At 44.0% G+C, this 115,343-nt stretch carries 87 protein-coding genes (2 of these 87 cut by a window edge); 41 read left to right on the top strand and 46 right to left on the bottom strand.

The features are described from left to right. Positions 1-128 carry the 3' end of a hypothetical protein gene (locus tag AAFN85_RS22535; protein ID WP_347529929.1) on the top strand. 166 nt of this gene lie to the left of the window's left edge, so only the last 128 of its 294 coding nucleotides appear in the window; its start codon lies beyond the left edge, outside the window; it ends in the stop codon at positions 126-128. A 16-nt stretch (positions 129-144) separates the two neighbouring features. Here AAFN85_RS22535 and AAFN85_RS22530 read toward each other — a convergent pair whose 3' ends face one another. The 4 genes from AAFN85_RS22530 to proS form a co-directional block, all read right to left on the bottom strand. Then, on the bottom strand, positions 145-939 hold the full coding sequence (locus tag AAFN85_RS22530; RefSeq protein ID WP_347529928.1) for a TIGR02757 family protein: 795 nt from the start codon (positions 937-939) through the stop codon (positions 145-147). A gap of 115 nt (positions 940-1,054) precedes the next feature. Continuing rightward, positions 1,055-2,194 (bottom strand): cystathionine gamma-synthase, encoded by a 1,140-nt coding sequence (locus AAFN85_RS22525; protein WP_347529927.1) that lies wholly within the window; start codon positions 2,192-2,194, stop codon positions 1,055-1,057. 74 nt (positions 2,195-2,268) lie between these two features. After that, a complete protein-coding gene (locus AAFN85_RS22520) occupies positions 2,269-2,784 on the bottom strand; it encodes a hypothetical protein (RefSeq protein WP_347529926.1) in 516 nt (171 codons plus the stop codon). A gap of 12 nt (positions 2,785-2,796) precedes the next feature. Continuing rightward, positions 2,797-4,269 (bottom strand): proline--tRNA ligase, encoded by a 1,473-nt coding sequence (gene proS, locus AAFN85_RS22515; protein WP_347529925.1) that lies wholly within the window; start codon positions 4,267-4,269, stop codon positions 2,797-2,799. A 104-nt stretch (positions 4,270-4,373) separates the two neighbouring features. Between proS and AAFN85_RS22510 the strand changes: the two genes are divergently transcribed. Both AAFN85_RS22510 and AAFN85_RS22505 read left to right on the top strand, forming a co-directional pair. After that, positions 4,374-5,273, top strand: coding sequence for a hypothetical protein (locus AAFN85_RS22510; RefSeq protein ID WP_347529924.1), 900 nt, complete (start codon positions 4,374-4,376; stop codon positions 5,271-5,273). Between the two features lie 27 nt (positions 5,274-5,300). Further along, positions 5,301-6,794 (top strand): hypothetical protein, encoded by a 1,494-nt coding sequence (locus AAFN85_RS22505; protein WP_347529923.1) that lies wholly within the window; start codon positions 5,301-5,303, stop codon positions 6,792-6,794. 90 nt (positions 6,795-6,884) lie between these two features. Here the strand turns inward: AAFN85_RS22505 and AAFN85_RS22500 are convergent, their stop codons facing one another. Beyond that, on the bottom strand, positions 6,885-8,294 hold the full coding sequence (locus AAFN85_RS22500) for a TlpA disulfide reductase family protein (RefSeq protein WP_347529922.1): 1,410 nt from the start codon (positions 8,292-8,294) through the stop codon (positions 6,885-6,887). 134 nt (positions 8,295-8,428) lie between these two features. On the opposite strand from AAFN85_RS22500, the gene AAFN85_RS22495 reads away from it, so the two are divergent. Further along, positions 8,429-10,213, top strand: a complete 1,785-nt coding sequence (locus AAFN85_RS22495) for a DUF885 domain-containing protein (RefSeq protein WP_347529921.1) — start codon at positions 8,429-8,431, stop codon at positions 10,211-10,213. Between the two features lie 241 nt (positions 10,214-10,454). Here AAFN85_RS22495 and AAFN85_RS22490 read toward each other — a convergent pair whose 3' ends face one another. The 3 genes from AAFN85_RS22490 to kduI form a co-directional block, all read right to left on the bottom strand. Then, positions 10,455-11,234: a DUF4350 domain-containing protein gene (locus AAFN85_RS22490; protein ID WP_347529920.1), complete on the bottom strand. Its 780-nt coding sequence runs from the start codon at positions 11,232-11,234 to the stop codon at positions 10,455-10,457. 168 nt (positions 11,235-11,402) lie between these two features. Further along, on the bottom strand, positions 11,403-12,218 hold the full coding sequence (locus AAFN85_RS22485; protein ID WP_347529919.1) for an SDR family oxidoreductase: 816 nt from the start codon (positions 12,216-12,218) through the stop codon (positions 11,403-11,405). A 30-nt stretch (positions 12,219-12,248) separates the two neighbouring features. After that, complete coding sequence (gene kduI / locus AAFN85_RS22480; RefSeq protein ID WP_347529918.1) at positions 12,249-13,079, bottom strand: 5-dehydro-4-deoxy-D-glucuronate isomerase; 831 nt, start codon at positions 13,077-13,079, stop codon at positions 12,249-12,251. A 245-nt stretch (positions 13,080-13,324) separates the two neighbouring features. Between kduI and AAFN85_RS22475 the strand changes: the two genes are divergently transcribed. After that, positions 13,325-13,939 (top strand): YhcH/YjgK/YiaL family protein, encoded by a 615-nt coding sequence (locus AAFN85_RS22475; RefSeq protein WP_347529916.1) that lies wholly within the window; start codon positions 13,325-13,327, stop codon positions 13,937-13,939. 102 nt (positions 13,940-14,041) lie between these two features. Here the strand turns inward: AAFN85_RS22475 and AAFN85_RS22470 are convergent, their stop codons facing one another. Beyond that, on the bottom strand, positions 14,042-14,560 hold the full coding sequence (locus tag AAFN85_RS22470) for a lipocalin family protein (protein WP_347529915.1): 519 nt from the start codon (positions 14,558-14,560) through the stop codon (positions 14,042-14,044). Positions 14,561-14,671: 111 nt separating this feature from the next. On the opposite strand from AAFN85_RS22470, the gene AAFN85_RS22465 reads away from it, so the two are divergent. Continuing rightward, positions 14,672-15,472, top strand: coding sequence for an NAD(P)H-binding protein (locus AAFN85_RS22465; RefSeq protein WP_347529914.1), 801 nt, complete (start codon positions 14,672-14,674; stop codon positions 15,470-15,472). 72 nt (positions 15,473-15,544) lie between these two features. On the opposite strand, the gene AAFN85_RS22460 is transcribed toward AAFN85_RS22465, so the two are convergent. From AAFN85_RS22460 to AAFN85_RS22365, 20 genes are all read right to left on the bottom strand, one after another. After that, positions 15,545-17,719, bottom strand: coding sequence for a GH92 family glycosyl hydrolase (locus AAFN85_RS22460; protein ID WP_347529913.1), 2,175 nt, complete (start codon positions 17,717-17,719; stop codon positions 15,545-15,547). A gap of 4 nt (positions 17,720-17,723) precedes the next feature. After that, the gene (locus tag AAFN85_RS22455) at positions 17,724-20,030 is read right to left on the bottom strand and encodes a glycoside hydrolase family 3 N-terminal domain-containing protein (RefSeq protein ID WP_347529912.1); all 2,307 of its coding nucleotides are present in this window, start codon (positions 20,028-20,030) and stop codon (positions 17,724-17,726) included. A 189-nt stretch (positions 20,031-20,219) separates the two neighbouring features. Next, positions 20,220-22,487: a beta-N-acetylhexosaminidase gene (locus tag AAFN85_RS22450; RefSeq protein WP_347529911.1), complete on the bottom strand. Its 2,268-nt coding sequence runs from the start codon at positions 22,485-22,487 to the stop codon at positions 20,220-20,222. Between the two features lie 19 nt (positions 22,488-22,506). Continuing rightward, positions 22,507-23,667, bottom strand: coding sequence for a DUF5009 domain-containing protein (locus tag AAFN85_RS22445; RefSeq protein WP_347529910.1), 1,161 nt, complete (start codon positions 23,665-23,667; stop codon positions 22,507-22,509). 15 nt (positions 23,668-23,682) lie between these two features. Further along, a complete protein-coding gene (locus AAFN85_RS22440; protein ID WP_347529909.1) occupies positions 23,683-26,460 on the bottom strand; it encodes a family 78 glycoside hydrolase catalytic domain in 2,778 nt (925 codons plus the stop codon). A 173-nt stretch (positions 26,461-26,633) separates the two neighbouring features. Further along, complete coding sequence (locus tag AAFN85_RS22435; RefSeq protein WP_347529908.1) at positions 26,634-28,124, bottom strand: RagB/SusD family nutrient uptake outer membrane protein; 1,491 nt, start codon at positions 28,122-28,124, stop codon at positions 26,634-26,636. Between the two features lie 54 nt (positions 28,125-28,178). Continuing rightward, the gene (locus AAFN85_RS22430; RefSeq protein WP_347529907.1) at positions 28,179-31,526 is read right to left on the bottom strand and encodes a TonB-dependent receptor; all 3,348 of its coding nucleotides are present in this window, start codon (positions 31,524-31,526) and stop codon (positions 28,179-28,181) included. Between the two features lie 261 nt (positions 31,527-31,787). Further along, positions 31,788-32,948: a FecR domain-containing protein gene (locus AAFN85_RS22425; protein ID WP_347529905.1), complete on the bottom strand. Its 1,161-nt coding sequence runs from the start codon at positions 32,946-32,948 to the stop codon at positions 31,788-31,790. A 487-nt stretch (positions 32,949-33,435) separates the two neighbouring features. Further along, positions 33,436-34,017, bottom strand: coding sequence for an RNA polymerase sigma-70 factor (locus AAFN85_RS22420; RefSeq protein WP_347529903.1), 582 nt, complete (start codon positions 34,015-34,017; stop codon positions 33,436-33,438). Between the two features lie 263 nt (positions 34,018-34,280). Then, positions 34,281-34,904, bottom strand: a complete 624-nt coding sequence (locus tag AAFN85_RS22415) for a dienelactone hydrolase family protein (RefSeq protein WP_347529902.1) — start codon at positions 34,902-34,904, stop codon at positions 34,281-34,283. A gap of 12 nt (positions 34,905-34,916) precedes the next feature. Continuing rightward, positions 34,917-35,852: a ring-cleaving dioxygenase gene (locus AAFN85_RS22410; protein WP_347529901.1), complete on the bottom strand. Its 936-nt coding sequence runs from the start codon at positions 35,850-35,852 to the stop codon at positions 34,917-34,919. A gap of 349 nt (positions 35,853-36,201) precedes the next feature. Continuing rightward, a complete protein-coding gene (locus AAFN85_RS22405) occupies positions 36,202-36,990 on the bottom strand; it encodes an FHA domain-containing protein (RefSeq protein WP_347529900.1) in 789 nt (262 codons plus the stop codon). A gap of 24 nt (positions 36,991-37,014) precedes the next feature. Next, entirely contained in the window at positions 37,015-41,106 is a 4,092-nt protein-coding gene (locus tag AAFN85_RS22400) for an FtsW/RodA/SpoVE family cell cycle protein (protein WP_347529899.1), read from the bottom strand. A gap of 3 nt (positions 41,107-41,109) precedes the next feature. After that, positions 41,110-42,543, bottom strand: a complete 1,434-nt coding sequence (locus AAFN85_RS22395; protein ID WP_347529898.1) for a protein phosphatase 2C domain-containing protein — start codon at positions 42,541-42,543, stop codon at positions 41,110-41,112. A gap of 90 nt (positions 42,544-42,633) precedes the next feature. Continuing rightward, positions 42,634-43,599, bottom strand: a complete 966-nt coding sequence (locus tag AAFN85_RS22390) for a hypothetical protein (RefSeq protein WP_347529896.1) — start codon at positions 43,597-43,599, stop codon at positions 42,634-42,636. 18 nt (positions 43,600-43,617) lie between these two features. Further along, positions 43,618-45,045, bottom strand: a complete 1,428-nt coding sequence (locus tag AAFN85_RS22385) for a serine/threonine-protein kinase (RefSeq protein WP_347529895.1) — start codon at positions 45,043-45,045, stop codon at positions 43,618-43,620. A 214-nt stretch (positions 45,046-45,259) separates the two neighbouring features. After that, entirely contained in the window at positions 45,260-47,563 is a 2,304-nt protein-coding gene (locus AAFN85_RS22380) for a family 20 glycosylhydrolase (RefSeq protein WP_347529894.1), read from the bottom strand. A 109-nt stretch (positions 47,564-47,672) separates the two neighbouring features. Continuing rightward, positions 47,673-48,488, bottom strand: coding sequence for an N-acetylmuramoyl-L-alanine amidase (locus AAFN85_RS22375; RefSeq protein ID WP_347529893.1), 816 nt, complete (start codon positions 48,486-48,488; stop codon positions 47,673-47,675). Beyond that, positions 48,485-48,931: a transcriptional repressor gene (locus AAFN85_RS22370; RefSeq protein ID WP_347529892.1), complete on the bottom strand. Its 447-nt coding sequence runs from the start codon at positions 48,929-48,931 to the stop codon at positions 48,485-48,487. The genes AAFN85_RS22375 and AAFN85_RS22370 overlap by 4 nt, the downstream gene beginning before the upstream one ends. Positions 48,932-49,142: 211 nt before the next feature. Beyond that, positions 49,143-49,559, bottom strand: coding sequence for a MerC domain-containing protein (locus tag AAFN85_RS22365; protein ID WP_347529891.1), 417 nt, complete (start codon positions 49,557-49,559; stop codon positions 49,143-49,145). Positions 49,560-49,701: 142 nt separating this feature from the next. Between AAFN85_RS22365 and AAFN85_RS22360 the strand changes: the two genes are divergently transcribed. Then, positions 49,702-50,340, top strand: coding sequence for a phosphatase PAP2-related protein (locus AAFN85_RS22360; RefSeq protein WP_347529890.1), 639 nt, complete (start codon positions 49,702-49,704; stop codon positions 50,338-50,340). A gap of 4 nt (positions 50,341-50,344) precedes the next feature. On the opposite strand, the gene AAFN85_RS22355 is transcribed toward AAFN85_RS22360, so the two are convergent. Next, complete coding sequence (locus tag AAFN85_RS22355) at positions 50,345-51,835, bottom strand: gluconokinase (RefSeq protein WP_347529889.1); 1,491 nt, start codon at positions 51,833-51,835, stop codon at positions 50,345-50,347. A gap of 307 nt (positions 51,836-52,142) precedes the next feature. On the opposite strand from AAFN85_RS22355, the gene rhaT reads away from it, so the two are divergent. The 5 genes from rhaT to AAFN85_RS22330 all read left to right on the top strand — a co-directional run bounded on the left by rhaT (position 52,143) and on the right by AAFN85_RS22330 (position 59,325). Continuing rightward, the gene (gene rhaT, locus AAFN85_RS22350; protein ID WP_347529887.1) at positions 52,143-53,282 is read left to right on the top strand and encodes an L-rhamnose/proton symporter RhaT; all 1,140 of its coding nucleotides are present in this window, start codon (positions 52,143-52,145) and stop codon (positions 53,280-53,282) included. Positions 53,283-53,314: 32 nt separating this feature from the next. Continuing rightward, positions 53,315-55,435: a bifunctional aldolase/short-chain dehydrogenase gene (locus tag AAFN85_RS22345; RefSeq protein WP_347529886.1), complete on the top strand. Its 2,121-nt coding sequence runs from the start codon at positions 53,315-53,317 to the stop codon at positions 55,433-55,435. Positions 55,436-55,672: 237 nt separating this feature from the next. Then, positions 55,673-56,947, top strand: a complete 1,275-nt coding sequence (locus tag AAFN85_RS22340; protein ID WP_347529885.1) for a sugar isomerase — start codon at positions 55,673-55,675, stop codon at positions 56,945-56,947. 4 nt (positions 56,948-56,951) lie between these two features. After that, positions 56,952-58,340: an FGGY family carbohydrate kinase gene (locus AAFN85_RS22335; protein WP_347529884.1), complete on the top strand. Its 1,389-nt coding sequence runs from the start codon at positions 56,952-56,954 to the stop codon at positions 58,338-58,340. Positions 58,341-58,545: 205 nt separating this feature from the next. After that, on the top strand, positions 58,546-59,325 hold the full coding sequence (locus AAFN85_RS22330) for a polysaccharide deacetylase family protein (RefSeq protein ID WP_347529882.1): 780 nt from the start codon (positions 58,546-58,548) through the stop codon (positions 59,323-59,325). On the opposite strand, the gene AAFN85_RS22325 is transcribed toward AAFN85_RS22330, so the two are convergent. Further along, entirely contained in the window at positions 59,326-60,177 is an 852-nt protein-coding gene (locus AAFN85_RS22325; RefSeq protein ID WP_347529881.1) for an alpha/beta hydrolase, read from the bottom strand. Between the two features lie 262 nt (positions 60,178-60,439). Here AAFN85_RS22325 and AAFN85_RS22320 point away from each other — a divergent pair, with 262 nt between their 5' ends. Continuing rightward, complete coding sequence (locus AAFN85_RS22320) at positions 60,440-60,877, top strand: DoxX family protein (protein ID WP_347529880.1); 438 nt, start codon at positions 60,440-60,442, stop codon at positions 60,875-60,877. A gap of 169 nt (positions 60,878-61,046) precedes the next feature. Here AAFN85_RS22320 and AAFN85_RS22315 read toward each other — a convergent pair whose 3' ends face one another. Genes AAFN85_RS22315 through AAFN85_RS22305 form a run of 3 tightly spaced genes read right to left on the bottom strand, consistent with a single transcriptional unit; the run spans position 61,047 to position 64,453 of the window. Continuing rightward, a complete protein-coding gene (locus AAFN85_RS22315) occupies positions 61,047-61,313 on the bottom strand; it encodes a UBP-type zinc finger domain-containing protein (RefSeq protein ID WP_347529879.1) in 267 nt (88 codons plus the stop codon). Positions 61,314-61,319: 6 nt separating this feature from the next. Next, the gene (locus AAFN85_RS22310) at positions 61,320-62,981 is read right to left on the bottom strand and encodes an FAD-dependent oxidoreductase (RefSeq protein ID WP_347529878.1); all 1,662 of its coding nucleotides are present in this window, start codon (positions 62,979-62,981) and stop codon (positions 61,320-61,322) included. Positions 62,982-63,034: 53 nt separating this feature from the next. After that, positions 63,035-64,453: an ATP-binding protein gene (locus AAFN85_RS22305; RefSeq protein ID WP_347529877.1), complete on the bottom strand. Its 1,419-nt coding sequence runs from the start codon at positions 64,451-64,453 to the stop codon at positions 63,035-63,037. A gap of 199 nt (positions 64,454-64,652) precedes the next feature. Between AAFN85_RS22305 and AAFN85_RS22300 the strand changes: the two genes are divergently transcribed. Beyond that, positions 64,653-65,471, top strand: coding sequence for a hypothetical protein (locus tag AAFN85_RS22300; RefSeq protein WP_347529876.1), 819 nt, complete (start codon positions 64,653-64,655; stop codon positions 65,469-65,471). A 129-nt stretch (positions 65,472-65,600) separates the two neighbouring features. On the opposite strand, the gene AAFN85_RS22295 is transcribed toward AAFN85_RS22300, so the two are convergent. The 3 genes from AAFN85_RS22295 to AAFN85_RS22285 form a co-directional block, all read right to left on the bottom strand. Beyond that, positions 65,601-66,425 (bottom strand): tetratricopeptide repeat protein, encoded by an 825-nt coding sequence (locus AAFN85_RS22295; protein ID WP_347529875.1) that lies wholly within the window; start codon positions 66,423-66,425, stop codon positions 65,601-65,603. 166 nt (positions 66,426-66,591) lie between these two features. Beyond that, the gene (locus tag AAFN85_RS22290; protein ID WP_347529873.1) at positions 66,592-67,344 is read right to left on the bottom strand and encodes a LytTR family DNA-binding domain-containing protein; all 753 of its coding nucleotides are present in this window, start codon (positions 67,342-67,344) and stop codon (positions 66,592-66,594) included. Next, a complete protein-coding gene (locus AAFN85_RS22285; RefSeq protein WP_347529872.1) occupies positions 67,341-68,411 on the bottom strand; it encodes a histidine kinase in 1,071 nt (356 codons plus the stop codon). Before AAFN85_RS22285 ends, AAFN85_RS22290 begins: the two co-directional genes overlap by 4 nt. A 285-nt stretch (positions 68,412-68,696) precedes the next feature. On the opposite strand from AAFN85_RS22285, the gene AAFN85_RS22280 reads away from it, so the two are divergent. From AAFN85_RS22280 to AAFN85_RS22230, 11 genes are all read left to right on the top strand, one after another. Then, a complete protein-coding gene (locus AAFN85_RS22280; protein WP_347529871.1) occupies positions 68,697-71,549 on the top strand; it encodes an outer membrane beta-barrel protein in 2,853 nt (950 codons plus the stop codon). Between the two features lie 252 nt (positions 71,550-71,801). Further along, positions 71,802-72,674 (top strand): AraC family transcriptional regulator, encoded by an 873-nt coding sequence (locus tag AAFN85_RS22275; RefSeq protein WP_347529869.1) that lies wholly within the window; start codon positions 71,802-71,804, stop codon positions 72,672-72,674. 230 nt (positions 72,675-72,904) lie between these two features. Further along, a complete protein-coding gene (locus AAFN85_RS22270) occupies positions 72,905-75,325 on the top strand; it encodes an ABC transporter permease (protein ID WP_347529868.1) in 2,421 nt (806 codons plus the stop codon). A gap of 320 nt (positions 75,326-75,645) precedes the next feature. Continuing rightward, positions 75,646-75,978, top strand: a complete 333-nt coding sequence (locus tag AAFN85_RS22265) for an L-rhamnose mutarotase (protein WP_347529867.1) — start codon at positions 75,646-75,648, stop codon at positions 75,976-75,978. A gap of 12 nt (positions 75,979-75,990) precedes the next feature. After that, positions 75,991-77,343: an alpha-L-fucosidase gene (locus AAFN85_RS22260; RefSeq protein WP_347529866.1), complete on the top strand. Its 1,353-nt coding sequence runs from the start codon at positions 75,991-75,993 to the stop codon at positions 77,341-77,343. 47 nt (positions 77,344-77,390) lie between these two features. Beyond that, a complete protein-coding gene (locus AAFN85_RS22255) occupies positions 77,391-79,052 on the top strand; it encodes an altronate dehydratase family protein (RefSeq protein ID WP_347529865.1) in 1,662 nt (553 codons plus the stop codon). A 215-nt stretch (positions 79,053-79,267) separates the two neighbouring features. Continuing rightward, positions 79,268-80,032, top strand: coding sequence for an SDR family oxidoreductase (locus tag AAFN85_RS22250; RefSeq protein WP_347529864.1), 765 nt, complete (start codon positions 79,268-79,270; stop codon positions 80,030-80,032). Between the two features lie 13 nt (positions 80,033-80,045). Beyond that, entirely contained in the window at positions 80,046-81,335 is a 1,290-nt protein-coding gene (locus AAFN85_RS22245) for an alpha-L-fucosidase (RefSeq protein WP_347529863.1), read from the top strand. Between the two features lie 10 nt (positions 81,336-81,345). Then, positions 81,346-82,197 (top strand): fumarylacetoacetate hydrolase family protein, encoded by an 852-nt coding sequence (locus tag AAFN85_RS22240; protein ID WP_347529862.1) that lies wholly within the window; start codon positions 81,346-81,348, stop codon positions 82,195-82,197. Beyond that, the gene (locus AAFN85_RS22235) at positions 82,184-83,014 is read left to right on the top strand and encodes an amidohydrolase family protein (protein ID WP_347529860.1); all 831 of its coding nucleotides are present in this window, start codon (positions 82,184-82,186) and stop codon (positions 83,012-83,014) included. The genes AAFN85_RS22240 and AAFN85_RS22235 overlap by 14 nt, the downstream gene beginning before the upstream one ends. A 557-nt stretch (positions 83,015-83,571) precedes the next feature. Then, positions 83,572-83,778: a hypothetical protein gene (locus tag AAFN85_RS22230; RefSeq protein WP_347529859.1), complete on the top strand. Its 207-nt coding sequence runs from the start codon at positions 83,572-83,574 to the stop codon at positions 83,776-83,778. Between the two features lie 96 nt (positions 83,779-83,874). Here AAFN85_RS22230 and AAFN85_RS22225 read toward each other — a convergent pair whose 3' ends face one another. Further along, on the bottom strand, positions 83,875-84,372 hold the full coding sequence (locus AAFN85_RS22225; protein ID WP_347529858.1) for a DinB family protein: 498 nt from the start codon (positions 84,370-84,372) through the stop codon (positions 83,875-83,877). 607 nt (positions 84,373-84,979) lie between these two features. Between AAFN85_RS22225 and AAFN85_RS22220 the strand changes: the two genes are divergently transcribed. From AAFN85_RS22220 to AAFN85_RS22205, 4 genes are all read left to right on the top strand, one after another. Next, a complete protein-coding gene (locus AAFN85_RS22220; RefSeq protein WP_347529857.1) occupies positions 84,980-85,777 on the top strand; it encodes a HipA family kinase in 798 nt (265 codons plus the stop codon). Further along, positions 85,764-86,138 (top strand): DUF3037 domain-containing protein, encoded by a 375-nt coding sequence (locus AAFN85_RS22215; protein WP_347529856.1) that lies wholly within the window; start codon positions 85,764-85,766, stop codon positions 86,136-86,138. Before AAFN85_RS22220 ends, AAFN85_RS22215 begins: the two co-directional genes overlap by 14 nt. Positions 86,139-86,244: 106 nt before the next feature. Continuing rightward, complete coding sequence (locus tag AAFN85_RS22210) at positions 86,245-86,997, top strand: hypothetical protein (protein WP_347529854.1); 753 nt, start codon at positions 86,245-86,247, stop codon at positions 86,995-86,997. Between the two features lie 128 nt (positions 86,998-87,125). Further along, the gene (locus tag AAFN85_RS22205; RefSeq protein ID WP_347529852.1) at positions 87,126-87,962 is read left to right on the top strand and encodes a ThuA domain-containing protein; all 837 of its coding nucleotides are present in this window, start codon (positions 87,126-87,128) and stop codon (positions 87,960-87,962) included. Between the two features lie 358 nt (positions 87,963-88,320). Here the strand turns inward: AAFN85_RS22205 and AAFN85_RS22200 are convergent, their stop codons facing one another. Further along, positions 88,321-89,250, bottom strand: a complete 930-nt coding sequence (locus AAFN85_RS22200; protein ID WP_347529851.1) for a sugar phosphate isomerase/epimerase family protein — start codon at positions 89,248-89,250, stop codon at positions 88,321-88,323. Positions 89,251-89,336: 86 nt separating this feature from the next. On the opposite strand from AAFN85_RS22200, the gene AAFN85_RS22195 reads away from it, so the two are divergent. Further along, positions 89,337-90,470 (top strand): glycosyltransferase family 2 protein, encoded by a 1,134-nt coding sequence (locus AAFN85_RS22195; RefSeq protein ID WP_347529850.1) that lies wholly within the window; start codon positions 89,337-89,339, stop codon positions 90,468-90,470. Positions 90,471-90,814: 344 nt separating this feature from the next. Here the strand turns inward: AAFN85_RS22195 and AAFN85_RS22190 are convergent, their stop codons facing one another. Together AAFN85_RS22190 and AAFN85_RS22185 are read right to left on the bottom strand one after the other, a co-directional pair. Beyond that, complete coding sequence (locus AAFN85_RS22190; RefSeq protein WP_347529849.1) at positions 90,815-91,303, bottom strand: hypothetical protein; 489 nt, start codon at positions 91,301-91,303, stop codon at positions 90,815-90,817. A gap of 32 nt (positions 91,304-91,335) precedes the next feature. Continuing rightward, positions 91,336-93,537 (bottom strand): penicillin acylase family protein, encoded by a 2,202-nt coding sequence (locus tag AAFN85_RS22185; protein WP_347529847.1) that lies wholly within the window; start codon positions 93,535-93,537, stop codon positions 91,336-91,338. A 540-nt stretch (positions 93,538-94,077) separates the two neighbouring features. Here AAFN85_RS22185 and AAFN85_RS22180 point away from each other — a divergent pair. The 4 genes from AAFN85_RS22180 to AAFN85_RS22165 are packed head-to-tail and all read left to right on the top strand — an operon-like array spanning position 94,078 to position 99,955. Beyond that, complete coding sequence (locus AAFN85_RS22180; RefSeq protein ID WP_347529846.1) at positions 94,078-94,437, top strand: BlaI/MecI/CopY family transcriptional regulator; 360 nt, start codon at positions 94,078-94,080, stop codon at positions 94,435-94,437. Between the two features lie 3 nt (positions 94,438-94,440). Next, the gene (locus tag AAFN85_RS22175; RefSeq protein ID WP_347529845.1) at positions 94,441-95,895 is read left to right on the top strand and encodes a M56/M15 family metallopeptidase; all 1,455 of its coding nucleotides are present in this window, start codon (positions 94,441-94,443) and stop codon (positions 95,893-95,895) included. Positions 95,896-95,944: 49 nt separating this feature from the next. Beyond that, positions 95,945-98,395, top strand: a complete 2,451-nt coding sequence (locus AAFN85_RS22170) for an outer membrane beta-barrel protein (RefSeq protein WP_347529844.1) — start codon at positions 95,945-95,947, stop codon at positions 98,393-98,395. Positions 98,396-98,404: 9 nt separating this feature from the next. Further along, complete coding sequence (locus AAFN85_RS22165; protein ID WP_347529843.1) at positions 98,405-99,955, top strand: family 10 glycosylhydrolase; 1,551 nt, start codon at positions 98,405-98,407, stop codon at positions 99,953-99,955. 193 nt (positions 99,956-100,148) lie between these two features. Here AAFN85_RS22165 and AAFN85_RS22160 read toward each other — a convergent pair whose 3' ends face one another. From AAFN85_RS22160 to AAFN85_RS22150, 3 genes are all read right to left on the bottom strand, one after another. Further along, a complete protein-coding gene (locus AAFN85_RS22160) occupies positions 100,149-101,249 on the bottom strand; it encodes a DUF3810 domain-containing protein (RefSeq protein ID WP_347529842.1) in 1,101 nt (366 codons plus the stop codon). Positions 101,250-101,481: 232 nt separating this feature from the next. Continuing rightward, positions 101,482-102,003, bottom strand: a complete 522-nt coding sequence (locus AAFN85_RS22155) for a DUF2911 domain-containing protein (protein ID WP_347529841.1) — start codon at positions 102,001-102,003, stop codon at positions 101,482-101,484. Positions 102,004-102,370: 367 nt separating this feature from the next. Beyond that, complete coding sequence (locus tag AAFN85_RS22150) at positions 102,371-102,577, bottom strand: hypothetical protein (protein WP_347529840.1); 207 nt, start codon at positions 102,575-102,577, stop codon at positions 102,371-102,373. A 298-nt stretch (positions 102,578-102,875) separates the two neighbouring features. Between AAFN85_RS22150 and AAFN85_RS22145 the strand changes: the two genes are divergently transcribed. Next, entirely contained in the window at positions 102,876-103,523 is a 648-nt protein-coding gene (locus AAFN85_RS22145; RefSeq protein WP_347529839.1) for a DUF47 family protein, read from the top strand. Positions 103,524-103,755: 232 nt separating this feature from the next. Here the strand turns inward: AAFN85_RS22145 and AAFN85_RS22140 are convergent, their stop codons facing one another. Both AAFN85_RS22140 and AAFN85_RS22135 read right to left on the bottom strand, forming a co-directional pair. Further along, positions 103,756-106,248 carry an outer membrane beta-barrel family protein gene (locus tag AAFN85_RS22140; protein WP_347529838.1) on the bottom strand — a complete coding sequence of 831 codons (2,493 nt, stop codon included), beginning with the start codon at positions 106,246-106,248 and terminating at the stop codon, positions 103,756-103,758. 147 nt (positions 106,249-106,395) lie between these two features. Then, the gene (locus AAFN85_RS22135) at positions 106,396-106,809 is read right to left on the bottom strand and encodes an EamA family transporter (RefSeq protein WP_347529837.1); all 414 of its coding nucleotides are present in this window, start codon (positions 106,807-106,809) and stop codon (positions 106,396-106,398) included. Positions 106,810-106,933: 124 nt separating this feature from the next. On the opposite strand from AAFN85_RS22135, the gene AAFN85_RS22130 reads away from it, so the two are divergent. The 6 genes from AAFN85_RS22130 to AAFN85_RS22105 all read left to right on the top strand — a co-directional run. Continuing rightward, positions 106,934-107,611, top strand: a complete 678-nt coding sequence (locus AAFN85_RS22130) for a response regulator transcription factor (protein WP_347529836.1) — start codon at positions 106,934-106,936, stop codon at positions 107,609-107,611. Beyond that, a complete protein-coding gene (locus AAFN85_RS22125; protein ID WP_347529835.1) occupies positions 107,612-108,859 on the top strand; it encodes a HAMP domain-containing sensor histidine kinase in 1,248 nt (415 codons plus the stop codon). A 322-nt stretch (positions 108,860-109,181) separates the two neighbouring features. Beyond that, positions 109,182-110,429, top strand: a complete 1,248-nt coding sequence (locus AAFN85_RS22120) for a TolC family protein (protein WP_347529834.1) — start codon at positions 109,182-109,184, stop codon at positions 110,427-110,429. A 2-nt stretch (positions 110,430-110,431) separates the two neighbouring features. Next, positions 110,432-111,361, top strand: a complete 930-nt coding sequence (locus AAFN85_RS22115; RefSeq protein ID WP_347529833.1) for an efflux RND transporter periplasmic adaptor subunit — start codon at positions 110,432-110,434, stop codon at positions 111,359-111,361. 190 nt (positions 111,362-111,551) lie between these two features. Then, on the top strand, positions 111,552-114,644 hold the full coding sequence (locus AAFN85_RS22110) for an efflux RND transporter permease subunit (protein ID WP_347529832.1): 3,093 nt from the start codon (positions 111,552-111,554) through the stop codon (positions 114,642-114,644). A gap of 54 nt (positions 114,645-114,698) precedes the next feature. After that, on the top strand, positions 114,699-115,343 hold the 5' portion of the coding sequence (locus AAFN85_RS22105; protein WP_347529831.1) for a YncE family protein. The gene runs 357 nt beyond the window's last position; the window shows 645 of its 1,002 coding nt (coding positions 1-645); the start codon lies at positions 114,699-114,701; the stop codon falls past the right edge of the window.

The raw sequence follows: 115,343 nt of genomic DNA, 5'->3' as shown, positions 1-115,343 counted from the left end.
GAATAGCAGCCCAGGATGCGCAAATGAAACCATTGTCGTACTATTACTATTACTTCAACAACGGAGTATTGACGCGTACACAACTTATCGAAGCTCCCAAACCAGATGTTGTACTATTAAGCAAGTAATTTCAGGTGCGTTTCATTAAAACTGCACACCCCAACGCTCTTCAATCCCCAAACCAAACAAAGCAAAATCATATTTTACCGGATCGGTCGGGTCAAACTCCCGCAGCCTTTCGGTTAGCTCAACTGCGGTTTGCCAGTCGGTTTGTTTTCGGTTAATGAGGTTTAGCTTGCGCGATACCCTATCCACATGTAAATCAAGCGGACAGATCAAGTCAGCAGGTTTAATGCGGTTCCAGATGCCAAAATCAACGCCGTTATCGTCAATGCGCACCATCCAGCGTAAAAACATATTTAAGCGTTTACAGGTAGATTTTTGTGAAGGAGATGATACATGCTTTTTTGTACGATGAGGAAAATCGGGCAACGAAAAAAAGTATGAGCGGAAATAGTTAAGCGCATTTTCGGCCAATATCCTTTTTTGTTCCCCTTTCAGGGAGTTGGAGGGCATAAACGCATCCTCCAGCGACTCAAACCGTTCATAATGCTGCCTGAAAAACGCGATAAAATACAAGGTATCTACATCATTAAAGGTGCGGTGCTTAAAATGCAGCAGCTTTTTCAGATCAGGTTCTTCGTGATTGATAATAAAATCATAAGGTGCACCATCCATCAGGGCAATCAGTTCCTTACATTTTTTGATGATGGTAACCCGCTGCCCCCAAGCCAGGGTAGCCGCCCAAAAGCCCATGATCTCGACATCCTGCTTTTGGCTAAACATATGCGGGATAGTCACCGGGTCGTTCTCAATAAATTCGGGGCGATTGTATTGTGCAACTTTAGCGTCGAGGAAGGCTTTGAGGTTTTCGGTCATTAGGTATTTACCAAAACGTCATTGCGAGGTACGAAGCAATCCCAAACGATACAGGGCGAACCTGCAAATCGGGGATTGCTTCGTACCTCGCAATGACGATAGTTTTTAATTTATATTAGCTCAGTGCCTGTTTAATATCCTCCAACAAATCCTCTATATCCTCCACCCCTACACTTAAACGCAGCAAGTTATCAACCACTCCAGCCTTTTCACGTTCAGCCTTAGGGATCGAGCCGTGGGTCATACTCACCGGGTGGTTGATCAATGATTCAACGCCACCTAACGATTCAGCCAGCGAGAATACTTTAAATGACGAGGCTATGCGGAAAGTTTCCTGCAAGTCTGCACCTTTTAATACGATAGAGATCATGCCGCCAAAATCGCGCATTTGTTTTTTGGCGATATCATGGTTAGGATGGTCAGTAAAACCAGGCCAGTAGATCTTTTCAACTTTAGGATGATCCTTTAAAAACTCGGCTATCAACCTGCCATTTTCGCAATGGGCTTTCATGCGCAGGTGGAGGGTTTTGATACCACGTAGCACCAAGAAGCTATCCATAGGCCCCGGAGTGGCACCGCAGGCATTATAAATAAACCAAAGCCTTTTATAAAGTTCTTCGTCGTTCAGCATCAGTGCGCCCATAACAACATCGCTATGGCCGCCTATGTATTTAGTTACCGAATGCATTACAATATCGGCACCCAGATCGATCGGGTTTTGCAGGTATGGCGAGGCGAATGTATTATCTACCACAAAAAGTAAATTCTTCTCTTTAGTGATCTTACCTATCGCTTCCACATCAACAATGCGCATAGTTGGGTTGGTAGGCGTTTCTATCCAAACCAGTTTGGTTTTATCGTTAACATGGGCACGAACAATTTCCGGATTTGACAGATCCAAAAAATGAAATTTAACGCCATAGTTCGCAAATACCTTGGTAAATATCCTGTACGAACCACCGTACAGATCATTGCCGGTTATCACCTCATCGCCCGGCAAAAGTAGTTTCATCACCGCATCCGTAGCGCCCATACCGCTCGAAAAAGCCAAACCGAATTTGGCATTCTCCAAAGCGGCCAAACAATCTTCCAAAGCCTTACGGGTTGGGTTGGTGCCGCGCGAATACTCATAGCCTTTATTATCCCCCGGCGATTTTTGCCAATAGGTTGATGTTTGATATATCGGCGTCATGATAGCGCCAGTTGTTGGATCGGGCTCCTGCCCTGCGTGTATTGCTTTAGTTGCGAATTTCATACCCCCTTACCCCCTAAAGGGGGAATTTGGAATGCGTTTCATCCCCTGCAATGAAACCGGTTTATATTTAATCCTTAGGGAAGGATTTTTTCATTTTCGATAACAGAAGCGTTATTTAACAAAAGATCAATGCCGTTTTGCATTACATCTGCTAATGCATTGATCTCTTCGTCATTAAAAACAGGGGCAGGATCTTCCGCCCAGTAACCATCACTTCCGTTAAACAATTTCTCGTAAACAGAATCTCTGTTTTCATTCTTTACATCTCCTATAAACTGAAGTTTTATTGACTCTGAAATATCTGTAAACAGATTCCACAAATTCAAAAATTCGTTACAGTCAAATTCAGAATAAGGATCGATCAGCCATTGCTGTAATTGATATACGTTGTAATTGGTTATCTCAGTATCAGCATAACTTATGTTTTTCTGCCAAAACTGTTTTAACCCCACCTCCGTTTTAAATGCAATTATTTTATGATCATCATTAACCAAAACCCCATCAATCTCATCACTGATCCATATGATGTACCATTGATAAAATTTAAAGTCGAGGCGAATGGCATAATAATTATCTCCTGCTAAATGCATTCTGCCTGAAGCCTAATATGCACGCGCAAACAACACCCGCTGCGTCGATGGCTTACCGGTTAAAATACACTTCCCTTCCTCCTGCTTATTATCCAAAGGTATGCAACGGATTGTCGCCTTAGTTTCCTCTTTTATTTTTTGTTCTGTTTCGGATGTGCCGTCCCAGTGCGCGCTCAGGAACCCTGGTTGCTCATCAAGCATGCGTTTAAATTCGTCCCAGGTATCAACCTCGGTAGTGTTTTCAGCACGGAAATCGAACGCTTTTTTGTAGATATTATTCTGGATCTCTTCGAGCAGGCTTTCAATTTTGCCGGCAAGCCCTTCCTGTGTAGTGGTCTCCTTAGTTTTGGTATCCCTGCGGGCCAGCTCAACGGTACCGTTCTGCATATCGCGGCTGCCTATAGCTACACGCAACGGCACGCCTTTCAGTTCGTACTCGGCAAATTTAGCGCCCGGGCGGTGCGTATCGCGGTTATCAAACTTAACCGAAATGCCTTTGGCCTTAAGCTCTTTTTTTAACCCATCAACATAAGCGCTGATATTGTCAAGCTCTTCCTGGTGCTTATAAATCGGCACAACAACTACCTGTATAGGTGCCAGTTTTGGAGGCAATACCAAACCTGCATCGTCACTATGCGCCATGATCAACGCGCCTATTAAACGGGTTGATACACCCCATGAGGTAGCCCAAACGTGCTCTATTTTATTTTCTTTATTGGTGAACTTTACATCAAAAGCTTTGGCAAAATTCTGCCCTAAAAAGTGCGACGTACCTGCTTGCAAGGCTTTACCATCCTGCATCAAAGCCTCAATGCAATACGTATCCAAAGCACCGGCAAAACGCTCGTTAGCAGTTTTACGGCCTTTTACAACCGGTAACCCCATCCAATTTTCGGCAAAATCGGCATATACATTCAGCATCTGCTCGGTTTCGGCTATCGCTTCTTCGGCAGTAGCATGGGCTGTGTGGCCCTCCTGCCATAAAAATTCGCTGGTACGCAAAAACAAACGGGTACGCATTTCCCAGCGCATTACGTTGGCCCATTGGTTAACCAGGATAGGTAAATCTCGGTATGACTGGATCCAGCCTTTGTAGGTGTTCCAGATAATGGTTTCGGATGTTGGACGGATGATCAGCTCTTCTTCCAGCTTGGCCTCTTCATCAACAATAATATTGCCTTCGCCATCATTTTTTAGGCGGTAGTGCGTAACAACGGCACATTCTTTAGCGAAACCATCAACGTGGCTGGCCTCTTTACTGAAAAATGATTTGGGTATTAAAAGCGGGAAATAAGCATTGCTATGCCCTGTATCTTTAAACATCCCGTCAAGCACTGCCTGGATCTTTTCCCATATCGAATATCCGTAGGGTTTAATGATCATGCAACCTCTAACCGGCGAATACTCGGCCATGTCAGATTTAATTACTAAGTCATTAAACCATTGCGAATAATCTTCGTCTTTACTTATAACACCTTTGCTCATATTGTTTGGATAGAATTAACACCTATATAATTAGTTGTATATTGCTGCCAAATTTATAAATTTAAAACTTATTTGAACTTGAACTTTTTACTTACCTGCTTATTATGAAACGGTATATCGCAATTGGAATAATCACTATCGGTGCCATGGCGCTGAGTTCCTGCTCAACCAGCAAGCTTGCATCAAACCAAAGTAATGACAATGTCTATTTTTCTGACGCGAAGGCGGGCGATGAACCTGTTTACGCTCAGCAACCAGCATACAACCAAACTCCTGTTGCCGATGATGGTTACAGCGATGACGACGACGATTATTTTTATTACGATGATTACTCATCGCGCATAAACCGTTTCAGCTATTACTCGCCTTTTAGCTACTATGATGATCTTTATTACGGTTACAATACCTACCCTTACTACGGCGGCGGTTATGGCTACGGCCCTTACGGCTACGGAGGCACCGGCTATGGCTACTACGGCGGAAGCTGGGGACTTGGCGGCTGGGGCTATGGTCTTGGTTATGGTTTAGGCTGGGGTGGCTATTACAATGGCTGGGGATACGGCGGCTATGGCGGTTACTATGGCGGCGGATACGGATATGGTGGCGGCGGCTATTATGCAGGCGGTTATTCTTCATCAGGTACAGCACGCCCTAACCGCGGTACCGGCAACCCATTTGCAAATCGTTTAGTACCACGCGTTGCCACTAACACCATTTCGTCGGGCATAGGTTATATACCAGGTGGCCGTAACGGCAACAGAGGTAACAATAACGCTTACAACAATGGCGGCAATAACAACAACAACGGTACCCGCTACGCTCGCCCGGCCCGTACCGATGCAGCGCCAAGCCGTGATAACCAACCTGTTTACAGGCAACCACAGGTTGATCGTGCACCGCAACCATCTTATACTCCATCATCTTCGTCATCAAGCTCGGGCGGTGGCTCACGCAGTACCGGCAGCAGCAGTGGCGGCGGTGGCGGACGCCCTTCAAGACCTTAAACCTAAATTTGTATTTACCTGAATTTTATGAAAATAAAATATTTACTAAGCGTAATTGCTATAGTAGCAATTACTAAAGATAGCTTTGCGCAATATTCGCAGGATGCCATCCGGTTTTCTACGTTTCAAACCGGGTCTACAGCACGCATAAAAGCCGTTGGTAACGCAGGTACGGCTATTGGTGGCGACCTCAGTTCGGTAAGTGGTAACCCGGCAGGTCTGGGCTTCTTCACCCACTCGGAAGTGAGCATAACCCCCGAATATGATAACTCGAAAATAAGCTCAAGCTTTTTTGGCCAGGCCGGTAAAGCCAATCGCGGCGACGTGAATATGAGTAATGCAGCCATAGTATTTTATCAGCAATTAAATACCGCCCGCGGGCGCGATAAAGGTAAAGGATGGCTTAGTATCAACTACGGTGCAGGTTATAGCCGCACCAACAATTATTACGAAAACATTAGCTACGGCGGCCAAAACGCTACCAGTTCAATATCTGATTATTACGCGGGCATTGCCAAACGCGAAGTTGCACAATACGGCAGTGTTAACCCTGATGGGCTTGATGGCTGGGCTTATGACCATGTATTGATAGATAACTTTGGTCCGGCTAATAATCCGGACTCCTACCAGAGTACTGTAAATGTACCTGTAAGGCAATTAGCAGGCATTAGCCGTACAGGCGGACAATCAGAATTTAACCTTTCGATGGGAGCCAACTACAGCAATAAATTGTACATCGGTTTAGGCCTGGCAATCACCGATCTTAGATATAATTCGGACGCGGCTTTTACTGAAAGCGGCAATGCTAACGTTATCGAGAACGGCCCATCATCGCCATTCACTTCAACCTTTGTGCAGTCACAAACCACCCGCGGTTCCGGCTTCAATGCTAAACTGGGCTTGATTTACAAACCGGTACAGGCACTGCGCTTAGGTTTTGTGTTCACCACTCCTACTTTTTATAGCATCGACGACTCGTACTCAGAAGGACTTGCTACAAGGTACACCGGCGCGGCCAGCTATGAAAACCATGTGGCCCAACCTTACCAGTTAACCTACACCCTACGCACACCATTAAAAGTGGCAGGCGGTGCTTCGGTATTTATTGGCAAATACGGTTTTATAACAGGCGATGTTGAATATATAGATTATACAACAACCCACCTGAGCAGTAATGATAGCTATACCGCAGATGGGGATAACGCTGATATCAAATCACTTTACCGCTCAACTGTAAACCTGCACGTAGGTGCCGAGATCAACGTAAACAGCCTGGTTTACCTGCGCGGTGGTTATAGCCAACAGGGCAATCCGTTTAAAGATCGCAGCATTGGTCAGGATACCAAAACAGTGACCGGCGGTATTGGCCTTCGTTTCGGCAACTATTTTGTTGATGCCACTTACGCCCATATAAACGGCAAGCAAACTATTTTCCCTTACGAGGTTGGTGATAACAGTCCAGCTGCTCATCTCAATAAAAATAACAATAACGGCTTCCTTACTTTAGGATACCGCTTTTGACCGTTGATTGGAATGATTACGCTGATTGCGTTGATTTTTTTTAACAGCCTTTTTGCTTTGCAAAAAGGCTGTTTTGTTTTATTCCTTTACTTAGATTTTATCTAATTCCTCTTTGCGCAGCATACTTGCTCGCGGAAGATAATTATTAACTACGATACCATTTTTATCGATCAGGACGCTTCGCGGAGGGGCCGAGAGATTATATCGTCTGAGTAATTCGTTATAATCAGACTTTTGGCTATACAGGTTGATCATCTGTAAATTATACTTTTTCGAATCGCGCAGCCAGGCTTCCTTGTCCGAATCGAAACAAACATTAATAACTACAAGCTTTTTGTTTTTATACTCGTTGTATAATTTGTTCTCGTCAGGAAACTCAGCTTTGCAAGGGCCGCACCAAACTGCCCAAAAGTTAACGATAATGGTATTGCCCAAATAATCATTTAATGAAACAACCTTTCCATTAATATCAGTAAGCTTCATTGCCGGGGCACGTTTACCGATGCGTGGCGCGCCCAGTTTTATCTGCACCAACGAATCAAACGCAAGCTTTCGCTCCGGTTGTTTAAATTGCAAAGTTGTTATTAAGCTGTCGTAACTTAATTTATTTGCCCGGTATAGTTTCCCTAAGTCGAGCATCAAACTAACATCGCCAATATCGGTTCGGTGATATAACTTATCAATGGCATAAATTGGGCCCGACATGCCTTCTAATTTGAGCAAACGTGCCTTGTGCCCGAAATAATCGTTAATGCAATACAAATAGGTACTGTTTAAAACCATATCCGTATCTCGATTAACCTGTTTCTCAAAATCATAATAAGATTTATCTACGCTGATGGGCTTGCCGCCATAAAACTCCTTTGACACCAGGGCATTCGACAAAAGGAAATATTGGTTATATAGCAAACGCCTACGCTCATGAGGTTTAAACCAATCGGGCAAATCGTCCTTGTAATCATCAAGAAATTTCAAACGGGTTTTCGTGATCGAATCTGCCTTAGCCGGGAATAAATTCCAATCGGTAAGCCTATCGCTTGCAGCGTAATAAGCCCGTGTTTCTTGACTGTAGTGGCCTAAAAACTTGTGATATGCCTGGTAGTAATTGTTTTCGTTTGCAAACGAACCGCTGAACACAAGATTTTGCTTTTGCTTATCCAGTCCCTTTATTTCGCAGGTTACCCTACCACCCGGCGCATTATAAACTTCAAAGCTGTTATTTACATCAACAAAATCAGGAAAATTATAGGTTAGCGAAATACTATCTGTTTTACCGGGAGCAATTGTAATCGTATCTCTAAACTCCTGGTATGGAAACCAGTTAAAGAATAAATAGCCCAGTTTAATTTGATCTGGAGTTGAATTGATAAATATTACATTCCCCGCCCTACCCTTTAAATCAACATATTGTTTATTCAGCAGCATACCTGGGCTGGTTTGCGCTTCAACATATTTATAGGTTGATAAGCATATTAAAACAAATAGGATTAGTTTCTTCATAGCTATCAACTAAATTATTAGTTATATATCAATAATACAACTCTTTCCTGTTTTAAATTTATTAGGATATACCTGTCGACCTTATTTACTTGTTATAAAAACTTACCTTGCATCTGGTAAATAAAATACACATCATGAACACACATTTACTTAAAATAAGCGGCACCATGCTTTTACTGGCCGCTGTATGTTTCAATTCCCAGGCCCAGCAATCGGCCGAAACAAAGGCCTGGGTAGCCAAATCGAACGAATACACCAAGATCATTATCGAGCTTGATAAAAAATACTCGCCCGAGTATGGTTCATCGCAAGGTTTGGCCGAGTATGATAAAGACATCGCTATACCAACCCTCCAAAACATCAAAGCCGAACGCCGCGATGAAGAGGCCGTTGTAGCCAAGCTTACCGAAGCGCTTAAAACCGAGCAAAACAATTTTATAAAGCAGGATATCAATATCATCATTACGCATTTGAAATTGGGTTTCCGCCAGCAGGATTTTGAACTGGGCAGACAGGTACCCTTTTTAAACGCGGCATCAACCGTTTACAGCGGATTAGAAACTTTACTTGATGACCAAACACCCGAGGCACGCCGTCAATCAGCCTTAATGCGCATCCGTAAATATGCAGGATTGGAAAAAGGGTATAAACCTCTGGCCGACATTTACAAAGAGCGTGTACAGCAGCAAATGGCCGGTAAAAACATGATCTATCCATCCAAACAACGCATGGAAACGGATCTATCCCGCAATGCCAGCATCATAAGCGGTATTGCCGAGCTTTGTACCAAATACAAGGTAACCGGTTGGGAGCAACCTTACGCTGCGCTCAAAAAGCAATTGGAGGCTTATGATGTATGGACCAAAGCCAATGTTTTACCTAAGGCCCGTACCGATTTCCGTTTGCAGCCAGAAGAGTACGCCATGAACCTCGAGTCGTACGGCATCGATATCCCTCCGGCTAAAGTTGCAGAAATGGCACACGCCCTGTTCAAAGAACTTCAGGACGAGATGAAACCAATTGCAGAGCAGATAGCTAAAAAGCGTAACCTGAAATCGAGCGATTACCGCGATGTGATCCGCGAATTAAAGAAAGAGCAGATCCATGGCGATTCGATCATTCCGCTTTACGAACAGCATTTAAAAGATATTGAGGGCATCATCCGTGAGCATCAATTGGTTACCTTGCCAACCCGTCCGGCCATTATCCGCTTAGCCTCGGCTGCCGAGACTGCGCAAGGCCCCGCCCCGCACATGGTGCCGCCACCGTTTTTAAATAATACCGGTCAGCGTGGTGTATTTGTGTTACCGTTAAATATGCCAGCATCACCCGGTGAAAAAGCTACCGATAAATACGATGATTTTACCTTCGATGCCGCCTCGTGGACCATCATAGCACATGAAGCAAGGCCAGGCCACGAATTACAATTTGATAAAATGGTTGAAGAAGGCGTATCACAAGCCCGCGCCTTATATGCTTTCAACTCCACCAACGTAGAAGGCTGGGGATTGTATTCTGAATATATTACCCGTCCGTATATGCCGTTAGAAGGTCAGTTAGTATCGTTAGATTATCGTTTATTAAGAGCAGCCCGAGCCTTCCTCGATCCGGAGTTGCAGGCAGGTAAGGTTACCCAACAGCAGGCATTAGATGTACTGATGAATGATGTGGTACAATCCCGTGCCTTTGCCCGCCAGGAAGTTGAGCGCTATACCATTAACGCTCCCGGCCAGGCCAACAGCTATTTTTATGGCTTTACTAAGATGATAGCATTGCGCAAGGATACCGAAGCAGCTTTAGGCAGTAAATTTAACGCGCTGCATTTTCATGATTTTATCCTATCGCAAGGGATTTTGCCGCCGGCGTTGATTCGCGAGGCGGTGATGAATGAGTTTGTACCGAAGGAGAAAGAGTTGTAAATAAACCTTTAAACAAAAAAGCCGGATGTCGAAAGCATCCGGCTTTTTTGTTTGTTACCCTTTTTTGTCATTTCGACGAAACGTGTGCGGGGAAAGCGGGCCTGGGTGAGGAGAAATCTTCTAGGCCCTGCCTGCAAACTAAACATAGCGGCTATGCATGGCGTATAAGATTTCTCTTTCGCCCCCCACGCTCACTCCCACCGCTGCTCTATCGAAATGACATTTTTATTTTTTTCTCAACTCACTTCTTCGCCTGCTTTAGCAACCACCCAGCAATATCATTTGCCGCCTTATCATTCTCATACCCCGCAGGCAAACGACCATTTACATATTCATTATACAACCAGGGGTCGCCCACTGCAACTACAGTACCTTTTCCGTATTTAGTTGAAGCAATAATTACTGCCCCATCTTTGTTTTTAAGCACAGGGACAGCGGTATTACTTAAACTAATTGAACAAGCATCTTTCATAAAAACCTTAGTCGCGGTTTTTAATACAGGATTGTTTTTTATATAGATAGCCCCATCCTCAAAATGGGCATCATCAATCACATGGTTTTGCAGATCATTATTAAAATGCATCCCGAATTTGGCCGCAAGGTTATTAAAATGCGGCAACTCTACATTCGCGCTATCGTTAGCCATCAACAGTAGCACCCCTCCTTTTTTAACCCAGGCTGATATATTTTCAATATCATCTTCGATGATATAATTAGGTTTCGGGCTTTCTTTTTTGGTGTCCGGATCAACAATAATATAAACAGACGAACTTTTCAGGTTATCTAAAGTAGGCATCGCGTCGAGGGTATCCAGTTTGGCACCATGGCTTTTAAACGCATCACCGAAGATCTTGAAACCATTGTTATCCGTTTCATCCCACAGGTAATGAAAACGCTCGGGTTGCCCGTTTTTGCCCTTATGTACTTCGTGGTTGAAGTAGTAATCGAGCGTAACGGTTTGGGCGCTTGCTGCGAAACCTGCGAGGATGAATAGGGCTGTTAATGGTGATTTGAGTTTCATGATGATAACTTTTCTTTATTCCCTCCCTCGGGAGGGGTGCGGTTGGTAAGCGCGGTAGCAGGGAGGGGTTTGTGCGCCTTGTTAATTCAATATGCATAGCGATGAAACCCCTCCCTACACCCTCCCAAGGGAGGGAATCGCGCAAGCCCACGCTTTTTTATTCAGTATTTATACTCCTCCAAAAATCGAAAACCCGCCATCCACGCAGATCATGGATCCGGTTACAAATGCCGAAGCATCGCTAAGCAACCATACCAGCGCACCTTTTAGTTCATCAGCCTGGCCGAAGCGTTTAAAGGGTGTCTGTTTGATCACCAGTTCGCCGCGTTGGGTGTAGCCGCCTTCGGGTTTGGTGAGCAGGTTACGGTTTTGTTCGGTGAGGAAAAAACCGGGGGCAAGCGCGTTCATGCGGATGCTATCGCCATAGCGGTTGGCCAGTTCAACTGCAAACCATTGGTTATAGCAATCAACTGCGGCTTTGCCCATGTTGTAGCCCAATACCTTGGTAATGGCACGTTTGGAGTTCATGGAAGAGATGTTAACGATGCTCCCTTTGCCCGTTTTGGCAATAGCCTCGCCAAACACCTGCGTAGGGATCAGCGTGCCCCAGGTGTTAAGGTCCATCACTTTTTTCATGCCGTCGATGTTCATTTTGAAAATGTCATCGTCGGGTTGTAAAACACCTTCGGGCATGTTGCCACCGGCGCCATTCACCAGGCCGTCTATCCTGCCGAATGCAGCCAGCAATTTATCTTTGGCGGATACCAGTTCGGCTTCGCTCATTACATCGGCAACCAAAGCTATGGCTTTACCGCCTGCCTCGTTTATCGCGTTAGCACGTTCTTCGGCTACCTGTGCGTTTCGGCCTAAAATGCCAACCGCGCCGCCAGCTTCAACTATGCCATCAATAAACGCTTTACCTAATATGCCTGTTCCGCCGGTTACTACTATTACTTTACCGGCTAATGAAAATTGATTATCCACTTAAATTATATTTTTCGGGTTGATGTATTGTTATTTCAGATCAGCTATCGCGATGGCATCCATATCGGTATAATCAAGGTTCTCGCCAGCCATACCCCATATAAAGCTGTAACTGGCCGTACCACTACCCGAATGGATGCTCCATGGCGGTGATACTATGGCATCGTAATTATCCATGGTTACGTGACGGGTTTCATTCCCTTCGCCCATATAATGGAAAATCTTTTGCCCGGCAGGTACGTCGAAATAAAAATAAGCTTCCATGCGCCTGTCGTGCACGTGAGCCGGCATGGTGTTCCAAACGCTGCCTTCGTGCAGTATGGTTAAACCCATCACTAGTTGACAGCTTCGTACGCCTTCCAGGTGGATATATTTATTGATGGTACGTTTATTGGCAGTTGCCGATGAACCTAACTCAACTTTTACAGCATCGGCATGAGTAAGCAATGTGGTTGGGTAAACCGCATGAGCAGGTGACGATAAAAAGTAAAACACAGCAGGGTTAGCCTGATCAACGCTTTCAAAAGTTACACTTTTAGTGCCTTTACCAATATAAACACAATCCAGTTTATTTGCTTCAAAAACTTGTCCGTCAGCTTTGATCACGCCCGGACCAGCCACGCTGATAATACCGATCTCGCGGCGCTCCAGGAAATACTTTGCACGCAGGTTTGGATAATTTGGTAACTCCAGTACTTTGCTCACAGGATTAGCCATGCCTACTATCATCCTGTCGTAATGAGTGTAGGTGCAGTTAAGTTCATCAGGCTGTACCTGTTTATCTATCAAAAAACGTTCACGTATGGTAGTGGTATCGTAGCTCTTAAAGTCCGACGGGTGGACAGCGTGTAATGTTTTCAAAGCGAAATATTGTTAGCAATAATTGATTAAATAAGTACAAGTCTACAATCTAAAAAAGGATTAAAAAAGGGCTTTTATTGTTATTTTCACTCTAACGTTATAGTAATTAGCCTTTCAAAGCTCCCGTAAATCTGTTAACTCTAACGTTTTAGTAAATATTTAAGGTGATAGACGAAGTTTTGAAGGTTTAAGCTTGTATAATTGACATTGAAACGGCCCTACATCAACCAAAACTACCTTTTATTATGAAACAATTATCAGCTTACAAATACGCAGCGGTACTTGCTGTATTTCTATTTTCGGCAAGCTTAGCTTCCGCGCAACAAACGGATTGGACGGCCAAAAGCGCCAAAACCTGGGTTAAGGGCCGGGCATGGGCAAACGGCCTAAAACTCAAACTCAATTCATCAACCAACAACATCGAATTTGCTAAACGATACGCAGCTAATAAAGCCGCATGGGATAAAGCATTCGATTTTTTGCGTGAACGCGACCTTAACCAATTAGCCCCGGGCAAATACCCCATCGATGGCGACAACGCGTATGCATCGGTTACCGAAGGCCCGTCAAAAGAGTTTGACCAATCGGCCTGGGAATCGCACCAAAACTATATCGATCTACAATACGTGATCAATGGCAAAGAAAAGATCGGTGTTGCCCCTATAGAAAGTTTAACAGTTACCAAACCCTATGATGCTGCTAAGGATGGCGCTAATTACAGCGGCGAAGGCAAGTATTATGTAGCTACTCCTGATGAGTTTTTCCTGTTTTTCCCGGCAGATGGGCACCGGCCTAATATTAAGGTTGATGGGTATGATAAGGTTAAGAAATTGGTTATTAAGATAAGGGTGGCGAAATAACCACTAAATGTCATTGCGAGGGACGAAGCAATCGCACGGAAGCAAATCCGCCCTGTATAGCATGCGATTGCCACGCTATCGCTCGCAATGACATATTTTAAATCACCCCTGCACCGTCCTCTTCAACTTCCTAACATCAAAGCCTTGACTGGCAGCCTGCGCCACCAATTTATTATAGATCTGCTCATCCAGTGTTGATCTCCGGCTCAAGATCCAAAGATATTTACGATTTGGATGGCCAACCATGGCATAACTGTAATCATCGCCCAAAGCTATGATCCAGTATTTGCCTTTAAAAGGCCATTGAAACTGCACATCCAATTTGGCGTTGCTGGTTTTATCGGCCACGTATGCCCGGCCTTCGGCAATTTTTATTTTGTTATCCTTAATGCACCTGTTTTTAACGATGACGCCACCGTCAGCGGCCAATCCATATGCAGCCGAAGTAAAAGTACAACCCGACTCGAACCAGGCCGGCAAAGCGGCAATCTCGAACCAGGCACCAACATACTTCTTCAAATCTACATAAGGCACAGTTGCAAGCGGTTCGCACCGCAACGACTGAACCGTTAGGGCAGCTAAGCCCAATGCTACAGAACCTGCAATGATCTCTTTCTTCATAAATCAATAACGCCCGGTACACCTAAAAAGTTTAAGCGAAGGGCTTATAAATGGCAACCAAACAGCATATCAATATTTAATTACCTTTGCGCCAAAGCATTATTTTACAATATGCCCAATAAAACAAACATCAGTATTTTAGGCTGTGGCTGGTACGGCAGCGCATTGGCAAAGGCATTTATTGCCGATGGCTTACAGGTAAAAGGATCAACCACTTCGTCCGCCAAACTGGATGAACTGGCCGCTATCGGTATTAAACCATACCTTGTTAATTTTTTGCCCGGCGAGGAAACTTACGATACTGATTTTTTTGATTGTGATGTGTTGTGGATAGCTATTCCACCCAAAAGTCGCGGCGGGGAGGGTGCTGTTTTCATTGATAAGATAAGAGGAATCATCAATGCTATAAAACGGCATGCTGTGCAAAAAGCAGTATTTATTAGTTCGACAGGTGTTTATGCTGATAGCAACCAGCATGTAAATGAAACCACCGATCCGCAACCGAATACAGAGGCAGGCAGGATCCTTTTTGAGGCCGAAAACCTTTTCCGTGAGGAGGCGGGTTTTAAAACTACCATCATCCGCTTTGCGGGGCTAATAGGCCCTGCACGTGATCCGGGTAGATTTTTTGCCGGTAAAAAGGATATTCCGAATGGGGATGCGCCTGTAAACTTGATCCATTTGGATGACTGCATCGGCTTAAGTAAAGCGATATTAGCGGGAGATGCGTTTGGTTACTTATTTAACGGATGCGCGCCCGATCATCCAACGAGGGCTGATTTTTATACTAAAGCGGCCATTCAATCCTCGTTTGAAAAGCCGGAATTTATCAGGGAGTTAAAGGAGTGGAAAATTGTAGAGAGCGTGAATGTTGGGCAGGTTCTTGACTACGAGTATAAGGTTTCATTGTAAGAATTAATAACGATTGTCATTTCTCACTACCGCGGGTTTAGCGATAGCGTAACCCGCGGCAGATTATTTTTTTTAATTAAACACCGGCTTCTTCGCCTTATCTCCCATCACAAACACCAATTTACCCCCACCCATAATATCCTTATGAGTGATGTAGGGCTTAGTATAAATCTTCCCGTTTAAACTAATACTCTGCACATATTTATTAGCTGCCGATAAATTCCGGGCTTCAATTACAAAACGCTTACCTTCGGGCAAAGCGATGCTTACCTTATCCAATAACGGCGCGCCAAAAACGTAATGTCCATCCGCAGGGTTAACTGGATAAAAACCCATCGCCGTAAAAATATACCAGGCCGACATTTGTCCGCAATCATCATTTCCGGAAAGACCATCGGGTTTATCGATATAAAATTCATCAGCAATCCGCCTTACTAACTCCTGTATTTTAGCGGGGTTCCCGGCAAGCGTGTATAAATAAGCCACATGATGATTAGGCTCATTGCCATGAGCGTATTGACCTATCAAGCCTGTAACATCCAATGTCGATCCTTTTCCAAACACTTTCGAATCCATAGTAAACAGCGAATCCAGCTTTCCCGAAAAAGCTTTTTTACCGCCCATCAATTTAATCAAACCGGGGATGTTATGCTGTACCTGCCAGGTATATTGCCAGGCATTACCTTCGGTATAATCACCACCGATGGCCAGCTGTCCGCTATCAAGCTTAGCAAAAGGTTGTACCCAATCGCCGTTTGATTTACGGCCACGCATCAGGCGGGTACTTTTATTAAACAGGTTATTATAAAATTGGGAGCGTTTAGTGAAATATTGGTAATCGGCTGTTTTATTTAAAGATTTGGCTAATTGAGCAGCGCACCAGTCATCATAAGCAGCCTCTAAAGTTCGGGAAACGGCTTCGCGGGGAACGGTGTCTGATGGCAGGTAGCCGTAACGTGTGTACAGGCTCCAATCGTATTTTGGGTTTTTATTTTGGGTGAGGGTGGTTTTTATCGCCGCGAAAGCCTTTTGTTCATCAAAGCCTTTAATGCCTTTTAAAGCGGCATCAACAATTACCGGTACGGCATGATTACCGATCATGGCATAGCTTTCTTTGCCCCAAAGTGTCCAAACGGGCAGCATACCGGCAACATCAAAGTGCTGGAGCATGGTATTTACCATCTGTCCGGCTTTATCAGGGCAGATGATGGTGTATAGCGGATGCGCCGCCCGGTAAGTATCCCAAAGCGACAATGTTGAATAAAACACCTTATCATTTGAACGGTGCACCAAGCCATCAGCACCGCGGTATTGCCCATCAACATCCGCAATATTATTAGGTTGAATAAGGGCATGATAGAGGCTGGTATAAAAAGCGGTCTTCGCGCTTGCAGAACCTTCGGCTTTTAACTTGCTGAGGTTGGTTTCCCAAATCTTCGCAGCCTCTGTTTTTATCTGATCGAAGGTCTTGTTTTGCGTTTCGGCGAGTAGGTTTTTACGGGCACCGGCTATGCTTACTCCCGAAATCCCGACTTTAGCATCCAGCGTTTCTCCGGGTTTAACGTCAAAATCCAATATCAAACGGCGTTTGTTCTCTCCGTCAATAAAATGATATCCGCTGATGGTGTGATTGAAAGTAGCGGTAAAGTAAACTTGTTTATCCACCCATTGGCTTGAAAAAGCATAACCACTGATGGTGGTTTTGCTATCTATTTTAATCTTTCCTTCAGATACATGTTCAATGAGTTGCTCTGCACTTTCAACCAGGCCGCTTTGCATATCAACCAGCAAATGTGCTTTACCGGGCTTAGTAAATGTGTATTTATGCACCCCCGTATGGGCGGAAGCCGTAAGTTGTGCTTTGATATGATTATCGCTTAAAAGTACTTCATAATAACCGGGTGATGCTTTTTCATTTTTGTGCGAGAAGCTGCTTTGAAACTTTTGAGGATCGTTACCCTGAAACGGGAAGAATAACACATCCCCAAGGTCGACGCCACCGGTACCGCTTAAATGTGTATGCGCAAAACCTGTGATCACCGTGTCTTCATAACGATATCCCGAACTGTAGTGCCATCCGAAATTACCTGTTTCGGGACTTAGCTGCACCATTCCAAACGGAACTGTTGCCCCCGGAAAAGTATGGCCGGTTGCCGAGGTACCGATAAATGGGTTTACGTATTTACCATACTGAGCATTGGCAAATTCGGCAGATAAAAGCAGAATAATAGTTATCAATTTCTTCATACCTCTACTCCTTATATTCCAAAGTTTTCTTTAACACCACATCCTCGGCCGAGCGAGCTATCATTACATCAAATGCGCCGGGTTCGGTTACCAGTTTCATATCGTTATTCCATATGGCAATATCATCAGGCTTTACTGTAAATTTTGCTGTTTTGGTTTCGCCCGGTTTCAGGCCAATCTTGTCAAAACCTTTTAATGCCATTACCGGGGTGGTTACCGAATTAACTTTATTACCAAGGTACATTTGCACAATTTCTTTACCTTCCATGCTTCCGCTGTTGGTCACATCTACCGAAACCGTAACCTCCTGCCCTTTGCCGAAAGACGTTGCAGATAACTGCATATTACTGTACTTAAAAGCGGTATAACTCAAACCATAACCAAACGGAAACAGCACATCAGGCGACGAAAAAACATAATCCTGCCCCGGCTTTTCGGGAGATCCGGAATTATGATAAAAACCTTTGTTGGATGCCACGTGGTTATAAAACACAGGGATATGCCCGGTTGATTGTGGGATGGATACCGTAAGCCTGCCGGATGGATTTACTTTACCAAAGAGGATATTGGCAATGGCATTTCCGCCCCGTTCGCCGGGATACCAGGCTTCAACAATGGCCGGGATGTTTTCTTTTTCCCAACTGATACTTTGCGGGCGGCCATGTACCAACACCAAAATTACCGGCTTTCCGGTTTTATAAACTTCCTGCAGCAGTTCGCGCTGCACGCCATCGGGGTTGATATCGGTAACATCGTAGCCCTCGCCGCAGGTAAAAGGATCTTTAGGTTCACTTTCGGGTGCGTGGCCATTCCAGCCTACTCCCGAGAATACTACACTGGTTGTGCCCAAAACCACTACAACGGCATCACTATTTTTAGCTGTTGCAACAGCGTCATCAAAACCACTTTTATCTGAGCCGGAAAGGGCGCAGCCTTTAGCATAATTAACCTTCACCTTATTGCCAACAAGTTGCTTAATACCATCAAGCACCGTGGTGCCCGAGCGGCTATCGCGCGTTGAACTGTAATCGCCATACTGAACCTGGTTGGCATTAGGCCCAATCACCGCCAGCGATTTTAGATTGTTGATATTAAGCGGCAATAGCTGTTTTTCATTTTTCAGGAGGATGATCGACTCCTCGGCAATTTGCTGCGATAGGGCGATATGATCGGGCGTGTGCACCCGTTTTTTTAACGCCGAGGTATCGGGTAGGGCCTTTTCAAACAAACCTGCTTTAAATTTTATGGTGAGGATGCGGGCGACGGCGCTATCAATTTGAGCCTCCTGTACTTTCCCTGCTTTTACCAGTTCAATTATTTTACCGTACACGTCCGAGCTTGGCGCTTCCAGATCAACGCCGGCATTCAAGCCTATCGGCGCTGCCCCCTCGGCATCTTTGGCGATATGATGGAAAGTATATAAATGCTTTAGGCCTTCATAATCAGAAAACACGTAGCCTTTAAATCCCCATTCCTGCCTTAATATGGTTTGCAGCAACCATTTATTGGCATGGGCCGGTACGCCGTCAATTTCATTATAGGCAGGCATCAGTGCATAGATATTAGCCTTCTGCACGGCATCTTTAAACGGAGGTAAAAACATCGATCGCAATTCGCGTTCCCCTACTGAGGCAGGTGCCAGATTAATCCCCGCTACCGGGATACTATAAGCGGCGAAATGTTTGGCGGTACACATTACTTTATCCTTGCCGATACCGTTTATTGTTTGTGCGGGATCACCCTGCATGCCAATAACAAACGAGGTAACCATACGACTTACGAGATATGGATCTTCAGCATAACATTCCTCATTGCGGCCGTAACGTGGATCACGGATCAAATCGAACAGGGGCGATAAGGCCTGATCAACTCCCGATGAACTGGCTTCATAGGCGATTACCGAACCCATTTTTTCGATGAGCGCCGGGTTCCAAGTACTTCCCTGGGCTATGGCCTGAGGAAAAATAGTTGCACCGGCTGCAAGTTGTCCGTGCAAGCATTCGCCTATTTGTATGGGTGGGATGCCTAAACGTGTTTTTTCTTTAGCATATTTTTTTGCGGAGATGGATAGCGCGGCAATATCATGGATGTTGGTAAAAGGGCTTTCGCAAACGCCGTATGCTATTGTATTTTGCATCGAGCTTTTTAGGGAGTTCATGCTCATCTGGCCTACTTTTTCTTCCAGCGTCATGCGGGCCAGCAGGTCTTTTACCCGCTCGGCTACCGGGGCTTTCGGGTTTTTATAAACCTGCGCAGCGGTGATTTTTATTACAAAAGCAAAGGCGATGAATAGGGCTGTTTTCTTTTGCATAGGTATGATATTACAACACTTAAATCATAAATAGCGAGGGGGCGGTGCGATTCCCCTCTTGAGAGGGGCGGAGGGGTGTGTTATCTGCGTGCGGCTGATCATTCGTATAACACACCCCTGCTCCCGCTCTTTTCCTGCGCGCCCCCTTCTCAAGAGGGGAGCCTATAAGCGTATTTCAAAAAGCATAGTTTAATGCACCAAATAAAACTTCGGATAAAGCTTCTCCCCTCCTGCCACTTTCAACTCAATCAAACTTTGATTTTCATTTGCTTTACCCGCCACATAATGCCCGCTTAAAGCGTATACACCTTTTTTAAGATGCAGCAATGCCTTTTGAGGTTCCACATAAGTATTAAAACCAGGTTTGATCACTTCCACATCATCCACAAACAAAGCAGGCGTTTCTTCAAAACCCGTTGTCAGTTCATAGTCGGCTTCTTTATCTATCTTAATAAAACCTTTAATTTTCACCCAGTTAATGTATTCTTCAGTAACCGGTTTTACAGCGACTATCAAATTGGTTATCCCTGTTTCAAAAGGCTTTTCGTTTTCCAGTTTGGTAAAATCGCGTTCGCGCGTTTTAAATATCTCGTAGGCCATTCCGGGTTTAAGGTTGGCGGCTTTTTCATGGGCAGATTTGATAACCACCCTTTTAATATTTGCCGTTTGGCGGATGTGCTGATCATTCAATGTCCAGGTGGTAAAGGTGCGCAAGCCAATGCTATCCTTTAAAGGCACATTTATTTTTACCGGGAAAGCCACCGAAGCGCTGTTAGCATCAGGCATTTTACCATTCAGGTTATAACGCACTTTAGCGCCTTTTAAAGGATAATTCAGCGTTAAAGCAAAACGGCTTTTATTGGTTACCACATCATCAATGCCATCAATATCGGGCAAACGGGCGTTAAAATTCCAGAGTTTGAACAGACCGTATTGGTTTTTCATTTTCCAGCCGAAACGATCGAGGTTCTTTTCGTTTTTCGGACTCCAGGTTAATTCGGCTACGGCAAGCGCACGTGGGTAAACCATGTATTGCAGATGCTCGGCATTGGGTACTTTCTCGTTCCAGATATTACCTTGCGCGCCTAAAATATATTCAGCTTCGGCATTGGTTAATTCTTTAGATTGAGGTTCGTAGTTATACACCATTTGCCAGGTTACTGGCGGGTTCCAGCCTATCGGTTCCAGATCTTCATTGGCCTGTGGGGCATCAAAGTACATGTATGGCAGGGGTGTCATCACCACATGATGACGCATTTTGGCGGCGGCTATGCCTCCGGCTTCGCCTTGCCAGCTCATTACCGTGGCCGATTCGGCGAGGCCTCCTTGTAGTATCTCATCCCATCCCACCAGGCGTTTATTTTTGGAGAGCAGAAATTTCTCGATCCTTTTGATGAAATAGCTTTGTACTTCTTTTTCGCTTTTCAGGTGTTCGCGTTTCATTAAGGCTACGGCGGTAGGGCTTTTGAGCCAGTCGACCATTTCGGCTTCGTCGCCACCTATGTGTACGTATTGATTTGGGAATAGCTCGATCACTTCGGTCAGCACATCCTCCATAAATTTAAAAGTGTACTCGCTTGGGTCGAGCATACGCACACGGTGTTTAGCTCCTGTCGAATCCTGGCAGCCGAGTTGCGGGTAAGCGAAAATAGCGGCTTCGCTGTGGCCGGGCATTTCAATTTCGGGCAGGATGGTTACAAACCTGTCTTGCGCGTATTTGATCACATCGCGGATCTCATCTTTGGTATAAAAACCGTCCCTGCCTTCATCAACCAGGTTGTCCAGTTTGCGGAACTCGCCGCGTTTAGCATAGTAGCTGATCTTTGAGCCAACTTCGGTAAGCTTAGGGTATTTATCAATCTGGATGCGCCAGCCCTCATCATCAGTTAAATGCCAGTGAAAAGTGTTGAGCTTATAATGCGCCATTACATCGATGTATTTTTTCACTTCATCAACCGTAAAAAAATGACGGCTCACATCCAGGCTCAACCCTCGCCAACCAAAACGGGGCTGATCTGCAATGGTACAGGCCGCAACTTTTAAAGGCACACCTTTATCCGTAGGTAACAACTGGATAAGCGATTGCACCCCATAAAATACACCTGCACCATTACCGCTAATACTTACAGAAGCAGTTGAAACATGCATGGTATAAGCCCCTTCCTGGTTTGACCATACATTGTTTAAGCTGATGGGTGTTTTAGCCGGGATCTGCTCATATACCTTCACCGTAGTTTGGAAACCATAATTTTGGTTGAGGTAATCCTGCAGATATCGGCCTACCGGTTCGGTTTCCTTATTTACGCCGATAATGGCATTTTTCCCTAAAACAATACTCCCCGCGCCAGCCTTCAGGCTCACAGGTTGCGGTATAATATGGAACTGCGCGTTTGCCGTTGCCGATAAAAACAAGGCTGTAAATAGCAGGATATATTTAATTGATGGAATTTTGTACATATCTAAAAGGCAGGCAGGATTATATTTTAACAGTGATATTCTTTTTATAAAGCACCCAAACCGGAATAAAAATGATCAACACGGTAAGGATAGCCCCCGCCAATGAAGCATTCTCCGGCGACAGATACGGCACAAACGCGTTGTTGTAAACAAACGACCATAAATTGGTTTTCCCTACCGGGATAGCCGCTATTACCGCAGGTATAACATCGGCCAATACATAGGCAGCTATAGCATTTCGCCCGAAAGCCAAAAATGATGGCAATAAGGCTTTATTTCCTTTTATGTCGATAAACCAATAAGATAATGCGAGGATGATAATGGCTAACCCAGCGGTCAATAACACAAAGGAGCTTGTCCAGAGCTGTTTGTTGATAGGGAAAAATGTATTCCAAATGAGGGCTAATACGATGAGGACTATCCCCGCTCCCATCATTTTAAACAGATCGGTACTGGTTTTGAATTTACCGGTTTTAAGCCAGGTACCGGTAAATACGCCCAACAAGCAGGTGGCAACTGCAGGTATAGTGCCCAATAAACCCTCCGGATCCCAGGTTTTGGATGAGCCCCAGAGGTGGTTTTCGGTAAATACCAACCTATCTATCCATGCACCTAAATTGGTTGCCGGTTCGAGGTTTGGTGTACCAAAACCCGGTACAGGCACCAGCGTCATCAATAAATAATAGCCTATTAGGCAGCTAACGGCAATAATTACCTGAGTACGGATGCCGGTTTTAATGTACAGCAAGGCAGTTATGCCAAATACGAGCCCGATGCGCTGCAACACACCGGGAATGCGCAAATGCGCGAATTGAAAATCGTTTATCAGGGGCAGGCAGATGCCAAGTGCTATGATAATAACAGTTCGGCGTAAAATGGATAGTAGCAATTTGCTGTGGTTTTCAACCTCTGCTTTTTTGCTTTCCATGGCGTACACAATGGATACGCCAACCATGAACAGGAAAAAAGGAAAAACCAGATCGGTAGGTGTGCAACCGTTCCATTTGGAATGTTCAAGCGGCCAGTATATATGGCCCCAATCGCCGGGGTCGTTTACCAATATCATGGCAGCTACGGTAAATCCCCTAAAAAAATCGAGCGATAAAAGTCTCGGGCGTTTTGTTTTTGGTGTGCTTGATTCCTGTGCGGGTTGCTGAGGGTTGAATACGATAGTTGCCATTATGCCTGATCCTGCTTAACTGTTCTTTTTATGAGTTTTTAAAATATATTTAAACTGATAGGTGCCTGAACCGATATCCATTTGCAAATCGCTGCCGGTGGCAGGTTTAATATTGGTAATATCCTTACTGGTGGTAATATCAGCATTCCCTTCAGTAACCGGGCCGTCAACAGCCGGAAGCGTCACCACTGCCGAAGTATTTGGTGGTACGATCACATCTAAAGTAAAAATACCATTATCAATACTCCAGGCTGATTTTACCTTGCCGTATAGGGTTTCCAGCTCGGCATGGGCGTTGGTTAACTTGCCACCTGGATGCGGGAAAATATTGATCTTATGAAAACCGGGGTCGCCCTCATCTGTGCTGATACCGGCAACTACGCGGTACATCCAATCGCCAATAGCACCGTAGGCATAGTGGTTAAATGAGTTCATTTCGGGGTCTTCGAAAGTGCCGTTGGGTTTGATGCCGTCCCAGCGCTCCCAAATAGTAGTAGCTCCGTTTTTAACAGGATAAAGCCATGATGGGTATGATTCCTTCATCAACAGATCGTAAGCAACATCCGTATGACCGAAGCGACTTAACACGTGGCAAATGTAGGGCGTACCTAAAAAACCGGTGGTTATATGCTCGTCGTAATCCTCAATATTATCAACCAGTCTTTTGGCTGCAGATGCACGTAAATTTTCCGGCAGCAGATCGAAATTTAAAGCTAACACATAAGATGTTTGTGTTCCTGAGATCATGCGGCCATTGGGCGTAACATACTCGGCCAAAAAAGCTTTTTTAATATCGGCCAGCAAGGCGGTGTACTTTTTAACGTCATCCTGCTTGCCCAATATATTGGCGGTGTTGATCACCAATTGGGTTGAGTAAGCATAGAAAGCCTGTGCTATCAGGTTTTTATCGGTAAGGGCGGCACCATCGGCATAATCGGTACCGGCGTAAAACAGCCAGTCGCCAAAGTGGTTACCGGTATCCCAGAGACCTGCGCGGGTGTGGGCGGTTATGTAGCCTACCCAGGCGGTCATGCTGGCGTATTGATCTTCCAGTACCTTTTTATCGCCGTAGGCCAGGTATATGTTCCAGGGTGCTATGGTAGCCACATCGCTCCAACCCGAAGCAGCTGATAGGCTTTTATCAAGTAGCACATCGGGTATCACATATGGAACGGCTCCGTTCTTAAGCTGATCGGCCGAAAGATCTTTCAGCCATTTGGTAAAAAATCCGGCCACATCCATATTGAATGTCGCGGTACGGGAAAAAGCCTGCGCGTCCCCTGTCCAGCCCATGCGTTCATCTCGTTGGGGGCAATCGGTAGGTACATCAATAAAGTTTCCTTTTTGTCCCCATTGAATATTATGTTGTAATTGATTGATGAGCGGGTTTGAGGTAGAAAAGCTACCTGTTTGCGCCATATCCGAATACAAGGCAAAGGCCGCCACGCTTGTGGAATCGATTGGGCCGTTATAACCCACTATTTTCAAATACCTAAACCCTTGAAAAGTAAAATGCGGTTCGAAGGTTTCAACGCTATCGCCTTTAAATACATAAGTATTTTCCTGCTTAGCAGTACGAAGGTTTTTGGTATAGAAATTTCCTTGCTGATCCAATACCTCGGCATGGAATAATTTGACACTATCACCCGCTTTGGCCTTAAATTTAAACTGCACCCAGCCTACCAGGTTCTGCCCAAAATCAACAACTTTTTCGCCTGCGGGAGTAGTGAACACCTTAAGCGGCTTAAACATTTCGTGCTTACGCACCGGCGGACCAAACATCGCCACCAAATTCTCCTTAACAGTATCGGTACGTACCGAATCCCAGGCAGCATCTTTATAAGCAATGGTCGACCATCCTTTCTTCTCCTTACGGGCATCGTAAACCTCGCCATCAAAAAACGATGACGAGCGGATAGGCCCATAAGCTACCTTCCATGTTTTATCCGAATTGATCAGTACCCGTTTGCCGTTGGTATAAACTATCTCAAGCTGAAACAGCAAACCTAATTTACTGCCATACACATCTTTTTTACGATTATAGGTATAGCCACGGTACCAGCCATCGCCAAGGGTTACTCCTACGGCGTTATCGCCTTTCAGCAAATCGGCAGTTACATCATATACCTGGTATTGCAGGCGCTTGTTGTAGCTTGTCCATCCGGGGGCAAAATAATCATTGCCGATGCGTTTGCCATTAAACTGGGCTTCGTACAAGCCATGCGCGGTGATGTATAAGTGCGCGGCACGTACTTTATGATCGAGTTTGAAAGTTTTGCGGAACATGGGGCTTGGGCCGCCGGTAGTATCCGAAAGATAATTATCTTCGATCCATTTCGCGCTCCAATCAGATGGTTTAAGCAAACCCATTTTCCATGAGTTAACCATGCTCCATGGTGTAACCTGCTGCCGATTGTTCCAGATGCGTACCTGCCAGTAAACTTTTTGGCGTGAGGCCAACATAGGGCCACCATACGGTACATGCAATGATTCGTTAGAAGTTACTTTGCCCGATGTCCAGATCAGGTCTTTACCTTTTAATAAAGAGACGGCGTTACTACCAACCCTTACTTCGTAAGCGGTTTGCTGGATATTACGATCGCGGGTGAGCAGCTTCCAGCCAAGGCGCGGGTTAGCCTCATCAACAGAAATGGGGTTTATTTTATATTCACACACCAGGTTATCAACCCGGAACGGCGGCGGAACGGGGGGCGCTTTTTGCGCTTGTGCAACAGTTATCGGCAGATACGAAAAAAGCAATAGAATTACGCGTGTGCATACCTTTTTACACATACCTTTTAGGGGTTTAATAGTTTATGCTATTAAATATACTTTAACAGCCATATTGTTTTGTATGCAACGGTAATTTTTTCGAGCAAGGCGCCAAAACCGATACATTCAAATGCAATATACAGTATAAACGTATTATGGCCGGGTAAAAGTTTTACCCGGGCCATGTAACATTCTTAGTGTTCGAGGTTGGATTGATTAAGCGGATATTGAAACAACAAACGGATGTTGCTGTATGCTGCCGAATTGATCTGCCATGAATCGTTTTTGTACGCCCTTTCGCTGGCAGCATGCGCTTTCATAACATCGGCAGCTTTGCCGGTACGCAGCAAATCAAACCAGCGGTGGTTTTCAAACGCAAGCTCAACCTGGCGTTCATGAGCTATGGCAGCACGGAACTGCTCCTGTGTGGTTACGTTAAGATCGGGATTGGAATTACCTACCGATTTAGGATCCAAACCGGCACGCTGCCTTACCATGTTAAGATATTTGAAAGCATCACTGCTTCCAAAGCCCTGCTCGTTCAAACATTCGGAGAGCATCAGGTAAACATCCGAGTAGCGATACACCGGAAAATTGCTGCCTGTGATACCTTTTTCGGCTCCGATACTTTGGAATTTTTTAATAAAGGGCAAATCGATGCCATATTCATCAGATGTAAAATCTACCAAAGAGGCATCTCTGCGTTGATCTCCATCTTCATAAGCATTAACCAGATCTTGAGTTGGTATGTTCCAGCCGTTTTGAGCGTTATTATCAACAGTATGGCCGGTTATATCCTCGTCGTAATAATCCCAGGGAATAAATGTATCCACAAAATCTGACCCCAAACCATTTGGACCTTCAATATATTGGATCTCGAAGATCGATTCCGGTCCGTTTTCCTTTTTTATGTCAAAATTATCCGCATAATCGGTATTCAAGCTGTAAGCTCCGGAAGAGATCACTTCTCGCAAAAGCGGAATGGCTAGGTCAAACTTCTTTTGGGTCATATAAACCTCAGCCAACATGGTTTCTGCAGCGCCTTTGGTTGCACGCCCCTTATCCGCTGTCGACGGATATTTTACAGGCAACTTGGTTATAGCAGCCTGGGCATCAGCAATGATTTGAGTATATATAGATGCTGCCGGTGATTTTGTAGACAGATCATACGCATCCCCTACCGATTTAGGTTCGGTCAATACCAAAGGTATATCGCCAAACACACGCACCAGGTTAAAGTAATTAAACGCGCGTAAAAACAAAGCCTGTCCGCCAATAGTATCTGCTACGGCCGCGTCAAGTTTAGCAGCCGGCAAACGGTTAATGATAACGTTACACCTGCCGATATCTGTAAAACACGAACCAAAAAATGATTCAACAATATCGTTGTTATTTAACTCCCTAAACTCGTCAAGTTCCTCTTTACTTGTGCCTGATCTGTCGTAAGGATCGTATTCGTACGAAGTATTGTCTGAACGCATCTCGCCCATAGCCCAAAATGAGCCGGTGTATAAGCCCTGAAGCGGGGCGTATGCGCCATTGATGGCCTGTACAAACTGTGCCTTTGTTTTGAAAAAATTACTGCTGTTTTGAGTATCAGTAGGCTGCAGATTAAGATAATCTTTTTTGCAGCCATAAAAAGTAATAGCTGCCAGCGTAAGAAAAAGGTATATACTTTTTTTCATGTTTTTAATGCTTAAGGTTTGCTCAATCAAAATTTCATTGATCACTTTTAAAGGCTAAAATGTTACGTTACAGCCCAAAGTATAAACTGCCGAAACCGGATATCCTGTAAAGTTTACATTAGGCGATAAGGAACGGTTGCCCTGCTGACCTTCGATGCCAACTTCCGGGCTGCCCCCTTTATATCCTGTTATTAAAATGGCGTTTTGAGCACTAAAATATACCCTGAAATTTTTACTGAATTTGGTTTTGAAATTATAGCCCAGGTCGATGTTCTTAACCATTAAATACGAGTTGTTCTCTACCCAATACGACGGATAAAAATCGCGTGCAAGCCCTGTGTTTGATGTTGTTGTTGGCAACAAACCGGCTCCGCGCTGTTGTGGCGAACGCCAGCGGGCTATAACACTTTGCTCTACGTTAAAAATACCATCTAAATTGGTGGTGAACTGTTTATACATATCAAAAACATGTCCGCCTACCGAACCCGCAGATATGATATTCAGATCAAATTGCTTATAGCTGAAGTGGTTGTTAAAACCAAAGGTAAATTTAGGCCAGGGATTTCCTATAGGCACCTGGTCTTTCCCATCAATCACACCATCGCCATTAACATCTTTGTATCGTACATTACCTACATTTTCACCGTCAAAGTGTGGGTATTTGTCAAGTTCGGCCTGGCTTTGAAATATCCCTTCAAATATATATCCGTAAAACTGCCCAAGTGGTAATCCCACCAAAGTAATGCTGGTTGGGTTATCGTTTGCTGGCGCGTCATAAATTTGAGGCGTAGGGCCAAGACTTATAACCTTATTACGGTTAAATGATATGTTGAAATCGGTAGTCCAGTTAAAGCCTTTACCAACTATATTTTTGGTAGTTACCGTAAATTCAAAACCACGGTTACGTACGTTACCTACGTTAGATAAAGCACCTCCGTAACCCGAAGCAATTGGAATAGGGATATATTGTAATAATCGTTCGGTAAAACGGTTATAGTATTCGGCAATCAGATACACCCTGCCTTTAAATAAGGAAAGGTCCATGCCGATATCGAGTTGCTTGGTTGTTTCCCAACCTACTTCGGCATTGCCAAGATCGGTAATTGATTTACCCGGGGCCAAAACTCCGCCAAAAGTATAGTTCGTTTCATCTACAGAAGCTATGTAATCATAGTTACCTACGCTGTTGTTACCAGCATGCCCGTAACTGGCGGTAAACTTCATCTGATCGATAAGATCTGTTTTTGGAAAAAATGATTCATCAGATATACGCCACCCCGCAGATACTGAAGGGAAAGTACCCCACCTGTGCCCAGGCGCAAATCTTGATGACCCATCCCGGCGTATAGACGCGCTCAATAAATATTTATCTTTAAATGCATAATTCACCCTGCCTATCAGGGATAATAGCCGCCACTCTTCATCGGTAGAATTTGCTGTAATAATTGTTGCGGCCCTTACAGACTGAATTACATCATCCGGGTAACCGGTACCATAAGTTAGGCGATAATGATTGGTTTCCTGTTGTATGGAATAATCGCCTAAAACAGTAAGTGTATGGTTTCCCCATGTTTTTTTGTAAGTGATGGAGTTTTCACTTAACCAGTTAAATGAATTTGAGGAGTTAAACGATCCAATAGCTTTAACCTGGGTTCCGTCTTTATTAGCAGCCCTAAAGCTTCCAAGATATGAGGGGCGGAAGTAATCGCCATTACTACTTTGATAATCAATACCAAAAGTAGATTTCACATCCAAACCTTTAATAACCTCCCAGTTTACATAAGTATTGGCAAGCGTGCGGAATTGCGCATATTTATTAGTTGTATTAACCAATTCGCTCACCGGGTTAGCATTTAATGCAGTACCTGGTATATTCTCGTTCCCTGCCGATCCTACAACATTGGTGTAAGAACCATCGGGTTGTTTTACCGGGGTAAGTGGACTTTCGAGATAAGCCTGGCTCAATATAGCCTGATCAAAATGACCATCGGTTTGCTGCAATTTCCTTTGGCTATAAGTAGGTGCAATACTTAAACCGGCGGTAACGCCTTTAAACAAATCGGCATCCATATTGGCTTTTATCGAATATCTTCTGAAGCCCGTATTAAGTACCGTTCCCTGCTGATCGAAATAGCCTAATGAAAATAAGGACCGTACTTTGTCTGTTCCGTTAGATACCGTAACATCGTAGTTTTGCATAGGTGCAGTGCGGGTAACCGCGTCATACCAATCGGTACCTTTACCAAGCGCTTTTGGATTTCTGAAAGCCTCGGGAACCTGATCCATAGTAAAAGGCACCCCATTTACCTTGTCCAGATCTTGTAATGCTTCAATACGCCACTGTGCGTATTGTTCGGCCGTCATCATTTTCAACTTGCTTTTAGCCAATATGGATTGAACACCTGTTGAGGTATTTACAGAAACATTTGATTCTCCCTTTTTAGCCCTTTTGGTAGTGATCAAAATAACACCATTTGAACCGCGCGAACCATATATAGCTGTAGAAGCCGCATCTTTCAATACGCTTATGTTTTCAATATCATCAGGATTAATGGTACTTAATGGGTTAGAGTACTGATCAAACCCCGGAGAGATCGGGAAGCCATCTACTACGTATAATGGATCATCGCCCGCACCAATTGAACCTGCGCCACGGATATTTACAGAAACACCACCACCCGGCGTACCGGTTACCTGGTTTACAGTAACACCGGCCAACTGACCGGCCAGTTTCAGATCAACGCTGGCTGCTTTGATCTCTTTGATATTACTCATTTTTACCGAACCTACCGCACCGGTAACATCCTTACGTTCCTGGTTACCGTAGCCTACTACTACAACTTCTTTAAGCTCTTTATTATCCTCGCCCAAAACCACGTTGATGCTTGTTCTTTTATTAACAGGCTCTTCTTTGGTTTGGAAGCCGATGAAGGTAAAAACCAGGGTGGCGTTATCTTCGGCACTTAGGGTAAACTTGCCGTCTATATTTGTTACCGCGCCCACGTTGGTTCCTTTTACTCTAACGTTTACACCAGGTAGAGGCTGGTTTTTATCATCAACAACAGTACCTGTTATGGTTATAGGTGCTACTTTCTCGGTCTCGGCAGCATCTTTTTTATTTACTATGATGTTTTTATTTTCTATAACATAGGTTAAAGGCCCATCTTTAAAACATTGTTTTAAGGCATCATCTAACGATGCATTCGCAAGCTGCAGGGAAATAGGCTTAGCTTTCGAGATGTCTTTGTACCTGTAAAAGAAATAGTAACCGCTTTGCTTTTCAATCGCCTTGAAAGCTTTGTCGATACTGATCGACTTTTCGCTCAACGTGATAGATTGTGAAAAACTTTTAGCGCTTAACTGCAAACAACCGATAGTAATTAATAAGACCGTTAATCTCATGGTCAAAAATAGATTTGAATAGGTACCTGTGGCACTAAATACTTTACCAGTAAAGTTTAAATGCATAACTTCGTAATGTTTGGGTTAAAAATTGAGTTAACGAAATACGACAAGCTTGATCCACAACATTATGCCGGAAGCGTTGCAGCGCTTCCGGCTTTTTCATTAGGACAAGGGATTTAGGTTGGAACTTCTTTTTAAGAGCTTAGTTAGTGTTTTTTCATAGGTTTGAGTAGGGTTTAAATTCAGTATCCGGTTATTTTAAGGGGTAACAATTATCTTTTTGTTCTCTATCCTAAAACGCACATGGCTCAACTCCAAAATGTGCAACACCTGCGATAGTTTTACATCGCGCCTGATCTTACCAACAAACTCATCGTCAGGTATTTTACCTTCGTACACCACCTCGGTATCATACCACCTCGAAAGCTCTTTCATAATATCTTGTATGTTCGATCGGTTAAAGTTGAACAGGCCGTTTTTCCAGGCCAGCTCTTCGTCCGTATCAACATCAATTACTTTAATACCATTATCATTAATAATGCCCTGCTGTCCAGGCTTAAGCGTATTGCTTACATCGCCGCGGGTTATTTTAACCGCCCCTTCAAGCAGGGTAGTTTTTATTGCGTTATCATCACTATAAGCCGAAACGTTAAAGTGCGTACCCAATACCCTAACCTGGGCATCTTTAGCCTGCACAATAAAGGGCTTCGTTTTATCATGGGCTACCTCAAAATACCCTTCGCCGGTTAGCACAACATCGCGCTCATTGCCCGAAAATGTGGTCGGGAATTTTAGCGATGACGCCGCGTTCAGAAAAACCTTGGTACCATCGGGCAAAACCACATGATATTGGCCTCCTCTTGGGGTACATATAGTGTTATAAGCAAGGGCACCAGCCGGAGCATGATCTTTATCAGAATCGGTATAAACTACCTGTCCGTCATCGGTTTTATTAATGCTGATATCACCGCTTTGATTAAGTAAACCTATTTTAGCCGAATCTAATATCACTTTTTGCCCGTTGGCCAGGGTTAAAACGGCCCTGTTTTCGCCCGGATCAACATCGTGTTTTACTATCTGCTTGTTTAAGGCAAGCTGATCTGAATGCTGATGTTTGCTAACCCAATGATAAACCGCTGTACCCATCACCGCGACAGCGGCAACAGCGGCAGCCACGTTACGGAAACGATGCAGGTTTACAATTTTAGGCTGAGCTATAGGTTCGGGCTGAGCAATAGCCTGCCTGATATTGGCCAGCATTTTATCTTCCAGTTCCTGCTTTACACCTAAAACTTTTTCATCCCATTCGGCATCACCCTGAAAACTTTCAAAAAAAACAGATAACTGTTCCTTTTCCGCGGTAGTAGCCTGCCCGGCAAGGTATTTATCTATCAGTTTTAAAAATTCGTGTTTTTGCAAAATATTGGTTTTAGTAGGGAGAGTAAAAAACAGGGGGTATCCCCTACGCGGAAATAAAAAAAATTAAAATATTTTTTTGAGGGGAGAAGAAATTGATCTGAAAACTAATATATCCTCAACGTCATTCCGAGTAAGTAAAAGCTGTCGCCTCCGAAGGATTATATGACATTATGGGGTCGGCCTGTCACCCTGAGTAAGGTTTATTTGCGCGCAAATAATAGCATTGCAGATGACATTTTTGTGCATCTGATTATCAACACGTTATAGACTTGTCAATGGCAGCTTGTCGAAGGGTCGCGCGCTGAGGCCCTGCCCACCATGCATCGACAAGCTCAGCATGACACCCATTTTTAAACATGTCATGGGTAGGCACGAAGCAATCGCGAACTATACAGGGTGGATTTGCTTAGCCCCTCCGCCTCTTGGGGATTGCTTCGTACCTCGCAATGACGGCGTTTAGTGTACGGTCGGATGAAGAGTTATGATATTATTTATCCAACAAAAACATCAACGCCCCCATAATAAAGGCTGCCCCTAAAGAACCACGCAGCTCACGCAAGGCCTTCGTTAAGTGATTTTCAACAGTTTTAGTTGAGATATTCAGCTGCATTGCTATTTGCTTATGACTAAGGCACTCCTCCCTGCTAAGCTTATAAACCTCGCGGCATTTATCAGGCAGGGTATCAATAACCCGGTTTATTTGTAACAGAAGTTCCTTATGTTCGATGCTTCCGTAAGCGGTTGGGGTATGAAGGCGCTCTATCAGATCGTCGAAAATTTCGCTCCGCACCGAACCGGTTTTTATTTGACGGTAAACACCATAACGTACCGAAGCGTAAAGATATGCTTTAAGCGATACGCTGATCTGCACCTCGGCCCGACAATCCCAGAGCTTAATAAATAATTCCTGGATAATGTCTTCGCAGGCCTGCCTGTCTTTTAAAATATTATAAGCCGAACTAAAAAGAGAGGCCCAATACCGTTTATAAATAATGGTAAGTGCCGCTTCGTCATCAGCTTTTAACAAGCCAATGAGTTGTCCGTCACTCATCAATATTTTATCCGGCATAGTTTGTAAATTACGTTAATAGCAAATTTTACGCTAAAATTACTTAAATATTAATTTAATATACTCAAAAAGTATAAATCGTATTAGTAACTAACTGTGAATTGTTTAGCTCTTCAATTGTGGCTTATAATATTTGCTTAAAATAGTTTAACGAGATAGAAAAGAGAAAAAAGTATCCGTGTTGTTACAAAAATGTAAATAAACAAAAGAGGCCACCCCTCCGGGCGACCTCCACTCTTTAAAACACTCAACTCTGAAAATAATTATCTTTTTAAAATAGCGTTGGCTAACTCTAACTCTTCGCCGGTTATGGTATGCGGACGGCCTTTGTATATTTTCAAAGTAACATCTGCCTTTAATCCTTTTAAAATATCAACGCTTTCATTAACCCTGCTCACCGGTACATGTGGGTCAGGATCGCCTGTAGTGATCAATACCGGGGTGTTACCAAAATCGCCCTTGTAGCTTTCGTTTACCGGTTTTTCGCCTATCAGTCCGCCGGTGAGGGCAATGATACCACCATACCTGCCAGCGTTACGTGTTGTATATTCGAGCGTTAAACATGCGCCTTGTGAAAAGCCAAGGAAATAGATGTTTTCCTGCGCTATGCCTTGCTGTTTCAGATCATCAACTACACTGCCGATAACCTCAAGGGCCGAATCAAGCGCCGGTTGGTTATTCTCAACCGGAGCAAGGAAACTATATGGATACCAGCTATGCTCAGTAGCCTGCGGTGCAACGATGGCAAAATCTGCCAGATCCAAATGATCTTTAAGCGATATGATGCCCGATGCTGAAGCGCCCCTGCCGTGCAGCATGATGATGGCTTTTTTGGCTTGTTCGGCGGGTACGCCCGCCGAAACAACCTGTTTTGTGTGCCTGTACATAATTAACATTCCTTATACTAACGATGGCAATGCTTTTTCTAATTCGCCGCGCAAGTGTTCATGCTGTGCAGGCAATTTTAAACCTGTGCCTAATAATTCTACCGGTTCGTCAACCGCGAAGCCTGGATTATCTGTAGCTATTTCAAATAATACGCCACCTGGTTCGCGGAAATATAATGAGTAGAAATAGTTCCTGTCTATTTTATCGGTGATGTGCAAACCGAGTTTCGCGATTTTTTCACGGTATTCCATCAATACTTTTTCGTTGGGTACACGGAAAGCAACGTGGTGAACTGAACCACCAGCCACATGCCCGGCAACTTCTCCCGGAACTTCAACCAGATCAACTATCGCAGCATTTTCAACCGCATCTGTTATAAACCTGTAACGGTTAACATGTTGTTCCAACAAACGGTAGCCTAAAACATCAGTCAGGATTTTGGCAGTAGCCTCAATTTTGTTTGATGTAATGGTGATACTGTGGAAACCTTTGGTGGCGTTAGCAGCGGTTACTTCGGCAGTTTCCCATGGTGTACGGTTGTCGGCTGTTTTTGGCACAATCAACTCAAATTTCAAACCATCAGGATCGAGGAAGGTAAGGTATTGTTCGCCAAATTTTTCGGCCGGTTTGTTATAGATCACGTTGTTATCTTCAAACCTTTTCAACCAGAAATCCAAACTGCCGTCAGGTACTGAATAACCAATTTCGGTTACCTGCCTTGCACCACGACGGCCGGTTGAGATGCCTTCCCAGGGGAAGAAAGTAAGGATAGAGCCGGGCGTACCGTTTCCATCGCCATAGTATAAGTGGTAGGTACCGGGATCATCAAAGTTTACGGTTTTTTTAACCAACCTTAAGCCCAGTACACGTGTATAAAAATCATAGTTTTTTTTGGCGTTACCAGCAATTGCAGTGATGTGGTGAATGCCGTTTATAGTGTTTTCCATTGTCTTCGTTGTTTTTAAAATCTGTAATAACTGCTTTGTTATTATGATTCAAAATTACAGCGGATATGGCGCGGGACACTTGATGTAGGATAAGAAAAATGGGGAGGGGGATTTTTTGGGAGAACATTGTTCTAAATTCCCTCCCTCGGGAGGGGCGCGGCAGGCGGTGTAGTGGCAGGGAGGGGTTTGTGCGCCATGTATATCGGTTTACTTGGCGTATAAACCCCTCCCTACACCCTCCCAGAGGAGGGAATCGCACGAGGCCACGCTTTTTAATTCCTCAGCACCAATTCTAACAACACTGAGCAATACTCTCAGCAATGACGAGAGTTTTCACATTCAACTAATCTCACTTCACCGCACTAAACAAAAACACCGCTGATTCTCCTAAAATAACCTGATCCCCTTCATGAAGCGGGTGCCCTATCTGGGTGGAGTTGAGCTTGATCATTTTACCATCGGCGGCTACGTGGATCTTTGTTTTATTACGGGGAGGAACACCGCCATCATCGGCGAAGATCATGAAACGTTCGCTTTCCAAATCAAACTCGATATGGGCATGCTGACGGCTAATGTATTTATTGCTTTCATCCTTGCTATCACCAGGGAAAACCAATTGATTTAACCTGAACGAGCCATTTTCCGTAACGGATTTTTTATCCCTGCCGATGTTCAATTTAGGATCAGAGGCTTTGATCAGGTATTCTTCCTGCTCGGCTTCGCCGTTTAATATCCTTAAATAGGCCACAAAAGCGGCAGAATTATGAGCTACCTGTTTGCGGGTATTCATAATGAAAGCCACATCCAGATCAGGCGATCGGCGGGCATCTGATGGCGGACGGTCTACAAATTCAACATCAAGTGTCCAATCGTTGGGCAGGTTGATGGCAAAATCATCGGCAATGCGCTGAATCTCGTTTCTGAACAACTGTTTATCCTGAATGTAAACAGCACCTTCATACATGCTAAGATCTTCGGTATGGTTATCGATAAAAAGCTTTAGTTCCTTGATATGGCCACCCTCGCCACCTTCAATTTTTTGCAGCGATTCTTTGATGAAACGCAATATCGCCTCGCGAAGACTTTTCACATCATGAGGTTGATTATCGTCGCTTTTTCTGAATAAATTAAATACCATACGCTATTCCTTTCTGCTTAAACACTATTCGTTTTCGGTGGTTTCGGGTTCTTCGCTTTTTTGTCCCATGCTTTTAATATAACCCTTTTTCAATAAAAATGGTATCACATGGTTGGCTGCAAGGTGAACCGCGTCTGATGATCCCCTTGTTGATTCGATTCGAATACAGACCACCATATTTCCACTGCCCTTAACCTCGGGTGCGAAGAATACGTACCAACCATCATTTACGCTAACATTATGAACAATACGCTCTGGCGTACCACTTTTACCAGCTACCTTAATGCCTAATATCGGCTCTTTAGGCGCGCTTTGAGCTATCATGTATTGGGTTAAATATGCTGCATACCGAGGATCTTCCGCCAGTTTAATACCATGTTGAACCGCCACCGTAGAATCGGCGATTTTTAGTGCGAACCTATTTGGCAACAGCATACCATTATTAGCTACACCCGATACCAACCTTGCCACAGCCGCAGGACTTGCGATTAACTCTCCCTGCCCCCAGGCCATACCCGAAATACCTTTGGCCCTTGTTTTATGAATGTTATTAGGATCATACCTTGGCCGGGTATCAAACTCGGTTTTACGCCACAGGGTACGCCATTTCTCTTCCTGCGCGTCGTTTTGCGGAGGCTTATTATAATAATAACCGCCTACTCCGCGTAAAAACATACCGGTTTTCATGTACAGCGTAGCCATGTATTCCTGCAGATGCTCCTGGTTGGCCAGTTTAATGAAATATACGTTGTTTGATTTGGCTATGGCACGCTCCATGGTGATCATACCTGTTTCATCAGGTTCGATGCCCTTGGTGCGGATCCGCTCTTCCGTACTTACATGGTATTGAATTTCTGACGCGGCCACTCCCAATTTATTAAATGCCGACATAGCCGTAAGCACTTTGGCCGTTGAACCCGGTTGGCTGGCATAAGTAAAACCAAGATCTGTCGTGGTTAACCATGTGGCCAGTTTATTCTGATCGGCCAGCGGCATGGTCAGCTGATCCCAATTGTGGATAGGTGGTAACGGGTATTGAGCCGAGGTAAGTACATCGCCGGTATTGGCTTCCATGATCACTACCGATACGCGGTTATCTAATAATGAAGTATCTGTAGCCATTGATTGCTGGATGCTGGTTTGCAGGTCGGCATCCATTGTCAATTTCACATCGCGGTTCTTGTTTTTAAAGGCTGCTACTTCCGGGCCGTTAATATCACTAACAAGCAGGGAGGCCAAAGCACTGTAATCTTTTTTGGCAACGCTCATTTCCTTCATACCGCGGGGTAAAAACCTATCCTCCTGGTAGCGGGAGGCTTTTACGTTATAACTGGTGATTGGCATGTGGAAGCCACGAAGTTCGGCGGCGTGTTCGTATTCGGCGAAGTAGCCGTTGGTGCTGCCGTTAAATACGCCGGTATTTTGGTCGCCCGTCCAGAAAAACATTTGCTCTTCGTAAGGATAAAACCTGTCGAGCCTTTTATGCATGGCCGAATCGAGGTTGTAATGCAACATTCCCGATTCGCTGAGTTTCTTTCTTTGTTTTTCGATGAGTTCGGGCTTGCTGGTTGCCAGGATCAAACCGTTACGGTCATAAATAGTACCGGCCTGCAACCTGTTCATCAAAATGGCGATACGCGGGTTATAACTGAACATTCGTAGACCGCTTTTATCGGCCACCAAGGCAGGCTTTACTACCCATTGCTTATTGTTTGAGGTATAACGCGATACATTCACCACCAATAGCACTACACCGGCAAGCGCGGCAGCTAACGCAGGCACAAGGTTTTTATCCTGTTGTTTGGTGATGTAGTCCATTTGTACGGCCGTTCCCCTCACCCTCGATACTGATAATAAAAACCCCGCAGCCAACAGATTGATCACCAATGATGAGCCACCATAACTTTCAAAAGGTAATGATACGCCCGATAAAGGTAAAGCCCCTATCGAACCACCTGCAATCAATAAAAACTGAACAAAGGTACATACGCCTATACCCGCGCTGAGGTAAAACAACAGCGGCATACCAGTTTGCCTGCCTATGATGATAGAGCGGTGCAGGTACATCAAAAACAAGATGAATACCGCTGCCATGCCTGCCCAGCCAAATTCTTCGCCAATGGATGGCAATATCATATCGGTATGCGCTTCGGGAATGGTTTTGGCAAAACCTTGCCCTACACCCTGACCGCTAACACCACCACTGGCCATAGCCCAAAGGCCATTCGCTACCTGGTCGCCGCCGTAAACTTCATTGTTCCAGGCGTCTTGCCAAATGGCTTTACGCTCAACGAGTCGCTCCACCGGACCGGGAATGATTTTGTCCAGTCCGGGGATTTTATCAATGGTGAGGAAAGCTGTAATAACCACCAAGGCCATTATAGCCGATTCGCTCATCCTCCTCCGCCTAAAGAACACAACACCGCCCAGCACGAAAAAGGTAATACCCGCGCTAATGAGTACATTATCAAAAAACCAGGTGGCTAATACAAACAGCACCACAAAGCCGGCCATGTACAAAAAGTCGCCGCGCGAAAAGGAGAACAGGATAATGAATGTAAAACAGATCACCATCGCCGGGCCTAAATCGCCCAAAACCAAAAACAACAACAATGTGATAATGGTAGCGATAAGCGCGAATGAGAAAAACGACCAGCGCTTGCCCCAACTGGCATACTGGCTGATAAACCGTTCATTAGTAGCAAAAAATCCCGCCAGGAAAATAACAATGAGGTATTTAACAATTTCGCTTGGCTGAAAACCCAACAGGTTTACCTTAACACCACTACCTTCCGGACCAGAACCGAACAAGATAGTGCTGAACAAAATACCCATGGCAACGATAGCCCAGGGCCAGCCATTGGCCGCGCTCCTGCTCCATTTAAATATCAACAGGCGATAAAAGCCTGAATCGGGGTTCAACTTGCGGAGATTAAACAGTTGAATAAGGCAGATACCTAACACCCCAATACCGAGATATATCAATGTATCCTTAGCCAAAAACCTATCGCGTAAAGGATCCTGCAAACTCAATAGCGTTAAAAACGAGATCCCCGTAAGCATCATGATCAACGGCAAAATGAGTTGATCGGCCTCGGGATAGCGGGTACTAAGCAACAGGTGCAATAAAATAAAACCTAAAAAGAAACTGCCGGCAATGATCCAGTACCATTGGTTAAACTCATCCTCGTAACGTACAATAAAGGCTCCTTCTTTTTTAAGGATATTAAAATCGCGGGTAGAAAGCAGTTTAATGCTATGCGGCGCTTGCGAAAATTTAAAACTTACATCCTTTTCCAGGTCATCAACACCCTGCGACCGGCCAAACTCAAAGCCCGGCTGCATAGGCAGTACCGAAAAAGCCTTTCCGGCAGGTAACTGAGCAAATACAAACCTTCCCCCAGCATCGGTACGCGTAAAAGCCGTTAATGATTGCAACACTTTTTTATGCTGATCATTTACAACATACAACTTTTTGTATGCCGAACCATTTTCTGAGTAAGATGATTTAGCCCCGGTTTCCTCATCGCTGAAAATACTATCGCGGGGCAAGATCATGGTAAGTTTTACCAGCACACCGGGAATAGGTTCACCTTTATGTTCGATGGTGCCTTTAATGCTATATTCACCAAGGCCGAGATCCGTTTGCGCGCCTAATGATGGCGGGCTTTTCAATTCCTGATCAAAGCGGATAGAATCATCGCCGGTGTAGCCCAACAATGTACGCGAGGTAAGCACACGCTGTTTAAACAATTTACCACCCTTAACAAAGGCCTCATCTGCATTAACATAATACTTGCGTTTGTTCAGCTCGCCGGTATTATCCACCACATCCCCGGCAGATTTACGCTCGGCTATTACCGATTCAATATAATCTACATCTTTTGGGTCATCAAAATAATAACCTTTTTGCAGCAGTGCCTTTACGTTTTGAGCCGTATTAGGCGCATTAAGGTTAACCATGGTGCCATCCTTAAGGCGCTTATCAACATCTGTAAATTTGAGTTGCTGTACACTATATAGCCTTACAAATAAAACGGCCAGCACTACGCCGGTAAGCAACAGGAACACACGTTCCAGCATCCTTCCGGGCGATTTAATTTTTTCTTGGGCCATTTATCAGTGAGTAGCTTTTGAAGGGATAGAATCGGCTTTGAACATACTGCCTAATGATCTGCCCGAAACATATTTCATATTAGGGAACTGGTAAGCGGTTAGCACAGGCATAAGGCAATTATTAAAACGCACATTTTTAAGCACCAATGCATCATTTCGGGTTGCTATGGCTATCCGGAAACCATCAAATGCCACACTATCCAAAACCACATATTTAGCCTTAGTAGATAGCACTATAGCCGGACCTTTATAGGTGGAATCTTTTTTAAAGATGATCTCGCCCTTGGTTTTGATGTAGATGCTATCCTTATTGATATGCAGTGTATCGGTCAACACAATAGGCTGTTTAAAATCCGCTGCCGAGAGTACGAGTGTGTTACCTTTCAGGTTATTGATGGTATCCTGCAATTTTAATTCCTGCGCGTTTTTGATGGGTTGAGATACCAGCGTATCTGTTTTTTTAGGGATAGCCGCTAGGTCGTTATTTTTTTTAAACTGCCAGATAAATCCGCCTAAAAAGACAAAACACAAAATGCTAAGTATCGCGACTGTACCTCCGTTACTTTTTGGCTTTGCCTGCTTAACAGGTACCTCTTCTTTTTTGGTAACCGGTTTCGTTATCACTTCCTGTTGTTCAACCGGTTTTACCGTTGCCGTGGCGGGCTTTGTAGCACCGTGTTGTTTCCGTTCTTTATCATTATGCACCAACACCACAGTTACGTTATCTTTTCCGCCACGGTTATTGGCAGCCTCTATCAGCTTTTTGCCTTTGGGAGGCAAATCTTCATTGGCTGTTAAAATATCGGTGATCTTGCTTTTATCAACCAGATCGGTAAGGCCATCACTACAGATCAGCAGGATATCACCTGGCAGGAATGGCGAACTGCCGGTTTCCACAAATTCGGGATCGTGATCGATCTCCCTGGTAAAGCCGAGCGCTTTATTAATTTCGTTGCGTTTAGGGTGATCCATTGCGGCTTCTTCAGTAAGCCTCCCCGAATCTTCTAAAAAGCCGACAAACGAATGATCTTTCGAGATCTTGATCAATGAGTAATCGCGCAGCAAATACAAACGGGTATCCCCTACGTGAGCGTAGTAAAATTTATTATTGAGCACATCTGCAACGGCCAGCGTTAGTACGCAAGCCATACTACTCAACTCCTTGTTCTGTGCTTTTTCGTCATAAATACGCTGGTTGGCAATTTTAAAAGTGTTTACCAGAAGGGGCACAATATCACCGGCTATGTATTGTAACTGCTCCAAAATGGTGGCGCGGGCAATTTCGGCAGCAATTTCGCCACCGGCGTAACCGCCTACCCCATCAACAACGCAGGCAATAATAAAATTACCGTCGCCCGATTTTTCGGCAATAAAAACATCCTCGTTATTTTGCCTTTGTTTACCGGTATCTGTTATTCCGAAAAAATTACTTGCCATGGTTTTTACTGGAATTTTTTATGTCGATAAAATGAGCTATCAATAACAGCACACATATTGCCAACAGCCCTACTGATAATATTTGCGACATTATGGTTCGGGTTTGAAAATGTTAATACCTACAATTCCGTTAAGCAGGATGCGGGAGTTAAACGGCAACTCTACCCAAACCGGCGCGTTCACATCGCTCGGTGCAACTTCCTGCTCGTTGATCAGGGTACGCTCACCGAAGGAGGCCATGTAAAACTTCCCATCGGCTTTGTTTAGCCTGATGCGTAAGTGTGGCGTATTTACCCATTCGGACGGTACTTTAAATACTGCCTGCTCATCCCTTTCTTCGTCCGAGCCCGATACCACGATGTCATCATCCTTGATCAGGTACTCCACCTTCCGGCCAACAAATTGCTTATCGGGCATTATGGTTTCCAATCGCGCCAATACTTTATTGCCTGCTTTGGACACCTCGCGCTCGTTGTAATGCAGATCATTAGCGTAAGGGAGTTCATAGTACCCTTCGCTGTAGTAAGTGAACCCTTTCAGTACATCATTACTGATATCCAGCGTTTGCGCCACACCTGTTTGGCGGGGGATGAAAGTAACCCTAAGGTTTTCTTCTTTTTTAGCCGTACTGCCCGGCAATAGTTTACCTATAAAACCTTTGTCGCCGCGTTTATAATCGGGGTGCGATACCAGCCTGAATACCCATTTGGAGCTTGATGGCTCAACCTTTTTTCCTACCTCCTGGTGTTCGCGCAGCAATTCATAAAACTTTTTTACCGATTCATTAACGATTATACCGAACAAACCCGAACGGTTATTCACAAACTCCTGGTAATCTTCTTCATTAAAGCTGATGATAAATTCGTGGTAAAAAACCACCCTATCGGCAAATGAAAGTTGCTTGATCGATTCTTTGAATTTTTCGATAATGTACAGGTACACATCATCCGGCGTGAGGGCTTTCACCTTTTCGGCCTCTTTATTCAGAGGTTTGCCGTTAGGTAAAAACCAATCCTGCAGACCGATGCGTTGCCAGAATGTTGATTTAGGTTCCATATATAATTTACTAAATCATTAAAAATTTAAGTTAGACGTATCCGCTTTCTTTACGCTATCGCGATAAAATTGCGGGTCTTCTCTCCGTTGCTTCGCCCTTTGGATATTCCGCAAAATCGAGTCGGCTGTAGAGTCAACTTCGGGCGGGATATTATTTTGCTCTTCATCAAGCGGCTTAATATTGGTAGGCTGCTGCTCTGGCGTATCCTGTTTTGCAGGTAGCTTTACCTGGGTACTATCGGGTTGTTTTTTTGATGGTTTAAACAATCTGTTCACCACACCATGGTAAATACGCCCACCAAACTTATCCATCACCACTGCCGAAAACACGGTAAAACCGCAAAGCAAAATGATGAACATAACAAAGATAGGTTTCGACATCCGTACCAATTTCGGATCATCCGGCGTAGTTACCACAGTTGGCGCAGGTTGTTTTGCTTCGTTCTCCTGGTAATACAAAACCAAGCCTTGCAGGCGTTCGTTCTCTTTCAGCAAAACATCAGCGTTCCAGCTCTCGTCCGGGTGACTGGTGCTAATAGCACCTATACTACCCTGCATCAAAGCATCCTGCAACTCCATGCCGGTGGCAAACCGATTGTTGATATCCTTTTGCAGACATTTACTTACAATTTGCAGCAACCAGGCAGGAACCATCATTTCCAGTTCCTTCTTTTCTTCCGTCCAGCTTTCGGGCAGGTTTTTGCGCCTTAGTTCCATGGCGTCAGGCACCTCCAGCTCCATATGGGCCAGCATCACGGCGGTGCGGGCGGTTTCGCCATTATCTTTTAGGGGGAATGGCACGCGGCCTGCAATCAGTTCGTATAAAATAATACCGTAGCTATACACATCGGTCTGAAAATACATCAAGCCTTCGTTTTGCTCGGGTGCCATAAACTCAATGGCACCGGCATGGCGGATACTGGTACGGCGCTGATCATCAGACATAGCCGAAAGTCCGAAATCCAGCAGCACGTAGTTTCCGGTATGTACGTTAAACTTTACGTTATTGCTTTTAATATCGCCATGCTTAACCGATACTTTATGGCAATGCGATAAGGCATTAGCCAGCTGGTCGGCCAGTTTAATTACTTCCTTTATAGTGAATATCGACTCATGAGGGGCTTTCAGTAAATCTTCCAGATCTGGCCCATCTATAAACTCCATCTCAATAAACGGGAACGAGCCACTTTCGGTAATGCCCGAATTGAGGATCTTAACCACATTAGGGTTAGGTTCCTCGTTTACCTTTTTCAGTTTTTCAACCTCGTTTTGAAAATTGCGGAAGTTTTTATCGTCGGTACTTTCGGTATGTATGGGGGTAGGCAGGAGTTTTACCGCGGTAATTATCGGACCATAACGGCGACCTTTATAAACGGAGCCCTGGCCTCCCGTTCGTAAAGCCCCCATGTTTTCCAATCCTTCGGTAATAGTAAATACTTTGCTCATTATTTATACTTGGGGTATCAGTATTGGTAACAAATATTAAAACTTTTTACTCAACATAACGCATGCATTAGTGTTTGGTATAAAAATATAAAAAAAAACAGCGTTGATTTTGTCTGAACTCGAATTTGGGGGAATTAAGGAATGAACAGAATGCTAAACAAATTCGAAAAATTTTAATAATTCCCCCAAATTCGAGTTCTGACGAAATCGCAAATCAATTCACAATAATCTCATCCACCATCAACCATGCTTTGGCACCCGGAATATATTCTCCCGGAGGGATAATACCTTTATTAACACCCTTTACTCTTATATAACGAACCTGTTGGCTTTTGATGTTGGCCCTTACCTCATTTATGCCATTATCCGGAAAATCAGTTTGGCGGTAAACCTCGGTATAATTGCTGCCATCAGTTGATACTTCAAATGTAAGCAGTGTTGGCTCCCACATTTTTTGCCAGTGATATTTCAGGATATTGATACCTAATTGCGATACGCTTTGCACGCTGCCCAGATCAACAACTGCGTCAAGGTCATCACCGCTGAAACCGTACCATTGCCCATCGTTATACAACTTACTGCCAAAAACGCCATTCACTAATCCGAAGGTATTGCCGGGGTTATAGCCTCCCTGTGGCTGGTTTTTAAGCGTTACTGTTTTGCCGATGGCCTTGTGCATGGTAAAGGATTTTTCGTAGGTGCGGCCAACTTGTTTACCGTTTAGCAACACAATAGCTTTAATCAACCCAGAATGTGGTTTTATTGTAATTGAATTTGACTCGCCGGCTGAGTATTCTTTATCACCCTCCTCCCGGTAAGCTATTTTAGCGCCGGGCAGGGTTGTTTTCAGGGTTAAGGCAACGCGGTGATCTGCCGTTTCGGTAACAGAATCGGTTATCTCATCAAAAACATCGGCAGCATTTACATTCAGTTTTGTTAATAAAGGCTGCTGATATCTCAGCCGCTTTAAAAAATCAGCGTAATTTTTATTTGATTTAGAACTCCAGGCTACCTCGGCTAAAGCCAGCATCCGCGGAAAAAGTTGTCGCTCAGCCTGCCCCGGGCTTGCCATGTATTCGCTCCAGGCGTTGGCTTGTACGCCTTTAATGTATTTCGCTTCTTCGCTTGTTAACTCGCCCGTTATTGGTTCATAATTATACACTTTGCTTAGCGGTGTATAGCCTCCACCTGCCAATGGTTCGGCCGGATAGAGCGACTGGTAATAATCGAGGTAAACATATTTTTCGGGGGTCATGATGGCTTCATGATGTTGCTTGGCTGCGGCTATGCCGCCCTCCTCGCCTGTCCAACTCATTACGGTGGCTCCCGGGGTAAGGCCACCTTCCAGTATCTCATCCCACCCTATGATCTGCCTGCCTTTGCTGTTCAGGTATTTTTCCATTCGGCCTATAAAATAGCTTTGCAGTTCCTTTTCGTCTTTCAGGTGCTCGTCCTTAATCCGCTTTTGGCATTTAGGGCAGGCTTTCCATTTGGTTTTAGGGCATTCGTCGCCGCCTATATGGATGTATTTTGAGGGGAACAGCGACAACACTTCGTCCATTACATTTTGCAGAAAGGTGAACGTTTCATCGTTACCTGCGCAGTACACATCGTCAAAAATCCCCCAATAGGTAGCCGTTTTATAGGGGCCACCGGTGCACCCTAATTGAGGATAAGCCGCCAATGCGGCCAACGCATGGCCCGGCATTTCAATTTCAGGTATCACGGTGATATGCCTTTGAGTGGCATATTTAACAATTTCCTTCACTTCATCCTGTGTATAATACCCGCCATAACGCTGGCCATCGAAACGGTGCGGAGTATCTTTTTTATGGCCGATGATCGTTTCATCACGATAGGCCGAAACTGTTTGTAACAGCGGATATTTTTTGATCTCAATACGCCAGCCCTGGTCGTCAGTTAAATGCCAATGGAAAGTATTGATCTTATATAAGGCTAATAGATCTATCCATTTTTTGATGGCAGTAGGTTCGAAGAAATGGCGGCTTACATCGAGGTGCATTCCTCGGTAGGCGAAGCGGGGATGGTCTGTGATGCTATACCCCTCAATAGTTAATTTACCTTTAGATACTTTTAGTAATTGAACAAGCGATTGCAAGCCATAAAAAACACCGGCTTCGTCATGCCCCGTAATGGTTATTTTATTGTGTTTAACGGTTAATGAATAACCTTCCTTTTCCTTTATTTTATTGCTATCAAGCTGAAGCCATAAATTGGGAGTAACCATTTTTTTCTTAACCGATGGCTCAACTCCCGTTAATGAACGAACGTAACTTTTAAAGAATGTAAGGTTCTCAGCTTTTACACCATCGCCCAGCCCAATAGCAAGATGAAGTGGGAAATTGTAAACAACATGATCGTTTTTTACGGCTAAGGGTTCTGGAAGGACGCCTTGCGTTGCTATCTGCGCTTTACTGGTTAAAACAGAAGCAAAATACATTAAAATAAAAACCGCGATTTTTATGGATCTGGTTGGGAGGTGGAAATAGCTGATCATCAAAAGTAAATGTAAAACCGAATATACTTTTTTTGATGATTGGAAGAAGGAAAAAATTATATACGTAGAGACGATCACATGCGTCTCCCACATGCATAGCCGCTCGTACTTAAGATCCTATCGCTTTACGATAATTGCGCAGCGCCCTGATGATCGACATTACTATGGCATGTTGCCCCTCATCCGAATTTAAATATTCTTCCTCTTCCGGATTATTGATAAAACCAGTTTCTATCAGCACGGCCGGCATAGCGCTGTGGGCCAATACCAATACACCCTGTTCTTTCACACCATTGCTTTCGCGGCCGTCGATGCCGGTAAACTCATCATCAACCAGATCGCCAAACAGGATACTTTGTTTGCGGTATTTCTGGATATATGCATTGAGGATAATGAGGTTTGACGGATCAGTTTCGTCGTAACTCTCATAATTGGTTTTATAATCCTTTTCCTGGAAAATGGATGCATTCTCGCGCACGGCCTCTTCCTGCTCCTTAACCCTATGGAAACCATAAACCAACAATAAAACACCTTTCTGCTTATGCGCACGGGCGGCAGTGCCTTCGGGAGATGAATTGCAATGGATGGAGATAAACAGGTTCCCCTTATTTTGATTGGCTATAGCCGAACGCTGGTTGAGCGGGATAAAAGTATCATCGGCACGGGTAAGGATGGATTTAACATCGGTAATAGCCGTATCCATGGCTGCCTTTAGTTTCAGTGCTATAGATAGCGTTACATTTTTCTCGAACGAGTGCGAACCTCTTGCCCCAGCATCCTTACCACCATGCCCTGCATCGATAATAACTGTTTTAAACTTAAAAGTAGTAACCGCAGGAATGGTATCATTTTGCTGCGCGATGGATGTGAAGGGAACAGATAAAAGCAACAGGACAATTATACTGTAGAAAACGCCAGTCCTCATTTTTTCACCACCTTTTTACTGCATTTAGGGCATAAACCATTGGCATAAATTGTAAAGCCCTGCGGCTCAAAACCCGCCGGAAGATTGATAGCCGGCAAATTCATATCATTTAAACAGTACACGTTTTTACACTCGGTACAGTTAAAATGCAGGTGCTCGTCGTGATGATCATGCTCGGCGCATTTAGATGAACAGAGGGCATAATTAGCAGTTCCGTTCAGGTCAAATACTTTATGGATAATGCCTTTCTCTTCAAACGCATTCAGGATCCGGTATAGGGTAACCCTGTCGATATCGTGCATCAGGCTTTCCAGATCGGGCTGAGAGGTAGCCGTATTTCTTGAAGACATCATTGATAAAACGCGCAATCTCGGTGCGGTTTTTTTCAAATGATGTTTATCAAGCAGGTGCTCAAAATGCTGTGTATCGCGGGTTTGTATCATTTAAATATTCGGGCTTATTGCTTATGAGGCTGCAAATTTAACAATGGTTTATAATTAGCAGCATTAACCCCGGGTTTTATAACGGTATTTTTTGTAACGTTATTATATGGGTTACTCAGGTAGTCATCATGTCCCTTATGGTTACATGCCGGACTTAGAAAACAATTAAAGATCAAAAAAGCATAAAAGAATTTTCGGTGGCGATTTTCCATTATTCAACCTTTTTAAGTTTATATGTTTTGTGGTCGTGCTTGCAGGCATCCGTATACCTATAATTAACAAAGTGAGCTATCGCTATTAATATCCCGCCAACAGGAACAATAAATGCCTCGGTTTTACCCGCTGCAAAGGCGTGCCCGGCGATAATTATCAAAAAGCCCGAAAGCAACATCATAATGGGTACAGGGCGATGATGGATACGACGATAGGATAAACCGATAGAATAAAAACCGATCAGCAAAGCGAAAATGATCATGCCCCACTCTACCCAGGCGTTGGCCAAAAAACCAAGGCCTATTAACGGCAAACTGGTAAACAATACCGGTATAGCAGCACAATGTATAGCGCAAAGTACCGAAGCTGTAATCCCAACATTATCTAACCGGGGTGAGAGTTTTTGAAAATCCATAATGCAAATATAGATAAGTAAATGCAACAAAACTGCATTTACTTGCATCATTATATCCACCACATTTAAATTAACAAAGACCTGACAATTACTTAATATTAAAAACGAAGATGTATTTTTGCAGCCTTTATATAAATACGCTTTGAATTTAGCCCCCATTTACCATATAAAACAGCTTTGGCAAGATGCTTATGATACCCGCGCCAGCAAGGCAAAGTTGCTGGGCGCTGTTGTTGTGATTGTTATTATCATTAACCTGCTCCCTTCTTTTTTTAAGCATATTGAACGGCGTACCGATGGCGTAGTGTTACACGATTGGGTTTTGGCCCACCTGCCATCGTACGATCTTTCAGTGCCTATTTTCATACTCATCTGGAGCATGGGGCTGCTCATGATGTGGCGGGGGCTATATAACCCAAGGGTATGCATCAGTTACATCTGGACATTGAACCTGGTGTGCATTGCCCGCTTTGCAACCATCTATTTTGTTAAGCTAAACCCGCCAATTGGTCTTGTTCCGTTAATTGATCCCAGTACCAGCGCATTTTACGGCCACACCTTTATTACTAAAGACCTGTTTTTTTCGGGCCACACATCTACCATGGTGCTTGTTTACCTGCACCTGCAAAAACGCAGCGATAAATTGATCGCTTTAATTTGTGCCATAGCATTGGTGTTTATGCTATTAATTCAGCACATTCACTATACTATTGATGTAGTAGCAGCCCCATTTTTTGTTTACGGATGCTGGAAACTGGCAAAGTGGTTGGGATTGGAATAATTTGCTACTCCCAGCCATCAACAAGGTGCATGGTATCTTTTAAATCGGCATAAAGTTTTTTAAATACCGGGAACATTCTGCTGTAAACTGCGTGGTTGTTTTCACTCGGTTGGATGATCTGCTGATGCTCAACCTTTGTTAGTTGCTCATAACTTTGAGGATGTATTACTCGTGCCGCAAGATAAATAGCTCCCATAGCCGATGAATCTTCAGATTGCAGCACGGCCAGCTTTTTACCGGTAATATCAGCCAAAACCTGTGTCCACACTGCTGAACTTGTAAAACCTCCGCTAATGTTAACCTGGGTTATCTCGCCCGAGGCATCTTCTAAAGTTTTAAGCACATCATTCAAAGCAAAACAGATCCCCTCCAATCCGGCGCGTAGAAAGTGCGAACGGGTGTGTGCCGGTTTAACATTAAAAAATGTGCCGCTGGTTTTGGTATCCCAAAGCGGGGCGCGCTCGCCATATAAGTAAGGCAAAAATATTAGCCCTTCGCTACCCGCCGGTACAGCGGCAATTTCAGCAAACAAAGCATTATAATCAGCACTGCCCGGATTCTCCTTTTTCAGGAAATTTTTAAGCAGCCAGTTCAGGGCTATCCCGCCATTGTTAACCGCACCGCCACAAACAAAAGTTTGCTCATCAAGCAGGTAGTTAAATACCATGGCCTCGTAATTATAAAACGGTTTAGAATGGGTTATCCTTACCGCGCCACTGGTGCCTATGGTAAGCGCGGCTATCCCCTCGCCCGTGGTATGGCTACCTAAATTAGCGCAGGCTCCATCGCTCGCACCGGCAACAAAAGGTGTTTGTGTTGCTATACCGGTCGTCAAAACAACAGATTGGTTAACGTTAGCGCGATAATAAGTGGTGTTAACCGGCTGAGATAATTTACTCGCCGGAATACCTATTAAGTCAAGTGCCTCATTGCTCCATTGTTTAGCCACGATATCAAACATCCCGGTTGCCGACGCGATAGAGTAATCAACCTCAAAAACACCAAATAATTTAAACCAGATGTATTCTTTTATAGATATAAATTTATGTGCGGCATTAAAAATTTCACTTTCATTATCCTTCAACCACAATAGCTTACTTAAAGGCGACATGGGATGAATAGCCGTACCGCAATTATGATATAACGAAGCGCCTTTTTCAGTAGCTCTTAAAGCTTGTGCTATATTTTCGCTTCTGGCATCGGCCCAGGTTATCATGGGATATAAAGCATCTCCTGCATCGTTAACGGGAATGATACTGTGCATGGCACTGCTGAGACCCACGGCTTGTGGGGCACCTAATTTGGCAGTGATGCCCGAAAGGCATTTAACAAACGCATCCCAGATCAACTTTGGGTCCTGCTCACTATATCCCGGTTCGGGACTGTTAATAGGATAGTGTTCGGATACCGTACCTAAAGCCTCGCCGGTTAAACTGATGGCTACGGCCTTTGTACTGCCGGTGCCTATATCAATGCCTAAAATATATGCCTGCATGGTTGATGTATTTGAGGCCAAAATAATGATTCTGAACCGGGATTTGGGTGGATTTTTGGGATTATGGGATTTGATTAACAATTTGCCTGAATCAGAATTTACAGGATTTAAGAATTAATAGAATGCTTATTTAATTCCTATTCTGAAAATCCTATAATTCTGTAAATTCTGATTCAGACAAAACAATCCTGTCTATCCCAAAAATCCCCCCAAATCCCGGTTCAGACAAAATCACGGAGACAGAAGGGGATAGTTCCAGGATTTATATTATCTACATTAGCCTTACCAATATAAACCAATTAAGAGTATGCAAGTAATTTTAGGGGTCATCTTCCATTTTATCGGTGGCTTTGCTTCGGGGAGTTTTTACATTCCCTACAAAAAAATAAAAGGCTGGGCCTGGGAAAGCTACTGGATTGTAGGTGGAATTTTTTCATGGCTCATTGTGCCGCCGCTGGCCGCATGGCTTACAGTTCCGGGCTTTGCCGATATTATAAGTCATACTGATTCGGCTACCCTTGGCTGGACATACCTGATGGGTTTGTTATGGGGCATTGGCGGATTGACATATGGATTGGGCGTACGCTATTTAGGCGTATCATTAGGCAGCACCATTATATTAGGTTTATGCTCGGTTTTTGGGGCGATAATTCCATCGGTGTATTATGATCTTTTCCCGAAAGAGGGGAAAGACACTTTTAGCATGATGCTGCACACTCCATGGGGACAAATGGTTTTGTTAGGCATTTTACTTTGTGTTGTGGGTATCATTATATGCGGGAAGGCCGGTACCATGAAAGAGAAGGAATTATCTACCGATAAAACAGTAGCTGAAGAAAATAAGGATTACCGCTTTGGTTTAGGTATTGTGGTAGCTGTAATATCGGGTATATTGAGTGCCTGTTTCAACTTCGGCATTGAAGCCGGAAAACCGATGGCCGATATTGCCAACCATACCTGGCAGGCGTCACATCCGGGGCAAGGCGACTTCCTGTACTCAAACAACGTTCCCTACATTATTATACTATGGGGAGGCCTTACCACCAATTTTATATGGTGCATGATCCTGAACGCACGCAACAAAACATTTAACAATTATACCGATAAGAAGACGCCTTTGCTTAAAAACTACCTGTTTGCGGCACTGGCAGGCACAACCTGGTTTTTGCAGTTCTTTTTTTACGGAATGGGCGAAAGTAAAATGGGCAACGGTGCCAGCTCATGGATCTTACACATGGCCTTTATCATCCTCATCGCCAATACATGGGGCCTGGTGCTGAAAGAGTGGAAAGGCGTAAGTAAAAAAGCATTCGGTACTGTAATAGCTGGTATAGCTGTGATCGCGCTATCAGTATTGGTAGTTGGTTACGGCAATAAGATAAAGGCTAAATCGGAAACTAAAACAAGCGTCGAACTTAACAACTCAACAATTAAAATAAATCAATAATTCATTAACTCAACAATTCAGTAATTAAACATATGTCTGTTAAAACAACACAATTTAAGCATGTAAGTTACCTTTGGGACGATGCCAAAGCCGCCGAACTGGAAGGCGATGAAGTAGCTCTGCTCATATACCGATCAAACCTGTTAGGTGCCGATCTGCGCCTTACCAATTATGGTGGCGGCAATACCTCATGTAAACTGCAAAGCAAAGATCCGCTTACCGGTAACGATGTTGAGGTAATGTGGATAAAAGGTTCAGGCGGTGATATCGGCACGCTTAAAAAAAGCGGACTGGCAGCCCTTTACGTTGACCGTTTACGCAGCCTTAAAAATATATACCGCGGGGTTGAATTTGAAGATGAAATGGTTGAATTGTTTAACCACTGCATTTACGATCTTAACTCAAAAGCCCCATCTATCGATACCCCGCTACATGGTTTCCTGCCATTCAAACATATCGATCACCTGCATCCCGACGCGGCTATCGCTATCGCGGCAGCAAAAGACGGTAAAAAAATAACCCAGGAATTATTTAATGGTACCATTGGCTGGGTTGAATGGAAAAAACCTGGCTTTGAGCTTGGTTTGCAATTAAAACAATGTTTGGATGAAAATCCCGGCATCCGCGGCATTATGTTAGGTTCGCACGGTTTATTTACCTGGGGCGATACCGCTTACGAAAGCTATATGAACACCCTTGAGGTAATTGAGCGCTGCGCCGAGTACCTGGAAGAAAACTACGGCAAAAAAGCCCCCGTTTTTGGCGGCCAGAAAGTTGAAAGCCTTGACGAAACCGGCCGTAAAAAACAAGCCGCCGCGCTTGCACCTGTGTTACGCGGTTTCTGCTCAAGCTACCGCCACATGGTTGGTCATTTTACTGATGATTCACGTGTGCTGGAGTTTATTAACTCTAACGATTTGAATCGTTTGGCACCGCTGGGTACCAGCTGCCCTGACCACTTTTTGCGCACCAAGATCAGTCCCCTGGTACTTGACCTTGCACCGGGCGAAGATTTGAGCGATGTTACTGCTTTGAAAGCCCGTTTAGCACCCGCATTTGAGGCTTACCGCCAAATGTACACCGACTATTACAATACCTGTAAACACGATAATAGCCCGGCTATCAGGGATACCAACCCGGTGATTATTCTTTACCCGGGTGTGGGCCTGTTCTCTTTCTCAAAAGATAAACAAACCGCCCGCGTTGCCGCCGAATTTTACACCAACGCCATCAACGTAATGAAAGGCGCCGAGGCTATCTCTGAATATACCTCACTTCCTCGTCAGGAAGCTTTTGATATCGAATACTGGTTACTGGAAGAAGCTAAACTACAACGCATGCCTAAGCCAAAAGCATTGTCGGGCAAAATTGCCCTGATCACAGGTAGTGCAGGCGGTATTGGTAAAGCTATTGCCAAAAAGTTTGTTGATGAAGGTGCGGTAGTGATCCTAAACGATATGAACGCCGAGCGTTTAGAAGGCGCAGGCGAAGAGTTCAAAAAACAATACGGTAAAGACTCATATACCACAGCCATTCTCGATGTTACCAAAGCCGATCAGATAAACGAAGCGCTTGAGATTGCGGCATTAGCATTTGGCGGTGTGGATATTGTGGTTAACAATGCCGGCTTATCTATCTCCAAATCAATTGCCGATCATACCGAGAAAGACTGGGATTTATTATATGATGTATTGGTAAAAGGCCAGTTCTTTATTACGCAAGCTGCCGTAGCTGTGATGAAAAAACAGGATATTGGCGGTGATATCATTAATATTGTAAGTAAAAACGCTTTGGTTAGCGGGCCAAACAACGCTGGCTATGGTTCGGCAAAATCGGCGCAGTTACACCTAAGCAGGTTGAACGCAGCCGAGTTGGGTACCGATAAGATCCGCGTGAACGTGGTTAACCCCGATGCAGTGATCAGCGATAGTAATATCTGGGCCGGCGGATGGGCTGAAGGCCGTGCTAAAGCCTATGGCGTTACTGTTGATGAACTGCCAGCTTATTATGCTAAACGTACATTATTGAACGAGGTAATTTTACCTGCCGATATTGCCAATGCCTGCTTCGCTTTCACCGGTGGACTACTCAACAAATCAACCGGCAACGTGTTGAATGTTGATGGCGGCGTGGCAATGGCGTTTGTAAGATAGTTTATAGATCGTGGTTCATGGTCTGAAAAAATAAAAAAGCGTGGGCTTGTGCGATTCCCTCCCCCGGGAGGGTGTAGGGAGGGGTTTCTTCGATTTGCTTATTCGTTAAGCAAGGCGTACAAACCCCTCCCTGCCACCTCGCAAACCCGCGCACCCCTCCCGAGGGAGGGAATTAAAATAACCTTCGCGCATTCAAGCGTGGACACTTGAACGTGCGAATCATAACCAATACCAATTATGCAGTTAGAAAAATATAAAATTGATGAAGCTAATCATCAACAGCTAAACGCCCACCAGCGCAAATTTGATTTTGTTGCGGCCGACGTAAAAAACCTGGATAGCATCCTGCAAAAACTAATTGACTTTAATATTGCTATACCAAGCTGGGCCTTAGGTACTGGAGGTACACGTTTTGGTCGTTTTTCTGGCGGAGGCGAGCCACGTAGTTTGGAAGAAAAAATTGAAGATGTAGGATTGATCCATGCGCTTAACCGCAGCAGTAATTCGATTTCATTGCATATCCCATGGGATATCCCTTCAAATGCCTCAGCAGTTAAGGCACACGCGGCGCAGTTGGGTTTACATTTTGATGCGGTTAACTCCAATACTTTTCAGGATCAGCCTAACCAGGAATTGAGTTATAAATTTGGTTCATTACACCATGTTGATAAAGCGGTGCGCAGGCAGGCCGTTGCCCATAACATCGAAGTGATAAAATACGGCGTTGAGTTGGATTCGAAAGCATTGTCTGTTTGGTTATCGGATGGTTCAAACTTCCCCGGTCAGCTGAATATGCGTGGCGCATTCGAGCGCACTTTGGAAAGCTTACATGAGATATATGATGCTTTACCTGATGACTGGAAAGTTTGGGTAGAGTATAAACCATACGAACCTAATTTTTACTCAACCACTATCGGCGATTGGGGACAATCATACCTGCTCTCTTCCAAATTAGGTCAAAAAGCGCAGACTCTGGTTGATCTGGGTCACCACCTACAGGGAGCAAACATCGAGCAGATAGTTTCACTATTGCTGATGGAAGGCAAACTGGCCGGTTTCCATTTTAACGATTCGAAATATGGAGATGACGACCTCACTGTAGGCAGCATTAACCCATATCAGTTATTCCTGATATTTAACGAATTGGTTGAAGGCATGGACGCCCGCGGCATGACACATGCTACTTCTATAGGTTGGATGATCGACGCATCGCATAACATAAAAGACCCTATTGAAGATCTGTTACAATCTGTAGAAGCCATCAAAATAGCTTATGCACAGGCCTTATTGGTTGATACCCCTGCATTGGTACAAGCTCAGCAGGATAATGATGTAGTATTGGCACAAGAAATATTACAACAGGCCTACCGCACCGATGTAAGGCCGTTATTGGCCGAAGCACGCTTACGTGCAGGCGGCGCGCTAAATCCGCTGGCTGTTTACAGGCATCAAAGCATCAGGCAGCAACTGGTAGGCGAAAGAGGAGCTAAAGCAGTATCAACCGGATTGTAAGCCTATGGAGCCGATACCAGTTATAGCCGTTTTTGACGTAGGTAAAACCAACAAGAAACTCTTCCTGTTCGACGAGAACTACAAGATAGTTTTTGAGCGCACAGCCCGTTTCCTGGAAACTCATGATGAGGATGGCGATACATGCGAAAACCTCGATAGCTTACGGCTATCGGTGTTCGATTCGCTGCGCGAGATCATTAAACATAAAGAGTTTGATCTTAAAGCGATCAATTTCTCGACTTATGGGGCCAGCTTTGTTTATGTAGATGAATATGGCAAGCCGCTTACGCCACTTTACAATTACCTTAAACCATATCCGCCAGAATTGGGCAGGCAGTTTTATAACAACTACGGCGATGAAGCCGGATTTGCTTTAGAAACCGCCTCGCCCATTTTGGGTAACCTCAATTCGGGCCTGCAATTGTACAGGCTTAAATATGAGCAACCGGAAGTTTTTAAGAAAGTAAAGTATGCTCTGCATCTGCCCCAGTACATGAGTTACCTCATCAGCGGGCAAATGGTGACGGACTTAACCAGTATTGGTTGCCATACCGCCCTTTGGGATTTCGGCAAAAACAACTACCATAACTGGTTATCACAGGAAAACATTCTGCCTAAAATGGCACCCTTGCACCCTGCTGATAGCGTACTGACCGCCGAGTTTCCAGGCAATGGCTACAAAGTGGGTATCGGCTTGCACGATAGTTCGGCAGCGCTGATCCCCTACCTGGTGAGTTTTAATATGCCTTTTGTGCTGATCTCTACAGGTACCTGGTCTATCAGTCTGAACCCATTTAACCAGACACCGTTAACAGCAGATGAGTTAAAGCACGATTGCCTTAATTACCTTCAATACAAAGGCAAGCCGGTAAAAGCCTCGCGCCTATTTACCGGGTATGAATATGAGCAGCAGGTAAAACGCATAGCCGCTCATTTTAACCAGGATGAGATCAGATACCGTACCATTCAGTTTGATCCGGCTGTTGTGGCTAAGTTGCAAAACCGACCGGCCTTGAAAGCAAATGAACAGGATGGTCAGTTGCAAAAATCGGCATTTGAACAGCGGGATCTAAGCACATTTGCCAATGATATTGAAGCCTATCATCAATTGATGCTGGATATCATCGCACAACAAAGCATCTCAACTAACTATGTTTTAAATGGCTGTAGCGTGAAACGTATTTTTGTTGATGGAGGCTTTAGCAAAAACAGTGTGTTTATGCACTTGCTGGCTTCGGCTTTTCCGTACCTTGAAGTTTATGCTGCATCGATGGCGCAGGCTACAGCGGTGGGTACGGCTTTAGCCATACACCAGCATTGGAATAGTAAGTCGTTGCCACATGATTTGATCGAATTGAAATATTATTCGGGCGTGCAGAGCGAGGTGGTGTAGATCGGGTACATTAAAAGCCATTAAAAACATATACAAGACGTCATTGCGAGGTACGAAGCAATCCCCGATAAGCAGGTCCGCCCTGTATAGTGCGGGATTGCTTCGTACCTCAATGACATTTTTTAGGCATAGTTTTTTCAATCTAAATTCTAACTGATATCTATCAAATCTTCCTCATATATTAGCGATAACCAAACGACCTTTTATGAAAAGATTGATTTTCTTTTTATTAGCCATTATATCGCTCAATATTCAAGCCCAGCAGCCCAAACATAAAAAAGCCATCATCGTGCTAACCTACGATGATGGCATCAACTCCCAACTCAACATCGCTATACCTCAACTTGATTCTGCCCACCTTACCGGCACCTTCTTTTTAACAGGCGGAATGTCAGAATCAACAATCCTCCGCTGGCGGGAAGCAGCAAAAAAAGGCTACGAACTGGCAAATCATACTTTATATCATCCTTGCCTGCTTACCACGGTAAAAGCCAACTCTGCTAATAACTCGGGAGCTTATACGCCGTATATGATGCTGCGCGAGATCAACCAAATGAATACCCTTTTATATGCCCTTGATGGTAAAACAGGTACCCGAACTTATGCCTACCCATGCACCGAAGAAGAAGTTGGAGGCGTAAACTATGTAGATACCCTACGCAAAGCCGGCCTCGCCAAATATGCCCGCATCGGCGGCGGACCAGATGCCGTGATCACAGATTTTAAAAACCTCGATCCGCTCCGGGTACCTTCATTCGCGGTTACCGGCAACCCTGTAACCGGCGAAGCCCTGATAGCATTTGTAAAAAAGGTACAGCAAAGCGGCGGTATGGGTGTATTTATGTTTCATGGCGTAGGTGGCGATTATCTCATTACCCCAGCCGATGCACATCGCCAACTTTTAGCCTATTTAAAAGCACACCGCGATGAAATTGAGGTAACCACTTTTATGAAAGCCATGGATGAGGTAACAGCGGCTAAATAATTAAGCTATTAAAGCCAAAATATCTGCAATTAAGGCATCATCCTTAATGATCCGGTCATGGCCTCGGTTTTCATAGGCTTTGGTTTCTATTTCGGGATGCAGATCAATAAACGCCTTTAAATAGCCAACCGGCGCAACCTTATCCTCAGGATCAAAAGCCAGCCAATGGCGATGGATCAATTCAGTTGGATATACTTTATCCATTATAAAATCGGATGCCTTCATTTCAAACAGCTGCTCAAAATCGGCAAAGAATTTGGCTTGCACCTCCGGACTTACATCTGCCGCATTCAGGGTGGCGACGAAGTTTTCTCTTAAGTTGATCAACGGGGTAATGCTAATCAGCAACTCCGGTTCTATACTGGTATCCTTAATAGCCACAGCATTAGCCATTGCCCCTAACGAATGCCCTATCATCACATCGGGGACACCATAAGTTTTTATAATAGCTGTTGCCGCCTTGGCAAACAATATCAAATTAGATAATTCCCGGTCCGAGCTTCCGTTACCCGGTGCATCGAAAGCGATTATTTGAGTATTCGGAAGAGATTTAAGCGACGTAATGAGTTCAGAGAAATCGGCGGCTTTAGAACCCCAGCCATGTGTAACCAAAATCTTGCGGCTTCCCTCTCCCCAAATAAAACCATTAAACTTCAGGTTTGATTTTGCGAAGTGCAGATCATCAACCTCCAATGTAAACGCTTTCGCTTCATCAAGTAGTTGCTGTTGCTGCAGGCGCACAGGCATTTTGGGCGAGTAATAGATCAATTGCCATAGTAAGTTGATCAAGTCGGGCGTTTCAGTACCTTCAAGAGCTTTTACCTGGTTAAATATGGTTTTGAATTTCTTCATAATTGCAGAGAGAGAGTTTGTAACGGCAAATTAAAATAATAAACCTACAGAATATACCGATAAGTATTTTATTACAATATCCCGACTAAGAATTGAATCGCTAAAATGCTGATCTCCTTATCCGAAAGAAAAATTCCTCCGTGTTAAAACTTGTTTCATAACAAACTTGTTACTAAATTAGAAATACGCAACCCGGCCGCCTTGATCTCAACAAGCCCCGAGGCTGTCGGTAACCAATTATTTAACGAAAAAGGAGGGCTTTATGAATTTGGTTCATAAAATTGAAAACTGGGGAGATACGCATCACCCTAAAGTGCTGGACATTGTGCGCGTTGCACTCGGTATTTTTTTATTAGTGAAAGGTATCACCTTTATGGAAAACACATCTTATTTGCGTGGTATTATTACCGATCAAACGGTAGTAGATGTATCGCCAGATATGCTGATGGTTTTGGTTTACTATGTAGCCTTTGCCCATATGGTAGGAGGCATACTGATAGCAATGGGCATTTTAACCCGCTTAGGCTGTATTATCCAAATCCCGATACTTACAGGGGCTGTGTTTTTAACAAGCGTTTTCCGCGAACCTATTAACGCGATGGCGTGGCCTTCTATTACCGCTTTAGTGTTGCTGATTATTTTTACTGTTTTAGGTTCGGGGCCTTGGTCGTTGGATAAGTATTTGGCTTTTAAGAGTTAGGTGGAGTAAAATATATCTCCCAATATATACCAAAACGTCATTGCAATGTACGAAGCAATCCCAAACTATACAGGGCGGACCTGCTTATTGGGGATTGCTTCGTACCTCGCCAATGACGTCTTTTATTTAATTTATATCATTTTTTGATTTTGATTGACAATCAGCCTACTCAATACCCTTTCACCGCCTCATCCACATAACACCATAACCAGCGCTCGCCAGGCTCGGCCGATATTACTACCGGGTGGCCGGTAGCATGGAAATGCTTGGTCATATGTGTGTTCGGCGAACTATCGCAGCAAAGCGTAACACCACAGGTTTGGCAGGTACGCAGGTGTACCCAACTGCTGTGATGCTTTACACATTCTTCGCAAACGTAGTCTTTAGGTTCAACTATGCTTTCAACAGCTTCAAGGTGTGCGCAGGTTTCTTCCATGATTTTTTAAACTTCGGCCAGGTATTTATGTACAAAACTAATCGCCATTGAGCCCTCTCCTACTGCAGATGCTACGCGGTTCATTGCTCCTGCGCGTACATCGCCGGCGGCAAAAATGCCAGGACTGCTTGTTTCCAGCAGGAATGGATCGCGTTTAAGCTTCCATACTTTGTTGAAATTTTCGTAGCTGCGCAACTCGCGACCGGTTTCAATAAAGTCTTTGGCATTTTTAATTATGTCTAACTTCACCCAGTCGGTATATGGCTTAGCGCCTATAAAAATGTATAGCGCACTGGCTACTTTAACTTCGCTTTCTTTGGTTCTGCAGTTTTGGATGGTTAACTTTTCAAGGCAGTTAGTACCCTCTGCTTCTATAACCTCGGTATTAGGTAACACCACAATGTTTGGCGTTTCGGCAATTTGCGTAATCAAATAGGCCGACATGGTAGCCGTCAAATCATCCCTGCGGATAATGATGTGCACATTTTTGGCAAACTTTGATAAATACATTGCTGCCTGCCCGGCCGAGTTACCTCCGCCTATCACATACACCTCTTTACCTGTGCACGCCGAAGCTTCGGTTGTTGCGGCACCATAATAAATACCGGCACCAGTATAGTTTTCAACACCTTTTACTTCAAGCTTACGGTAATCAACACCAGTGGTGATCACTACTGTACGGCTGATAATTTCCGGACCATCATCCAAAACAATGGTTTTGTAGCCGTCTTTCAGTTTAATATCGCTAACCGATTGGGGCGATAAAAACTCAGCACCCAAACGCATGGCCTGGCTAATAGCACGACGAGTAAGGTCGGCACCGCTCAAACCGGCCGGGAATCCCAGATAGTTTTCAATGCGCGAACTCGTACCTGCTTGTCCACCCGGTGCTTTACGCTCTATCAATAAAGTTTTTAACCCTTCTGATGAACCATAAACCGCGGCAGCCAAACCAGCTGGCCCCGCACCGATGATTACTACATCGTAAACGTCGGTTAGTTCGGTTGGGTTTTTGCCCATTTTATCGGCAATCTGCCTGATGGTTGGCTTGTTAAGGCAAGTCCCATCCTCAAATATCACCATCGGCAAATCGTCTGTAGTGCGGTTGTTGATGGTTAATAAATTGGCCGAATCAATATTTTTTTCGATATCGAACCAACGGTATGGGATCAGGTTACCTGCTAAAAAATCTTTTATCTGGTGCGATTGCGGCGAAAACTGGTAACCTACCAATTTCATGCCCACAAACTCGGGAATATAATGGCTGTGCCAATCATCAAGCAGATCGTTTATTACCGGGTAAAGCTTTTCTTCTGGTGGGTTCCAGGGCTTCATCAGGTAGTAATCAAGTTGCACATCGTTGATGGCTTTGATGGCTGCGTCGGTATCAGAATATGCGGTTAGCAGTACGCGCTTTGCTTCGGGGAATATTTTTTTGGCTTTCTCCAAAAATTTAACACCCTCCATTTCGGGCATGCGCTGATCGCATAAAAATAAGGCCACCACTTCCGAGCTGTTTTTCAACTCGGCAAGGGTTTCATATGCTTCATTTGCCGATGTGGTACTCAGTATTTTGTATTCTTTGCCATACTGTGTTTTCAAATCGCGACTTATTGACCGCAGTACCTGCGGGTCATCATCTATAGAAAATATTATCGGACGGCTCATAGGGTAAATATGCAGGCAAATTAACTAATATTTTTGGTAAAAATCACCTTTTGCTAACCGTTTATCGGGAAGCAAACTATAAACTCGGTATGCCCGGGTCTTGATTTTACCTTGATCGATCCGCGGTGCTGCTTTACTATGCGGTGCACCACTTCCAGGCCCATACCTGTACCTTTGCCCATTTCTTTGGTGGTAAAAAAAGGATCGTAGATCTGGCTTATATTTTCTTCGGGAATGCCGGGCCCATCGTCAATAATGGTAACCTCAACAAACTCATTATCTTTTTTGGTGCGGATGGTAAGCGTACCTTTTTCGTTAACTTCCATGGCATCAAGGGCGTTATCCACAAGGTTAGTCCACACCTGGTTAAGTTCGCCAATAAGGGCTTTTACTTCGGGCAGGGTTTCGTCAAACTCTTCAACAACGGTGATATTTTCCTTCCTGATCTTGTAGCCTAACATGGTAAGCGTGTTGCGGATCCCTATATGGATATCTGCATATTGCTTATCCTGCGCCCTATCCATATGGGTAAAAGTTTTAACAGAGCTAACCAATTCGGCGATCCTGCGGGCCGACTCCTGGATATCCTCTATCATCTTCTCCCCCATCAGCTTACTGCTTATCCAACCCATAATAATAGGTACGGCATGCTTAGGCACGTTTTTCTTTAATGTTTCGAGGTTTTCAGTAGTGAAACTAAAATCAACAAAACTTTCAGCTATATCATAAGCGTCATCCACACCGTTTTCTTCCAGCCATTCGGTTATCTCATCCTCCAACTGGGTGCGCTGTTTAAGCGTAAGGCGGGTGTAGCACTCTTTTTTATTCAGAATTTTGAAAAGTTCGTTGGTTAGACCGTCAACCTGGTCATCAGTCGCCCTAATGGCAAACATATTTTTAAGGTGGGCCGGTACCATGCGCAGGTGTTTACGAAGCGACAACGAATCGCGAACAATGGCCGATGCCGGGTTGTTCAATTCGTGAGCCAAACCTGCTGATAGCTTACCTAAAGCCATCATCTTATCGTTTTGCTGCTGCATGGCTGTAAAATCGCGCACGCGGGTGGTCATGATGTGTACCAGGGCCTGGGTTATTTCAAAATGATCTTTGATCATTTCCATAATATCCTGTATCGGGTAGCTCAAAACAGTAAGTTCGCCAACAGCCTGGGCATAACCTTTGGCTATTAAACCGCGCGAATATGGCATATAGCCGGTAATACTTCCTTTTTCAACCAATACATATTCGCGGCGTGCTCCCTGCTGTAACATGAAGAAGCGCATATTACCTTCTAACACAAAATGCGGACCTGTAAGGTCTTCACCTGGCTGCATCAGGTATTCTCCGTCTTCAAACGTTAATACCTCGCATTTATCAATAAGCCATTGCAATTCACTATCGGGCACACCCGCCAAACCTTCAAACGATTTCAGGTCGGCAACTTCAACCTGTATTTCACTTACCTTTTGCATAATTTAAAAGTAGCGATTATTATTTAATGATGTAAAAATGAGACAAAAAATTGCAATAGGCTGAACGTGGGGCAATAGCGATTTGTTTCCAGGCCAAGCTGATTTATTGATTTGTGATGACGAATATAGATCTGTCAGTCATCCGCCCCCCTATCTTTATCGGCAAAAAATTATATATTCGTGATATTGTTAATTTTTTATGTACAAAAACCACCTTATCACCCTGCTCGCTTTATCTGCCTGTTTATTAGTAAATTTTGGTTGCAGCAAAAAAAATCAACCCGAGCCTACCATAGAAGTTTCTAATATGGTTAAAGCTATTTACAGGGGAGATGGAGATGCTTATTATACGCTTTCATATCACAATGTTAATCAGCTTACAGGTTTTTCATTCAAGGCCAGCTTAAATCAGCCCGATGAAACTTATAGCTATAGCGGGGAAAAATTAACCACCATAATCACCGATAAACAAAAGTCAACTATCAGCTATAATCCTTCCGGACAGGTAACAAAAATTGAAACAAGGGATGCTTCCAATAATCATCTCCAATCGTCGCGCGAGTACAGCTATAATCAAAACGGAAAGGTTAGCAGTATAGATAGATATCAAACCTCCGGACCGGGCTTTGAAACACCGGTTTTAGTAATGACCTATACTTATGCCTATGATGCATACGGATTGATAACCACTGTTACAGATCGCGATCGCCTAACCAATACCGACATTGGCAGATGGAACATAGACAGCTACACCCCAGCTATATACTTTCACCCAATGGTTATGGATAAGATAATATTTGGCGATGATTTTGACTTTGTTGTTATCAGTACTATGACCAAGTTACCGTTAAGCATATCTTATCAAAAAATAAACGGGACACCGCCTTATTTATCTGTTGATACTTACCAATATTCAACAACAAGCAGTAATATCACCAGCATCAAGATCAATTCAACAGTGATAGAAAACGGACCTGAAAAGAGATATGATTACGCGCCATTAGTGTTTAAATATTGATAATTAAGACACTAAAATCAATTATTGTATGCCCGGCGACTATATTTTCAATTCACCATTTTTTTTATCTGGCCCGGGATTTGAGGACTTTTCGGATAGGTATATTTACATCTTCATCCAAAGCTATTATCAATTACAATTTTGCTTTATAATTTCTTCGGCCCGTTTGTTGCCCATATCTAAAGCCTTTTTAAAGTCATTACAGGCGCCGTCATGATCATTCAAATCCAACTTTAAGGCGCCCAGGCTTAAATAGGTTTCGCTGTTATTAGGGTTTAGTTTCAACGATGTATTAAGATCCGCAGCTGCACCTTCATAATCTTTCAAAATAGTTTTTGATACTCCCCGGTATAGGTAAGCCTTATCAAAAGTGGGTTTCTGTTTTATCACTTCGGTGTAAGCGGCTATGGCGCCGGTAAAATCCTGCAACACGGCTTTGGTTATACCAATGTTAAAATATACATCAGAATTGCCCGGAATCAATTCGAGCGCGGTATTAAAATCCTTTAGCGCATCATTATAACGCTCCAACCTATTTTCGGCTCCGCCCCTGTTCAGGTATGCTTTAACTACTTTGGGGTTTAGCGCTATCGATTTATTATAATCGGCCAATGCACCTTCGTTATCGCCCAATATAAATTTTGAGTATCCGCGGTTATCGTAAGCATTTGCCGCATTGGGGTAGCCTTCAAGGTAAGTGCTATAATCAGTAATTGAACCTTTAATATCATTGAGATAGTAACTTGCCAGAGCACGAAAAAAGTAGGGTCTGTAATATTTAGGATTAACCATAATAGCCGAATCGTAAGCAAGGCGGGCACCTGCGTAATCTCGCACGATTTGTTTTCCCATCCCTTTTTGATAGTAGCTGTATGCTTTAAGTGTATCGGTTTGACCAAACGCTATTGAAGATATCAGCGTTGCAAATATGAATAAGGCAAAGGTTTTAAACATGCTATAAAGATACCCTTAAAGCAGCAAAATACAAGGAAATTAAATAAGCAGAAGAAAGGCTTCACAATCTAAAAAATCAAAAGCATCCCATCGATCTTTAAATCTCAAAAATCCAGCTCAAAAATCGGCATAATCAAAAATCAATCGATGTAATCCCAACAAAACCCTACGCCCACTTACTCAAAAACACTCCAAACGCCTCCTTATACTGATCGCCAACAGTAATATTAACCTTGCCTATTTGTAGCGCATTACGGGTGATAGAGTTTATTTTGTTGAGCGATACAATAAAAGAGCGATGCACTCGCATAAAACGTTTTGAAGGCAGTTTTTCTTCAAGGGCCTTCAGGCTGCTGAGTGAAAGCAGAGGTTTTTCTTTATCCTGCAGGTAGATCTTTACATAGTCCTTCAATCCCTCTATGTATAAAATATCGTTAAGGGCTATGCGTACTAATTGATATTCGATCTTCAAAAACAGGTATTCCTCCTCCTCTGGTTGAGGGGCTACAGTCGGGCTGTTATTTACCGGATTTTGCGATTTATCCAGCAATTCGGCGTAGCTCAGCGCTTTGTTGGCTGCGTGCAAAAACTCTTCATAATTGAAAGGCTTTAGCAGATAATCCAGGGCATCTACCCGGTAGCCTTCAATGGCAAATTGATTATACGCTGTGGTGAAAATAATGCGTGGCTTGTTTGCTCCGCGGCTATCTATCACCCTGGCCAGTTCAATGCCGTTAAGGTTGGGCATCTGGATATCCAGAAAAATGAGATCGATCTTTTGATCCTGCAAACCAACCAGCGCTTCAACAGCACTGCTGTATTTGCCCACCAGTTTTAAAAATGGTGTTTGCTCAATAAAAGCGCAAACCAGGCCAAGGGCCAATGGCTCATCATCAACGGCTATGCAGTTAAGTATCATTGCAGGTTAAGGGTTAAATGAACGGTGTAAGTATTTGTGGCGGCATCCTCGTTAATATCCAGTTTGTATTTGCCGGGATAAAGCAGATCTAACCGGCGGATGGTATTTGTTAGGCCGATGCCTTTATTCTCTTCGGTGGCCGCATTATCATCTTTATAAATGCCGTTTTGCACATGAAGTTCCAATTGATCGGCATGCTGATCGATATTGATCAGGATGGTGCTTGGCAAAACCGCGCTGATACCATGTTTAAAAGCGTTTTCAACAAAAGGCAACAGCAGCATGGGGGCAATAGCCACATCACTTAGCTGTGCAGGCGCGTTAAAAGTAACCGTTACCTTTTCAGTCAAGCGCAGTTCCATCAGGCTGATATAATCTTTAATAAAAGCAACTTCCTGGCTCAGCAAAGCAGTACCGTGCTGGGTATCATAAAGTACATAACGCATCATACGCGATAGCTGGTGCAGCGCTTTGCGCGATGTTTCAGCATTGATATAAGTAAGCGAATAAATGTTGTTAAGCGTATTGAAAAAGAAATGCGGATTGATCTGCGCTTTCAGGAAAGATAGTTCGGAGCTGATCTTTTCCTGTTCCAGATCGGCCCGGAGCTTGATATCTCCCTGCCACTTTTGTATAGCAGTAATACTGGTGCCAATACCTAAAACCAATGCTATAATAATGGTACCGAAAATATCCCAGCCGCCACGGCCTTTAGGTTTGGGAGTAGTATGCTTTTTATGAAATATGGCCTCCATGTGCTCATGCATATGCAGCACATCATCGGCCCATTGATTAAGCAATAAAAAAACAATGATCACGGCAACTACGGCCACCAGGTAAACACCGGTACGATCATGCAATAAAAATCGGGGAACAAGCACCTTGTTATTAAAGTAATAACCGGCCACAAGCAGAAAAAAGGTGATGGTTTGTTTGATCCAGAACTGGTACGGAAAATCAACATTCCAGGTTAGTGGCTGATAAAAAAACAGGAGTAAGCCAAACACCACCCATATCAAAATATGGATGAGTACGGTGATGGTATTACTTTTTGATTTGAGGCTCATTTAAACAGGTTTATAATGCAACGCTGAAACATAAATCTACACATATAATTCAGCAATATTACAAATGGTTAACCCTAACAGACAAGCCTAATCGCCGGGAAGCTAAAAATCACCGACGAGCGCCTTAAAACAATCTTTAAAACCATTAAGCAGGTTTAAGCCCGTACATCACCTTCATTTATAGGCAAAAAAGGGAATCCCGTCGATACATTATAGGTACCGGTCTATTCTGTTTTTTACACTAAAATTAATGCTATTGTTTTGTGGCTGTAAATAAACCGCACAATGAAATTTTTGTACATACTTATAGCCCTTGCTTTTTTAACATCCTTTAAAAGTAATGCCCAAACCGGCAGGCAGGTTAAGGGCATTGTTAAAGACTCAACAGGCTATCTCCTTGCTGGCACAAGCGTAAAAATGCTTACAGGTACCGACAGTACCACCGTAATTACCGGTGCCGATGGCAGCTTCGAGTTTAACAATGTAAAAGTTAACCAGTTTAGTTTGGTTTTTACATCGATAGGCTACCAGGCACTGAAACGCCGTTTTATTTTGCAGGCTGATAATAAACCAGCTACGTTACCCGTGGTTATCCTGAAAACAGAAACTACCATGCTTAACACCGTTGTTATTGCCGATGTAAATCCAGTAAAAATGAAGGAGGATACCATCGAATTTAATGCTGATGCCTATAAGGTACGTGATGGCGTCCCTGTTGAGGATGTGATCAAAAAACTACCGGGCATGGATGTGGATAAAGATGGTAACATAACCGCCCAGGGCAAAAGCGTAACTAAAGTGCGGGTAAATGGTAAAGATTTTTTTGGAGGAGATGTTAAAACAGCAACCAAAAACCTACCTGCCGAGATCATACAAAGCATCCAGGTGATTGATGATTACGGCGACCAGGCCAACCTAACCGGCATAAAAACCGGCGAACCCGAAAAAATACTGAACATCAATATTAAACAAAGTAAAAACTACGGCTATTTTGGGCAGGCCAGTTTAGGAGGCGGTAGGGATGCTATACCGGGCATCTCGAATGATAAAGAGAGCAACCGTTACGTAGCATCGGCCAATGTTTTCAGTTTTAGTGGCGACAGGCAACTGGCCTTTTTAGGTAACCTTAATAATACCAACACCAACCTGTTCAGCTTTGGCAGCGGCGGTCCCAGGGGCGGTGGTCCGGGTGGGCCTCCGGGAGGGAGCAGCAGTTCATCAAACGGTATTACCACGGCACGTTCATTCGGGTTTAACTATCGCGATAGCTGGGGTAAAAAAGTTACCGCTTATGGAAGCTATAGTTTTGCCGATAACTCGATAAATACCGTTAGCAGTACCATACAAAACAACATATCTACCACCAACCCAAGTACCAACACGCAAAGCAATACCCAGCAGGACGAAAAGCTGAACCATCGTGTTAATTTCAACATCGAAGTAAAACCCGATACGGTAAATTATCTGAAGATCACCCCTACCTTTGCCTACGCCAGTACCAATACCAACAGTGACGGGAGCAGCTTGCTCACCAGCAAACAACAAACGCTATCAAACTATTCATTCTCTACGCTCAGTAAATCAACCGAGCCAAACTATGGGGCCAATGTGCTTTTCAATCACAAGTTCAATACCCACGGCCGCAACTTTAGCGTAAATGTTGGCGCGGGTAGCTACAGCATCAACAAATACCAAAATCCGGTTTATACTTATATTGAAGGCGCAAGGAATGCTCCGCTGAGCCAGTTTATCAATACCGACAGCCGTACAGATAGTGTGGGTACCACCATTTCATACATGGAACCTATCAGCAAAAAAGGATACCTGGAGGCCAGCTACGCCTACCATTACGCCTATACCACCGCCGATAAAGCTACCGATACACTGGCTAACGATGGAACCACAAACAGGTACGATCTGCTGAGCAATAATTACAACTCAACTTTTATTACCCATCGTTTTGGATTGAACTATCGTTTTATCGATAAAAAATACAACTATTTGTTAGGTGTGGTAGCGCAGCCTACTATTTTAAACGGATCGTCGGTAGTGGATGGAACGCCGTTTAAAACCAATAACAATACATTTAACTGGGCACCTACTGCCAGGTTTATTTATAACTTTTCGCGTAACCAATCGTTCAGCGTAAACTATAACGGCAGCAGCATGCAGCCAACATATACCGAGCTGCAGCCAGTTACCGATTTCAGCAATGCCTCGTACCCCGTACAAGGTAACCCCGATCTGAAACCGGAGTTTAACAACACCCTTGCTTTAAAATATAACAAGTTCAATTTTGAAAGCGGCAACGTATTTTTCAGCAACTTATCGTTCACCAAAACCGATAATAAAATTGTTGCCAATACTATAACCTATCCACGCAACTACGAGCCTAACAGCAAGCTGGCCGGGAGTATTTTAACCCAATATTTAAATGCCGATGGTTACTATTCGGCGCAAGGCTTTTATGTATTTGGCAAACCCTGGGAAAAAAGAAAATATAATTTGTTCATGATCGGTAACGTTTCGTACAATAACAACGTCTCCTATATCAGCAACGTTGATTCAGTTACCTACAACATGACTACCGAGAAAAACATCGCCAAAAACCTGGTGCTATCACAAGGTGCGCGCTTCAGGGTAAGCATTACCGATGTTATTGATGCCGAGGCCAGCACTACTTATGCCATCAACACATCAAGCAATTCGATAAAACAAGCCAACATCAACAATAATTTCCAAACCCTCAACCTGGGCATTAACGGCAAAAGCTACTTTTTTAAAGATTGGACACTGAGCTACGATTATACTAAACAGCTTTACTACGGCTACACAGGGGCAACCAATCCTAATATATTGAACACTTATGTTGAGCGCCGATTTTTAAAAGGCAACGCGGGTACAGTTCGTTTTTCGGTAATGGATGTGTTTAATGAAAATACAGGTTATACCACTACACAAAACGGTAGTTATGTAACGCAAACCAACAGTAACCGTTTGGGGCGTTATTACCTGTTAACATTTACTTTAAAACTACAGAAGTTTGCCGGTAAAAGACCTAACACGGGTCCTGGCGGTATGGGTGGCCCTCCTCCGGGTGGCGGTCCGGGCGGTCCTCCTCCAGGCGGCGGTTTCTAAAACAATATTTAAAATCTTCCCGTCCCTGAGAAAGATGGTGAGTTCAGATCAGAAAGCATGATGATCTGAGATTTAGTTGATCAGTTATCGTAAGATAACAACAAGGCGTTCCGGGGTGAGATACGGAACGCCTATTTTATTTTAAGCAGATGAAGGCATCTGTGTTACTCCTGATTGTATTTTAATTATCACAATTAAGCTTTTTTTACAGTTTTTAATTACATTTAGCGCAATCATTGTAAATAAAACTGAATGAAGCCGCTTTTACTTAAAGTATCTGCCGATCCTGCGCATTCTTTTAGCGTACGGCACGATGTACAGCCCGACATTAATAACCGCTGGCATTGCCACCCGGAGCTGGAACTTATTTACTTTAATAAAGGCAGTGGCACACAGTTCATCGGCGATAGCATTAAACAGTTTGAGGCCGGAGACATGGTATTGGTGGGATCAAACCTGCCCCACTACTGGCGTTTTGATGATGTGTATTTTGGCGATGGCGGCGAAACCCAGCCCACAGATACCATTGTAGTGCATTTTAATGAAAACTTTTGGGGCGATCAGTTTTTGCAACTACCTGAAAATAAGATGATCAAAGTATTGCTTGAGCGCTCCAAACGGGGCTTGCAAATTACCGGTAAAACCAAGGAAGCGTTAACCGGCATCCTCACCACGATGCTAAAAACCGATGGTGCCGAGCGGATCATTATGCTACTCAGGGCATTAAATACACTGGCAGGCTCATCACTCAACTTTTTAACTTCGATAGGTTTTAAGTACGATCACAATGAATCGGAAAGCGACAGGCTCAACAATATCTACGAGTACTCGATGCGCAACTTCCGCAAAAAGATCTATCTTGAAGAGATTGCCGATATAGCCGGGGTAAGTGCCAATTCTTTTTGCAGATACTTTAAATCAAAAACCCGCAAAACTTATTCGCAGTTTGTTATTGAGATAAAGGTGGGTTACGCGTGTAAGCTACTAATCGAGAACAAGCTTAATATTAAGCAGCTGTGCTATGATAGCGGCTTTAATAACTTCTCTACCTTTCATAAGCATTTTAAGCAGGTTACCGGGAAGAGCCCTTTGATGTATCAGAAGGAGTTTACTAAGAAGAATTGAACCTTGATTTTTTTGATTTTGTCCGAACTCGAATTTTATGGAATTTAACGAATTAACAGAATGCTAAGCAAATTCAATAAATTTCAATAATTCCCCCAAATTCGAGTTCAGACAATAAACCTACAAATCCCCCAAAATCCCGGTTCAGACAGCCCTCCGCCAACCAAATTCCACATATTCTGAGGATTGTTTAATTCTGATCCCTATATTGTAAATCTCAACCCTACAATATGATCCGCAACATCCTGCTTGTTACCTGGCGCAATCTTGTTAAAAATAAAACTTACACTTTTATCAATATAACCGGGCTTGCTTTGGGTCTGGCGGCGTTCATCCTGATATTCGCCTACGTAAACTTCGAAAAAAGCTACGATCGGATGCACCCCGATGCTGCCAACATTTATAGGGTTGAAAGTCAGTTTTACCGCGGTGATAACCTGAGCGACAGCTGGCCAACCAGCACCAACGGGTACGCCACCGCCATGAAGGCCAATTTCCCCGAAATTGAATCATTTGCACGGATAGACTGGCATAACGCCGAACGGGTAGTAAAATACAACAACATCAAATTTAGAGAGGAGCATGTTTGCTTTGCAGATAGTAACTTCTTTAACTTTTTCGCATACCCTATGCTTAGCGGCGATAAACTAACCGCGCTTAATGAAGTTAATTCGATAGTGATCTCGCAATCAGCAGCTAAAAAGTATTTTGGCAACGATGAACCGATGGGCAAATACCTGGATATTACTACCCTGAGCGATAGTTATCATTGCATGGTGACCGGCGTGTTTAAAGATGTGCCCGCCAACTCAACCATGCAGTTCAATTTCCTGGTATCATGGGCAACCATACCTAAGTTCGAAAAAGATTTTTGGTACCTGCATGAAAGCTACACGTTTGTAAAACTGAAACCACATGCCAGTCCGGCTACGGTAGAGGCTAAATTTCCCGCCCTGGCAGAGCGGTATAAAACCGGACCTTCACTAAAAGACCTGAAGTGGACCATTAAGCTTGTTCCGCTTGCCGATATCCATCTTAACCCTGCTAAATCCAACGAAATTGAGGTAAAAGGCAACCGTTTCGCTGTAGATTTTCTGAGTATCATTGCCTATGTCATCCTGTTAATTGCCTGTATTAATTATATCAATCTGGCTACAACCAAATCGGTAGATAGGGCGCGTGAAGTCGGCATTCGTAAGGTAAGCGGCGCGCATGCACCTCAACTAATCATGCAGTTTCTTACCGAATCGGTTATTATTAACCTCGCCGCCCTTTTAGTAGCGGTGGTTTTAGTGTTAGCAGGCCGTTATGGTTTGATGAACTATTTATATGGCGAGGGAGCATATAGTCTTTTGTTTGATAGTGCTTTATATATTAAGATCGCCGCAGTTTTTGTTGGGAGCATCCTGCTTTCGGGCATTTACCCGGCAACTGTGCTGGCCCGCATGAAACCGATAGCTGTATTGAAAGGCCGTTTCGCGTTTTCAAAAAGCGGGGTACTGTTGCGCCGCGGGATGGTGGCTTTCCAGTTTATGGCTTCGGTTTTATTGATTGCAGGAACCTTCGCGGTTTACAGGCAAATAGTTTACATGAACAGTCAAAGCACAGGCGTAAACATTGATCAAACCATTGTGCTGAAAATGCCGGTAAACACGCCAAATTATAACCAGGCAACTGCAAGTTTTAAAACTACACTTCAGGCTTTTGCGGGTGTTAAGGCTGTTACATTCTCAGGCGCTATACCCGGCAAGGAAGTAGGAAAAAACTTAGCCGACAGACGCTTTGGCGCGCCAAAATCTGAAGAACGAACTTACGAAATGCTCCGAGCCGATCATGATTTTATCCCAACTTATGGACTGCAGGTGATAGCAGGCAGGGCTTTTGATAGAAGTCGCCTGGCAGATTCTGTTGGTTTGGTGATGAACGAGGCCGCTGTAAAACAGTTCGGCTTTGCCTCGCCGCAAGATGCCATAGGTAAAAAAGTATGGATCGAAACGTTAGAGAAAGAACCTAACGAGATCATCGGCGTGGTGAAAGATTATCACCAACAATCGCTTCAAAAAAACTACACCCCGGTAATCCTGTTCATGGATCCTAAACTACCTTGGATCCCGGCCGATTATATCTCTGTAAAAGTAAACGGCGGCAACATGCGCCAGATGGTTGATAATATCAAAGCAAGCTGGAACAATACTTTCCCCGAATCATCATTCGATTTCTTTTTTCTGGATGATTTTTATAACCGCCAGTATGCGCAGGATACGCAGTTTGGTCATGTATTTACGCTGTTTGCATCGCTGGCCATTTTTATCGCCTGCATAGGTTTGTTTGGCCTAACCGCTTACTCAGCTGCCCGCCGTACCAAAGAGATAGGCGTGCGGAAAGTACTCGGCGCATCAGTACAAAACATCATCTCGCTGTTAACCTGGGAAGTGGTGAAACTTATCTTCATCTCGAGCCTGGTAGCCATTCCGCTGGCTTATATTTTTATTAACCAATGGCTTAATGGTTATGCCTTCAGGGTGCAACTTACCTGGTGGCAGTTTGTATTGCCGGTTTTCGCGCTGGTTACCATCGCTATGATCACTACGTTTTATCTTACTTTCAGAGCGGCACTGGCCAACCCAACGAGTTCGTTGAGGAATGAATGAAGCATGATTTTGTCTGAACTCGAATTGGGGGGAATTATAGAAATCTATCGAATTTTCTTAGCATTCTGTCAATTCGCTTAATTCCTTAAAATTCGAGTTCAGACAAATCAGCGGAATCAACGTAATCAAAAAAATCAACGGCCAAAATCGGTGTAATCAGAAATCAATCGGTGTAATCCCAAAAGCAAAAATCAACGCAATCGTTTCCGCCAGTAATCTATGCCAAAATAGCTGAACGTTTTAGCCAATTTTTGATAACTATTTAACCTTAAACCTTATTTCTTTGTAATACCGATATAAACTTTTTTGAGAGCTATTCTATGAGCCAACGATACTGTTTAACCCTCGACTTGAAAGACGACGCGGCCCTGATTGCCGAATACGAAAAATACCACGAAAGCATCTGGCCCGAAATTCACGATAGTATTAAAGCCAAGGGGATCATCAACATGGAAATTTATCGTTTTGATACCCGCATGTTCATGATCATGGAAGTAAACGATGGTTTTAGCTTTGAGAGATCGGCAGCTATGGATGCCGCTAATCCGAAGGTACAGGAATGGGAAGATTTGATGTGGGGCTACCAATTGCCGGTTAAAAATGCTCCCGCGGGTGCAAAATGGGTGTTAATGAATAAAGTATTCACCTTATAAACCAAGATAAAGATGCTTAGAAAAATACAACTACTCGCGATATTTGTATTGCTGATGGCCCCATCAGTTTTCGCGCAAAAAATGATCGGCACCGAAACCGACGCCCAAAAAGATAAACGCATGGAATGGTGGAAGGACGACCGCTTTGGCATGTTCATTCACTGGGGACTATACTCGCAGGCAGCCCGCCACGAGTGGGTAAAAAACCATGAGCACATCACCAACGATGTTTACCAAAAATACTTCGACCAGTTTAACCCCGATCAATTCGAACCGCAAAAATGGGCTAAAGAAGCTAAAGCGGCTGGTATGAAATACGCTGTGTTGACCACTAAACACCACGAAGGTTTTTGCCTGTTCGATTCAAAATATACCGATTACAAAGCCCCTAACACCAAAGCCAAACGCGATTTGGTACGCGAGTATGTGAACGCGTTCCGTTCGCAAGGCTTAAAGGTTGGTTTTTATTATTCATTGTTAGATTGGCACCATCCCGATTATCTGATCGACGATTATCACCCGCAATCACCTGCTGATAAAAGCGACGCCAGCTACGCCAAACTGAACAAAGGCCGCGACATGGCAAAATACCGCCAGTACATGCGTAACCAGATCACCGAGTTGTTAACCAATTATGGTAAGATCGATATCCTTTGGTTAGATTTTTCATTCCCGAACAAAAACGGCCATGGCAAAACCAAGGATGACTGGGGTGCTGTTGAACTGGTAAAACTGATCAGAAAATTGCAGCCGGGCATTATCATTGATAACCGCCTGAACTTAGAAGAATATAAAGACGGTGCCGACTTTGAAACACCAGAACAGGTAAGCACCGAAGAACTGGCCAAATACCGCGGCAAAACCTGGGAAACCTGCCAAACTTTTTCTGGATCATGGGGATACTACCGCGATGAAAACACCTGGAAAACCCACCGCCAACTGCTCGATCTATTAATTACAGCTACAAGCAACGGGGGCAACCTGATCCTGAATGTTGGCCCTACTGCCCGCGGCGAATTTGATTACCGTGCTAACCGTGCTTTGGATAGCCTGGCTTATTGGATGCATGCCAACAGCAAATCCATATACGATTGCACTTTCGCACCGGATACTTATAAAGTACCTGAAGGAAGTAAATTAACTTACAACAAAGCCGCGGGTAAACTGTATGTACAATTATTCAGCTATCCGCAAGGGAAACTGATATTGCCAGGCTATAAAGGCAAAATTAAATACGCCCAGTTTTTGAACGATAGTTCGGAGTTGTTATATAAAGAAGGTAACGGCGACGATCTGGAACTGACTTTGCCAACGCAGAAACCGCCGTACGAAATTCCGGTAATTGAACTTACGCTTCAGCAATAAGCAAAAAAATATTGTCCTTGCTAAAAAAGGACCGATCATAAAAACGAATGTCAACACAAAAAGAAACATATTTAAGGATCCATCCGCATGATAACGTACTGGTGGCCCTGCAAGATCTGGAGCAGGGAACAGTTATCACGTTTGAGGGACAAACTTTTGCACTGGTAAATAAAGTAGCCGCGAAACACAAATTCGCTATCAATGAACTCCCGGTAGATAAAGAAATTTACATGTACGGCGTATTGGTAGGCAAAGCCTCTTCGGTTATTCCGCAAGGTGGTTTGCTCACTACCGAAAACGTGTACCATGCTGCCGATGGCTTCCGCCTTGGTGAACGTAAATTGGACTGGCATAAACCCGATACTAATAGTTTTGATGGCAAAACCTTTATGGGTTATCACCGCGAAGATGGTTCGGTAGGTACGGCCAATTATTGGGTTGTAGTTCCGCTTGTTTTTTGCGAGAACAGAAACATTAACGTGCTAAAAGAAGCGTTAGTTGATAAACTGGGCTACAAAAAGGCCAAAAGCTATGAAGGCGATGTTGAGCAACTGATGGAACTTTACCAGGCCGGTAAATCGGTAGAGGAAATTCTGAATGCAGATATCAACCCATCCGAAGATAAACCAAACTCAAAACGCCTGTTCAAAAATATCGACGGCATCAAATTCCTGAACCATAGTTTAGGTTGCGGCGGCACCCGCGAAGATTCGGACGCACTTTGTGGTTTGATTGCCGGGTACATCACCCACCCTAACGTAGCAGGCGCTACCGTACTAAGCTTAGGTTGCCAGCACGCGCAGGTAAGCATTTTGCAGGCCGAGATCGCTAAACGTGATGCTAATTTCAATAAACCATTGGTAGTATTAGAGCAGCAGAAAGTAGGCACCGAAAGCGAATTATTAAAACAAGCTTTAAAGCAAACCTTCGCCGGTTTAGTAAAAGCGAATGAAACAAGTCGCCAACCAGCTCCCCTATCCAAACTATGTATTGGTTTGGAATGTGGTGGTTCGGATGGTTTTTCTGGTATTTCGGCTAACCCGGCATTAGGCTATGTATCCGATTTACTGGTTACCATGGGCGGCTCGGTTATCCTTGCCGAGTTCCCTGAGCTTTGCGGCGTTGAACAGGAACTAAGCGACCGTTGTGTTGACATAGATACCGCCAACCGTTTCATGCACCTCATGACTACTTATAATGCCCGTGCCGAGGCAGATGGTTCCGGTTTTTACGCCAACCCATCACCAGGCAATATCCGCGATGGTTTGATCACCGATGCTATTAAATCGGCCGGGGCGGCAAAAAAAGGCGGATCATCGCCGGTAACTGCCGTGTTGGATTATCCTGAAAAAGTGACCAAACCAGGCTTAAATCTGCTCTGCACACCGGGCAGCGATGTGGAAAGTACTACTGCCGAGGTTGGTTCAGGTGCTAATATCGTTTTATTTACCACCGGTTTAGGTACGCCTACGGGTAACCCTATCACCCCGGTTATCAAACTATCAACCAATACGGCCATGTTTCAGCGCATGCCTGATATTATAGATATCAACTGCGGAACCATCATTGAAGGCTCTGAAACTATTCAGCAAGCCGGTGAGCGTATCCTGGACTATGTAATACAGGTAGCCAGCGGTGAAGCGGAACCAAAATCGGTAAAGCTGGGGCAGGATGATTTTATTCCGTGGAAAAGAGGGGTATCGTTGTAAAACTTAAAATACAAACAAGGGCCTGTGCGATTCCCTTCCTTGGGAGGGTGTAGGGAGGGGTTCGCCGATATGCTTATTCAGTAAGCATGGCGCATAAACCCCTCCCTGCCACCGCACAATCCAGCCGCACCCCTCCCGAGGGAGGGAATTGAAAAAGCTGTTGGTGACAACACCAACAACGGCGTTGAGAGAAATAGCAAAAAACAGAAACTAACATGTTCAAACTAACCAATAAATCAGTAATCATAACCGGCGGCGGCAGCGGCATAGGCAAAGCCATGGCCGTACTATTTGCTCAGCAAGGTGCAGAAGTACACATCATCGAATTAAACGATCAGGCGGCAGCCGATACCGTTAACGAAATCACCGTGGCAGGCGGCAAAGCTACCGGTTACGCCTGCGATGTAAGCAACCAGCAACAGGTGGTAGATACTTTTGCTAAAGTTGGCAAAATTGATATCCTGATCAACAACGCCGGCATAGCGCACATCGGCAGGGCTGATAATACCAGTACCGAGGATTTTGAAAAAGTATTCAACGTGAACGTGAAAGGCGCTTACAATTGCCTTTACGCGGCTATCCCCGCATTGAAAAACAACGGCGGCGGTGTTATACTAAACACAGCCTCGATAGCGGCCAGCGTAGGTATCACCGACAGGTTTGCTTACTCAATGAGCAAGGGCGCTATCCACGCCATGACCTTATCTGTGGCGCGCGATTATATTAATGAGAATATCCGCTGTAACTGCATCTCGCCGGCGAGGGTGCATACGCCTTTTGTAGATGGGTTCATTGCCAAAAATTATGCAGGCCGCGAAGAAGAGATCTTCCAAAAGTTATCAAAAAGCCAACCAATAGGCCGTATGGGTAAACCGGAAGAAGTTGCGGCTTTAGCGCTTTACTTATGTTCGGACGAGGCCGGTTTCATTACCGGTACTGATTATCCTATTGATGGTGGATTCATCACCCTGAACAACTAAACAACGATTTGATATGATCAAAAAGCTATTATTAATGGGTATGCTGCTGGGCGCTGTAAGTGCCGGCGCTCAAACCTACACGCCAACGGCCGAAAACCTGGCCTCGAGGAAAACCTTCCAGGACATGAAGTTCGGTTTGTTTATTCATTGGGGCATTTACAGTGAGCTTGGTGCGGGCGAGTGGGTAATGAACGAAAAGCATATCCCTTATGATAGCTATAAACGTCTGGCCGATTTCTTTAATCCGCAGGCTTTTAACGCGCACGATTGGGTGATGTTTGCCAAAAAAGCAGGCATGAAGTATATCACCATTACCTCGCGCCATCATGATGGTTTCAGCATGTTTGGCACCAAAGCATCGCCTTATAATATTGTTGATGCCACACCCTACCACCGCGACCCGTTAATGGAACTGGCGCAGGAATGCGTTAAAGAAGGCATCGAACTGCATTTTTATTATTCGCTGTTGGATTGGGGCAGGAAAGATTATGCTTATGGCAGCCCGATAGTTGATGGCAAACCTGTAAACGGCGACTGGGATAGCTATATCAATTTCATGAAAGCCCAGCTTACCGAACTCATTACCAAATATCCGGGTATAAAAGGCATCTGGTTTGATGGTCATTGGGAGCGCGACGTAAACTGGCATTATGATGAAATTTATAGCCTGATCCATAAACTAAACCCTGCCATCCTCATCGGCAATAACCACCATCTCGAGCCAAAAGAAGGCGAAGATTTTCAGGCATTTGAAAAAGACCTGCCAGGAGCTAATACCACCGGTTTCAGCGGTAAATCAAAAATAGGCACCCTACCCCTCGAAACCTGCGAAACCATCAATAACAGCTGGGGTTTTAACATAACCGATCACAGCTTTAAATCATCAAAACGTATTATCCAATACCTGGTAAATGCTGCTGGTTTAAATGCCAACTTCCTCCTCAATATCGGCCCCATGCCAAACGGTAAGATCCAACCCGAGTTTACGGATACTTTGGCTATTGTAGGTGCCTGGGTACAAAAAAATGGTGAAGCCATTTATGGTACAAGAGGTAGTGTTATCCCAGCACAACCCTGGGGGACTATCACCCAAAAAGATAAAAACCTGTATGTACACTTGATGACACCACCACAACAGCCATATATCTTTATTCCGCAGTTAAAAGGCAAAGTAGCTAAGGCTGCTTTATTGGCCGATGGCAGCGCGGTAAAATTTAAACAACAAACCGAGGGCGTGTTTGTATATCTAAACGGTATTGCAACCGACCCTAACGATACTATTATTAAACTGACAACTAACTAATACCCATAAAATGAAATTAATACGCTTTGGCGAACCAGGTAAAGAGAAACCGGGAGTTATCCTGAACGATAAAAAATACGATGTATCTGCCTTTGGCGAAGATTATACCGAACAGTTTTTTGAAACCGACGGCCTTAACCGTCTTTCAGCCTTTGTACAGGATAACCTGCTGCCCGAAGTTGCTGATGATGTGCGCTTAGGCAGCCCGATCGCTCGTCCGTCAAAACTAGTTTGCATCGGTTTAAACTATGCCGATCATGCTAAGGAAACCAATGCACCGCTCCCACCCGAGCCGGTTATCTTCATGAAATCAACTACTGCTATTGTTGGTCCGTTTGATGATATCATGATCCCTAAAAACTCGGTAAAAACCGACTGGGAAGTGGAACTTGCCGTGGTTATCGGCAAAAAAGCATCATATGTAGAAGAAGCCGAAGCGATGGATTACGTTGCCGGTTACGTATTGCATAATGACGTGAGCGAGCGCGAGTTTCAACTGGAGCGTAATGGTACCTGGGATAAAGGTAAAGGTTGCGACACCTTCGCACCGCTTGGTCCGTTTTTGGCTACACCTGATGAAATTGCCGATCCGCATAACCTACGCCTTTGGCTTAAAGTTAATGGCGAAACCATGCAGGATGGCACTACATCAAACTTCATATTCAACCTGCCGCACCTCATTTCATACACCAGCCAATTCATGACGTTGTTGCCCGGCGATATCATCTCGACAGGTACGCCTGCCGGTGTTGGTTTAGGCATGAAACCGCCTATCTATTTAAAAGCGGGCGATGTGGTTGAGTTAGGTATCGAAGGCCTTGGCGAATCGAAACAAAACGTAATAGCGTATGCTAAAAATTGATGCGCATCAGCATTTCTGGCAATACAACCCAGTAAGGGACAGCTGGATCACTGAAGATATGCAGGTAATAGGTCGGGATTTTTATCCGGAAGACCTGTTACCTGTATTACAGCAACACGGCGTGGATGGCTGTGTTGCCGTTCAGGCCGATCAATCGGAAAAAGAAACTGATTTTTTGCTCGATCTGGCTTCCGTGAACCCTTTTATCAAAGGCGTAGTAGGCTGGATAGACCTGAAAGCTGATGACCTGGAAGATAGGCTGCATCATTTTAAAAAATACGAAAAGCTGAAAGGCTTCCGCCATATATTACAGGCAGAACCCGATGAGCAATACATGCTCTCCCCTGCTTTTAAAAAAGGGATAGCCACTTTAGGTAATCATGGATATACATACGATATCCTGATCTTCCCAAATCACCTGCCATATGCTGCCCAATTAGTAGCCGAATTTCCTGAGCAGAAATTCGTGCTTGATCATATGGCCAAACCCTACATTAAAGCAGGTAAAATTGAAGGATGGAAACAGGATATTGAAAAACTGGCCGCCTACACCAACGTGTATTGCAAAGTATCGGCCCTGCTTACCGAAGCTGATTGGCACAATACCCCGGCAGCTGATTTTATCCCTTATATCGATATTGTGTTCAACGCTTTCGGTATTAACCGCGTAATGTTCGGCTCGGATTGGCCGGTATGCTTGCTGGCCGGTGGTTATGAGAAAACAATGGAGGTGATGGGACTTTATGCCGAAAGATTATCCGTTGCTGAAAAGGAATTATTGTTTGGTGGGAACGCGGTGGCGTTTTATAATTTATAAAACCATGCTCTCCCCCGCGGTCGTGTCTCCACGACCGCCTTTAACTTAGTTATAAAAGCCGTCATTGCGAGGCACGAAGCAATCGCACGGAGGCAGGGCTGCCCTGTATAGTTCGCGATTGCTTCGTACCTCGCAATGACGATGCGGTAATACTGGTCATAAATCCATCTATTGTCTTCAAAAATAGCCGCTCAAAAAATATATTTTTCAACATTTTCCACCCTAAAATCCGCGGCCCTTACCATTCCCTCTCGTCAAAAAACGATACTTCGCCACTGTACTGAAATCAATAAAGTGTACTGTATATTATTTATTTCAAAACCACAAGGCGTTTAAACATCAAAGTGATTAATAAACCTATTACTTTATTGTAAACCAACTAAATAACACAGCTTGTGTAATATTTACACAATAAATAACGTCAAATAAAAATATGGCACACAATTAGCTATATGCGCGTAATGATTAGTATATTATAACACCAAAAGAGTAAACCAATTTTCTCTAAATAACGTTATATAGGTACCAATCAGACTTAAATTTTTATGTTAGATGTTATGTACACAACCCTATTACAAGTTGTAGTCCTGCTTGCGGTTTTCGTTTTGCCAATGTTCATCTTCGGCAAAAGGATCAGGAACAAAAAAGTAAAGACCGTAAATTACAAAATAGATACCGACACCTCCGAGGCCCGATATGCTATTAACGAAAATGGTTTCCTGGAAGAAATTAACACAGGTAAGCTGTCAAAGCACCGTGGATAGTGCTAAACACACAAAAGCCAGGCCCGCTAATGCCTGCCCGGCTTTTGTGTGTTTTAATTATTCATAAGGTAAAGGTAGGGTAATGTCCTTATCACATTAAAGTCCTAAATCATCAGCACTTGGGCCGTAGCTTCCCGGAATAGGAATGTCCAGTAGCCTCAGGTACACACCCAACTGTGCGCGGTGGTGCACAATCTGGCAGTAGGTCATCCTGATCACTTCCAGCTTAGTGCGTTGCGTAAGGATCTGCTCGCCGTTGCGCAAAGTCCAGATCTCATCAAAAGTATTTACATCAGCCTTTTGCAGGTTGGCGTAACTATCCGCTAACGAATCTTCAAAAAACTTTAATAACTCGGCAGTATTGGCAATTTTTTTTGGCGCGTAAGGCGAGGTGGCAAAATCCAATTCGTCGGTATGCAGGGCGAGGGGAACCCAGGTAGGCAGTTCGGCAATGTGACTTGATAACTGCTCAATGGTCATGCTTTTGGGGTGGGGTTTCCACTGGTATTTATCGTCAGGAATGCGGCTCAGCATTTTTTCGGTGGTTTGAGCCTCTTGTTCCATCTCTTTCAATAACGATTTCAAAGTATCCATAATGTTGTGTTTGTTTTATGATGTAAAGTAACGACGGGGTAATGACAACCCTATGTCAGTAGGTACCGTTGATTTGAAAAAAATGATTTCGTTGATTTTGTCTGAACCGGGATTTTGGAGATTTGAGGATTTATAGGATTTCTCTTGGATAGCGAAATGATTGTTTAAAGTATTGATCTTCTCCGTCAGCAGAAAAGTTTCGGGCGAAAATGGGTAAAACGATGTGGGCGGTGCGGCTGCAGGGGCATAGCTACTTTTTGCAGCAGGGCGGGGCAAGCGCGAGTGAAACAGGGGCAAAATTTAGCAGCCCCTGGTTTTACCCATTTTGCAGGGAAGGCAAGCAGTGGCCAAGAGCGGAGGCCAGCGCGGCAAAGAAACCTCTCTGCTGACTTGATTTTTTGGTTACTTTTGTATCAAGACAAAAGTAACAGCCTCCGCGGCAATTGAGCGGCGAATGTAAGTCGGATAACACAAAAGCTTAGCATTAGTAGTATGGCGTTCCCGTTCATTCTACACAGACATTATCCGTTAGCTAAAGGACGGTATCCGCTGCAATCCCTAACGCAAAACAAGCGTTAGCAAGTAACTTTCGTCGCAACAAAAAACTATGAACTACACACCACCACAGCTTCGCACTGTAAACGTAACCCGTTACGTAACGCCCCTGCGCGAAGGCGGCTCGTTACCCGCTATTGCCGAGGCCGACGATGGCTTTTTATATGTACTCAAATTCCGAGGCGCAGGCCAGGGCGTAAAAGCTTTAATTGCCGAACTGATAGGCGGCGAAATAGCGCGCCTGCTCGGCTTTAAAGTACCCGAACTGGTTTTCGCTAACCTCGATGAAGCCTTCGGTCGCTCCGAAGCTGACGAAGAGATCCAGGATTTATTGAAATTTAGCGAAGGGCTTAACCTGGCGCTACACTATTTATCTGGAGCTATCACGTTTGATCCGGCGGTTACCATTGTTGATGCCAAACTGGCCTCGCAGATAGTATGGTTTGATTGCCTGCTTACCAATGTTGACCGTACGGCCCGTAATACCAATATGCTTATCTGGCATAAAGAACTTTGGATGATAGATAACGGTGCCGCGCTGTATTTCCACCACTCATGGAATAACTGGCAAGAGATGGCAACCCGTCCGTTTGCACAGGTGAAAGATCATGTTCTATTAGCAAGGGCTACCCGACTGGATGCTGTTGATACCGAATTTAAAGCCATCCTAACCCCCGAAAAGATCCACGATATTGTAGCCTTGATCCCCGACGATTGGATCACCTACCGCGATTTTGAAGAAACACCCGACGAAGTCCGCAACATTTACGCCGAGTTTATCATAACCCGGTTGGCCGCTTCTGAAGTATTTGTTACAGCCGCAAAACAAGCCCTATATGCAGGTATTTGAGTACGCCGTTATCCGCGTTGTACCGAGGGTAGAGCGCGAAGAGTTTATCAACATCGGGGTGATAGTATTCTGTGCCAAACAAAAGTTTTTAAAAGTATTATTCAGCCTTGATAACAAGCGCTTGGCGGGCTTCTGCGGCGACCTTGATCTGGATTGCCTGAAGGATAATGTCAATTCGCTGGAGCGGATCTGCAATGGCGAAAAAGACGCCGGGCCGATAGCACAGCTTGATCAGCCGTCGCGGTTTCGCTGGCTTACCGCTACAAGGAGCACAGTGGTGCAGGCTTCAAAGGTGCATCCGGGGATGACGGCTGATGCGGAGGCTACTTTGAACAGGTTGTTTGAGCAGATGGTATTGTGATGATAATGACTGCCCGCTTCCAAACGGGCAGTTTGTTGAATAATAAAAGAAAGCAGAGTTCGTTTTTGACGAATACGCAAACGAGGTATTTATAAGCATTCAAGCAATGAAACCGACAACCTTATTATCAATAATCTTCGTTGTAATTACATCATTAATATTAGCCTCCTGCTCTAAAAGTTTCGAGTCCAAAACTTATGCAGCTATAAGCGCGGCAAAAAAGAGATTTCCTAATTTGGTTATTTTTGATGGAAAGGAATATGAATTAGTTAGATGCTTAAACATACCGAACCCTCAAGTCAAGATTCAGCTCTTTCGGCCGACGAAATCTCCAGACAGGTTACAACAGATGCTTGTTATATCCAACGGCAATAATCAATTTTATTCAATACCTGTTCCCTCCGCAAGATTTAAAAGCTATTGGAATTTTGTTTACGATACCGATTCTGATAAAGTGAACAAGGCCTCAGCCACTTTCGAAACCGAATTCAACAAAGCCTTAGATACTCTGAAATTAAATATTGACTACGACGGACCACAAGTATTGAATGAGCTTTTCGTATCCGTTTTACAAGCACGGGTAATTAATAAAACCGATTCGACAAATCTGACAATCAGCCATAATCACAAATTGAATTTTTCCGATTCTTGTCAAACGGTAGACCAACAAAATCATAAAGCAATAGCGAAGTCAGCTGTAGAAGATTCGATTAAATATTTTCAAAGAGGTAGCGTATTTCTCACAGATCAAAAGATCATCAATTACTCAATTGTGAAGCAAGGGAAAAAAATGTATTTTAAAATTGAAGTTTATAGGCAACCATGTATTATGGATATCGTTCCTCTATTTATTGATTAATATATCTTACCGCTTATCAGTTAATAATCCTTAATATCTCCCCCTACATTACCTCTCATCCCTTCATTTTCCCAACACCGTAAAATCAAATCCCTTAGTTTTATAACCGCAATTATAAACATACGGATATGATCATCAACCGAAATCTGATTAACAAGGGTCTGCTGTTAATAGCAATCCTTTTCACGGCGATAAACGCCAACGCCCAAAGCAAAAAGAAATTCAATGTAATAGCCTTTTACACCGGTCGGGCCGATCTCGCGCACATCAGCTTTATGCATGAAGCTAACCGCTGGTTTCCGAAAATGGCTGAGAAATATAATTTCACTTATGATAGTACCAACAACTGGGCTAATATGAACCCGGAGTTTTTGGCTAAATACCAGGTGGTGGTATTTTTAGATACCCGTGCCGATAACCCTGAACAACGCGCGGCTTTTGAGCAATATATGAAAAATGGCGGGGCATGGATGGGTTTTCACTTTTCGGCCTTCGCGCTTACGCCTTCGGCATTTCCGCAAAACTGGGATTGGTACCATAACGAGTTTTTGGGTTCGGGGCAGTATGTGAGCAATACATGGCACCCAACACCTGCTATATTAAGGGTTGAAGATGCTAAGCACCCGGTAACCAAAGGCCTGCCTAAAACTTTTAAAACCAACCCTAACGAATGGTACCGCTGGGAACATGACCTCCGCAAAAATCCGGATATCGATATCCTGTTGGCGGTCGATTCAACAAGCTTTCCGTTGGGTACCGGGCCAAAGCAATACGAGATCTGGCATAGTGGTTATTATCCTGTGGCCTGGACAAACAAAAAATACAAAATGGTTTACTTTAACATTGGCCATAATGATATGGACTATGATGGGGGCACTAACAAAGAGTTATCGCAAACTTTTGCCAATGCGGATGTGGATAAGCTGATCATCAATTCGTTGCTTTGGTTAGGACGAGGAAAGTAGAGATTCCCGATATGTCATTGAGTAAGTAAAAGCCGAGGTATCTGAAGGAGATATGATATTTGCGGGCGGGCCTGTCACTCTGAGCTTGTCGAAGAGTCGTGCGCAGAGGCCCTACCCACCATGCTTCGACAGGCTCAGCATTACCCCTATTTTAAACTTGTCATTGGTAGATACGAAGCAATCGCGAACTATACAGGGCGGATTTGCATAGCCGCTCGGCTTCTGTGCGATTGCTTCGTACCTCGCAATGACATATTTGTATCGAGTATTAGCGCCGATTTGATTCACTTAAATTGCTCCGCTAATTAAAGATCATGCTCGGCCAACCAACCTCTCAACGTCGTCAAATCCTTTTTCACTATCGCCGAAAACTCCTCCTGCTAATACTCAGCTTCCTGGCACCATCCTCTGCCCCACCCAGTGGGTATTCGCAATGCAGGCTAAGCGGGCCATTAATATTGTACTGCTTTAACAATGCGAAGTATTTTTTAAAATCCACCATCCCCTCACCCAACGGCACGCTTTTAACCTGCCATTTGCCGTCTTTTTTATCCCAATAAAAATCTTTTACACTGATAGTTTTGGAATAGGCTTTAAGCAAATCAAGCGTTACCGGCCAGGTGTCCGCGCCTTCGGTGGTGGCATGGCGAACATCGTACTGGCAACCGATATAGTTAGGATCAAGCCCTTCCAAAGCCAACCACAGATCCCACTGTGAAGCACCGAACAGATCACCGGAGTGGTTTTGATAGCCACCATGCGTACCATATTTTTTATTGATGGCTGCCAGTGCAGCCATTTGTTTATTGATGGCTTTGATGTTGGCCTGCACACCGATGTTTTTATCGTAATTGAACCAGGCGGTACGGTAGTATTTAATGCCTAACGAGGATGCCGCCTTCAAGATCGGTTGGGTGTCTTTCTCGTCGGCTGTTTTAATATTGGTTACTATCGAATATACTTTTAAACCGGCTTTCTCAACAGCGGCAACAGCTTTGGGCAGATCTTCCGTTACACGCTCGGGCTGTACATGACCATCGGGGCGCACGGTTAGGTCTATACCGTCAAAACCTAACTGTGCCGCTAAAGCGGCCATATCGGTGTAGTTTAACCAATGCAGGTGCTTGGAAAACAAGCTCACTTTTATCTTTTCGGTGGGCTTAGTACTGGAGTGAATGTTCTGTTCGGGTAATAATGATGTTTTCCCCAAAGCACTCAAACCAAAAGGTAAACCGGCAGCAGCCAAAGCAGTAGTTGCAATAAACTTTTTGCGACTGATATTTTCCATGAGGCATTAAAATTGGTAATGCAATATGCTATTTTTTGCTGTGATAATCCCTCATTTTTACCCACCTTTAACCAAACCTATTTATCATGATCCTTTTCTGGTACAGCGTGATAATTTTCATTGTCACCATAGCGCTAAACATTTACCTGCTTTTGGGTTTTAAACAAATTAAGCAGTTAAGCCGACTGCCATTGCAAGCCACACCTCCGCCCCTGGCCATCATCATAGCCATGCGAAACGAGGAAGAAGACCTTGAAAAAGCCCTGCAAAGCGTATGCAATATCAACTACCCCAATCACCGCGTCATTGTAGTAAACGACCGATCAACAGACCGCACGGGCGAACTACTGGAAACCTTCGCCCAGCGCTATCCGCAACTACAAGTAATAACGGTTACCGCTCTGCCCGACGGATGGCTTGGCAAAAACAACGCCTTGTATCAAGCCTACTTAAACAGCACAGAAGAGTGGATGCTTTTTGTTGATGCCGATATTGTTTTTCATCCCGATGCCATTAACAAAGCTGTGGGTTACGCGGTAAAGCAACAGCTGGATCATTTAACCCTATTACCTGAGTTAGTTTCCCGCTCGGCCATTTTAAACAGCGTATTTGCTACCCTAAGCATCATGCTAATGATCGATATGAAACCCTGGGAGGCTAAAAATCCGAGATCAAAAGCATCATCGGGCATCGGTGCTTTCAACCTGGTGAGACGTTCGGCTTATGAAAAGATGGGCACGCATGAAAGGATCAAATTAAGCCCGGTCGACGATTTGCAATTGGGCCGCATAATAAAAAAAGAAGGCATGCGTCAGGACGTATTAGCCGCCCATGGTTACGTTAGCCTGGAATGGTATAAAAACCTTCGCGAACTTACTAAAGGCATCCAGAAAAACTCGTTCGCTGTAGCTAATTATAGTGCAGCATTGGCGTTATACAACGTGATGAGCATGCTTATATCGGTGGCTTTACCTATGCCCCTCATGTTTATTTTTGGCACTACTACAATCCGCATTATGGCCGGCATTATGCTATTGCTGCATATTTTTTATATGACCATTGTACCGCCTAATAAATGGTGGTACGCTTTTATGATCCCTTTTTCGGCGGCATTTTTGGCCTGGAATTATTTAAAGGCATCCGTAATTACTTTGGTACAGGGAGGTATTTATTGGCGGGATAGTTTTTATTCGTTGAAGGAATTGAAATCGAACCGTTGATTTTTTCTGGGATTACACCGATTGAGGATTGATTACACGGTTTTTTTTGTGTCATTGGGTTTAATGATTACGGAATTTGCGTTAGCGATAGTAGCGGATACCGTCCTTTTGCCAACGGATAAGGCCTTGTGCTGTATGAGCGGATAGCGCGGACCGCAGGTAACGCCCTTATTAAGAGGAGAGTTACTAATGTACAGATAGCTATTGACTATGTAATCAAGATCCCGCCAATCCCAAAATCCTCAAGATCACGGTTCAGAAAAAATCAGCGAAATCAACGTAATCAAAAACCATCAACGGTCAAGATCGGTGTAATCAAAAAATAATCGGTGTAACCCCAAAAACTAATCAAACCCGAGGTACTCTTTCTGATGCACCTCTACCGAGCCGGAGATATTATCGTGATTAAGAAAGATAACTATATGAAAGAAGTCGTTATCAAAAAAGAAGATATCATTTTTGGCATCCGAGCCGTGGAGCTTTTGAGTGAGGCCCATATGCTTAGCTTGAGCAATTAAATTGAGAATGTGTTGCGATGTTGAGGTTGTATAAGTAACCGTACGTAGCATAGAGCCGCTTGGCAACCTGTCGCCTACACCTATTACAACGGTTTCTTCTTTATTATCAGGGCCAATTTTGTTAAGGTGCTCGATTGGTTTGCCGTCAATTTCCTGGATGTATTGTCTTTTAAACTTTTTACCTAAGGTGAGGTAATTATGCGCTTCGGCGTTTGATAGGTTAGCTACGTTGGCCAGATCGTTAACGGTTACGCTTTGCGCAAATGCCGCGACACCACAAAACAACAATAAGGTAATTAACAGGGCTCTTTTCATTTTTTAACTAACCAAATATAGTTTTTTGTTTACTATTTAAAATACTCGCCGGGATGATATGTATGTTGGGCGTGCTTCAGCACATCCCTTTTGTAAAACAGCACGTCTTTAAATTTACCGTCGATGATCCCTTGCGCCTGGTCGGTAAAGTTTTTTGATGTGGGATCAAACGAACTGCCGCCCGTTATGATGCTTTTGGCTTTTACCCGTGTACCAAATTCCACAACAGCGATAAAACTATTGCCCGAATATCCATAGCGCTTATTGGTATTAACGGTGCGACTTTGGAACGATGGCAGCTGCCCAAAGCCAGATCCGGTTAAACCAACAGGAATACTTGGCTTATTATCATCAAAGGTGATGCCATCGTCGGGCCGTTGGTAGCGGTTCATATCGCCCCACTCCACTTTCCAGGTACCGAAACGTTTTTTAAGGTCGACGAGCACATCATTTAAATACGCCAGTTGCTGTGCCCCACTTAAGGTTTTTACTAATGTTTGAAAACGACGGGTAATAAAAGTACTCTCCTGATCAGTTTGTGGCGGCGGCAGGGCTTTCATCATCAAGGTGCCCCATTCTATAGCTAATGCGCTGGCTACAGAGTGGATGGCTGTGCGCTTATCCCAATCCTGCAATATCTTTATGGGTTCGGCAAGGGTTTGCTTAACCGAATCGGGCGCATTACGATATGCGTTAAATAACGATGGTAGCAGATCATCAAAGGCGGCCAAATAATGATCATATCCCTTTGCAACCAGCTCATCCATCGAAAGCTGTTTTGCATCTTTCAGCAGTTTAATAGCGGTGATGGCCCGGTAATTCTCGCCATCGGGCGCCATATAAACAGGGTATTTGCTTTTATCCGGACTTGAAGCCCCCGAAGCCGTATAAGGCGTTGAGTTACAATTTTGGATCCATCCGCTGGTCGGATTTGTGATGGTAATGATCTCGCTTAATTTATGAACACCCTGCCATTCGGTAGCCGATGTACTGCCATCAACAGGCAAACTCCAATCGTACTTAGAGTTTCGTTTAGGGATGTAGTTGCCGTACCAAAAAATGGTATTCCCTTTATCATCAGCATAAACCGTACTGTTGGTAGCGTTTGATACCAGATTCATAGCTTTCTTATATTCGGCAAGGTTATTGGCTTTCGTGATCAGCCACGATTCTACCAAAGCGTTGTACGATCGGTTATTAGCCTTAAGGGCCAGCCATTTGCCATCTCTGCTTCCCAATACAGGGCCATGGTGAGTGTAATATCCAGTGATGGAGCGTTGCTCAAGCTTGTCGCCATTTTTTATGTTGAACGATAGCTTACGGGTGGTGACAGGTTTTAGCTTGCCATCGTATTCATAATACCATTTGCCATGTTTTTTGCTCACTTTTTCGGCGTACAGGTCGGCTACATCAGCATAGGCGCTGGTGTGCATCCAACCGCAATGCTGGTTAAATCCCTGGTAAATAAAAAACTGTCCCCAGGTAACAGCGCCATAAGTATTCAATCCCTCATCGCTTACCAACTGCACTTCGCTCCTAAAATAAAATGGCACATGCGGGTTTATATACAATAAAGCGTGCCCCGAAGCTGAGCGGGATGGCGCAATGGCAAAACCATTTGAACCGGTTTCCCGCTCGTTCACCATATCGTACATATCTTTCCGCGGACTGACCAAAGCCCCCAACTTTTCAGGATCGGTACTGTAAAAAGCTTTATTATCCGCCAGTTTAATGCCTCCCATTTCGGTAGCGGCCACACTGCCATCAGTAAACATAAGGGCGTACCATGGTTCAAAATGTTTAAATACTTTAGGCTTTACTTCGGGATGTTTATACAGGTAATAATTGATGCCATCGGCAAAGGCATCCAACAGCTTTCTGAACCATGGGGCGCTATTGCGGTAGTCTTTAATAGCGTCAGTACTATCGGCAATTAACTGTAATTGCACGTCGATATATAAATTGCTTTCACCATCAACTTCAGCCTGCTTACCCAGTTGATACAGGTAATTACGCTCGATGCCTTTAAAGTTATCCTCGCATTGGGTGTACATCAAACCGAAAACAACGGCCGCATCTGTTTTTCCATAAATGTGGGGAACTCCCCAATTATCCCTGATTATGGTTACTGATTTAGCCAACATTTCCGACCGTCTTATTGCCTGTTGGTTAATTTTTTGACCAAAAACAAAACCCGAAAGAAACATTAAACCAATACTCAAAATCGCTTTCATAGTAACAGGAATTTTACCGAACAAATTATTCATTAAACTGTATTAAAAACGGCCTTCTTTAAAGATTTTGAAGTAAATTTGCCTAATAATTCACAATAATTACAGCCCACCTCCGTTTTCATTCAAATATTTACAATCGAGGTTTTTTAAAGGTAATTATTTAAAACATATCGCTAAAGCGGTATAGTTTTCTGTCGTGATTTTCAACGCCGGCACTCGTCGGCTTCTGAATAAAGAGCTTGGGTATACATTAAGCATGATATCTGAGGTTTAGTTGATTCAATATCATTTGAGACGTGATATTGTGTGCGTTCCGGGGTGAGATACGGAACGCATTTTTTATTTTAGGTCATTTACTTTGTGTCATTTTGCTGCGCGGTCATTTGGTCATTTTATTTAGCGTCATTGAGTCATTTTGCTGTGTATTATTTTACTTTGTGTCATTAGATCATTAAATCTTTTTTGTTTGTGGGAGAAGATAAAATCACCTATAACTTATTTTTCAGTTGTATAACTGAAAAATAAGTTATAGGTTTGGATATGGAAGAATTGACCAAAACCGAAGAGAAGATCATGCAGATCATGTGGGAACTCAAATCTGCTTTTGTTAAGGATATCATCGAACAGATGCCAGACGAGCCTAAGCCACCTTACAACACCATATCTTCAGTAGTGAGGCTTTTAGAAACCAAAGGCTACATAGGGCATAAGGCCTATGGAAAAACCCATGAATATTTTCCGACCATTAGCAAAGCCGCTTATCGCAAGCATTCGTTTAGCAAACTGATTACAAATTATTTTGATGGGTCGGCGCAGTCACTCCTATCTTTTATGGTGAAGGAAGAAACCTTATCTGATAAGGATATTGAAGAGATCCAAAAAATGATCGATAAACAATAAGGCATGGTATTATTTAACTATCTCGGCGCGGCGAGTGCCTGCATGGCAATCTGCTACACGCTTTATATATTGCTGTTTAGGCGGTTAACATTCTTTTCCGTAAACAGGTTTTATTTACTGTTTACGGTTGTGGTAAGCCTTATCATTCCTGCATTACACATCAAGGTTAGGGAAAATGAAACTATCAAAAAGATCAATCAAACCATAGCTATTTCACATGATAAATATCCCGAAGCGGAACATTTTATAGCCGATACGCAAGGGCAGGATAATGTTAACTGGTATTCGGTAGCCACAAGCATTTACATTGTTGTTTGCGTTATTATGCTGCTTAAAGCTGCTTATTTAATCCTGAAAATAGTAAAGCAAACGCGCCGGCATGGCGAGCGGATGGGGAATAACCTTGTTGTACTCGATCAAAGCAAAAGTAATTCGTCGTTCTTCCACGTTATTTTCATTTCCAACAATAATGTCGATGGGCAGGAGATGGAACAGATCATAGCACATGAAAAAACGCATGCCCGGTTGTTCCACTCGGCCGATAATCTTTTCATAGCGGTAGTAAAAGCCATTTTCTGGTTTAACCCTGTCATTTATCTTATTGCCAGAGCCTTGAACGAGGTGCATGAATTTGAGGTAGATAACGACTTAAAGCAGTTTTTCGATCCTAAAAAATATGCGTCCTTATTGCTTAGGTTATCATCACCAGCCGCAATGCAAATGACCAATCAATTCAGCGCTTATAGTTTAAAGCGAAGGGTTGCCATGCTCTTCAAGCCCAACTCTCCTGCCTTCAAATTATGGGCATACCTTGCTATTGTGCCTGTATTACTATTATCAGGATATTACTTCTCCACCGAAAAGGTTTATGGTAACGAATTATTGAAAAAACATTTTGTGTTGGTGTTGGATGCGGGGCACGGTGGCAGCCAGGAAGGCGCGATAGCGCCAGGCGGCTACCGCGAAAAAGACCTCAGTTTGCAAATAGTAAAGCAAATTAGTGACGCAGCCACCAAAAGGGGGATCCAAACCATCCTTACCCGCAACGATGACCACTATTTAGATTTACAAGGCCGGGTTACCAACAAGGCTGATGCCTTTATCTCCATACATTTAAATGCCCCTGGCGTGTGGACAAGGCATACCAACGGCATGGAGATACTGGTAGAAAGAAACTCCCTTTATCCTTTTTCGGGCAGATTAGCTGATAATGTAAAAAACTCCCTGCAACAATTGGAAACTGCAAACGCGAACCATGGCGTTGATATAACCGAAACCTCGCCAAACAATACCCTTTATGTTTTGCGCCATAATAAAGCCCCTGCTATATTGATTGAATTAGGGTTTATGACTGATAAGGCCGACCTTGATTATATCCTCAACACCAAAAACCAACACGAAATAGCTGAAAAGATCATCGACGCGGTGGTTACATATGGTAATCAAACAAAAAATTAAACTCGACTTCCGTAGTACTTAAAACTCCCCGAAACTAACATAATTGAATATGATGAAGGTGATCTTATCAGCCTTATGGCTACTGCTTTGCCTAAATGTTAGGGGGCAAACCATTTCTGCAAGCAAAGTTAACCCCGGAACAATTACCGGAACAATTGTAGCCGGGGAGACCGGGCAGCCGGTTGAAGGGGTGAGGATCATTCTCAAAAAGTCGGGTGATGGCACTTTCAACAAATCGACAGGAAGCGATAAATCGGGAGTTTTTAGGTTTGATAAGTTATCAGCCGGAACATACTCAATCAGCGTTAACCATATTGGATACCGAACATTTACAACCGAAGCATTGGTAATTAACTCTAACAATTCGGTGATCGATTTGAAGCAGGTCAAATTAACCATAGCAGACCATCAATTAAAAGAAGTTGTTATCACCAGCAAAAAAACATACACCGAGCAGAAAATAGACCGCACCATTGTAAACGTTAGTCAATTACTATCAAACACCGGCGTAAGCGCTGTTGAAGTTTTAAACAATGCTCCCGGCGTAGAGGTAAGTGATGACGGGATCTCGCTTAGAGGCAAACAAGGCGTAACCATTTACATTGACGGGCGACAAACTTTTCTGGATGGCGCGCAATTGTTAAACTATTTAAAATCACTCCCCTCCGGCACTATCGAAAAACTCGAGCTGATGCCTATCCCACCGGCAAAGTATCATGTAGAAGGTGGTGGTGGTTTGATCAATATCATTACCAAAAAAAATAAAACCGATGGCCTCAACGGAAGCTTCTCTGCCACACGCGGGCAGGGCCGGTACAGCAAAGCCAATTATAATTTAAACCTTAATTACAAAAACGGACGGGTAAATTTCTTTGGCAACGCGGGCTACTCATCCAACAACAGTTATTTTAAAGTGCAGCGAAACAGGTTGTTTAACTTTGCTGAACCTGCTAATAACTACTCCATTTACCAGGATAATTTTGAAACCAGTAATACTAAAAGCATCAATTACAAAACAGGTTTTGATGCCGATATTGACACAAACAATAGTGTTGGTTTGGTGGTAGATGGTTTGATAAGCCCCTACCGGGAAAAAGGCGATTACCTGTTGCAGTTTAGCCACACTGTACCCGATTCGTTGGTGAAAACTCAAAGTCACCTGAGCAGGCATACCGATGATGTTGCGCTCAACCTGTATTATCAGCATAAATTTAAAAAAGAGGGCGAAAACATCAGGATAGATGCCGATTACATGAATTACAGCGATAAGGCCGACCAGCAATTAAACAGCGACACTTATCTGCCCGGTAATTCAACGCTTTTAAACAACTATCAGTTGATCACCAAAAATCCTTTCAAAGCCAATGTTTACAGTTTAAAGGCCGATTATGAAACCAAAACTTTAGCCAACATCGGAGTATCTGCAGGGGTGCAGGCTATCTACTCACAAAGAAGCAGCAATGGTGTTTACTTTAATGGCGAAGGAACTCAAAATGATTCGCTAACCAGCAGAAATAGCTATAACGAACATATTAACGCCGCGTACATCAGCCTGAATAAAGAATTAAAAAGCTTGACAATTGAAGCTGGCCTACGGTTTGAAAACAGCAGTTCGAACGCGCGGCAGTATAATTATGCGGGTACTTCCTATCAGCCAATAAATATAACTTACAATAATTTCTTCCCCAAACTTTACGCGTTCTATAAACTGGATACCGCGGCTGTAAACACATTAAACTTATCGTTTGAAGCAGGGGTTGACCGCCCCGATTATTCAAGCCTTAACCCCTTCGCATTCTATTTTGACAGGTACACCAATTTCAGGGGCAATGCTTCGCTACTCCCGGAGCGAACTATGGATCTTGACCTGTCGTTTACGCATGCGGGGAGGTTAACCGTCGGCGCATCTTTCAGCAAAGGCAAAAACACCATTATCCAATACTATTACGTTGATGGGCAATCGTTGATCTGGACATCAGTAAACGTACCTACAAGGCATAACATAGCCATCTATTCAACAGTCAACCTCCCGGTTTTGAAATGGTGGACAGCCAATCTTTTTACCCAGGTATCTGACCGCATGTTTAGCGGACCAATATCCGGTAGTTCATCATTATATTCCCGGAAACTGGTTTTCCAGCTATCAGGAAACAATCAATTTAAATTTAACAACGGATGGAGCGCGGAAATAAGCGGCGCATACCGGACAAAAAACACCATTGGGCAGGGATACTATTTGCCTATTTACAGGGTTAATACAAGCGTACAAAAAAAGCTGCTGAACGGCAAAGGAACAATTACCCTTTCGGGGCTGGATATTTTTCACTCGTGGAAAATAAAGCGGGAAGTTAGTTTGACCAATGCCCTGCTTACCAGCACTAATTTTAATGATACCCGGCAGGTAAACCTTACTTTCGCCTACAGGTTTGGTATCGAGAGCAAAAAGCGTAAAAATAAAAGCGGCTTAGAAACTGAACGCGGCCGTGCCCGGGTTAATTAATAAAGAACGATGAAACTAAAGATCATATACGTTAGCTTATTGCTGATAACCATTACACAGGTTTTAACAGCACAAGTTGCCGATACCACCAAAACCAACACCCACCCCAAACGGGAACTGCGCGGCGCGTGGATAGCTACTGTTGAGAACATAGATTGGCCCAAAAAGCCCGGCGAACCGGCCGAACTACAACAGCAGGAACTTTTAACCATTTTAGATTCATTGCAGCACATTGGCATCAATGCTATATTTCTCCAGATCCGCCCGGCGGCTGATGCTTTTTATGCCAAAAGCCGGGAGCCATGGTCAAAGTGGCTTAACGGTAAACAGGGTGTAGCTCCCGATCCGTTTTATGATCCGCTGGCCTTTGCTATAACGGAGGCACATAAACGAGGCATGGAATTACATGCATGGATCAACCCCTATCGCGCCACCAACAATGCCAAATACAATGAATTAAGTCCGCAACATATTACTAATATAAAACCCGGTTGGTTTTTCCAGTACGGCGGCATGAAGCTATTTAACCCCGGTCTGCCTGAAGTGAGGGAATACATTGTAAAAGTGGTTTTGGATATCATGAACAACTATGATATTGATGGCATCCACATGGACGATTATTTTTACCCATACCAGGTGAAAGGACAAATAATAGCCGATGGCCAGGCTTTTCGCGATCATAGCAACGGGTTTACAGACATCAAAAATTGGCGGCGAAATAATGTAGACCTGCTGGTAAAAATGCTTTCAGATAGTATCCGCAGTTACAATACACATATCAAATTTGGTGTAAGCCCTTTTGGGATTTGGGCCAATAAGTATCAAAATCCCGCTGGTTCGGATACGCACGGCGGCGATTCCTATTATGAACTTTATGCTGATGCGAGGAAATGGGTAAAAGAAGGTTGGGTTGACTATGTTGCCCCGCAACTTTACCGCCCCTTAAACGACAGGCTAATGGCTTTTAACGTACTGGTAGATTGGTGGGCCGATAACACCTATAACCGGCATTTGTACATTGGCCACGCCCCCTACCGCATCATCGAAAGCAAACTGCCGGGCTTTAGAGAAGCCTCGCAACTACCCAACCAGGTAAAATATCTCCGCAACAACCCTCGGGTACAGGGCAGCATTTACTACAACACAAATTCATTACTACAAAACCCACTTGGCTTTGCCGATAGTTTAAAACGCAACCTTTATCGCTATCCGGCCCTACCCCCTGCCATGCTCTGGCGCGATTCGATCGCGCCTAATCCCCCTAGCGAGGTAAGTGCTGTAGCAGAAACCGGTGCCATCAAATTAACATGGCAAGCACCTGATACAGCCAAAGACAATGAACCCGAATACGGCTATGTGATCTACCGCTTTGATCAAAACGACGATCTGATCAGCACCGAACATCCGGAGAACATAATACACATGCAATTCAATACTGATTGTTTTTTCGTGGATAAGAGCGTTATTAAGGGTGCAACTTACAGATATGTGGTAACCGCTATAGACAGGATCAAGAATGAGAGCGAACATTCCATACCTGTGATCATCAAAGTAGAATGAGGCGGGCTTTTATTTCTTTCGTAGAGACGCATCACATGCGTCTCCCGCGTGCAATTTACGGGTATCGAGAGAGATTTGCGTGGCCGCTTGTTCTACGGGAGACGCATGTGATGCGTCTCTACATGAAAAAACCATGAACAGTTATTAAAGATAGCCATCAAACAAAATGACCTAATGACGCGCAGCCAATGACTTAATGACTCAAAGACGGCCACCGCTCCTTATACGCCGCCATTACCAGCAGCACCATGCGGTTATAGGTTTCGAGGCCCTGAGGCTGATTATTGGCCTTCAAGAAATTATCATAAAAAACACTGCTGATAGCGCTGAGCTTGTTTTGATAGGCACGCCAGTACTCGCGTTCAATTTTGTAATCGTTTTTTACATCTGCACTGATCAGGGCTTTTAACTCCTTGTGGGCTACGGTATCCCGCCCCCCGAGCGAATACATAAATTCCTGCACGGCCAGGTGATAGGCCGAATAGCGCAACAGCCTATCGTGCGAGTGGGTGGCTACAACAAAACCTGCGAAATCAGCTTCATCTTCGGCACCGTAACCCATCTGGTGCGACATTTCGTGGCAAACCACAAAGGGCCTGTTAAAAACCGGCATCTGGTAGTTTACCTGCGCCTCGGATGTAAAAGGGTTAAAGTAACCTGATGTACCGATATAATTAAGCAAGGGAGTTAATATGGATGGTTTGATATCAGGATCGTAAGCCCTGAAATTAGCAGAATCTTTACTTAACGATCGGATAGCATAACGCGCTGTATTATAAATGTGAGTGTTGCTTTGAGCCATATCTGCATGGGTTACTTTAGCGCGGGTTGCATTAACGCTATCTATCAGTATTCGGGTTACAGCCTTTAGATCGGCAGTTGTAAATGAAGTATCCCGCAGGTTTAAACGTACCGAAGCCGGTTCCCTGAAATAATTCATCCCCCAAAAAAGATAAAACGCTAACACAGCCGATTGCACCCCGATAATTAAACCAAGAAATAAGTGCCCCGCTTTTTCAAACCGTTTTTTAAACAACAATACTATCAGCCTGATGAAAGCATAAATCAGGTAAATAACTACCCCGATGTAAACTATATCGCCAACGCTAAAAGGAAAAATGTTTAGAAAAGGATGAAATACCCTGGAAACGCCAATATAAAAGCCTTTTGAATAATAGCTTTCAACCGCGGCGGGATGCCTGGCCAACAACATGAGCAAAAAAATAACCAGGGCCAAAACCAGTATGGCGACAATCTTTTTTATAATAGGTTTATTATTGGAACGACGGCGCATTTATGAGGTAAATATAATGCTTATGAACCATGATTTTTAGGATTATTGGATCAACTTGATGTCAGAACCGGGATTTGGGGAGATTTTTAGGATGAGCAGGATTAGCATGAATCCCATAAATCTCAAAAATCGCCCCAAATCCCGGTTCTGACAAAAACTTCAAAACCAAAGCTCCAAAAAAAGGCCCCGTTTCCGGGGCCTGAAATTGTAAAAAGTAAGGTATAGAATATCGTTATTTAACCGAAACCGGTACTACGATCTTATCCCAAAACAGGCAGAAGCTTTTTGCATCAACTGTGTAAACCAAACGCTCGTGCATTGGTGCGGCTTTGGTTTTTACGGTTACGCGTAAAGCGTCTTCTTTATCATCATATTTGTAAGCTCCCCATTGTTTGGCCACTTTGTTAAAAATAACTGTCCAGGTACCGTTTTCGGCCGGGATTAGGAAAAAGCCGTAAGTACCGGCAGCAAGTGCTTTACCTTCAACTTTAATATCTTTAGTAGTGGTAAAAGTAGTTGCCTCGTTAGCACCGGCACGCCATACTTTACCATAAGCCTCTAAACCACCCCAAATTTTACGGCCTTTTACCGACGGGCTTCCGTAGTTAATAGTAATTGTTGAACCTGCAGCAGTACCACTTACGCTATCGCGCGGACTTGCGATAGGTTTAGCATCCTGCGCAAAAGCAAAAGTTGATACCAATAAGGCGAAAGCAAACAGGAATGCCGCCTTAAGTTGAAATGATTTTTTCATAAAGTTTCTCATGATTTAATTACGATAAAGATAAACTGAATTTTGGTTTAATAGCAACTATTACGGCAAATACCCCCAACAGGTGATTTTAACATATAAAACCGCTCAAATAACATGCTACAACTAAAACCAATATTATAATGTGTTGTTAAATAATGTAGAAAAGTCGCATTGCAGTTAGGAATACACCGGAGGGATTCATAGCCCAAAGGTTAAACAATTGTTGTGGTTTTTTTACCCTGCCCACCGTGGCAGGGTTTTTTATTGCTCTTTTAATGCCTCGCCCAATAGGCATAGTTATTACCATACAACACAATTATTGTTGGTTCGGGTTATTAAATCCCTGGTATATAGCAGCTCTGTAGCTTCATCGCGTCAGTTCCGCGTCCTGCTTCATTTCTTCCCAATACAAAGTTTCAAGGTATATGCCGTTTTGGATGGCTACGCGGGCGCGTATTTTTTCCAGCTCGGTCCTGATCTCTTCATCACTAAGCATCCTGCTTAACGAATGGTAATAAATGGCGTAACCAGTGCGGCTGTTTACGCATTTATAATGTTTATCCCCGGCTTTCATGATATATAAGCTTATTAAAAGATAATAGTGCCTGGGCCCATATTGTTTCAATTAAACTTAAATGTTACAAAATTTCTTTCCGATGCAATAGCATTTCTCCACGCTTAAAGTCAATTACTTATAGCATAAAACACAGTCAGGTCAACTGTTTTTTTACATTGCCTTAACCATTCTTAACATTAACTTAACACAACGCATCGTTTTAATAGTTACTTTTACGCACTGACAATTTATAGAGACATAGTTTAAAGTCCACTTAGTATAACTACTGTAAATTCACGACTGATAAAACAGATCAATGAAGAGCTCAAACTCAAAATCGATATTCCCAAGTTCAAACCAGCTTTTTTACGATTTATTTAACGACGCGGCAGCTAACGTTACCGAAATGGCCCGCCTGCTTGATGAAGCCGTTAATTCGCCAACATCGTACGAGCAAAAGTTTAATTTTGCCCATATTGATAAGCTGAAATTTAAAAGCTACGAAATCACCCACCGGGTTTTTAACGAATCGGGACGCATGTTGATCTCGCCTTTTGGCCGTAAAGACATGTGTGACCTGGCCTCGGCTATTGATGACGTGGCTGATAGGATCACGATGGCTGCACGCCGTATTAACCTGTACAACGTTCCGGCTATTACCCAGCCCATCATAAACCTGGCAGGCCTGATCTTAACGGCCAGCACAGAACTTGAAAAGGCGGTAAATACCATGAACGAGCTAAGCCGTTCTGCCGAAATATTCGAAACATGTGCCAATATTAAGCGCATAGAGGCAGATGCCGACCGCGTTTACAACACTGCCTTTGCCGATTTACTGGCCAACCAAACAGATGCTATCGAACTAATTAAATACACCGACGTATTTGTAGCCATGGAAACCGCTACCGATGCCTGTGAGGATGCTACGTTGATTATTGAAAGTATTTTGATAAAGATGGGGTAATTGCCCGGATATTATAAAACAAAAAAAGCGATGAGTGATCATCGCTTTTTTTGTTTGGTGCAGACCTATCGCCGGGTTTATTCACCCCGACATCGCTGCGCTTGTCACCCCTCTCTACGCTTCGCGTAAAGAGGGGATTTTTAATTTTTTTATTGTTTTTCTTACCCTCTTTATCCGGAGGATAGAGAGGGTGGTCCAGCGAAGCGTAGACCGGGTGAGTAAACTCTACGCCTTACTTCCCTCTATCCTGACCCGGCCCGTTATCTCCCCCGTTGTTATCGCGGTTATCATCGCCTTTCTCTTTATCCTTCTTAAATTCAAGTTTACCAAACTTATAGCTTAAGCTGATGCCGAAAGATTGCACCGGCACCAACCGCTCGTTAGTTGCATAAAAGTTACTGCCGAAGGTTGATGAACTCTGACTAACATATTTGGCGAAAGGGTTAGTAGCAGTCAAGCCAATACTTGCCTTTTTATCCCAGAACATTTTACGCATGGCAAAGTTGTAAAACACAAATTTTGGATTAGTGCCCTGGATACCTTTTTGCGATGAGTTGTAGTTACCAAAAAATTCGGCACTTAAATCATGACCAAAGCTGTATTGCGCGTTTAAGTTTAAACGGTAAGCAAAAGCGTTTACGGTAGCGAAACCTGGGTTGGTTGAACGCCTGTTGCTGAATATCATATTGGTACGTACGCTCAGTTTACTGGTAAGCGGTACCGAAGCGTAAATATTGATACCCTGCCTGTCTTCCGAGCCTATGTTGTAGCGTTGGTTAAATGATACACCTTTATATACCCTATTGTTTACCATCAACGAATCATAATAGGTGGTAAGCTGCTGGATATCATCTGTATTGTGACGATAAAACGCCGCGATGTTAATGTTAGCCCCTTTATCGAAAGATTTGTTGTAGCCTAACTCAAAGTTATCGCCTTTTTCGGGCTTCAGGTTCGGATTACCGGTGTTAATGTTATGCGGATCGCTGATGTTGAGGAAAGGGTTCAGGTCGCCATAATCCGGACGCTGGATGCGGCGGGTATAGCTTAACTTAACTGATTGCGAACTGTTGCTACCAAACTTGTGCGAAAACACCAGCGATGGCACCAAAATATTATAATTAGGGATATTTACTCCCTGAAAATCTGCCTTAGTGGTAGTGTACTCATCCCTTAAACCGCCTTTTACATCTAAAAAACTATTAAACAACGATGCCGAAGCCGACAAGTAATAGGCATATATTTTACGGTTGTAAGTAAAGCCATAAGTTTGATTTGGGTCAAGATTAAGGCCGCCATCGGTTGCCAGGGTATCGGTTACTACATTATTGTTAATGTGGTTAAAATCGAGTTTTCCGCCGGTTTCGATGGTTACTTTTTTACTTACAGGATGGGTGTAATCGATAGAGATATTGGTTTCACGATCTTTACCGGGGTTATTGTTGGAGATACCTGTTGAAGGTTTTACACCGTTCAAATAATCCTGCACCTGCGATGAACTGAAGCTGTTGTTACCAAAGCTTTCGGTGTAAAGGATGTCCAGCTCCTGTCCTTCTTTATCAAATGTTTTTTTGTAGCCGATGCTAACATCCGTTGAGCGGCCGTTAAATTTACTACTTGAGTTACGGATATCGGCAGTATCAGAAATAAACGCTCCCGAGGCCGAAACTATCCTCGAATCTTCATTGGTGATACCATTACCATGGTTACCAAAATGGTTAAAATCTACACCGGCAGTAATGTTATCATGCTTGCTGATATCCCAATTAAAGTTAATGCCCGATTCATAACCATTACGCTTAAAGTTATTTGAACCCTGTTGGAAAAACGTTGTTTGATTTGCATTTCCATCAGTTGATACACGGTTACGTGTATAAGGCGCGTTGGTATTGATCTGGGCGTTGCCGCTAAAAAAGGCGTTCACCCCAAAGTTACCTTTACGGGCGTTTAAGTTAAACGAGCCATTTTCACGACGGGTACCGGCAGAAAGGTTAAACGAACCATTGATGCCCTGAACCTTGCTATCCTTCAAAATAATATTTACGATACCGCCTGTACCGGCAGCATCATATTTAGCCCCCGGACTGGTAATTACTTCAATGCTTTTGATCTGGCTGGCCGGGATGCTGGCCAAAGCATCGGCCAGGCTCGCGCCAAAAATGCTTGATGGCTTACCGTTGATGAGGAAACGAATATTGGCATTGCCCTGCAACTCTACGTTACCATCAATATCAACAGTAATTTGGGGTACTTTTTTCAATACATCGATAGCTACCCCGCCTTGCGCGCTCAAATCGTTTTGAGGGTTGTAAACCATTTTATCAATGCGGTTTTCAACCGTTGGTACTTTGGCGGTAATGGTTACGCCTTTAAGCTCGTTGGCGGTAGGCGCCAGTTTAATTTCGCCTAAAGCTAATGTAGCGCCATCTTTTACCATTACATGTTCTATGATGGCTTTTTGGTAACCTAAAAACTCGGCTGTTACTTTGTACTCTCCGGCCGGGATATTACCAATACTGAAATTTCCTTTAGGGTCGGTACTGATGCCGTTAAACGGCGAAGTTGCACCTTGTTTAAATATGGATACTGTAGCATAATCAACCGGTAGTTTGGTAGTGGCATCGGTAACTTTTCCGGTTATTTTCCCCTTTGTTGCTGGGGCAGTTTGGGCTTGTGTGGTGGTTATAAAAATGAATGAAAATAGTATAACAAAAACAGACTTCATTATATAGTTGTGCATAGTTTAACCACAAAGATGCTATGAAAGATTGGATTAAAACTGGATTTGCCTTTGTTGAAGTGTATTTGTTACAATATGATTTTGCAGTGTATACATGCTTGTTACATTGTATATAAGCCTGTTACATAAAAATTAGAATATCAATACAATTGTGCCTCCAATGATGAGCAATGCCCCTATCGAATTTTTGAGCGTAAGCGGCTCGCCTAAAAATAAAACCGATAACGCAATGGCCAGCGCTACACTCAATTTATCAACGGGTGCCACCTGAGTTACCTTACCCAATTGCAGCGCGCGGAAATAAAAGACCCATGATAATCCGGTAGCACATCCTGAAAGTATAAGAAAGATCCAGTTGGTTTTAGTAAGGCTGCTAATTCCGCTATGCCCGCCTTTAAAAAGGGCAATACCCCAGGCCAGTATCAATATCACCACGGTACGGATGGCGGTAGCCAGATCGGTATCTACCCCTTTAATACCTATTTTAGCAAATATGGCTGTAAGCGCCGCGAAAAGCGCCGATAGTAATGCGTAGATCCACCACATAATAATTGAATTTGATGTTTAACTTGCAACAAGTTAGCGGCAAATTTGATTATCCATTCTGTAGTAAATCTGAAAAATCCAGAATCTGTACAAATTGCCTCTATACCTTTAACCTAAAAAAGTTTTGAAGATACTTATTGTTGAAGATGAAGAAGGCCTGCGCGAGAGTATAGAAGAGTACTTTGCCGAGGCCGGCAATATTTGCGAAACCGTAGCAACCTACCAGGCCGCGCTATCTAAAATACAGCTATACCGTTATGATTGTATCCTGCTGGATATTACCCTGCCTGGCGGCAACGGCATCGATATATTAAAAACCCTTAAGGCCAATGAGTTTCCGGATGGCGTACTGATCATCTCGGCCAAAAACTCGCTGGATGACCGCCTGCAAGGCCTCGACCTTGGTGCCGATGATTACCTGGTAAAGCCCTTCCACCTTTCGGAACTGAAAGCGAGGGTATCGGCTATTGTGCGCCGCAAAATGTTTAATGGCAGCAACGTACTTAATTTTAATGAGTTGAGTATCGACCTGATGGCCAAAACAGTAACCGTTAATGGCACGCCGGTAAAATTTACCCGTAAAGAACTTTCGTTGCTGATTTACTTTATCAGCAATAAAGGTAAAGTAATTTCCAAAAACGCTATTGCCGAGCATTTATGGGGCGATGGCATTGATATGGCCAACAACTTCGATTTTATTTATTCGCACATTAAAAATGTTCGTAAAAAAATAATGGAGGCGGGCGGCAAGGATTATATTTATGCCGCCTATGGCATGGGCTATAAATTTGCCGATCAATAAATGAAACTATCCGAAAGGTACAACCGGGTAAACTTAATTGCCACCGTAGTTATCATGCTGATAACAGGAGCCATTTATTACCTGGCCATTAGCCTTATACTTACCGACCAGAAAGATAAATCGCTGGAGGTTGAGGAGCAGGAAGTATTTGATTACGTAAAACTTAACCATCGCCTGCCCCAGGTTTTTGAATCGAAGGATCAGCAGATCAGCTTTACTTCGGCCGAGCCTAATTCTATCAAGCGTGAGTTTATCAATACCGAATACTACCGTGAAAAGGATGAGCCGGAATCGGGCCGGGGCCTTATCAGTTCGGTTACTGTAAACGGAAGATATTACAGGATCCAAATTGTAGAATCGAAAGTAGAAACTGAAGATCTGATCCAGATCATTTTCGGGATCACTATCGGGGTTATCCTGTTATTGTTACTGGTTTTACTCATCACCAACCGACTCATATTAAGCAGGCTTTGGCAACCTTTTTATAACATCGTTGGCGAACTGAAACAATTTAAAGTTACCGACAACAACGACATCGCCCCCCTCAATACCCGGATAGATGAATTTAACGACCTGCACCAGGAAGTAACCGCCATGGCCGAACGCGTTAAGCGCGATTATAAAGACCTTAAAACGTTCACTGAAAATGCCTCTCACGAGCTGCTTACCCCTATCGCGGTGATCAACTCCAAATTGGATACGCTGATCCAGACAGAAAATTTCAGTCCGCAGCAAAGTAAGCTTTTGGGCGATCTGTATGGTGCTGTAGCCCGTTTAACCAGACTTAACCAATCGTTGTTACTATTGGTTAAGATAGAGAACAAACTGCTTACCGATCAGCAAAGCATCAACCTGAAAGAACTTATTGAAGAGCTGCTATATCAGTTGGAGGATATCTTCAGCGATAAGATGATCACCATTTCGGCCTCGCTCCAGGATAAGGAAATAACGGCCAGCCGGTACCTGATCGATATTTTGCTCAACAACCTTATTATTAACGCAGTGAGACACAACCACGAAGGCGGCGAGATCATCGTTAATCTTACAGCAGACAGCCTCAGCGTAAAAAACACCGGAGAAAGTAATCCCCTGGATAACGAACGTATTTTTACCCGTTTCCATAAATCATCAACATCAGAAGGCAGTGGGCTGGGGCTTACCATCTCCAAACAGATCTGCGAAAGTTTAGGTTATGAACTGGTTTACAGTCATGAAGCACCTCATCATAGCTTCATGGTTAAGTTTTAATTTTGATAGGAGTTTTTATGTAGAGACGCATAATTGCGTCTCCCGTATGCAAGGCAAGCTTAATAATTCGCTGTCCGAAGTCTCTGACTTCGGACGATTATGCATGTAGTCTGTGACTACAGTATGTAGTTGCAAACTACATACATAGTTAATTCGAAGTCAGAAACTTCGAACAGCGAACAACGTGCATTAGCATTAACAGACGGACGTGACGTGTTTCTACAAGAAACCATTATTTTTAATAAGTCTTTAAGGTAGCCGTACCAATTTTTTCCAGAATTATGCTTTAGCTTAGCTATTATTTAACACAATACACATTATTTTGAATACCCTTATCAAATGGTTTTTCTGCTTAGCGTTATGCTTATATAGCTTTGTAACACAGGCTCAAACCTATAATCTTGATCATTACCTGGAGCTGGCCAAAAGCAACAGTCCGCTGTTGAAAGACCTGCAAAACCAGATAGCTTCCGGGCAGTTGGATAGTATGCGCATTAAGGCCGGTTATAGGCCGCAGGTAAGTGCCAACAGCAGCGGCTTATATGCACCGGTTGCGGGCGGATATGGTTACGCACCCGCTATTACCAACGAACATACTTTGGCCGCTTTAATGGGCGTTAACCAATCGCTGGATAGCAAAAAAAATATCGCCGCGCAGATAGATGCCGTTAAGCTACAATCACAAACCATCAGCAATACGGCTAAGATCTCTGAGCAGGATCTGAAAAAAGCTGTCACCGCCCAATATATAGCCGCTTACGGTAGCCTTCAGCAGGTAAAATTTAACCAGGATGTGATAGCCCTGCTTAGTCGCGAAGAAAACCTGCTCAAAAAACTTACCCGTACCAATGTTTACCGCCAAAGCGATTACCTAACTTTTTTGGTTACCCTCAAACAACAGGAGCTAACACTATCGCAGGCACGGTTACAGTATAAAAACGATTATACCACGCTTAATTACCTAACCGGCATTACCGATACCAGTTATGTAGAACTGCTGGACCCCATACTGCAAAAAAAGCCATCAGTAAACGCGACCAGTAGCATCTTTTATAATCAATATAAAACCGATAGTTTAAAAACGGTAAACAGCCGGGCTTTGGTAGATTTTAGCTACAAGCCCAAAATAAACCTGCTGGCCGACGGCGGCTACAACTCTGATTTTTCAAGCGGACCAGCTTATAAAAACTTCGGCGTAAGTGTTGGATTCAGCTTCACCCTGCCGCTATATGATGGTGGCCAGCGTAAGATCCAGTATCGTAAGCTCTCGCTTGAGGAAGATACCCGCCGCACGTATAAAGCCTTTTTCGACAGGCAATACCGGCAGCAGATAGCACAGCTGGACCAGCAGATCATCGGCAGCGAACAACTCATAGCACAGATAGATGAGCAAATGAAATACACCGAGAGCCTGGTAAAAGTGGATACCCAACTGATGCAGACCGGCGATGTGCGCGTAGCCGATCTGGTGCTGGCCATTAACAATTACCTCGCTATCAAAAACCTTAAAACACAAACCAATATCAACAGGCTGCAACTCATCAATCAGCTAAACTACTGGAACAAATAACTATGAAACCCAAACATATATACCTTACTGCCTGCATATTGGCAAGCTTATACGGCTGCAAGGGCAATACCCAACCTGCAGACGATACAGCCGGAGATGGCGCCTCAGCACAAACCCCGGTTACCGTAACTACAATAAGCGATAGCGCCATGGTTGATTATATCGACCTTAACGCCACTTCTGTTTTTCAGCAAAAAAACATTGTAAAAGCCAATGCCAATGGGTATGTGCAAAAGGTAAATGTACTGCCAGGCCATTCGGTTAGTACGGGAGAGCTTCTTTTCAGCATAAAAACCAAAGAGGCGCAAAGTATAGGGAACAGCATTAACGTGCTGGATACCACATTCAAATTCTCGGGTGTTAACAAAATAAAAGCGCCCGGCAATGGCTATGTTACCCAGCTCAATCACCAACAGGGCGACTACGTACAGGACGGCGAGCAACTGGCTGTAATAAGTGACCGATCAAGTTTTGCCTTCGTAATGCAGCTGCCTTATGAGCTTCGCAGTTATTTAAAAAACAACCAGGATGTACAGCTAACCCTGCCCGGCGGCGAAAAAATAACAGGCCAGGTTGCATCCTTGATGCCAGCGGTAGATTCGCTTTCGCAAACACAGGGCATTGTGATCAAGGTTAATAGCGGCAACCCTATCCCTGAAAATCTGGTAGCCAAAGCCCGTATTATTAAAACTATCAGACCGCACACGACATCACTACCAAAATTGGCCCTATTGAGCAACGAAACACAAACCGAGTTTTGGGTAATGAAACTCATCAACCCAACAACCGCGGTTAAAACCCAAGTAACTAAAGGCATTGAGACCGGTGATAGAGTGGAAATATTAACACCAAAATTTTCGGCAAGCGATAAAATTGTGATAACGGGGAATTATGGCCTGGCAGATACTGCCAAGGTAAAAATTACACCATGACGAAGTTGACTCACCCCGACATCGCTTCGCTTGTCACCCCTCTCTGCTTCGCAAAGAGGGGGAAGCACAATATCTTAGTTTTCCTTACCCTCTTTATGCGAAGCATAGAGAGGGTCGGCCAGCGCAGCGTAGCCGGGGTGAGTAAAATCGCCGCCTTGCAACACGCCCGCAATAACCAAACATTGCTAACATGAACCAGCAAAAAAACTATTTCATAACGCACCGCAAGCCTTTGGGGCTTGTACTGGCGCTCATTATAATGGGTGGGCTGTTTGCCTATTCCAAACTGCAAACCTCACTTTTCCCCGAGATCACGTTTCCGAAGATCAAGATCATTGCCGACCAGGGTTTACAGCCTGTAAACAAAATGATGGTTACAGTCACTAAGCCGTTAGAGAATGCCATTAAACAGGTGCCCGATCTGCAATTGGTACGCAGCACTACCAGCCGCGGTAGTTGCGAGATCTCGGCCCTTTTTAACTGGAATGCCGATATCGATCTAAGCCAGCAACGCATCCAATCCAGCATCGATCAGATCAGGAATGATCTCCCTGCCGATGTTAATATCAGCGTGGCCAAAATGAACCCCTCCATTTTACCTGTAAGCGGTTACACTTTGGAGAGCCATAATTTATCGCCTATAGAGCTGAGGCAACTGGCTACTTATACGGTAAAACCATTTCTATCACAGGTTGATGGTGTATCCGAGGTTAGGGTTATTGGCGGTAAATTAAAAGAATATTGGCTTACGCTTGATCAGGAAAAAATGACGGCCTTGGGCCTTACGCCTGATATTATCAGCACCACGCTGGCTACTACCAACTTTGTTAAATCGGAAGGTTACCTGTCGGATTATAAGCGCATGTACCTCACCGTTACCGATGCTACCATTAACGCCAAAGACCAACTGGAGCAGCTGGTGATCAGCAATAACCGTAAACGTGTGGTGCGATTGGTTGACTTTGCCACTATACAGGTAAACGAGGGCATCGAATACACCCGTATCAACGCCAACGGGCACGATGGGGTTTTGATAGCGGTGATCAAACAGCCCAATGCCAACCTCATTTCAGTGAGCAATGACATGGCCGATAAGGTGGATGCACTGAAAAAAGTTCTGCCGAAAGGAGTAACTATCAGGCCATACTATATCCAGGCCGATTTTGTGAATGATTCAGTAAAAAGTGTGAGCGACAGCCTTTGGATAGGCTTACTGTTAGCCATCATCGTAGCTATTATCTTCCTGCGCTCGGTTAAGGCCAGCGTTACTATCCTAATCACCATTCCGGTAACCCTGGGCTTATCATTGCTGATACTTTACTGGCTGGGCTATACCTTTAATATCATGACTTTGGGGGCAATTGCAGCTTCGATAGGTTTAATTATTGACGATGCTATTGTGGTGGTAGAACAGATTCACCGCGTACACGAAGAACACCCAGATGAGCTGAGCAGCCACCTGGTGCGCAAGGCTATCGATTACCTATTCCCCGCTATGGTGGGTTCGTCCATCAGTACCATTGTAATTTTTATTCCTTTTGTGTTGATGAGCGGCGTGGCGGGGGCATACTTCAAGGTGCTTACCGATACCATGATCATCTCGCTGCTCTCTTCGTTTTTTGTAACATGGATAGGGCTGCCGGTAATTTACCTGCTCATCACCAGTAAACCCAAACTGAAACAAAACACCAAAGCCAAACACGAAGAATTACACACCGTAAAGCAGCAAAAATGGGTAAGCTTTTTTATCCTGAGGCCTTATGTTAGTATCATCATCGTAGCAGCGCTTACGGCAGTTATTGTGATCGTGCCCTCGCTATTAGAAACCGGTTTTTTGCCCGATATGGACGAAGGCAGCGTTGTGCTCGACTACAAATCGCCTCCCGGCACATCGCTGGAGGAAACCGACCGGATGCTGAAACAGATAGAAAAGCAAATTGTAAAAGATCCGGACGTAAGCGCTTATTCTCGTCGTACCGGCACCCAAATGGGCTTTTTTATCACCGAACCCAACAGCGGCGATTATCTTATCCAACTAAAAAAAGACCGTACCAAAAGCACCGAAGAAGTGATCAGCGATCTGCGTAAAATGGTATCCGAAACCCAGCCAGCCCTCGAAGTAGAGTTTGGCCAGGTAATAACCGATATGCTTGGCGACCTTACCACCTCGGCCGAGCCGATAGAGATCAAAGTATTTGGCGATAACCAGCAGACCTTGCAAAGCTTATCCCGCCAGATTGCCGGGCTGGTTGAAAAAGTTCCGGGCACGGCCGATGTGCTTCCGGGCATTATCATAGCAGGTCCTACAGTAAGCATCCAACCCCATTACAGTAAACTGGCACAGTTTGGCATTACCGCTGCCGATTTGCAAATGCAGGTGCAAACCGCTTTGGAGGGGAATGTAATAGGTAGCCTGTTAGAGAAAGAACAGCTTTCCCCCATCCGCATGGTTTATCCGGGGAACCGTGCACTTAATGTTAATGGCATCCACAATCTGCGTGTATTTCTGCCCAATGGTAAATTGATCCCGATAACCGAACTCGCATCGGTAGAGTTAAAAGAAGGTGACGCCGAGGTGAACCGCGAAAACCTGCAAAGCATGAACGTGATCAGCGCACGTTTAGAGGGAAGCGATCTGGGCACAGTAATCCCGGCTATCCAAAAAACCATACAAGATCATGTTAACCTGCCAAGCGGCTACCACGTAGAATATGGCGGCGCATACGCGCAACAGCAGCAATCCTTTAAAGAATTATTGATGATATTGATTACCGCCTGCGCGCTGGTTTTTGGTGTGATCTTATTCCTGTTCAGGCAGTTCAGGATAGCTATACTTATTTTAGTGATCGGCATATTGGGTATTGCCGGCAGTTTCCTGGCCTTGTATCTTACCGCCACTCCGCTTAACGTTGGCAGTTATACCGGCCTCATCATGATTGTAGGTATTATTGGCGAAAATGCCATTTTTACCTTCCTCCAGTTTAAAGAAAGCGCGCTCGAAAACCATAACCATGATATTGACGCGGCCATAACCTTTGCTATCAGCACCCGCCTGCGCCCAAAACTTATGACGGCTTTAGGGGCTATCATCGCCTTAATGCCGTTGGCTTTAGGCATTGGCGCGGGGGCACAACTGCATCAGCCTTTGGCCATTGCGGTAATTGGTGGTTTTTTAGCTGCATTACCCTTATTGCTTATTGTTTTACCGGCCATGCTGCGGATCTTGTACCGCAAAGGGTTTGCAGAACACCCCGACCAATTAAATGAACCGCAAAAGGTATAGTACAGCATTTTTACAGATTCGGGACTTAATTTCACTTTTATAAAGTATTCCCAAATGAAAAAACACATTATTGCTGCCGCACTGCTTTTTGCCGCTGCGCTGCCTTTTAAACTGAGTGCACAAACTTATGTGGCTGATAAAACCATTGCCCTGCCCGGCGATGGCGGTTATGATTACCTGGCTATTGATAAGGTAAACCGCAACCTCTATGTATCGCACTCAACCACGGTGAACGTTATCAATCTTGATACCGAGCAGCCGGTTGGCGTTATTGAAAACATGAAAGGCGTACATGGCATTGCCATTGTAAATAAACTTAACCGCGGTTTTATTAGCGATGGCAAAGCTAACGCCGTTGTGGTTTTTGATCTGAAAACTTTCAAAACCATCGGCACCATCGCCCTCACCGGCGCCAACGGACCGGATGCTATTATGTACGATCCTTTTTCTGATAGGGTATTTACCTTTAATGGCGAAAGTGATAATTCATCAGTAATTAATCCATCAACCCTAAAGCAGATTGGTACTGTAGCCTTGGGCGGTGGCCCTGAGTTTGCTGTTAGCGATGGCAAAGGTAAGATCTACAATAACCTTGAAGATAAAAGCAGCCTGAATATTATCGACAGTAAAAAATTAAAGGTGATCAAAAACTTCCCACTTGCACCTTGCGGTGGCCCTACAGGCTTAGCGCTTGATGCT

This window comes from Mucilaginibacter sp. CAU 1740, assembly GCF_039839285.1.
Lineage (GTDB): Bacteria > Bacteroidota > Bacteroidia > Sphingobacteriales > Sphingobacteriaceae > Mucilaginibacter.
This window is presented reverse-complemented; position numbering and strand designations above follow the sequence as displayed.

Bases quoted from the DNA above. Each gene is read 5' to 3' on its own strand.
- AAFN85_RS22340 (WP_347529885.1), top strand. From the start codon at position 55,673: ATGCAGTTAGAAAAATATAAAATTGATGAAGCTAATCATCAACAGCTA.
- AAFN85_RS22140 (WP_347529838.1), bottom strand. From the start codon at position 106,248: ATGAAGTCTGTTTTTGTTATACTATTTTCATTCATTTTTATAACCACC.
- AAFN85_RS22265 (WP_347529867.1), top strand. From the start codon at position 75,646: ATGAGCCAACGATACTGTTTAACCCTCGACTTGAAAGACGACGCGGCC.
- AAFN85_RS22295 (WP_347529875.1), bottom strand. From the start codon at position 66,425: ATGTTTAAAACCTTTGCCTTATTCATATTTGCAACGCTGATATCTTCA.
- AAFN85_RS22430 (WP_347529907.1), bottom strand. From the start codon at position 31,526: ATGAGATTAACGGTCTTATTAATTACTATCGGTTGTTTGCAGTTAAGC.
- AAFN85_RS22280 (WP_347529871.1), top strand. From the start codon at position 68,697: ATGAAATTTTTGTACATACTTATAGCCCTTGCTTTTTTAACATCCTTT.
- AAFN85_RS22260 (WP_347529866.1), top strand. From the start codon at position 75,991: ATGCTTAGAAAAATACAACTACTCGCGATATTTGTATTGCTGATGGCC.
- AAFN85_RS22455 (WP_347529912.1), bottom strand. From the start codon at position 20,030: ATGCAAAAGAAAACAGCCCTATTCATCGCCTTTGCTTTTGTAATAAAA.
- AAFN85_RS22510 (WP_347529924.1), top strand. From the start codon at position 4,374: ATGAAACGGTATATCGCAATTGGAATAATCACTATCGGTGCCATGGCG.
- AAFN85_RS22345 (WP_347529886.1), top strand. From the start codon at position 53,315: ATGTCTGTTAAAACAACACAATTTAAGCATGTAAGTTACCTTTGGGAC.
- AAFN85_RS22405 (WP_347529900.1), bottom strand. From the start codon at position 36,990: ATGGTATTTAATTTATTCAGAAAAAGCGACGATAATCAACCTCATGAT.
- AAFN85_RS22285 (WP_347529872.1), bottom strand. From the start codon at position 68,411: ATGAGCCTCAAATCAAAAAGTAATACCATCACCGTACTCATCCATATT.
- AAFN85_RS22335 (WP_347529884.1), top strand. From the start codon at position 56,952: ATGGAGCCGATACCAGTTATAGCCGTTTTTGACGTAGGTAAAACCAAC.
- proS (WP_347529925.1), bottom strand. From the start codon at position 4,269: ATGAGCAAAGGTGTTATAAGTAAAGACGAAGATTATTCGCAATGGTTT.
- AAFN85_RS22215 (WP_347529856.1), top strand. From the start codon at position 85,764: ATGCAGGTATTTGAGTACGCCGTTATCCGCGTTGTACCGAGGGTAGAG.
- AAFN85_RS22370 (WP_347529892.1), bottom strand. From the start codon at position 48,931: ATGATACAAACCCGCGATACACAGCATTTTGAGCACCTGCTTGATAAA.
- AAFN85_RS22225 (WP_347529858.1), bottom strand. From the start codon at position 84,372: ATGGATACTTTGAAATCGTTATTGAAAGAGATGGAACAAGAGGCTCAA.
- AAFN85_RS22320 (WP_347529880.1), top strand. From the start codon at position 60,440: ATGAATTTGGTTCATAAAATTGAAAACTGGGGAGATACGCATCACCCT.
- AAFN85_RS22460 (WP_347529913.1), bottom strand. From the start codon at position 17,719: ATGAAGAAATTGATAACTATTATTCTGCTTTTATCTGCCGAATTTGCC.
- AAFN85_RS22470 (WP_347529915.1), bottom strand. From the start codon at position 14,560: ATGAAGAAAGAGATCATTGCAGGTTCTGTAGCATTGGGCTTAGCTGCC.
- AAFN85_RS22505 (WP_347529923.1), top strand. From the start codon at position 5,301: ATGAAAATAAAATATTTACTAAGCGTAATTGCTATAGTAGCAATTACT.
- AAFN85_RS22450 (WP_347529911.1), bottom strand. From the start codon at position 22,487: ATGTACAAAATTCCATCAATTAAATATATCCTGCTATTTACAGCCTTG.
- AAFN85_RS22380 (WP_347529894.1), bottom strand. From the start codon at position 47,563: ATGATCAGCTATTTCCACCTCCCAACCAGATCCATAAAAATCGCGGTT.
- AAFN85_RS22200 (WP_347529851.1), bottom strand. From the start codon at position 89,250: ATGGAAAATATCAGTCGCAAAAAGTTTATTGCAACTACTGCTTTGGCT.
- AAFN85_RS22355 (WP_347529889.1), bottom strand. From the start codon at position 51,835: ATGCAGGCATATATTTTAGGCATTGATATAGGCACCGGCAGTACAAAG.
- AAFN85_RS22465 (WP_347529914.1), top strand. From the start codon at position 14,672: ATGCCCAATAAAACAAACATCAGTATTTTAGGCTGTGGCTGGTACGGC.
- AAFN85_RS22475 (WP_347529916.1), top strand. From the start codon at position 13,325: ATGAAACAATTATCAGCTTACAAATACGCAGCGGTACTTGCTGTATTT.
- AAFN85_RS22160 (WP_347529842.1), bottom strand. From the start codon at position 101,249: ATGCGCCGTCGTTCCAATAATAAACCTATTATAAAAAAGATTGTCGCC.
- AAFN85_RS22220 (WP_347529857.1), top strand. From the start codon at position 84,980: ATGAACTACACACCACCACAGCTTCGCACTGTAAACGTAACCCGTTAC.
- AAFN85_RS22275 (WP_347529869.1), top strand. From the start codon at position 71,802: ATGAAGCCGCTTTTACTTAAAGTATCTGCCGATCCTGCGCATTCTTTT.
- AAFN85_RS22110 (WP_347529832.1), top strand. From the start codon at position 111,552: ATGAACCAGCAAAAAAACTATTTCATAACGCACCGCAAGCCTTTGGGG.
- AAFN85_RS22445 (WP_347529910.1), bottom strand. From the start codon at position 23,667: ATGGCAACTATCGTATTCAACCCTCAGCAACCCGCACAGGAATCAAGC.
- AAFN85_RS22185 (WP_347529847.1), bottom strand. From the start codon at position 93,537: ATGAAAGCGATTTTGAGTATTGGTTTAATGTTTCTTTCGGGTTTTGTT.
- AAFN85_RS22290 (WP_347529873.1), bottom strand. From the start codon at position 67,344: ATGATACTTAACTGCATAGCCGTTGATGATGAGCCATTGGCCCTTGGC.
- AAFN85_RS22300 (WP_347529876.1), top strand. From the start codon at position 64,653: ATGTACAAAAACCACCTTATCACCCTGCTCGCTTTATCTGCCTGTTTA.
- AAFN85_RS22190 (WP_347529849.1), bottom strand. From the start codon at position 91,303: ATGAAAAGAGCCCTGTTAATTACCTTATTGTTGTTTTGTGGTGTCGCG.
- AAFN85_RS22230 (WP_347529859.1), top strand. From the start codon at position 83,572: ATGTACACAACCCTATTACAAGTTGTAGTCCTGCTTGCGGTTTTCGTT.
- AAFN85_RS22145 (WP_347529839.1), top strand. From the start codon at position 102,876: ATGAAGAGCTCAAACTCAAAATCGATATTCCCAAGTTCAAACCAGCTT.
- AAFN85_RS22250 (WP_347529864.1), top strand. From the start codon at position 79,268: ATGTTCAAACTAACCAATAAATCAGTAATCATAACCGGCGGCGGCAGC.
- AAFN85_RS22330 (WP_347529882.1), top strand. From the start codon at position 58,546: ATGAAAAGATTGATTTTCTTTTTATTAGCCATTATATCGCTCAATATT.
- AAFN85_RS22125 (WP_347529835.1), top strand. From the start codon at position 107,612: ATGAAACTATCCGAAAGGTACAACCGGGTAAACTTAATTGCCACCGTA.
- AAFN85_RS22530 (WP_347529928.1), bottom strand. From the start codon at position 939: ATGACCGAAAACCTCAAAGCCTTCCTCGACGCTAAAGTTGCACAATAC.
- AAFN85_RS22210 (WP_347529854.1), top strand. From the start codon at position 86,245: ATGAAACCGACAACCTTATTATCAATAATCTTCGTTGTAATTACATCA.
- AAFN85_RS22270 (WP_347529868.1), top strand. From the start codon at position 72,905: ATGATCCGCAACATCCTGCTTGTTACCTGGCGCAATCTTGTTAAAAAT.
- AAFN85_RS22255 (WP_347529865.1), top strand. From the start codon at position 77,391: ATGTCAACACAAAAAGAAACATATTTAAGGATCCATCCGCATGATAAC.
- AAFN85_RS22420 (WP_347529903.1), bottom strand. From the start codon at position 34,017: ATGCCGGATAAAATATTGATGAGTGACGGACAACTCATTGGCTTGTTA.
- AAFN85_RS22180 (WP_347529846.1), top strand. From the start codon at position 94,078: ATGGAAGAATTGACCAAAACCGAAGAGAAGATCATGCAGATCATGTGG.
- AAFN85_RS22390 (WP_347529896.1), bottom strand. From the start codon at position 43,599: ATGGAACCTAAATCAACATTCTGGCAACGCATCGGTCTGCAGGATTGG.
- AAFN85_RS22165 (WP_347529843.1), top strand. From the start codon at position 98,405: ATGAAACTAAAGATCATATACGTTAGCTTATTGCTGATAACCATTACA.
- AAFN85_RS22365 (WP_347529891.1), bottom strand. From the start codon at position 49,559: ATGGATTTTCAAAAACTCTCACCCCGGTTAGATAATGTTGGGATTACA.
- AAFN85_RS22525 (WP_347529927.1), bottom strand. From the start codon at position 2,194: ATGAAATTCGCAACTAAAGCAATACACGCAGGGCAGGAGCCCGATCCA.
- AAFN85_RS22495 (WP_347529921.1), top strand. From the start codon at position 8,429: ATGAACACACATTTACTTAAAATAAGCGGCACCATGCTTTTACTGGCC.
- AAFN85_RS22490 (WP_347529920.1), bottom strand. From the start codon at position 11,234: ATGAAACTCAAATCACCATTAACAGCCCTATTCATCCTCGCAGGTTTC.
- AAFN85_RS22115 (WP_347529833.1), top strand. From the start codon at position 110,432: ATGAAACCCAAACATATATACCTTACTGCCTGCATATTGGCAAGCTTA.
- AAFN85_RS22305 (WP_347529877.1), bottom strand. From the start codon at position 64,453: ATGCAAAAGGTAAGTGAAATACAGGTTGAAGTTGCCGACCTGAAATCG.
- AAFN85_RS22135 (WP_347529837.1), bottom strand. From the start codon at position 106,809: ATGTGGTGGATCTACGCATTACTATCGGCGCTTTTCGCGGCGCTTACA.
- AAFN85_RS22500 (WP_347529922.1), bottom strand. From the start codon at position 8,294: ATGAAGAAACTAATCCTATTTGTTTTAATATGCTTATCAACCTATAAA.
- AAFN85_RS22520 (WP_347529926.1), bottom strand. From the start codon at position 2,784: ATGCATTTAGCAGGAGATAATTATTATGCCATTCGCCTCGACTTTAAA.
- AAFN85_RS22385 (WP_347529895.1), bottom strand. From the start codon at position 45,045: ATGAGCAAAGTATTTACTATTACCGAAGGATTGGAAAACATGGGGGCT.
- AAFN85_RS22245 (WP_347529863.1), top strand. From the start codon at position 80,046: ATGATCAAAAAGCTATTATTAATGGGTATGCTGCTGGGCGCTGTAAGT.
- AAFN85_RS22435 (WP_347529908.1), bottom strand. From the start codon at position 28,124: ATGAAAAAAAGTATATACCTTTTTCTTACGCTGGCAGCTATTACTTTT.
- AAFN85_RS22440 (WP_347529909.1), bottom strand. From the start codon at position 26,460: ATGTGTAAAAAGGTATGCACACGCGTAATTCTATTGCTTTTTTCGTAT.
- AAFN85_RS22315 (WP_347529879.1), bottom strand. From the start codon at position 61,313: ATGGAAGAAACCTGCGCACACCTTGAAGCTGTTGAAAGCATAGTTGAA.
- AAFN85_RS22375 (WP_347529893.1), bottom strand. From the start codon at position 48,488: ATGAGGACTGGCGTTTTCTACAGTATAATTGTCCTGTTGCTTTTATCT.
- AAFN85_RS22195 (WP_347529850.1), top strand. From the start codon at position 89,337: ATGATCCTTTTCTGGTACAGCGTGATAATTTTCATTGTCACCATAGCG.
- AAFN85_RS22235 (WP_347529860.1), top strand. From the start codon at position 82,184: ATGCTAAAAATTGATGCGCATCAGCATTTCTGGCAATACAACCCAGTA.
- AAFN85_RS22395 (WP_347529898.1), bottom strand. From the start codon at position 42,543: ATGGCAAGTAATTTTTTCGGAATAACAGATACCGGTAAACAAAGGCAA.
- AAFN85_RS22400 (WP_347529899.1), bottom strand. From the start codon at position 41,106: ATGGCCCAAGAAAAAATTAAATCGCCCGGAAGGATGCTGGAACGTGTG.
- AAFN85_RS22410 (WP_347529901.1), bottom strand. From the start codon at position 35,852: ATGGAAAACACTATAAACGGCATTCACCACATCACTGCAATTGCTGGT.
- rhaT (WP_347529887.1), top strand. From the start codon at position 52,143: ATGCAAGTAATTTTAGGGGTCATCTTCCATTTTATCGGTGGCTTTGCT.
- AAFN85_RS22205 (WP_347529852.1), top strand. From the start codon at position 87,126: ATGATCATCAACCGAAATCTGATTAACAAGGGTCTGCTGTTAATAGCA.
- AAFN85_RS22415 (WP_347529902.1), bottom strand. From the start codon at position 34,904: ATGTACAGGCACACAAAACAGGTTGTTTCGGCGGGCGTACCCGCCGAA.
- AAFN85_RS22170 (WP_347529844.1), top strand. From the start codon at position 95,945: ATGATGAAGGTGATCTTATCAGCCTTATGGCTACTGCTTTGCCTAAAT.
- AAFN85_RS22310 (WP_347529878.1), bottom strand. From the start codon at position 62,981: ATGAGCCGTCCGATAATATTTTCTATAGATGATGACCCGCAGGTACTG.
- AAFN85_RS22150 (WP_347529840.1), bottom strand. From the start codon at position 102,577: ATGAAAGCCGGGGATAAACATTATAAATGCGTAAACAGCCGCACTGGT.
- AAFN85_RS22175 (WP_347529845.1), top strand. From the start codon at position 94,441: ATGGTATTATTTAACTATCTCGGCGCGGCGAGTGCCTGCATGGCAATC.
- AAFN85_RS22240 (WP_347529862.1), top strand. From the start codon at position 81,346: ATGAAATTAATACGCTTTGGCGAACCAGGTAAAGAGAAACCGGGAGTT.
- AAFN85_RS22155 (WP_347529841.1), bottom strand. From the start codon at position 102,003: ATGAAAAAATCATTTCAACTTAAGGCGGCATTCCTGTTTGCTTTCGCC.
- AAFN85_RS22325 (WP_347529881.1), bottom strand. From the start codon at position 60,177: ATGAAGAAATTCAAAACCATATTTAACCAGGTAAAAGCTCTTGAAGGT.